A 115343-nucleotide genomic window follows, 5' to 3' on the forward strand; every position below is an offset into this window, starting at 1 on the left:
AAAGGTACCGGAACAAACTTAAAAAAGACCACAAAAAACAAAGAAAGACCTATGAACCACAAAATGATTTTTAATACAATCATTCTCATTTTAGCCATAAACCCTTGAGGCTTCTTAGTTTGAGGTTTCGAATTGGACTTTTTAGGTGTGATTTTTGTTGCCATTTATGCTATTCTCTTGATACTTTTTTTTTTCAAATAATTTAAAATGCTGACTGATATCATCCATCAGCATTTTTTAGATAAAGTAAAATTACTTTTTTTAATCAATCATCCAATAACATTTATCCTTATTTCGCAATAGTTTTAATTAAATCTTAAATCCTTTACAATACCGAAACCAGCTATTTTAAAATTCTTATTTTTATGGTTCTAAATAAAAGTTAGCTTTCAAAACATGACTCAAAATAAAATGACAGCCTCTTTACTGTGGCAATTAGGACGAATAACAGCTCTTGGATTATCCAAAGACAAAAAAAATATTGTTTACAAAGTAGATACGCCGTCAATTGAAGAAAACAAACCGGAAACCAAACATTATTTTATTCCAATAAACGGTGGAGAGCCAACCCAAATTGAAAATACCGATACTATTCTAAGTAACAAAAACTGCTCTCCTGATGGGCAATACCTGCTTTCGCATCAGGAAGTGAAACTGCAAAATGTTTTAGGCAAAGATTTTTATCCTGAACTGGAAAAAGCCGAAGTTCAAATTTATGATTCGTTAAATTACCGTCATTGGGATACCTGGAATGAAGGCAAATTCAATCATGTTTTTTATAAAGAAAATAAAGATGATGCTCCGCTAAAGGACATTATGGAAAACGAACTTTTTGATTGTCCGCAAAAACCTTTTGGTGGTGACGAAGATTACATCTGGTCTCCGGACAGTAAAAGCATTTTGTATGTATCTAAGAAAAAAACCGGTACCCATTATGCTATTTCTACCAATACTAATCTATTTCAATACGAATTAGCAACAGCTAAAACCATTAATCTTACGGAAGAAAACACAGGATATGATGTTGCACCACAATTTTCAGCTACTGGAATTCTGGCCTGGCTTCAAATGAAACAGGACGGTTATGAGGCCGATAAAAATAACCTAATTGTACTTTTTAAGGGGATAAAAATGAATCTTACTGCTCATTGGGACGGAACAGTAGATCGTTTTCTCTGGAGTGAAGACAGTCAAAAAATATATTTTATCGCTCCCATTGACGGCACAAAACAATTATTTGAAGTCAATTTTACGGGACTTACAAAGATGCTGCCTCAAGTGCAACAAATAACCGATGGCTATTTTGATATTACAAACCTGATTGGTTTTAGTGACAGCAAAATTATAGTGACCCGCGAAGACACCAATCATGCTGCTGAAATATTCTCCTATGATTTAGTTGAAAAATATTGGCAACAATTAACCCATATTAATACTGAAATCTATCAGTCTTTGGCTTTAAGCAAAACCGAAAAAAGATATGTAACCACTACTGATGGTAAAAAAATGCTGGTTTGGGTTATTTTTCCACCTAATTTTGATGCATCAAAAAAATATCCGACGTTATTATATTGTCAGGGCGGACCTCAAAGTGCATTGAGCCAGTTTTATTCTTTCCGATGGAATTTTCAATTAATGGCTGCCAATGATTACATAATTGTGGCTCCTAATCGCCGAGGAATGCCCGGTCACGGAGTAGAATGGAACGAACAAATCAGCAAAGACTGGGGCGGACAAGTGATGCACGATTATCTTGCTGCTATTGATGATGTAGCACAGGAAAATTATGTTGACAACAGCCGTTTGGGTTGTATTGGTGCTAGTTTTGGCGGTTATTCGGTGTTTTATTTAGCCGGAATTCACAACAATCGTTTTAAAACTTTTATTGCACACGATGGCGTGTTTAACACCCTGAGTATGTATGGAACTACCGAAGAAATATTCTTTAGCAACTGGGATTTTGGCGGTGCTTATTGGGAAAAAGACAACGGTGTTGCTCAAAAAGCGTACAACGAGTTCAATCCGGTGAACTTGGTAGAAAACTGGAATACGCCAATATTAATCATTCAGGGAGGGAAAGATTTTCGGGTCCCCACAGGTCAGGCACAAGAAGCTTTTCAGGCAGCACAATTGCGTGGAATAAAAAGTCGTTTTATGTATTTTCCGGAAGAAAATCATTGGGTATTACAAGCCCAGAATGCACAAGTATGGCAAAGAGAATTTTTTAAATGGCTGAAAGAAACGCTATAAATTAAACAATCACAGCATTAAAAATGGGACACAAAAACAGTAATATTCCTGTAAAAGTATTTGTCAGTTATATGATTCTGGCATCGCTTGTTGCAAGCGTGGGTTGGATTTTATATACTGAAAACATGGATTATTCTAAGATTGAAAACAAAATAGCTTTTGAAAAAAATAAGGTATTAAAAGTAAGCCAGCTTTTTTCGAATGTGTATAAAACAGAAAGTCTGGCCCGAAAAACAATTCAGTCTAATTCTGAAACAGATTACAAAGAGTATATTCAGGAAACTAATTCTTTACAAAAGAGAATTGGTATTTTAAAAAAATCGCTTTCCAGCGAATACCAAATTAAATTACTGGATAGTGTGATGGTATTGCTCACCGAAAAAACGCAAAACATTAAACATCTTAAAGCCATAAAAAGTAAAACATCCGATGAAGCTTCTGTAAATGAAGCTATTGAGGAATTAACACAATTGGAACTTTCACTCAGCAAATTAAAACTACAGGATTTCACCAGAGATCCTGAGAAATTAAACAGCCATCAACGTAACGTTTTACAAAATTACATTGATTATCTCAATCAGAATATTCCTGATGACCCCAGCAATACGCTGACAAAAAAAGAAACCGATTCTATTTTAGCAGCTTCTAAACGATTATTGAGTAAAGTAAAACTGGAAACCGAAAAGAAAAAAGAATCCTTAAGCATCCAGGAAAGCAAGTTACTTACAAATGAACTTTTAATCTCTGATCAGTTAAGAAAAGTACTTCGTGTTATTGAACAGGAAATCCTGACTGCGTCAGTAAAAAACAATAATGAAAAAGAAAAATCCCTAAAAAAAATCAACCAGATCGTTACTTATGCCGCCATTTTAGGATTATTGCTAACCATCGTTTTTTCGATTTTAATTGCCAGTGATTTTTCAAAAACACAATCATATAAAAAACAACTTGAAATTGCCAATTTCAAAACACAAAACCTGCTCAAAAGCAGGGAACAACTCATTTCTACCGTTAGTCATGATTTAAAAACGCCATTGAGCACTATTATGGGCTATGCCGAATTATTGGGCAATTCCACGCTCACCAGCAAGCAGTCTTACTTTACTAATAATATCAAAAACTCTTCGGATTATATTTCGAGACTGGTTCAGGATTTACTGGATTTTTCACAAATTGAAGCAGGAAAAATTAATTTGGAAAAAAAATCATTTTCCCTGGCCCAAACCATACAGGAAGTAGCCACAAATTTGCAATCGGTTTATTCACAAAAAAATATTGAGTTGCTGATTTCCATAGACGAAAAATTACAAAAACCTATTATTGGCGATGCTTTCCGATTAAAACAGGTTTTGATAAATATTATTGGAAATGCCTATAAATTCACTGAAGAAGGCTTTATTAAAATTACTGTTCTATTTGATTCCAAGTCTCAAAAAGCTTATATAACTATCGAAGATTCAGGAATAGGAATTGAAAAAGAAAGTCAGAATCTGGTTTTTGAAGAATTTGCTCAGGCCAATGAAACAATTGAGAAAAAATACGGAGGAACAGGTTTAGGATTAGCCATTTCAAAAAAAATTATCACACTTTTGGGCGGAGATTTATACCTGAAAAGCAGCTCAAAAAAAGGAAGTTGTTTTGAAATAGTATTAGCTGTAACATTTGATGAACAACCGGAAATTAAAGAAAAAATTCCTGCCAGTTTTGCACCAAGCCAACTCAACAAAACGATTGTTGTAGTGGATGACGATTCGGATTTATTACAACTCACTACCGAAGTCCTAAAAGAATTTTATACCGTAATTTCATTTTCAAATGCAGAACATGCTTTACAAAGCTTAACATCTGAACCGTTTGACATGCTTATAACAGACATTCAGATGCCCGTAACGGATGGTTTTGAACTACTTAAAAAATTACAGAAAAAGAAGAACAAATCATATCGTGAGCAGCCTGTTATTGCTGTAACCGGAAGAACCGATCTGGCTGAAGAAATCTACAAAAAAGCCGGTTTCACAGCTATCCTCAAAAAACCGTTTACTCCGGCTATTCTGTTGCAGACAATTGACGCTATTTTTAACAAAGCAGCACTTCCTGTACAGGAAAATGAGATTAAAAAACCTAAAAATGAAAATGAGTTGTTCTCTTTAGATTCCTTAAAATTGTTTTTAAAAGAGGATAATGAAGCCATAAAAACAGTACTTCAATCCTTTATAACATCAACCAATTCCAATCTTTTTATGCTCGAAAACAGTATAAAAACCATTGATTATGAACGAATTAAACAAGTATCCCATAAAATGGCGCCCATGTTCAAACAGATTGAGGCTACGGAAATTGCCGGGATTTTAAACAATCTTGAATCTAAGGATTATAGTGATGCTGAACTGCAAGCCATATATTTAGATATAAAATCAAAAATAAAAACCCTGCTTCAGGATCTTGAAAAAGTGATTTAATTAATATCGTACAATTTGAGTTTGTTGTACAGGGTTTTTCGGGTGATTTTCAGCAATTTTGCCGCTTCGGATTTATTATTTTTGGTTTTAACCAAAGCATTTTCAATGGCTTCTTTTTCATTTTCTGATAAAGAAAAGGAATCATTTTTAGCTTCCTTCTGAGAAAAAAATTCAACAGGCAACACAGCACTTTCAATAAAATCGCCCTGTGTTAATAAAGTGGCACGTTTTACGCAATTCTGCAATTCCCTTAAATTTCCGGGCCAACTGTAGTTTTGAAAAATACTCACCACTTCTTTAGAAAACCCAATGACCTCTTTATGCAATTGTGCATTGGCTTTTTCGAGAAAAAACTCTGCAAATAAAATCAAATCTTCTTCACGCTCAGCAAGTGAAGGCGAATGAATAGAAAACTCATTAATACGATGGTATAAATCCTCCCTGAAATCACCGTTTTTAACTGCTTCACGCAAATCTTCGTTAGTCGCTGTGACAATCCGGATATCTACTTCTATTTCCTTATTACTGCCCACAGGTTTGATTTTTCTTTCCTGCAAAGCACGCAACAACTGGATTTGGTTTTCATAAGACAAATTTCCTATTTCATCTAAAAAAAGAGTTCCGCCATTAGCGGCTTCAAAATAGCCTACTTTATCTGAAATAGCACCTGTAAAAGAACCTTTTAAATGTCCAAAAAATTCGCTGGCCGCCAGTTCCTTTGGAATTGCTCCACAGTCAACAGCAATAAAATTATTTTGTTTTCGGTGACTTTGCTGGTGAATACTCTGAGCAATAACCTCTTTACCGGTTCCGCTTTCGCCAATAATCAAAACAGACATATCCGTTGGACTCACCAGCTTTATATGTTCCAATAATTTTCTGGAAGCAGTAGAAATTCCCTGAACATAACCTTTTACAGTCTTTTCTTTAACTGGCTTTTTGGTTTGCTTTTGAGGTGTATCAGTTGTTTTTTCTGTGGCTAATGCATTGCCAATAACCACTAAAACCTCATCAGGATTAAAGGGCTTAGAAATATAATCGGCAGCACCGTTTTTTATGGCTTTAACAGCGGTACTCACTTCTGAATAACCTGTCATTAAAATAACCGGAGTATCCGGATAAGTGGTTTTAAACTCTGCCAGTAATTCAATTCCGTCTGCATCCGGCAATCTTAAATCAGTTAAAATTAAATCAAATGCTTCATTTTGTGCTAATAAACGTGCTTCTGTTGCCGAAAAAGCGATGCTCACTGCATAGTTATTTTTTATCAGAAACTTTTCTAACAGTTTACAAAACGAAATATCATCTTCAATAATTAAAATCTTCAACATTATACTGGCACATTTTATGCTAAAATAAGACTTATATTATTGGAATTTCATAAAATTATGCAAAAAAAAGAGGCTGTAAAATACAACCTCTTTTTCATAAACAATAAGTTAATTCACCAACTTATTTTTTGCATCAGTTCCCATCGACATCTGTAAAAACAGTAGCCGTTTGGTCTTTTACTGTAATTTCTAAACTATATTCTTTTTTTGTCATTTACTCAGGATTCAGATAAAACAGCATCCGGACAGCATTTTAAAACTTCAATTTCCGGAGCTGTTTCCTCTGCAGGATTTGCCTCTTTCCTGAGCCTGTGATCTTAAAAGTGGTTAAACTTGCTAGTATAATTACTGTTTAACAGGATTCACTTTTTTTTAGGATTCTCTATTATTTCTGAATCCACTTTCCAGTTTCATCAGCGTATAAAGCACCTTCTTTATCACCAAGTTTAACTTCTAATTTATACTCTTTTTTGTCATTCACATACGCTTTAGTCAATTCAGCATCCGGATATGCTTTCTTTAAAGATTCAGTCACTGCCGCAGGAACTTCCTCTGATTTTACTTCATTGTAGACACCAGTTGTTTGAGTTGCCTGTTCAGTTGCAGGAGCTGCCTGATCTGTAGCCGGAGTTGTTTGCTCTGTAGGAGCTGAATTTTGATCCTGAGCCGGAGTTTCCTGAGCTGACATTGTTGTTAAACTTCCTAATACGATTGCTGCTGATAAGATTAATTTTTTCATGATGTGTATATTTAAAATGTTATAATTATTTTTCGAATTTATATTTATGGGGATTAATTTTTATTTATTTTTCAATCCATTTTCCTGTTTCGTCAGCATATAAAAGACCTTCTTTATCGCCAACTTTAACTTGTAACTGATACTCTTTTTTATCATTTACAGCAGCCTTATTTAAAACGGCATCCGGGAAGGCTTTTTTCAAAGCTTCAGTTACTGCAGCCGGAACCTCTTCGGTTTTGATTTCAGTGTATTCATTTACTTCCTCTGCTACTGTAGCTTCTGCAGGAGTTGCTTGTTCTGTCGCCGGAGCTGCCTGTTCTGTAGGAACTGTATTTTTATCTTCGGCAGGAGCTTGATCCTGAGCTGACATTGTTGTTAAACTTCCTAATACGATTGCTGCTGATAAGATTAATTTTTTCATGATATGTGTTTTTAAAAAATTGTTTGTTGTTATTTGAGTTTTATTGAAAGCGGTGTCCTATTTTTGAATCCATTTTCCTGTTTTGTCAGCATATAAAGCACCTTCTTTATCACCAACTTTAACATCTAACTGGTATTCATTTTTACCGTTCATATGTGCTTTATTAATTACTGCATCCGGATAAGCTTTCTTTAAAGATTCAATCACTGCCGCAGGAACTTCTTCTACTTTGATTTCTTTGAATTCGTCTGTTGCAGGAGCAGCTTGCTCTGTTTGAGCAGGAGTTTCTGCCGGAGTTGTAGTTTCTTGTGCCTGAGCATTCATTGTTGATAAACCTCCTAATACGATTGCTGTAGCTAAAATTAATTTTTTCATGATGTGTATATTTTAATATTATTATTGTTTTACACTTAGGACATTGAAATTATTATACCAATATTACTTTAACCAACCTAAAACCGATAAAAACATTGATTTACAAGGATTTAAAAGAAAATTGTAATATGTATTTATTATAAAAAGTGTGTAAAAGAAGAACAAACTGTATCTTTTTTACACACTTTAGTACACAAAAAAAGCCGCACATTACTGTACGGCTTCTCATTTTATCGATAAAAACTTTTATTCCGGGTCATTCATTTTAAATGTATCCATAAAAGCAGTGGTATAATCACCTGCAATGTAGCGAGGATCATCCATTAATTGTCTATGGAAAGGAATTGTAGTTTTAATACCTTCAATTACAAATTCGTCTAATGCTCTTCTCATTTTACTGATTGCTTCTTCACGAGATTGGGCAGTAGTAATTAATTTGGCAATCATCGAATCATAATTAGGCGGAATAGTATAACCTGAATATACGTGAGTATCTAAACGCACACCATGACCACCCGGCATATGTAAGGTAGTGATTTTTCCCGGTGAAGGTCTGAAATCATTATAGGGATCTTCGGCATTGATACGACATTCGATAGCGTGTAATTCCGGCAAATAGTTTTTCCCTGAAATTGGAATTCCGGCTGCTACCATAATTTGCTCACGAATTAAATCATAATCAATTACCTGCTCAGTAATAGGATGTTCCACCTGAATACGAGTATTCATTTCCATGAAGTAGAAATTACGGTGTTTATCTACTAAGAATTCAACAGTTCCGGCACCTTCATATTTAATATATTCTGCTGCTTTTACTGCTGCTTCTCCCATTTTCTGACGCAATTCGTCAGTCATAAATGGTGAAGGTGTTTCTTCCGTTAATTTCTGGTGACGTCTTTGTACAGAGCAATCTCTTTCAGAAAGGTGACATGCTTTTCCATAAGCATCACCTACAACCTGAATTTCAATATGACGTGGTTCTTCAATTAATTTCTCCATGTACATTCCGTCATTTCCAAAAGCAGCTGCTGCTTCCTGACGTGCACTTTCCCAAGCTTTATGAAGTTCTTCTTCTTTCCAGATAGCACGCATTCCTTTTCCACCACCACCAGCAGTAGCTTTCATCATAACAGGATATCCTATTTCTTTAGCTACTATTTGTGCTTGTTCAAAAGATTCTAAAATTCCCTCAGAACCAGGCACACATGGAACACCGGCTTCAATCATAGTTGATTTTGCAGAAGCTTTATCTCCCATTCTGTCAATCATTTCAGGTGCAGCTCCAATGAACTTAATCCCGTGTTCCTGACAGATTTTAGAAAATTTAGAATTTTCAGAAAGGAATCCGTATCCAGGATGTATTGCATCAGCATTCGTAATTTCGGCTGCAGCAATAATATTTGACATTTTCAAATAAGAAAGGTTACTTGGCGGTGGTCCAATACAAACCGCTTCGTCAGCAAATTTCACGTGTAAACTTTCTGCATCGGCTGTAGAGTAAACGGCTACTGTTTTAATACCCATTTCTTTGCAAGTTCTAATTACACGAAGTACAATCTCCCCTCTATTTGCAATTAATATTTTTTTAAACATCTTTTAAAAGTTAGAAGTTAGAAGTTAGAAGTTAGAAATCAAGAATGCAATGGATTTGAATATGGATTCAAGGTGTTGCAATCTAAAATTTCAATCTAAAATCTTAAATTTATGATGGGTCTACTAAAAATAAAGGTTGGTCAAATTCAACCGGAGACATATCATCAACTAAAATTTTAACGATTTTTCCAGAAATTTCAGATTCGATTTCATTAAATAATTTCATCGCTTCTACCACACAAAGTACATCTCCCTTAGCAATAGAAGTTCCTACTTCAACAAACATTGGTTTATCCGGAGATGGTTTTCTATAGAAAGTACCAATCATTGGCGATTTTATAGTAATGAATTTTGAATCCTCAACAACTGGTGCTGCTGCAACCGGTGTAGCTGCTGCAACCGGAGCCGCGGCAATAATTTGCTGAGCTGGAGCCTGAGCTGGCATTTGTTGTACGTAAGTAGGCTCTGAAGCAGGGCTTTCTAATGTTGTTCTAATGGTAATTTTAACATCATCCATCTCCAGTTTCACCTCGGCAACACCAGAATTAGATACAAATTTGATTAGGTTCTGAATTTCTTTTAAATCCATAATATTTGTGATTTTAGTTTAAATTTATTTTTTGTCGTATGCCCACTTCAGATAGATAGAACCCCAGGTGAATCCTCCTCCGAATGCAGCAAAAATAATAGTATCTCCTTTTTTAAACAAATGTTCAAAATCATTTAAAACAAGTGGCAACGTAGCTGATGTGGTATTTCCATATCTTTCAATATTCATCAAAACCTTAGATTCTTCCAGATTCATCCTGCTGGCAGTAGCATCAATAATACGCTTATTTGCCTGATGTGGTACTAAGAAATTTACATCTTCATTAGTAAGATTATTTCTTTTAAGGATTTGTTCACTTGCATCGGCCATATTGGTCACAGCATATTTAAATACTGTTTTTCCGTCTTGTCTTATGCTATGTCTTTTTTCTTCTATAGTTTGAATAGTAGTTGGATGAAGAGATCCTCCTGCATCAATTTTAAGAAAATCGCGGCCTACACCATCACTTCTTAAATACTCATCCTGTAATCCTAAACCTTCATAATTAGGTTCGAATAAAACCGCTCCTGCTCCGTCTCCAAAAATAATACACGTAGTTCTATCAGTATAATCAACTATCGATGACATTTTATCGGCACCTATTAGTAATACTTTTTTATATCTTCCTGATTCGATATATGCTGCAGCTGTAGACATTCCGTATAAAAAACTGGAACAAGCTGCCTGTAAATCATAAGCAAAGGCATTTGTAGCCCCTATTTGAGTAGCAACATAAGCTCCTGTTGCCGAAACCTGCATATCCGGAGTTGCAGTTGCCATTACAACCATATCAATTTCTAAGGGATCTATATTGGCTTTAGCTATTAAATCCTGAGCTGCTTTTATGGCTAAATAAGAAGTTCCTTTATCGGCATCTTTTAAAATTCTTCTTTCTTTTATTCCCGTACGCGAAGTGATCCATTCATCGTTTGTGTCCACCATAGTTTCAAGAACCTGGTTTGTAAGCACAAAATCTGGAACGTAAGCTCCAACTGCAGTAATTGCGGCCGTAATTTTATTCATTTTATTCGGATATTTTCCCTTTTGTGACAACACAAAAAGAAACGTTTAAAAAGGGGTTAAAAATACAAAAAAAATCTAAACCCTTTATCTTTAAAAACTTCTTATTTAACGAAAAGTGCAAACAATAAAAAACTCTCACATAGTGTGAGAGTTCTCGTATTATCTGTAAAAACGTATTATGCGAAAGTAGCTTCTGACTTATCAATAACCACTTGTCCTCTATAGTACATTTTTCCTTCGTGCCAGTAAGCTCTGTGGTATAAATGTGCTTCTCCTGTAATAGGACAAGTAGCGATTTGTGCTACTGTAGCTTTATAATGTGTTCTTCTCTTATCTCTTCTTGTTTTCGAGATTTTTCTTTTAGGATGTGCCATTTTACTATATTATTTATCCGTTAATAGTTGCTTTAATTTGTCCCAGCGCGGGTCTATATCTTCTTCTTTATTCTCTTTTTTATCTACTTCTTTAACTTGCAATTCATTCAGTTTATCTAAGGCTTCTGTTTTTAAACTTCCGTCTTTTACTCCCGGATGAACTCGTTTTAAAGGAACTGACAGCACAATCATCTCATAAATATATTGTATTATATCTATTTCAAATTCGCCGAAAGGCAAAATCAACAACTCTTCATTATCATTATTAAACTCTTCGCCAAAACGAACGATTAATTTCATTTTACCTTTAATTGGCAAATCAAAATCTTCACCCGTTAAGTCGCAAGGAACATTTACAGTCCCTTTGTGCTTAAAACTCAGCTCAAGCATGTTGCTTTTCTTCTCTAAAACTACTGCAACTTTGATATCTGAATTTTGATATTCATCATACTCAAAGTTCTCAAAGAACGTATTATTTATCTGATACTCAAAATGATGTTTCCCTAGCTTTAAGCCTACGAAAGGAATTAAAAATTCTTTTGTCCTGTTCATTTCAACATAATTTTGCCCAATTCTGAAGCTTCAGAACGGGGTGCAAAGATATAAAATTATTGTAAATCCAATAACGTTATTAATCTTTTTTTATTTACATTTATTTTTCTCTAACTTTTAGCGGCTTTTCAGTCATTTCTTCATACTGAATCCTTGAGCGATAGACATCTATAGCTAAATAGACTGCTTCTTTAAACGAATTAAAATCTGCAATCCCTTTACCGGCGATATCATAAGCCGTCCCGTGATCCGGCGAAGTCCTTACCTTATCCAATCCTGCTGTAAAATTAACTCCTTTTCCAAAGGATAATGTTTTAAAAGGAACCAATCCCTGATCGTGATAAGTAGCAATAACGGCATCAAATTTCTCATAATGACCACTCCCAAAAAAACCATCAGCTGCAAAAGGTCCAAAAACAGCTGTTCCTTTATCAAACATTTTTTTCAAAACCGGCTTGATCAGCTCTTCATCTTCTTTGCCAATAACACCTCCATCGCCACAATGCGGATTGAGTCCTAAAACAGCAATTTTAGGATTAGGAATGCTAAAATCACGTATTAATGATTTTTTTACGGTGGTTATTTTTTTAACAATCAGTTCTTCTGTCAATCGCGAAGCTACTTCATTAATAGGCACATGATCTGTAAGCAAACCTACTCTTAAGTTATCCTGCACCATAAACATCAAAGCATCTCCTTCTAATTCCTGACCTAAATAATCCGTATGTCCCGGAAATTTAAAATCTTCCGATTGTATGTTATACTTATTTATAGGAGCTGTTACCAAAACATCTACCAATCCATCTTTTAATGCTTTTGTAGCCGCAACAAAAGATTTTACAGCATACTCACCTACTTTATCATCATTCACACCCAAATTTAAATCCACACCCTCTTTCCAAACATTCAATACATTAATTTTCCCGGGAATAATTTGATCTAATTTATCAATTCCATGAAGAACAACGGCGGATTCTAAATTTCTTTTTATAAAAGACAGGATTTTCACATTAGCAAAAATAACAGGCGTACAAAACTCCAGCATTCGAACATCTTCAAATGTCTTCAGAACAACCTCGCTTCCAATACCATTTAAATCTCCAATTGAAATTCCTATGATAATATTTTCTGCATTTTTAATCATATCCACAAGTTTTTATTGCTAATTTTGAAGTGCAAATTTAGTAAAATAAAACAAGAATGTTTACAGGAATCATAGAAACCCTTGGAACCATCCAGGAAATAAAAAAAGAGAAAGACAATATCCACGTAACAATAGACGCATCTATTACTAATGAACTCAAAATAGACCAAAGCGTAGCCCATAACGGGATTTGTCTTACTGTGGTAGCAATAAAAGACAACAGCTATACTGTAACCGCTATTGATGAGACTATAAAAAAAACGAATTTAGGCGAATGGAAAACGGGCGACCTGGTGAATCTGGAAAGAGCCATGAAACTGGGAGACCGCCTGGACGGCCATATTGTACAAGGCCATGTGGACCAAACCGGAAATTGTATTTCCATTCAGGAAACAAACGGAAGCTGGCTTTACACCTTTGAATATGATGACAAACTTAACAATCTGACTATTGAAAAAGGCTCTATTACCGTTAACGGAGTAAGCTTAACTGTAGTGAATTCAGAGAAAAATAAATTTAGCGTAGCCATTATCCCTTACACACACGAGCACACTAATTTTAAAAATTTCGTAGTTGGTTCTAAAATCAATCTGGAATTTGATGTCATAGGGAAATATGTCTCCCGATTATACGCCAACAAAATCTAAAGAAAATTACCCAAAAGAAAACGCCCGATTATACCGGGCGTTTCTTTTTTACTGTAAAAACATATATTTTATAAAATCCAAATAACAAAGCAGCAATCAATAAAAAGACTATCCTGTCGTCAACAGGCAAGCCTGGAGGAGGAGGTGGAGGTGGAGGAGCAGGAGGGATACCTTGAGCAAAACCATCAAGACTCACCAACAAGCAAGCGATCAATAAAACATATTTATTTAGCATTTCTCTCATATAAAACAAAAAATGCTTAGAAATCCCAGGCGAGTTCAACCAAATACATTAGACTCAATCTACGCAAACTAAACATTAGCAACAAAGATATACATTTAAACGAATTCAGCACTAAAGAAAAATTCCTTAAAACGTTAATTTTAAAGGGATTTTGTCGACTTTTTAGTATTTTAATCGTAATTTGAAAACAACCCAGTTCAAAATAAAATTAAAAAATTCTTACCTCTAATTCATGTTGAAGTACTTTTCCTCTTTTTTTAAACCTACCAATCTTCATAAAAATTTATTCAACAAAAAAGCCTCTACATTGCTGTAAAGGCTTGATTTTAAAAGTGGTCCCACCTGGGCTCGAACCAGGGACCACCTGATTATGAGTCAGGTGCTCTAACCAGCTGAGCTATAGGACCGGTTAAGAGTTTGCAATATTACTACTATTTTTTGTTTGCTCCAAATATTTTCGACTTAGTTTTTTAGCATAGACTGACATTAAAAAAAACACATCAGAAAACAGCTGATTATTAGAGCCATAAAGATCTTTACAATTCTTTAATATTTTGACACAATTCAATTAAAACCCCATTGGTACTCTTAGGATGTAAAAAAACAACTAGTTTATTATCGGCGCCTTTTTTAGGAATTTCATTTAAAACATGAAAACCTTCTTCTTTTAATCTCCGGATTTCCTGCTCTATATCATCTACTTCAAAAGCAATATGATGCATTCCCTCTCCTTTTTTTTCTATAAACTTAGCAATAACACTATTCTCATCAGTAGAAGCCAGAAGTTCAATTTTACTCGTATCACTTTTAAAAAAAGAAGTAGTCACCCCTTCACTCTCTACTTCTTCCTGTTTGTAAGGCGAAACACCTAATAATTTTTCGAACAAAGCATTCGAAACCGCCAAGTCTTTTACCGCAATCCCTATATGATCGATTTTTTTCATTGTTCGAAGTATTTAATCTCAAAGATACAGTATCATTGATTGACATAGGTATTAAAATAACCACATTCTCTAATCACATCCTGATAATATTGGGTATCCGAATAGTCTTTTTCCAATGTTTTGAATCCGTTCCATGCTAAAAAATTTACTTTATCATCATAAACTTCCCAATAATTTTTATTCTGGAAATAATAACGCTGATTGTAAAAATCATTCCGCTCGCATTTTGCTAACATATAGGTACATTTTGCTTTTTGTTCTTTAGTTGTCGCTGCCAAAAGTGCTTTTTGGTAATACATTTTAGACACTGAACAATCTATGATCATTCGTTTCATAGCCTCTCTAAAATAAGTGGGGCTCGAACCATAACCTACAATGCTAATTTCATAAAAAGTTCGTGCATTTCCAAAATGAGACAGGTTATAAAATGCATTTCCTAACAACAAACTATTATTATAGACATCTTCATTTTTAGCTACTTTATGCTGCATTTCGTTTATTAAATTCAGAAAATCCATTTGAGTAAATTTTCTTTTTTGGTAAGCCGCATGCTCACAATCATGGCAATCTTTTATGTTTCCGTTAAACGGATTCCCTAATAAAACATAATGCTGTATGCTATCGGTTTCTTTCATATAAGCAATTGCCTGAGGAATTTTATTTTCAAAAGTAGCTTTTACCGCCTGAAAATTAGCAATATCTCTCCCTTTTAAGTTGTAGATTCTTTCGGCAATTTGCTCCATTTGTGTTTTATCCGTTTTTTGTAAAAAGCTTTTCATAGCCAAAAGATTCTTCTCATCATCATAAAATGAATTACCCGAATTACCCGAATAATATGCTGTAGATTGCGAAAACAACTCCGCCATAACAACATTATTTTGTGCTTTATACAAGGCTGACAAATATTGTCTGCTCCAGTTTGAGGCATTATAAAATCTGAAATTTTCGATATTTTTAGCAGGAAGTTCTTCGTACAACCATTTCAAATCACTCAGAATAGTTTGCTCTGATTTACTGTCGATTTTACTAATTTTATTCAGGTTATTGACAAAACGAAGCAATCGTAACTGACTTGAAGCCAAAACAGTTTCAGGCAAATCTTTTTCAGATGACGTATACATTTTGTCGGCTTTCTCATAATCTCCGTTCAGAGATTGCAGATAACCTAAAGCCATTTTCCACGAATAGGGTTTATCTACAGCGTCAGAACTTGCTATTTTATGCACTAATGCCAGTACAGACTGATTTAGTTTAGCTCTTTGTTCCTTTTTATTTTCGGTAACGGTGTTTTTTTGATAATCAGCACTTATTTTATTTTCCTGATTATTTATTAAACGGGTTAACAGATAATTTAAATGTTCACTTTTAGGATCTAATTCGAAAATGGCGGCTATAGCTTCTTGTTCATCATTATAATAACCACGAATAGCCCACAACGCTGCTTTTTCCTGATTTGTTTTTGCCATTTCTAAGGATTGTTGCCAGTCATTATTTTCCTGTGGATGAAAATTGTAAGCTGCCACTACACGCATTTCCGGACATTTATCAAAAACCTGGCTGTACAAATAATTAGAAACCGCATAGTTTTTTTGCTTATAATGAATTCCGGCCAGGTAACTCACCGCTCTGTAATACAAGGTGTTTTTAGGCACCGAAGCAGCTGTTTTATTAAAAAATTCGATTGCTTTTTGCTTATCATCACTATAAAAATAAGCTTTGACAGTTTGAAACCAGTACCGGTTTTTTAAAAATGCGTCTTTTACAGTAGTGTATTGACGCTCAATTTCTTTTATTGTGGCTGCATCCGTAAAACTCTTGTAAACCACAGGATCATAACTCCAGTTGTTCTCCACTACCGAAACCGACTCAATATGCTGAGCCAAATACAAAAAGGTGATAAATTCTTTTACTTTTGGTTCTTTCAAATTTATTTTCGAAGCAAAACCTATCGAAGATTCATTTTTTTTCCCGGTTTTAAAAAAGAAATACAACTCCTCGACCTTAATTTTTCGGTCATTGTCCAATAAAAAAGCTTTAACTTCTTCGGGATTCATTTTTTCTTTTAAAAAAGATTGCCAGTCAGCAGTAATTTGGTCATTAAAACGGGAATTATGCTGATCATCAAAACCAATTCCGTAAAAAACATCTCCTGATAAAAACAAAGGCGAATAAGAATTATCAGCAAAAGTTTCAGGTGTGAAATTAGAATTGTAATACCAGTTATCAAACCAATCGCCGCCGCCACAGGCATAAATGAGTCCGTACCCGAACAAAAGAATACTACTAAAAGCGATCAGTAATTTGCTTAAAAATGGTTTTTTCATAATTTTTTAAATTGTCTTCGTCTAAGTCGTAAAATATAATTTCTTTTGGTTTCTGTGGCAAATTATCTGTTAGATCAGTAGCCATTTCTTTTAAATCACTGGCGCTTATTGCTTCAATTTTTACAATATCTTCTTTTTTATAAAAAACTCCTTTTCGATAATTAGATTGTACTGCTTTAAATGTTTTTTCATCAATAGCAGTAAAATTTATATCTGCTTTTAAGTCATCAATAGTTAATTTACTTCGCAAACCCAGGATCGTGTTATCTCTGCTATGAATTCCCCAGGCATACAGCGGCAATGCTACATTTAAAGGTAACGGATATTTTTTTAAACTGGAAATATACGGCTTAGCAATAGTTCTGTCATATATAGAATTCAATGATTTTAGTCCAATAGTTCCCATATTGTAATACATTAAAACGCCGGAATGTACATTTGGAACCTTGGTTTTTTTATAATATTTCACCTGATGTAAACGAATAGTAGCTGAGATTTTTTTATGTGAAATACGTTTAAAACTTTCGATAAATGCCAGATAATTTTCGCTGCTTTTTAAAGTCCAGTCGCAATCAATTTGAATTTCGTTACAGCTTAACTGATTCGTTTTATTTATAATCTGAATAAAATCCAATGTTTTCTGGGCCAGGCTATCAATAACAATACTTGATGCTAACATCACCTCATTTTTAATATAAACAACCGGAACAATATTCTTTATTGTAGGTTTTTGAATAAAATGGATTGGAGTTCTTGGAAAAGCTTCTTTCGTTTTAGCATCTAAATCAATATCAAAATAACGGATGTATATTTTTTGTACGTTGTTTTCCTTTATCGCTTCCTGCTCCATCGCTGTTAACTGATAATTGGTTTTCCAATAGTAAAAAGAAATTACAGGTTCTTCTTTTTTGTTACAGGAAAACAACAGCAATAGTGAAAAGAGATATAAAAGATTTTTTTTCAACAAGACAGTTTATTTAGAGATTGCTAAACTAAGAAATAACGCTCAGGAGAAAAGAAAATATATGTTATTAAAAATATAAAAAACAAAATCTTTAACTACGGATGCTTTCCTTAATAATTAGCAAAAAAATTTCAATTACAGTAAATATAATCGTTATTTTGTAAATTCTAAATTATCAAATTCATGTTGAAAAACAAATTAAAATATATCCTGATCCTACTGGTGATAATCATTGCAAGCTGTGCTAAAAGAGGAACTATTACCGGCGGTTTAAAAGATACCATTTCACCTACTTTAAGTACGAGTTTCCCTGAGAACTTCAGCACTAATTTTAAAGAAAAGCAAATTAAACTGGAATTTGATGAAATTGTTATCCTCAAAGGAATCAGAAAACAACTCGTGATTTCGCCACCAATGAAGTACGAACCCCTCATTATTCCTACTACAGCCAGCAAAACAATCCTCATAAAAATAAAAGACACACTAGAACCCAACACCACTTATAGTTTTAATTTTGGACAAAGTGTAACCGATAATAACGAAGGAAATCCTTTAAATAATTTTAAATATGTGTTTTCTACAGGAACTTATATCGACTCTTTAACTCTTAACGGAAAAGTAAGATATGCTTATGAAAAAGAGCCTGAATCCTTTATTTCGGTTATGCTTTATGAAGTAAATGACACTTATAATGATTCTGTTATTTATAAAGAAAGCCCAAGATACATTACTAATACCTTGGATAGTTTAAAAACTTTTAATTTAGAAAACCTAAAAGCCGGTAAATACAAGCTAATTGCTGTAAAAGACCTGAACAACAATAATAAATTTGATCCAAAAACCGAAAAAATAGGTTTTTTTAAAGATTTTATTACGGTACCCAACGACACCCTATTTGAATTAGAACTTTTTAAGGAAAACAGTGCTTTTAAAGCGTTCAAACCTACTCAGGAAACGGCAAACAGATTGTTGATGGGTTATGAAGGGTCTGTTACTCAAACGGAGACAAGACCAAAAGTAGTTTTGAAAAACAACAATGAAACGCTGGCCAGTATTGTTACGAAACTCCCAAAAAAGGATTCACTCCAAATTTGGTTTAAACCCATTAAAACAGATTCTTTAAAAGTAGAAGTATCACAAGGAAACTACAATAAAGATTTTGTTGTTAAAATTAGAAATCCCAAAAAGGACAGTTTAACTATCGGTTCTATAAATCCTGCCGGTTTTAAAGACCTTTTTGCGTTAGAATCTTCCACTCCGTTAGTTGAATTTGATGAAACAAAAATCAAGTTAATCAATGCCGATTCAACCGATGTAAAATTCACCACGAGTTATGATGAATTCAATCAAAAATTGTTTTTTGATTTCCAAAAAGAAGTAGGTCAAAAATACAGTTTCAACATTCTTCCCGGTGCTATGACTGATTTTTTCGATCAAACCAACGACACTTTGAGTTACCAAATAAGCACTAAAGCACTGGAAGATTATGGAAATTTAAAAGTAAGATTAGAAAATGTAAAATCGTTTCCCGTTATTATAGAATTATTAAAATCCACCGGTGATGTTGTTGCCAGCGAGTATGTTAATGAAAATACCACTATCAATTTCAAACTTTTAGACCCGGCTCAATTTTCACTTCGTGCCATATATGATACCAATAAAAATCAGCGATACGATCCCGGAAGCTTCCTGGAAAAACGATATGCGGAAGAAGTTGTTTATCTTTCTGAAGAAATAGATGTGCGGGCTAACTGGGATGTCGAGCAAACTTTTGACCTAAGCATTCCTTACACTCCTCCAGTCAAAGAAATCAATAAAAAGAAGAAGCAACCCACAAATTAAAGCAAATCAAATAAATCCCGGTCATTCAAAAAACCCAGTTTTTCTCGGGCAGTAATCATTTTTTGTTTGTCTAATTCTACTACGAAAACATTTTCTGTCTCTGTTGGGGCTAGCAAATAATCCCCAAGGCAATCGAACAATTGAGAATGTCCGGAATACTGATATCCATTGGCATCAGTACCGCTTCTGTTTACTCCTGCAACATAACTCATATTTTCTATGGCACGCGCTTTAAGCAGTGTGTCCCAGGCATTCACCCTTTTTTCAGGCCAATTGGCAACATATAACAATAAATCGTAGTTTTCTACATTTCTGGAAAATACCGGAAAGCGCAAGTCATAACACACCATGGGACAAATTTTCCAACCCAGATATTCCACAATTAATTTCTGATTACCTGCCGTGTACACTTTATCTTCTCCTGCCAGTGTAAACAAATGCCTTTTATCATAAAACTGAATGTCGCCCGAAGGAAACACAAACAGCATTCTGTTATAAAAATTCCCTGATTCTTCAATTACCACACTTCCTGTTATGGCTGTGTTTTTGGCTTTCGCCAAAGCTTGCATCCACAATACGGTTTCACCTTGCATTGTTTCAGCAACAGCGGCAGGATGCATTGTAAAGCCTGTAGAAAACATCTCAGGAAGTACCATTAAATCAACAGACTCATTTATTCCATTAATTTTTTCTTCGAAAGAATCTCGGTTGGCTTTTGGGTTTTCCCAAATTAAAGAGGATTGAATAAGTGCGATTTTCATAACAAAAAAGATTGTTTCACAAAGATACGCAAAGTTACCGCAGAGATTAGCAACGTTTTTTTATTACAAAAACTCTGGAGAGCGGTACTATTTGTAGCAGATTGCATAAAAAGAGCTGTTTCACAAAGATACACAAAGTTACCGCAGAGATTAGCAGAGTTTTTTTTTCAAAACCCAGGAAGAGCGTTACTGTTTGTAGCAGATTTAGATATGAAAAAATTGTTTCACAAAAATAACATAAAGTTACCGCAGAGATTAGCAGAGTTTTTTTCAAAACCCCGGAGAGCGTTACTGTTTGTAGCAGATTGGATATAAAAAAAGCTGTTTCACAAAAATACACAAAGTTACCACAGAGATTCGCTAAGTTTATTCTAACGAACCTCGTAGAGGTGTACTGTTTGTAGCAAATTGACGGAAACAAAAAAAAGCTCCGTAGGAGCGACCTGAATTTTTATATTTCAGGTCGCTCCTACGGAGCTGATATTTTAACGAATTCTTTTTCTACAAACAGTACACCTCTACGAGGCTTTATTTTGTTCATTGATTTTGTAATTTCCTTTTATCATTATCTAAAATGTTGTTAACCCGTTGGGTGCAATTATTAAAACGTCCGTTCGAGTGTTTTTTGTGCAGTCCCGATCCCGAAACATCGGACAATGTCATTAAGTTAAGCGAATTTTGTGTCATTTCGACAAAGGAGAAATCACATAACGTGAGCAGCTAGTGAGATTCCTCATTCTTCGGAATGACAAAACAAGGTGTATCTATCATTAACTTAATGACATTGAATATCGGGACGGGACAAAACAAAAAATGTATCGAGAACCGTTTTTAATGAAATTTTTCTTGTTCTCGATATAATCCCGTCCGAAAACGGGATCACTCGAACTGACGAAAAATTATCATCTAAAACTAATTATACCCAACGGGTTGTTGCCATTTACATTATACTGAATTTCGTAACATTTTAATACGTCATTTCATTTTATACAGGGATTTCGGGTGAGGGATAGCAGTGGAAATCCTTTTATGGAACGTAGTGAAATAAAAGATTGCAACGAATAGCCCGACCTCATTCTCGTTTTTTGGAACGAGAATGAGGGCACCCCAAAATATAAAAAGCGCATTCAAATTAATGAATACGCTTTTTATATAGTATCTAGTTCCCCTTCGGGGGCTAGGGGAATATTATCCTTTCATACTTGCTGACATATACTCTCTGTTCATACGAGCAATGTTTTCAAGAGAAATACCTTTAGGACATTCTACTTCGCAAGCTCCTGTATTAGTACAGTTACCAAAACCTTCGTCGTCCATTTGTCTTACCATGTTTAGTACACGATCAGTAGCTTCTACCTGACCTTGTGGTAATAAAGCATATTGAGATACTTTGGCAGCAACAAACAACATTGCCGAAGAGTTTTTACAACTAGCCACACATGCTCCGCAACCAATACAAGTTGCAGCATCAAAAGCTTTGTCGGCATCTTGTTTGTTTACAGGAATAGTATTAGCATCGATAGTGTTTCCGGAAGTATTTACCGAGATAAATCCTCCTGCATGCTGGATTCTGTCAAAAGAGCTTCTGTCAACTACTAAGTCTTTTACAACCGGGAAAGCAGCTGCACGGAATGGCTCGATAGTAATAGTATCTCCATCCTTGAACATACGCATGTGCAATTGACAAGTAGTAACTCCTCTATCCGGACCATGAGCTTCTCCATTGATGAATAAAGAACACATTCCGCAAATTCCTTCGCGACAATCGTGGTCAAAAGCTACTGGTTCTTCACCAGCATTGATTTGTTGTTCGTTGAATACGTCAAGCATTTCAAGGAATGACATATCAGGTTCAATTCCGTCGATTTTGTAATCGACCATTTTCCCTTTATCCTGGGCGTTTTTTTGACGCCATATTTTTAATGTAAGTTTCATACTGTTTTAGTTTGAAAGTCATAAAGTCGAATGTCTAAAGTCTGTAACTTTGGACTAGGGACTTTGGACTAATTACTATTTATAACTTCTTTGAACTAATTTAATGTTTTCGTAAACTAATGGTTCTTTGTGCAATACGGCATCGCTTGGTTTTCCTTTGTATTCCCAGGCAGCAACATAAGCAAAGTTCTCATCATCACGTAGTGCTTCACCTTCTTCTGTTTGGTATTCCTCACGGAAGTGACCTCCACAAGATTCGTTACGGTGTAAAGCATCTTTAGCAAACAATTCTCCTAATTCTAAGAAATCGGCAACACGAATTGCTTTTTCTAATTCCTGATTGAATTCTTTATCAGTTCCGGGAACTTTTACATCTTTATAAAACTCTTCACGTAAAGCAGCGATTTCAACGATAGCTTCGTTTAGTCCTTTTTCGTTACGAGCCATACCTACTTTATCCCACATAATTTTACCTAATTTTTTATGGAAATAGTCTACTGAATGCGTTCCTTTATTATTGATAAATTTAGCAATCAGTTCTTTTACTGATTTCTCAGCTTCATCAAACTCTGGCCTGTCTGTAGAGATAGGTCCCATTTTGATATCCGGAGCTAAATAATCTCCAATAGTATAAGGTAATACAAAATATCCGTCAGCCAAACCTTGCATTAAAGCAGAAGCTCCAAGTCTGTTTGCTCCGTGATCAGAGAAGTTAGATTCTCCGATAGAGAAACAACCAGGAATGGTAGTCATCAGGTTATAATCAACCCAGGTTCCACCCATTGTATAGTGAACCGCAGGATAAATCATCATTGGTGTAGTATAAGGATCCTCATCTACAATTTTATAATACATCTGGAACAAGTTCCCGTATTTACTTTTTACAATTTCAGTACCTAATTTAGTTACCAAAGCTTTATCATTAGCATCTAAACCTTTTACATAAGCAGCTTCTTTTCCGTAACGTTGAATTGCTGCAGCAAAATCCAGGTAAACTGCTTCTCCTGTTTTGTTAACACCAAAACCGGCATCACATCTTTCTTTAGCAGCACGGGAAGCTACGTCACGCGGCACTAAGTTACCAAAAGCAGGATATCTTCTTTCTAAGAAATAATCTCTGTCAGCTTCCGCTAAATCAGTTGCTTTTTTCTTTCCTTCTCGAATAGCCTGAGCATCTTCCAGTTTTGCAGGAACCCAGATACGTCCGTCATTACGAAGCGACTCTGACATCAAAGTTAACTTTGACTGGTGATCTCCTGAAACCGGGATACATGTTGGGTGAATTTGTGTATAACAAGGGTTTGCGAAGAAAGCTCCTTTTTTGTGGATTTTCCAGGCTGCAGTAGCATTCGATCCCATAGCATTAGTAGACAAGAAGAAAACGTTTCCGTATCCTCCTGAACCAATAACAACTGCGTGAGCGGAATGTCTTTCGATTTCACCTGTAATCAGGTTACGAGCGATAATTCCTCTTGCTTTTCCATCAATAATTACTAAATCAAGCATTTCATGACGGTTGTACATTTTGATTTTTCCACGACCAATTTGACGGTTCATTGCAGAATAAGCTCCTAACAATAATTGTTGTCCTGTTTGACCCTGAGCATAAAATGTACGGGAAACTAAAGTTCCTCCAAAAGAACGATTGTCTAATAATCCACCATATTCACGAGCCAATGGCACCCCTTGAGCCACACACTGGTCAATAATATTAGCAGAAACTTCAGCTAAACGGTGTACGTTAGCCTCACGAGCACGGTAATCTCCTCCTTTTACAGTATCATAAAATAATCTGTAAACAGAGTCACCGTCTCCTTTATAATTTTTTGCTGCATTGATTCCCCCTTGTGCTGCAATAGAGTGTGCACGACGTGGTGAATCCTGAAAACAAAATGCTTTTACGTTATATCCTAATTCTGCTAAAGTAGCAGCTGCAGAACCTCCAGCTAATCCTGTTCCAACAACAATAATATCTAAATTACGTTTGTTAGCAGGGTTTACTAAATTAATATGATCTTTATAATTTGTCCATTTGTCCGCAATTGGACCATTTGGAATTTTTGAATCTAATGCCATTATAATTGAATATTAATGATTGAAATGATGAAATAGTGCAATAAATACGAATCCTAAAGGAACGATTACAGAAAACCATAATCCGAAATTCTTCATTCCTTTTGTATATTTATTATTGGCTCCTACTGATTGAAAAGAAGAACTAAATCCGTGACGTAAGTGTAAAGACAACAACACAAATGACAAACAGTATAAACCAGTACGCACCGGACTTACAAATTTCTCAGCTAATTCATGAAAATAACGAGTCTCATCAGCAGGATTAAATGCTACATATTTATATACCATTTCCGGAACCCAGAAATCATAAAAATGCAATACTAAAAATGCCAAAATCACAGAACCTGAAATAATCATGTTACGTGAAGCCCAACTTGCATTAGCAGCTCCATTATAACTTGCATAACCTACTGGTCTCGCTTTTTTGTTTTGGATATCCAATACAAATCCCATGATAAAGTGAAAAATAACCCCTATAATAAGAATAGGCTGAATAACAAATTGAACCAAAGGATTCAATCCCATGAAATGAGAAATCGAATTAAAAACATCAGCACTGAAAACTGACATCATATTAATAAAAAAATGCTGCGCTAGAAACAACATCAAAAAAAGTCCTGAAAGTGCCATAGCTACTTTTTTTGCTATTGACGATTTCAATAATCCAGATTTTGCCATAATATTTTAGAATATAATTTAAAAAGTACACAAAAATAAATCAATTAGTAACGAACTACAACCTTTTCGTTCTTATTTAGAAACGTTATAAAGTTTTTATTAAAAATCACTCCTTTCAGCAGATAAAAACAACGCAATTAACTGTATAACAATTATTTACAAATTAAAAAGCTTAAAAACATAAAAAAACGGCTGTAAAAACAAATTAATTATTGCTATTTAGACACATAAAAAATACACATTTAATAATTTTTACAGTAAATCCCTTTAAAATCAACAAAAAACACAAAAACACACTATTTTGTGTAGTTAAAAAAACTGCTTTTCCAATATGGGATTTTATCTTTGCCTCTTCATAAAAAAATGAAAATGAAAACAGGAATTGACGCACTATCATTTGACGTAGCCAAACTACATTTACCTATAAAAACATTGGCAGAAGCCAGAAACATAGAACCTGAAAAACTTGAAAAAGGACTGGGTTTACTAAAAATGACCTTGCCGGACATGCATCAGGACAGCGTAGTTTTTGCCGCAAATGCCCTGACCAGATTAATCCAGGACAACTCCATTAACTTAAGCGAAATTGCAAGAATCTATGTAGGAACCGAAAGCGCTATTGACAATGCAAAACCCATTGGTTCTTTTCTTATAGATTTGATGGAACAAAAATTTGGTGAAAATACCTTAGCCGAATGTGATGTGGTCGATTTCACGTTTGCCTGTATTGGCGGTGTGGATGCTTTGCAAAACTGCCTTGATTTTATCAAATTAAATCCTGATAAAAAAGCCATTGTTGTTACTACTGATTTTGCCAAATACGATTTAAATTCCACCGGAGAATACACTCAGGGTGCCGGAGCAACAGCGATGCTAATTACTGTGAACCCAAGAATCATTGCTTTCGAAAATCATTGGGCAACCAATACTAAAGGTGTTTTTGACTTTTTTAAACCGCATAGAACAGTTTCTAAAGAAGCTATAACCGGAAATACAAATAACGAAGCCTGGTTTGATAATTTAGAAGCCGAAATTGAAATCCACAAAGACCAGCCGGTTTTTGACGGTCAATATTCGAACCAATGTTACATGGACAGAACCCGTAATGCTTATTTCTCATTCAAGAAACTAAAACAAACTTCAGATACTTTATACCAATCCTGGAACAGCATTATCATGCACCTGCCGTATTCATTCCAAGGTCGCAGAATGCTATCTGAAATTTATGCTTTGGATGCCGAAAATTCCATTATTTCCGGTGAAGAAAATCCTGCTGAATACCAGACTAAACTGAAAGAAACCAGCAAAACGCCTGAGTACAAAAACTTTGTGGAAGAGAAATTAATGCCTGCCGAATTAGCTTCTTCATTAATTGGAAACTTATACACAGGTTCCATTTTCATGGGATTCTTGTCGACTTTAGCGCATTTCTATGATTCGGAAAAAGAAATTGCAGGCAACACTTTTGGATTTTTGGCTTACGGAAGTGGTTCCAAATCAAAAGTATTCGAAGGAATCATTCAGGACGAATGGAAATCGGCTTTAGCCAATGTAAATCTTTTCGAAACGCTGAATAAAAGTTTCGAAATTGATTTTAATACCTACGAAAGTCTTCATAAAAAAGAACAAAAACAAAGCGTTCAATCGCCAAAAAACGAATGGATTTTAGATCGAATCGAAAAAGAAATTCCAAATCTTATTGGTGCACGTTATTACAAATGGATTGCTTAAATTTGAGATCATAAATTACTATAATAAAAAACTTTAACCTATACACTTAGTTTGTCATTCCGACGAAGGAGGAATCTTCGTTGCGTGAGCAGTTTGATGAGATTCCTCCTTCGTCGGAATGACAAGATTGTGGTTATGTCTATTTATAGTACTTAAAAGTTAAATAATACAAATAAAAACTTTCTCAAATGAAATACCATCAGATTGATCGCCATTTATTTATAAAAAATCGCAGCAAATTTACGGCTCAAATGAAGCCTAAAAGTGTCGCTGTTTTTAATTCGAACGATATTTATCCAGTGAGTGCCGACAGTACTTTGCCGTTTGCACAACATCGTGACATTTTTTATTTAAGCGGAATCGATCAGGAGGAAAGTATTTTGCTGCTTTTCCCCGATGCACCTTATGAGCATCAAAAAGAAATGTTGTTCCTGAAAGAAACCAGCGAATTAATCGCTATTTGGGAAGGGGAAAAACTAACCAAAGAACGTGCTTTTGAAATTTCAGGGATAAAAACGGTTTACTGGCTACAGGATTTCGAAAAAATATTGTTTGAATTAATGACTTATTCAGACACTATTTACATCAATACTAACGAACATTACCGTTCGCACGTGGAGACCGAAACCCGCGAAGCCCGTTTTGTAAAATGGTGGAAAGAGAAATACCCTGCTCATCAGGTAGCTAAAAGTAATCCTATTTTGCAACGCCTTCGTTCGGTAAAAGAAAGTGAAGAACTGGATTTGATTCAGCACGCCTGCAACATTACCGAAAAAGGTTTCAGACGTATTCTGGAATTTGTAAAACCAAATGTAATGGAATACGAAATCGAAGCCGAATTGATTCATGAATTCGTTCGCAATCGTTCCAAAGGTTTTGCTTACACTCCAATTATCGCATCGGGAAACAACGCTAATGTGTTGCATTATATAGAAAACAACCAGCAATGCAAAGCAGGTGATTTGATTTTGCTTGACGTTGCTGCCGAATATGCTAATTATTCCAGCGATTTAACCCGAACTATTCCCGTTTCCGGACGCTATTCTGAAAGACAAAAAGCAGTTTATAATGCTGTTTTAAGAGTAAAAAAGGAAGCTACTAAAATGCTGACTCCGGGAACAAACTGGAAGCAATATCATGTAGAAGTGGGTAAAATCATGACTTCCGAATTATTAGGCTTGGCACTCATAGACAAAGCCGATGTACAAAATGAAAATCCGGACTGGCCGGCTTACAAAAAATATTTCATGCACGGCACCTCGCACCACATGGGACTCGACACGCATGATTACGGACTTTTAACGGAGCCAATGCAAGCCAATATGGTTTTTACCGTTGAACCGGGAATCTACATTCCTGCAGAAGGTTTTGGAATCCGGATTGAGGATGATGTAGTCATTCAGGCAACGGGAGAACCATTTAATCTGATGAAAAACATTCCTATAGAAGTCGAGGAAATTGAACATTTAATGAATTCCTGATTGAGAGAATAGAATCATATGACTGTCTGCTAAGCGGACTAAATAAAAAAAACAGACCACAGATGACACAGATTGAACCGATAAAAACGGATTTTTATAGCCCTTTGTAAATCACAATCTGCGATAATCCGTTAAATCAGTTTCATCAGTGTGCTATTCTCAAGGATTGGGTTAAAAAACGGATAGTCATATACAATAAAGAAAATAGACGGTTTACGAAAGTGAGCCGTTTTTTTATTGCTTCGAGTTGGTGAAAAATATTTTAACCCGGTGGGTGTAATTATCAAAAACGTCAATTCGATTTTTTGCGTAATGAAATGGAGTGAAAATGTATCGAGAATCGTTTTTGATAATGATTTTTCTTGTTCTCGATACAATCCCGTCCGAAAACGGGATTACTCGAACTGACGAAAAATTATCATCAAAAACTAATTACACCCAACGTTATAAAAAATCTGCGAATCTGCGGTTGATTTTATTTGCTCCTTTTTTGGGTGCATCCCTGCGGGTCGGGTTATCCGCTGTATCTTTTATCTCGTTCTTAAAAACGAGATAAAAGGATGCCGCTCCTACCCCTTGCACAAAATCAGTACCATTGAAATCTAGTGTAAATTTTGTAAATTTAGCTTTCAAAAAAAAATCAATAAACAATATAAAGATGCAAGCACACGAAATAGATTATCAGATTTTTGGAGAAGAAATGCAATATGTCGAAATCGAACTTGATCCACAGGAAATAGTCATTGCCGAATCAGGGAGCTTTATGATGATGGATAACAACATTCAGATGCAAACTATTTTTGGCGACGGATCCCAACAACAATCGGGGATTTTTGACAAACTTTTAAGCGCCGGAAAAAGAGTTCTTACAGGCGAAAGTCTTTTTATGACCGCTTTTATCAATCAAAATTATGGCAAAGCCAAAGTGTCTTTTGCCTCCCCTTATCCCGGTAAAATTCTCCCGATTGATTTAACCCAATTCAACGGAAAATTCATTTGCCAGAAAAGTTCGTTTTTATGTGCTGCCAAAGGTGTTGCAGTAGGAATTGAATTCTCCAGAAAGCTGGGTCGCGGACTCTTTGGTGGGGAAGGTTTCATCATGCAAAAAATTGAAGGCGACGGAATGGCATTTGTACATTCAGGAGGAACAATGGCTAAGAAAGAATTAAAAGCCGGTGAAATCCTAAAAGTCGATACCGGTTGTATTATAGGATTTACCCAGGATATTGATTATGACATTGAATTTATTGGCGGAATCAGAAATTCGATTTTTGGAGGCGAAGGTTTGTTTTATGCCACACTTCGAGGTCCGGGAACAGTTTACATACAATCCCTTCCTTTTAGCCGCCTTGCCGACAGAATTATTGCCTCAGCTCCAAAAGCTGGTGGAGAAAGTCGTGGAGAAGGTAGTTTACTAGGCGGATTAGGAAATTTACTCGATGGTGATAATCGATTTTAGTCTCTATTTCACACTTCCTTTTGTCATTCCGACGAAGGAGGAATCTCATTAGTTATTCCCGTTGTGTGATTTCTCCTTCGTCGAAATATAACAAAATCATTATCATAATATCAGTAAACAATTTGATGTTTATACAATATTTGTTTAAACTCTTTTTCAAGATTTCCATCATTCAATTCAACAAAACAAAGCCTGTTCTCTCTATTCATTCTTGAAATAATTTTCTCGTCAATAATACTTAATAAATTTTTAATTTTTCCCGCTTTATCATTATTATCATAATAAAAAACACATATTTTGGATTTATTTAATTTGTCTTGTTCTAAAAATCTGAACAACTCTAAAATATATTCCTTATCTGACTTATCTAAAGAATGTCCAACTATATAAAAAAAAGTTTCTTCATCATATAAAGTATTAACTTTTGGAAAATCAACAAATTTCTTATTAGAGTTTTTCTTTATTTTTTGATAATATTTTGTAAAACCATAAGGTTTAAATTGTTTTAATTCATCTAAGATATCACTAACCCCAAGAACTAAATTCTGTTCCTGAGAGTCCTCATTTATTTCCCCATGTAAATAAACCACTTTTGATTTATCAACTTTATAAATATTTTCTAAAGTTGGAGTATAATTGAAAGTATAAATTTCATCAATTAAATGAAATGAAATTGATGATTTGTGAATTATTTCAAGATAAAAATTTCCCACCACATCTACTAAATAACGATTAAAAATCACAATAAAATCTTCAAATGATTTTGACAAATCTTCTAATATTAACTTCATTTCAATCGAAAATCTTCTTTTGTTAAAATATCTATCCTGCAACTTTACAATTCTATTTGAAATAATCTTAATAACACCTAACATTTCAAGATCAGTATATTCGTCAGAACTAATTTCAATATAATTTTCTTTTAAATTCAGTTTACTTACATTTCCAGAAAAATAGTTTAATTTATTTAAAATAACTTCAATTTCTATTTCAAAATCAATCCAAGTATCTATTTCTGTAACATTTTTAAAATATTTATACCAAGGATTTATTTTCAACAATTCATCTATTCGTTCAATTTTTGAATTATCAAATTTAATTTGTTCCACATTATAATTTTCAATAATTGAATTAAAATCGTGTGGAAATCTATCTTTATAAAATCTACCAAATAAATCTGAAAAAGCAACTTCATCTTTAAACTGAAACTTTTCAATTGTCTCCATTATTGCAATAAAATGATGATATTTTGTCGGTAAATAATGAAATAAATCAAACCCGTTTCCTGTAATTAAAATTTTACTCATATCTAAAAATCCTTTTCTCAAATATACTTACTTTTATTACAAATAAGAGATTAGATATTTACGCAAAGGAAATTCTTATCAACAAGTTTAAAAACATTCATAAGAGAACAAAACGAAATTGCTAGCCCCGATTGAAGCGACATCCTTTTATCTCGTTTTTAAGAACGAGATAAAAGATATAGCGAAAAGCGGGAGGAATCGGGAATAATACGGTAATTTTCTGCTGCTAAAAACACAAAAAATCCCTTACTAACTTTTACGTCAGTAAGGGATTTTCAACTTTATTACTTGGTTTTTATTATCCAATTTTAGCAATCTGCACATCTAATGCAAATTTTCCTGTAGCTTCATTTTCGTTGATTAATTCGAAAAGTTCTAAAGCTCTGCGTGCATTTTTCTCTTCTTCTCTTTGCTCAGCAACATACCACATCATAAAATCTTCTGTAGCATAATCGTTTTCGGCTCTGCATTTTGCAATTACTTTATTGATGGCCTTAGTTACAGCGATTTCGTTTTGTAAAGCGATGTCAAAAACCTCTCTAAAAGAAGCAAATTCCTGTTGTACTTCAGGAACAGAAGGCGTAATTGCAATTCCGCCCATATCAGTGATATATTTAAATACTTTTAAAAAGTGTTCGCGCTCTTCTTCTGCTTGTTTGTATAAATATTCTGCAGTATTTACAAAACCGTTTCTGTCTAACCAAGCCGCCATTGCTAAATATTTATTAGAAGCATCGCTCTCAATTTTAGCTTGTAAGTTTAATATTTGTTCAATTCCTTCGGATAACGAAGTACTTGTTCTTAGTAAATCTTTCATGACTTTTATGTTTTAGATAGTAAATTTACAAAAAACACAAGAAAAAGACCAAAAGCAGGAGAAATTTGTATTTATTCTAAGTAAAATCAAATAAGATGAGGAGTGGTCAAAATATCACATAACATGGAATGCAGACTCAAAGTGAATTTGGTACCATTTAATAATTCTCTAAGCTGAACTATTTCGCAGATGTTTAGTTTGTGGGAAAAATTTCTTTTAGTGGTTTCTATCAGTTGTGCATCGGACTGATCTGATAAGTCATAAAGCATGTCAAGAATATTAACACTGTTCACTTTTCTTTGAAAAATCAAAAAATCCTGGATTTTATAGGTAGAAAAAGTATCTGCAAAGTTAATTATGATACTGTTAGTCACATCACATTGATAGCTATAGCCTTTTTCTGTCTCAAATAAAACGTTAGTTGTTAAATCACTTATCTGCTTCATCTTCCTAAAATAATTATGGTGCAAATTTATAGAATTAAAATCGATTTTGCTACTAATTAAGACTCATTTAAAATAACAAATATGACATTTAGCGTTAAAAATTAGTGTTCGATTTCATTATTTAGAAAAAGTCTTACTCTTTCATCGTTTATATTTTTTTATTTTTGTGTTATATAAATCCTCAGCATTGAAACGTACTCAGTTTAAAAATACCAGCATCTCCTATACCGATACCTGCAAGGGAACAGCTATTGTGCTCCTACATGGTTTTTTAGAAAACAAATCGATGTGGGATGCTTTTGTTCCTGAATTTTCTAAAAAAAACCGCATCATCACCATTGATTTATTGGGTCATGGGGAAACGGAATGTATGGGTTATGTGCATTCGATGGAAAAAAATGCGGAGATTGTTCATGCTGTTTTAACCGAATTGCGTATCCGAAAAGCCATTTTTGTGGGACATTCTATGGGTGGTTATGTGGCTTTGGCTTTCGCCGAAATGTATCCGGATTACATCAAAGGACTGGTTTTACTGAATTCTACTTCCAGAGCCGACAGCGATGAAAGAAAAGCCAACCGGGATCGCGCTATTAAAGCGGTAAAACAATCTTTTGCCAATTTTATTTCGCTTTCTATTGCCAATTTGTTTAGCGAAGAAAACCGGGAGCGATTAAAAGAAAGTATCGAATTAGTCAAAAAAGAAGCTTTAAAAACTCCGCTTCAAGGAATTGTTGCTTCGCTGGAAGGAATGAAAATAAGAATGGACAGAGAAGTGTTACTGCATTTAACACAATATCCAAAAATGCTGATTTTGGGCAAAAAAGACCCTGTTTTGCCTTACGAAGAAACCAAAGAACAAATTGAAGAAACAGCGGTTGAACTGGTTACTTTTCCTGACGGACACATGAGTTCTATTGAAAACGAAGCTGAATTAACTAAGGTTTTATTGGAGTTTTTTAAGAGGGTTTAATTTCACTATTTAACCGCAAATTACACAAATTAGCGCAGATTTAAGCATCGTTTTCATTTATGAAAATAACTTATCTGAACTTTTTTTTTCTTCTAATTTGAGAAAAACTTATATGCCTTATATGTTTAAAAAAATTAAATCTTCTCCTCAAAAGGAATCGCTTCATCCAATATCTCTTTCAGTAACAAAACAATTTGTTCCAGATAATTCGTCATTATTTCAGGATTTATAATTTGCTGAACGTCTTTATCTTCTTTAAATTGAAACGGTAAAAATCCAGATTTTAGATTTTTAAACGAAATGATTCCCGCTTCTATTGGTTTCCCGTTAGCTTCTTGTTCATACATAAACGCATAAGCCAAAACCTGAATGATTTTGTCATTTTTAATCTCCTGAGTGAGACCGTTCCAGATTTTAAGACCCACATTTGCTTTTTCTACTTTTCCGGTTTTATAATCAATAATTCTGATGATGCCGTTGCGTTCTTCAATTCGATCGACATTTCCTTTAATCAATACCGGAAATGGCAAATCAGGATGAATTAAAGTGCGTTCAAATGTTTTCTCTAAAGCGATAATTTTAATCGCATCTCCGGATTTAATACATTCTAATTCTACTTTCAAGAAATTAAAAACATTCCGTTTCGCTACTTCAAAAGCCAAAAGATTGCGTCCTTTTTTGATTTCGCCTTCTTTGTAAACAATTTTAAACTGTTTTAAAACCTCAGCATCAATGAGTTTAAAACAATTATCAATATCAGCTTCTGAAATAAATTTTCCTATAAATGGTTCGTATAAAACTCTTAAAGTTTCATGTATTATCGTTCCAAGTGTATTTAACGCAATATTTTCCTCTACCTCTTCTACTTCCCGAATTCGTAATATTTTCTGGAAATAAAACTGGATTGGATTCCTTATATAACTGGTCAAAGCCGATGGAGAAAATCCCTCTTGGGCAATTACTTTCAATCGCTCCATTACCGCCGGCGATTTTTCTATCACCATTGGTGTATAAGCTGTTTCAGGTAAAACCGCATTGAATATTTCGTGCGACAAATTATGATTGTGTTGTTTTTCGACTTCTAATTGCGTAATAAATCGGCTTTTTTCTCCCGCGTCGAGTCCTTCACTTTCGGTATTATACAACAAATAAATATTCTTAGCCCGTTGCAGCAAATGATAAAAATGATAGGTATAAATAGCATCCTTTTCCTTGAATGTTGGCAAACCCAACTCTCGTTTCACATCATACGGAATAAACGAATTTTGCGATTTTCCCGCCGGAAATTTCCCTTCGTTCATTGAAGTCACAATTACCGTATCAAAATCCAAAACACGACTTTCCAATACTCCCATAATTTGCAAACCATTCAGCGGTTCTCCTTCAAATGAAACCTCGGCCAAATCAATTATTTGCTTGTAAATAGCGTGTAAAGTTTCTATTTTATCAATGTGCTGATGTTTCGAATAATAATTAATTAATTTATTAATGACTTTAAAAATGGCAAAAACAAAAGCTTTTGTAATCTTTTCTTCTTCATTATCATTGCTCAGATTATTTTTTATCGTCACTAATAATTTTGAAATAATTTGTAAAACAGCAATAGATCCTTCTTCCCATTTTCGAAACAATAATAAAAATAAATCACTAGGATTTTGATTCAGCTCTGTAACTTTTTGATGACTGATAAAAGTGTAATTGTTTTTATTGATAACATTTACCAAATCACCCGCTTTAGCATAAGGTTCTACCAAAGGATGCGTTAAAACATCCAAAACATCTTTATAATACAGCACATAACTACCGGATTTTCTGGACAACGCATTAGTATGCATTTTAAATAACTTAGCAATTAAAATCTGAGCCGGATTATTTTTACCCGAATACCCCATCGTGATATTCAAAGCACCAACTGTAGCCGGTAATGAATAAAGAAGCGGAACTAATAAATTTTCTTCTCCTAAAACGATAGCTACTTTATCGAGTGTTGTAGTAGGGTTTAGTTCAATAATCTCCTCAATAATACTTCCCGAAATTTTAGCCTGACCAATACTTTTAGGTGTCCCAATAATCTGAATATTTTTTGACTGAGAAAAATCATCCACTATCCATTCAAAAGGATTTGTTTTATAATGCTTCCAGCTTTCTTTAAACCTACGCAAAAACAATCCTGCATCATGATACGGATCATTTAAAAAAGTTTTGTCGGCATCCCAAAATATTTTGGCTTTATCCAAAGAAATAAGATGTTGGATAATTTTTTCTTCGGAAGCATTTAGTGCATTGAATCCCGCAAACACGAATTGCTTTTCTGTAATCGTATTGGAAAAATGATTTAAATTCCCGACCGCTTCACGATAAATTAAGCCTTGGTAACCAATTCCTTTTTGAAGTAAATGTGTATAAAAAGACTGGTAATAAAGCGGAAGTAATTTCCAGAAATCAATATATTTTTCCAGTAAAGGCGTTTTATTTTCTACTTCAATCCCCCATTTTTTAATATCTTCAATGTCTTTTAAATAAGACAAAACATGGGTGGGGTCTAATAAATAACGATCAATCTCATTAAAATCCTGCAGCAATGTTTTTGCCCAATTAGCAAACAATTCGAATGACTGTTGGCTGGATTTATCAGTAACAGATAAATAAACTTCATAGAATTCAAACAATAATTCTATTGGGTCGATGGAACGTACTCCGGCGATATCCTGAATAAAATCTTCAATACTAATAATCTCAGGAGCAAGAATATTATTTACAACTTGTTTTTTCAGCGCTTCAATTAAAAAAATCTTAGCTCTCTTATTAGGCAGAACCACTATAGTATTGACTAGTTTATCTGAATATTTTTCAATTAAAACCTGGGCAATTTTATCTAAAAAAGTATTATTTATCATTTTATAAAAATAAAAAAACGCCCCGATAAATCGAGGCGTTTCCTATAATTATTTAGAAAGAAATTATTTGATTAATTTCACTTCAGTTCTTCTGTTTAAAGCTTTACCAGCAGCAGTTTTATTAGTAGCAATTGGCATAGTTTCACCATAACCAACTGATTTTAATCTGCTAGAAGAAATTCCTCTGTCTAACAATGCATCTTTAACTACAGCAGCTCTTGCTTCAGATAATTTTTGATTGAATGCATCAGAACCATCGCTATCTGTATGTCCTTCGATTAAGAATTCAGAGTTAGCGTAGTTTTTAAGCAATGCAGCCATAGCATCTAATCTCTTAGGCACATCACCATTTTTGAATGTAGATTTTCCTGAGTTAAAATAGATAAATCTAGCTTGAGATTTTAATTCATCCATAGCTTCCGGAGTTACTTCAGGACAACCATTGTTACTAGCAGGACCAGCAACTTCAGGACATTTATCATCTTTATCAGCTACACCATCTTTATCAGTATCTGGCCAAGGACAACCTGCGTTTTCTTTTGGACCTGCAACAGTAGGACATTTGTCATCTTTATCAGCTACACCATCTTTATCAGAATCTGGGCAACCTTTTAAAGAAGCTAAACCAGCTTCATTAGGACAAGCATCTTCAGCATCAGTAACACCGTCACCGTCAGCATCCGGACATCCTTTTAAAGAAGCTATACCAGCAACTTCAGGACAAGCATCTTCTGAGTCAATGATTCCGTCTCCATCAGTATCAGGACAACCATTGAATTGTTTTAAACCAGCAACTTCTGGACAAGCATCATCTTTATCGTATACTCCATCACCATCTGTATCTTTTCCACCAAATTTGAAAACAATACCAGCTGTGTGTTGAAAGTGAGATGGAGCGTCAATATTCCCTCCATTATCTGTTCTATCTCCAAAAGATTTTTTGTATGAAGTACCAAGTGCTAAACCAACATTTTCAGTAAACCAAAAAGTTAAACCTGCACCTGCATTTACAGTACCAAAACTACTGTCTCCTAAGAAAGTATAACCCCCACCTACGTGTAAGCTTGGATCAACTACTTTAGAATTGATTAATTCCATGAAACTGTATTTCACTTTTCCATCAATTCCATAATACATTAAATCACCAGGATTAGTAACAACCATCCCTCTTGAATCACTACCTGGATTCATTGGATCAAAAACAACAAATTTATCAATTTTGTTAACCGAACCTTGAAGTCCTAAAGAAAAACCGCTTCCAAGGTAACGCGATACACTTAAATAAGATACAGAAGGAAGGATATTCCAATTGTTTTTCACGTCAAAAGGTTGTGAAAAATGTTGTTGGAACCAACCCACATGCTCCGGTCCTGCACTTGTTCTTGTATCAACGGCATTTACCCCAAATTCAATTGCCCAAGGGTTGTTACTGTCTTGCGCCTGAGAGCTTATTCCCATCAGCATTATAACAGCAACAAAAAGTTTGCTAAGATGTTTCATACTTAAAATTTTTAATTACAATTTAGTTAATTACTAACAAAAGTAACGCGTAATTCTTTAACTACAAAATAGAATGTTAAAAAAAAACAAGTATTCCCGCTTTTAAGTGCCTCAAACGCATGGATATTACGGTAAAATAAGAGAAAAATTTACAAATCAATAAATTTCAAAAAAAGACAAAGTAACACTATGCTTACATTAAAAATAAACTACCTCTATTTTTTCACTGATATAGACTAAAGCTTTCTTTTTGACTTTTAGTCCCATCCGTTCAATGGCAAATTGATAATCTTCTAATTGTTTCTGATATTTTACATGATGAACTCCTGTTTTATAATCAAGTAACAAAACTTCTTTATCCGCAGTAATCACCATTCGGTCAGGCTTTATTGTTTTTCCTTCTTTCTGAATGATTGTTTGCTCATTTAAAACTTCATTTCCATCTGCAAAGAACAATGCTAATGTTTCCTGATGAATAATATTGTTGATTGTAGTGCAGACTACTTCTTTTTGTGAAAGATTAATCAAGCCATTTTCAATTGCCTTATCTATGGCTAAATCAACATCGGTTTTTGTTTTTACAAATGATAAAATTTCATGTATCACATTCCCGTATTCTATTGATTCCTGCTGATGCGTCCCCCACATGAGCGCTTCTCTCTGAGCAATTTTAATATTTTTAGGATTTAATGTAGGACTAACATTTATAATTGCTTTCGAGGTATCCACATGTTTAGATTCAGAAGAAATTTTCTTTTTATCTCCAAACTCATATTCCGAAATTTCTTCCTGAAAAAGCCCTTTGTTCTCTAAATACTGAATAAAAAAAGCAGACATATCATTCTTTTTAACTTCGCCTTTACTTGTCAGATTTCTATTCGAAATCACAAACAATTGTTCTTCTGCACGGGTTAAAGCCACATATAACACATTAATATTGTCTAATAATTCCTCCTGTTTTTTTTGACCGTATACTGATTTAGCTTCTTCTCCAAAACCTTCTACAGCGGTGCTATTATCAATCAAAGCCTTTGGCATATCCAAGCCTTCGGCATCCAGCCACAACTTATCTTTTGGTTTTTTACCATAATCTTCTTCTGCAAAAGGCATAATTACCACCGGAAACTCCAGACCTTTTGACTTATGAATAGTCATAATTCGCACCGCATTATTTCCTTCAGGAGACGGAATACTGTATTTAGCTCCATTTTTGTCCCAAAATTCAAGAAAATCAGCTATCCCAGCCTGATTGCGTACATCACGTTCTAATACAATATCTAAGAAATATTGAATGTAAGCAGTGGAGAGGGCTGGGGAGAGGAATTTAGACACAATAATCTCTACTGCTTCATACAATGATTTTTTTCGAATGTTTTGAAACGAAAGCGAAATATCAAAACCCATCAGCCATTTTTCAAAATCAGCTTCTTGTTTTTGTTCCATTCCTTCGGCAATAAAATCATGAACGTCTAATTGATCCTGAATATTTTTAGAGATATAATGAAGAAAAAAAGCTTTTGACTCTAAATCGGCGTTGTTTTTTAGATATTTCAAAAGATTAATTATCAATCGGACTTCGGTTGCATTTTGAATCATAAGCGTTTCCGAAGATAATAGCGGAATTCCCTGCTCTGTCAAATAATTAGCTATCGCAATTCCCTGATCTCTTTTACGGGTCAGAATTACAATATCCTTGTATTCAAAACCTTGCTCTAAAACTTTCCGGATGGTATTTAAAGTAGCTAAAACATACAATTCTGTTTTATCTAATGCTTCTTCGTCTCCTTCTACAGCTTCTATTTTTGGAATAAAAGAAATATTTACATAGCCACCCTTTTTGTCATTTGCATGTTGATGGCTGTGATTTTCGTATAAATCCTTATAGTCTTCGTGCTCAAATTCAGCTGAAATCAATTTAAAAAATTCATTATTGAATTCGATTACTTCGGAATACGAGCGGTAATTTGTATCTAAATGTTCAATGTTTTTATCCGGATTATTAAACGGATTAGTGTCTTTACTCAATTCAATAAACTGCTCCGCTTTTCCGCCACGCCAGCGATAAATGGATTGTTTTGGATCGCCCACAATCATCAGCGTTCCTTTGTTGCCATAATCGTCCTGACCCGAAAGGGCGTTGTCAATAAGTGGAATCAGGTTTTGCCATTGCATCTCAGAAGTATCCTGAAATTCATCAATAAAAAAATGTCGGTACCGCTCCCCTAATCGTTCATATATAAAAGGAGCCGGCTGATTTTGAATCTCGCGATGAATGATGGCATTAAACTCCGAAATGGAAAGTACATTTTGCTCTTCCTGAATTTTAGCCAACTCATTACTCACCGTGTTTAATAACGAAAGCGGTGTGATGTTCTTCAGGAATGCTTTGTAAAAATCTCTTTTTTCGAAATTTTTATAAATCGTACCCAGAATTTGCAATAATTCAGGAATTAAATTCTCAATTAATGCCCGATCACTCGCTGTTTTGTTGATAGCAATATCGTCGAATTCATGAAAGGTTTTATTCTTAGGATTGAATTTTCCGTCTCGAATGCTTGCCAAATGATTGGGAAAAGTGCCTCTGGAAAAAGATTTCAAATCAATTCCGTTGTTTTCAATTAATAACAAAGCAGCTTGGGCAAAACCGGAATTTTCTTTTTCTAAATCGTTACAGACAGCAATTAATTTCTTTTTTATTTCGACAAACTCAGCTATGGATTTATCATGAAACTGCACAATTTCATTCCGATTGTTTTCATTTAAAACTAATTTTCCGGTTTCCATTATTTCTCTGGAAATATCCCAGGATTTATCGTCATCAGTTTTTTCCATTGTAAAATCGATGAGCAACTTAGTCAGGGTTTCGTCTTCTCCAGCCTGGGCAATAATGGCATCAATCGCTTCTGTTAACAAATTTTCGGTATCCAAAGTCACTTCAAAAGTCATTGGCAAATTCAAATCATGAGCAAAAGCGCGAATGACTTTATGAGTGAATTTATCGATGGTTGAAATATCAAAAGCGGCATAATTATGAATAATATGCTTGATGATTTGCTGCGATTTTATTTTGATAAAATTAATGGATAATTTCACTTCCCAATCGGCAGTATCTTTTACCAACTCCAGCATTAAATCCTGCGCTTTTTTTGAAGGTTCGTCTTTAGCAAATTCTGACAGACTGCCTACAATTCGGCTTTTCATTTCGTGTACCGCTTTGTTGGTAAAAGTGATTGCCAAAATATTACGATAGGCATCATTTTTTGGCGAAGTAAGAATGATTTTTAAATATTCTTTGACCAATGTATAGGTTTTACCGGAACCTGCAGATGCGTCGTAGATTGAAAAAGAGTGTCTTTGCATTTGGATTTAATTGCTGATTAACGATTTTTGAATTTAGAACTAAATTGCTAGCTTTGAATATATCCTAGCCCCGATAGCAGTGGAAATCCTTTTCTTGTCTCTTTTTTGAGACAAGAAAAGATTGAAACGAATAGCGGGAAATAGCTCCAAAAAATCGGAAATTATAAAATTGCTTATTTAATCTTTAAAAGTAGTATTTTTGCACTATGGAAACAAACAGACAGAAAAAAATAGGCGGAGTTATCCAAAAAGATTTGGTGGATATTCTGCAAGGTGAAGTGAGAAAAAACGGAGTCAGTAATTTGGTTATTTCGGTATCCAAAGTATCGGTGACTTCTGATTTATCTGTGGCTACAGTATATTTGAGCGTTTTCCCTCAGGAAAAAGCACAGGAAACATTGAACGGAATTAAATCGAATACGCAGTTAATTAAGCATGATTTAGCACAAAGAGTGAGCAAACAATTGCGAAGAGTTCCTAATTTAGTTTTCTTTATCGATGACTCATTAGATTATATTGAAAAAATTGATAATGCTTTAAAAAATCAAGAAAATCCAATTGAAAACAGGGATTTATTAGAGAAACGTAAATTTCAATAAAGTTTGAATTTTCCTCTATACATAGCCAAACGTTACATTCGTAGCAATAGTAAAAACAATGCCATTAACATTATTAATCGCATCGCGAGCATGGGAATCATTGTTGGCGCGATGGCTTTGTTTGTGGTTTTATCGGTCTTTAGCGGACTAAAAGTTTTTAGCCTTTCGTTTAGTAATGATATTGATCCTGATTTAAAAATTACCAGCACATTAGGCAAATCATTTTTAATCACTCCGGGACAAGAAGCTGAAATCAGGAAAATTGATGGCGTAGTTTCTTATTCGAAAATTATTGAAGAACGTGTTTTATTTACTTTTGACAACAAACAGGAAGTAACTTATTTAAAAGGAATTGATTCCAATTACAAAAAAGTAAATGATGTCAAAAAGATAATTTATAGCGGACAATGGCTTGAAGACGATGCTTACCAGGAAGTAGTTGTGGGCTATGGTTTAGTTCAAAAATTATCGCTGGGCTTAATGGATTTCAATAAACATTTAGAAGTTTTGGTTCCTAAAGCAGGAAAAGGAACTATTGAAAATGCCGAACAGGCTTTTAACAAACAGGAAATTTTCCCTATAGGTATTTATGCCATCAACGAAGATCTGGATTCTAAATATGTTTTTGCCGACTTAACTTTAGCTCAGGAATTATTAGAATACAAAAGCAATCAGATTTCGGGAATTGAACTTAAGGAAAAACCCAATGCCGATGAAAATGCTATTATCCAAAAACTCAATAGTATTTTTAAAGGAAAAGTGACAATAAAAAACAGAGCTCAACTCAATGAATCGCTCTACAAAATGCTGAATACCGAAAACATTGCCGTTTATTTGATATTTACGCTGGTTATAGTGGTAGCACTTTTTAACCTTATTGGTGCACTTATTATGATGATTCTGGACAAAAAAGGGAATCTAAAAACTTTATTCAATCTGGGTGTCGAAATTAAAAATCTGCGTAAAATATTTTTGTTACAAGGCACTTTATTAAGCCTCTTTGGCGGACTTATCGGACTCGCTTTAGGGATTATAATTGTATTAATACAACAGCATTTTCAACTGATAATGATTACTCCAACCCTAGCTTATCCTGTTGTTTTTTCGTTAGAAAATGTGCTAATTGTTATGGCAACAATTGTTTCTCTTGGCTTTATTGCTTCCCTTATTGCCAGTAGCCGAGTGAGTAAGAAGTTGTTAGAATGATTTTTTTCAGGAAACTGGACTAAAGTCCAGCCTTACAAAATAACCCGAGCCCATGGCTCTTATCTCTAATGTAAGAGTTCTGTAGGAACGACACATACTGTAGCAACGGATTTTAATCCGTTAAATATGATGAAATATTTTTTTAAACCACCTCATAACCCGAATATGCATCTTGAATCTCATTCAAAACTGCAAATAATTCTTCGGGATGATCCAGAGTAACCAGTTTTTGTTTATAAGGTTTAAACGAATGAATTCCTTTAAAATAATTAGTATAATGCGGTCTGGTTTCTACAATTCCTAATCGTTCTCCTTTCCAGTCCATAGCCCAGGTCAGGTGATTGCGTACTGCTTCTACCCTATCAGCCACAGTTGGTTTTGCTAAATGCTCTCCCGTTTTAAAGTAATGTTTTATTTCGTTAAAAATCCAGGGATAGCCAATGGCAGCACGACCAATCATAATTCCGTCAATACCGTATTCATTTTTATACTGCAATGCTTTTTCAGGCGAGTCAATATCTCCGTTTCCAAAAATTGGCATGGTGATTCTTGGATTATTTTTCACTCGAGCGATGTGTGACCAATCCGAATGTCCTTTGTACATTTGGGCACGGGTTCTTGCATGAATACTTAAAGCCTGCACGCCAATATCCTGTAAACGCTCCGCCACTTCATCAATATTAATAGAACTGTCGTCCCAACCCAAACGGGTTTTTACCGTCACCGGAAGATTAGTACTATCAATAACCGCTTTAGTCAAACGCACCATCAAATCGACATCTTTCAAAACTCCGGCTCCTGCACCTTTGCAAACCACTTTTTTAACCGGACAACCAAAGTTGATATCAATTAAATCCGGATTTACCGTAGTCACAATTTTTGACGAAAGTGCCATAGCTTCTTCATCTCCACCAAAAATCTGAATTCCCACAGGTCTTTCGTAATCAAAAATATCCAGTTTCATTCGGCTTTTTATCGCGTCACGAATTAAACCTTCAGAAGAAATAAATTCAGAATACATCATATCCGCTCCGTGCATTTTACACAAACGACGAAATGGCGGATCACTCACATCCTCCATTGGAGCCAGTAAAAGTGGAAAATCGGGTAATTCTATGTTGCCTATCTTTATCATCTTCTGAAATTTGCTGCAAAATTACGGAAATGTTCTCAAGTCTAAAACATTTTCTTTTCAGTGAGGTATTTCCAATAACGTTTTGGAACATGCTGTACGTGAAGTTTGGTGTTTTTTCGTTCTTTAATATTGGTATGATCAAAATATTCCCACCAAAGTTTCTGATAATTCAGTTCCGTTTCTGAAAACACCTGATTGTTTTTATCCTCTAATGATTTTATATCCAAATCCATAGAAACAATTTCAATATCCTTCAAATCATAATACACGCCGTATTTTCTGCGTAAATCATAAATCAACCATTTTTGATCCTGATAACGGTTTTTAAAATGCCGGATTATCAAGGTCAGAACATCAAAATCGGGATCAATTTTGGAAAAATAAATTCCGTCTTTCAATTGTTCGAATCGTACAAATGCTTCCATTCGGTGTTTTTCACGACCAACACTTTTAGTAAGCTGAACAACTTGCAACACATTATCATTAGCAAAATCTTTCAGGATATTGACTTTAGGATTTTCGACCGAATAATTAATCACATTAAAAAGTATGTCTTCGATTCCTGATTTTTCAGACAAAAATGCATAAATCAAACTTCTGACGCCATCACTTTCTAATTGCGTATTGAGTTTTTTTATAACCCGATCTGATTTTGAATTATCTGTAATAATTTCAATAGCATCGGCAAAGAGATTTTGCTGTAAATCGTCTTTTTTGATAATTTTCGGATTTGGATATTTGAATTCATAGATTTCAAAAACCGCTGTCAAAAAACCTTCAAAAGTACTATCGTAAGAAAGTAGCGTCATTGAGTAGCGATAATTGGTTATCAAACGGTTTTTCGAATTTAGATTTCATATCCGTCAGAATAATTTCCTTTAAATTCAACGCATTCAGGAATTTTAAATGCGTATTTTCATTACTCACCGAAATAAAATATCGGGCTCGGTTTACAGCAACTCCAATCTTCTTTAGATGTTCCATCGTCAGATTTTGAAATCGTCTGGCATGAACAATTTTGTGTGCCGATTTTACTCCGATTCCCGGAACCCGAAGAATCATTTCCAAAGGTGCATTTTGAATAATTACCGGAAACTGAGTGATGTTTCGTAAAGCCCAACCCATTTTAGGGTCGACATCTAAATCCAGAAACGGATTGTCTTTTTCCAGAATTTCATTGGCTTTAAAGCAATAAAACCGCATCAGCCAATCGGCCTGATACAATCTGTTTTCACGAATTAACGGAACCTGAGTGCCTATTGCCGGCAATCGGGTATCATTAGAAATGGGAACATAACCGGAATAATACACCCGTTTCATATTGAAATTAGTATAGAAATGATTGGCAACATGAATAATTTGAAAATCATTTTCCTGTGTGGCTCCCACAATCACCTGAGTGCTTTGTCCTGCCGGAGCAAATTTTGGTGTGCTTTTAAATTTTTTCTTTTCTTCTTTATACTGAATCAGCTCATTTTTTACAAAACGCATTGGGTTAATCATGTCCTGATGATTTTTATCCGGTGCCAGTAATTTCAAACCAGATTCTGTGGGGATTTCTAAATTCATACTTAGTCTGTCAGCATATAATCCGGCTTCGCGCATTAAATCATCAGATGCTCCGGGAATACTTTTCAGGTGAATGTATCCGTTAAAGTTATGTTCCAAACGTAGTTTTTTGGCAACACGCACCAAACGTTCCATGGTGTAATCGGCATTTTTAAAAATTCCGGAACTTAAAAACAAACCCTCAATATAATTTCTTCTGTAAAAATTGATGGTTAAATCGACCACTTCTTCAACGGTAAAAGCAGCCCGCTCAATGTCGTTACTTTTTCTTGTAACGCAATAAGCACAATCATAAATACAGAAATTAGTCAGCAAAATTTTCAACAACGAAACACATCGGCCATCCTCCGTATAAGTATGGCAAATTCCCGAGGCCGAGGAATCACCCAGACCCTTGTTACTATTTTTACGATTTCCTCCACTGGAAGAGCAGGACACATCATATTTAGCTGCATCTGCAAGGATTTCCAGTTTGTCTTTTAGTCTATCGTAATTCACTTATTTTAGATTTTAGGGGTAACAAATTTAGCGATAAAAACACATCTTTTTTTACACTTTCAAACATTTATGATTTGTTTAATCTTTGCTATTTAGAGCTTAAAATATTAATTAAAAATGTTAAAAACTTTGAACTATATTTGCATATTGAAATGCTGATGTATATTGGCTATAAATTGATGGATTTACGAAGATGAAACACATAAGAAATTTTTGCATTATTGCTCATATTGACCACGGAAAAAGTACTTTGGCTGACCGATTATTAGGAGCAACTCAAACCGTTACAGCCCGTGAAGAAAAAGCGCAGTTGCTGGACAACATGGATCTGGAACGTGAACGCGGGATCACCATTAAGAGCCACGCGATTCAAATGGAATACAAATACAAAGGCGAAGAATACATTCTGAACCTGATTGACACTCCCGGACACGTAGATTTCTCTTATGAAGTTTCCCGTTCTATTGCCGCTTGTGAAGGGGCACTTTTAATTGTAGATGCCGCACAAAGTATCCAGGCACAAACGATTTCGAACTTATATTTAGCTTTAGAAAACGATCTGGAAATTATTCCGGTGTTAAACAAAGTAGATTTACCATCAGCTAATCCGGAAGAGGTAAGCGATGATATTATTGATTTATTAGGTTGTAAACTGGAAGATATTATTCATGCTTCCGGAAAAACAGGTTTTGGTGTTGAAAATATTTTATCAGCTATTATCGAAAAAATCCCAGCTCCAAAAGGGAATAAAGAAGAACCACTACAAGCTTTGATTTTTGATTCTCATTACAATCCATTCCGTGGAATTGAAGTTATTTTCCGTGTGGTGAATGGTGAAATCAAAAAAGGGCAAAAGATTAAATTCATGGCTACCAATAATGAATATTTTGCTGATGAAGTAGGAACATTGAAATTAAATCAGGTTCCTAAAAATGTGATTTCAACTGGGGATGTTGGTTACCTGATTTCGGGAATTAAAGAAGCCAAAGAAGTAAAAGTGGGTGACACGATTACTGATGCCAAAACACCAACAACCAATATGATTACCGGTTTTGAGGACGTAAAACCGATGGTATTTGCCGGAATTTATCCCGTTGATACCGAAGATTATGAAGATTTGCGTTCGTCTATGGAAAAATTACAACTGAACGATGCTTCACTTGTATTTACTCCTGAAAGTTCGGCAGCTTTAGGTTTTGGTTTCCGATGCGGATTCTTAGGAATGTTGCACATGGAAATTATTCAGGAGCGTTTAGAGCGTGAGTTTGACATGACCGTAATTACTACGGTTCCTAACGTTTCTTATCATGCGTTTACCAAAAAAGAACCGGACACCATTTTAATTGTAAACAATCCTTCTGACTTGCCGGAACCATCCAAACTGGACAGAGTTGAAGAACCATATATTAAAGCTACTATCATTACCAAATCTGATTTCGTAGGTAACGTAATGAGTTTATGTATCGAAAAACGTGGTTTGATTACTAACCAAACCTATTTGACAACGGAAAGAGTAGAATTGAATTTTGATATGCCATTGGCCGAAATTGTATTTGATTTCTACGATCGTTTGAAAACGGTTTCTAAAGGTTATGCCTCTTTTGATTATACACCAATAGGAATGCGTACATCAAAATTAGTAAAACTGGACGTTTTATTAAACGGACAAAATGTAGATGCGCTTTCTGCTTTGATTCACGAGGACAATGCCTATCATATTGGTAAAAAAATGACCGAAAAATTGCGTGAATTGATTCCGAGACAACAATTTGATATTCCAATTCAAGCAGCAATTGGAGCAAAAATCATCGCTCGTGAAACGATAAAAGCCTTACGTAAAGACGTTACCGCCAAATGTTACGGAGGAGATATTTCCCGTAAACGTAAATTATTAGAAAAACAGAAAAAAGGTAAAAAACGTATGCGCCAAGTAGGAAATGTAGAAATTCCACAAGAAGCGTTTATGGCTGTTTTGAAATTGAATGACTAATCTTTTTTTTAGAAAATAGAAGAAAGAGCAAAGAATATAGAGGAAACCTGATGATGAAAATTGTCAGGTTTTTTTGTTTGCTACAATTTGTTTTCACTAACTTTGTTATTATGGAAACCATCAAATTAAATATTGATTTAAGTGTCAATCAATTGATTGAAGCCGTTAAGCAACTTTCACCTAAAGACCGATTGAAAGTTAATGATGCTATCTGGAATGAAGATATTGAAATTCCTGTTGAGCATCAACAAATTGTTTTGGAGCGAATGGCAAAAGCTAAGACTAATCCAGAGCGTCTTTTGGATTGGGATGAAGTATCTAAAACCATTTAAATAATTGAGTTATCATTTAAAAATAGATGAAGATGCATTCAAAGACATTCAAGAAACTTCTGAATGGTATGAATTTCAATTGAAAGGTTTAGGTTTACGCTATAAAACACAAACCAAGAAACAAATAAATACTTTAAAAAAAGATCCCTATCTCTTTTCTATAAAATACAATACTATTCGTTGTCGAAAGATTGAAAAATTTCCTTTTCTCATTCATTATGAAATTAACGAAGAAAATAAAACAGTAACGATTTTTGCTGTCTTTCATACTTCAAGAAATCCAGAAATTTGGAAAAGAAACAATAAGTAAAGTTATTCTGTTTTCTATTTTTGAAATGTATCTTAGCCTCTCAAAATCTTAGTAACTCAGAAACTTCAAAAAAATGGACGAAACCCCAAAACGATTTGACCGTATTGTTGCCATTCTTATTCAATTACAATCCAAAAAAATTGTAAAAGCACAGGAATTGGCGAATCGGTTTGAGGTAAGTTTACGCACTATTTATCGTGACATCCGCACGCTGGAAGCTTCGGGAGTTCCTATTTACAGTGAAGCTGGTGTGGGTTATGCTTTGATGGACGGCTATCGGCTGCCGCCTGTTATGTTTACGCGGGAAGAAGCCAGCAGTTTTATTGCTGCCGAAAAATTAATGCAGAAATTCACTGATGAAACCCTGGGAAATCACTATGCTTCGGCAATGTACAAACTTAAAGCAGTACTGAGAAGCGATGATAAAGACTGGGTTTCCAGCATTGAATCGAATGTCTTAATACAGTCGTCGGAGAAACTTTTTAACGAGAAATCACCCGATACTTTAGCAGTTCTTTTTGAAAGTATCGCTGAAAAAAAGCAAGTTATCCTTTCTTATGAAGCCATTCAATCAGACGGAATTACGGTGCGCCATATTGAGCCTGTGGGGATTTTTCATGAGAACAACAATTGGTACATGCTTGGTTATTGTCATTTGCGAAAGGATTATCGTCAGTTTCGGGCTGATCGGGTTCACGGAATAAAGAAAACAGAAATTCCGTTTTCGACAGAACACAATGCTTTAGAATCTTATTTGGATAAAAGCAAAAATATTTCAACTATAAAAATTCGCATTTTGGTAGAGAAAAAAATTGCTCAGTATCTAACCCATGAACGAAAATATTATGGTTTTGTTGATGAACAAAAAATAGGCGATAAAATAGAAATGACTTTCATGTCCTGTGATTCATTAGAAGGATTCTCTCGCTGGTACTTGATGTTTGGTGATTATGCCACAATACTGGAACCGGAAAGATTAAAAACCAAAGTTTTGGAATTATTGGAAATAAACAAACAACGCCTTTTATAAAAACCTTATTTATATTTATAAACCATTAAGAAATCAAGAGAATGAAACTACATCCATCTTAATTTCTCAATGGCGAAATTAATACTAAACGGCAAATTCAATTTTTATCTTTCCCAGAAAAAAGGAGGTTCGATGCCTAATGCTCTTAGATAAACATAGCCCTGACCACGATGGTGCACTTCATTATCTATAAAATACAGAATGTTCTGAATGATTGGAAATTCATATTGGCCAAACAAATTAAAGGTTTCATTGAAATCTTCAATTGATAATTGCTCCCAATATTTATTAATTTCGGCAGTCGCTTCATCCCATTTTTCCAGATATTGTGCTTTGAAAATTAATTTTTCGGTTCCTTCCGTGTAGGGTTGAACATCCCGATTTACAATTCCTTTCATAGCAGGCGCGCCAATAGCCAGAAGCTCATCTGCCAATTTTGAAAAAGGGCGCATTCCGCCAATTGAAAATTCGAAGAAATCTTTCTCCGGAAATAATTCAATCACACGACGTGTTAAAGCGCGGTGTCCTTGCCAGTGTTGCAATAAATCTTCAGGAGTAATTACTTGTGCAGCTAATGTTTTCATAATTTTAAAGTTTTAATTTTTTTACTTCTTCAAAATTAGATACGGCTGGTGACAACAGTTTGTCAGTAGTAATTTTATTTTTTTTCTAACCACTCAAATAATCGTTTGGCATCGGCTTGTTTAAACAATTGCGTCCCTTCATTCATCGTAGCTGCCGAACCACAAGCCACACCCCAGCGAATCACTTCTTTTAGACTTTTATTTTGAGATAAGGCCCAGACCATACCACCTACCATACTATCTCCTGCTCCTACCGTACTTTTCTTGGCCACATTAGGTGCAGGAACATGCTCGTAACTGTCTTTTGTAACCAAAGCCGCTCCTTGCGGACCTAGTGAAACCACTACAATTTCGGCTCCGCCATCAGCAATGATTTGTTTTGCGGCATCATCAATTTCATTTAATTCTAATCGTTCCCGTCCTATTAGTCGGGCTAATTCGCCCACATTTGGCTTAATTAAGTAAACCCCGGTTTTTAAAACTTTTTTCAAGGCTTCGCCCGAAGTATCAACAATTAATTTAGCCTTGGTAATCTTAGCAATTTCCGGGTAGAAATCATCTGACAATCCTTCGTTTAGACTTCCGCTTAAGACTAAAAACTGAGTATCTAAATTGGAAACCAAATCCAATATCTTTTGCGATTCTTCAGACGAAATTTTACCACCCGGAAAACCAAAACGGTATTGCGAATTAGTATTATCATCAACGGCAATAAAGTTCTCTCTGGTCCAGGCTTCGACTTCAATAGTTTTAGATTCGATTCCTTCTTTACTAATCAGTTCTTCAAGTAATTTACCTGTAAAACCTCCAGCTGTAAAGAGTGCCAGAGAAGTTCCGCCTAATCTTGAAATAGCTTTTGAAACGTTAATTCCGCCACCTCCCGCATCATATCGGGGCGCTTCACATCTTATTTTCTGTTCCGGAACTAAACCTTTTAAATGCGTACTTTTATCAATTGCCGGATTAACTGTCAGGGTAACTATGTTTAATGATTTCATTTTTTTCTACTTTTAATTGAACTTAAAGATGCAAAAAAATAGCTTATTATTCACTATTTAAAGCAACTCAAATACTGGATTTTTTTAATTAGTCAAAACCTTTGTTCCCGAAGCTTCGGGGTTGTATCTTTGTGTCTTAGAAATTTACAACTATGATTGAAGATAAAAACCCACAACGTACAAGCATTGCTCAATTGGGCGAATTTGGATTGATAGACCATTTGACTAAAAATTTTGAAATCAATCAGGCTTCTACCTTAAAAGGAATTGGCGACGACGCAGCTGTTTTGGATTTCAAAGACAAAAAAGTGGTTATTTCTACTGATATTATGGTCGAAGGCGTTCATTTTGACCTGGCTTATATGCCGTTGAAACATTTGGGCTACAAAGCTGTTGTTTCAAATGTATCCGACATTTGCGCCATGAATGCTAAAGCAACTCAGATAACTGTTTCTATTGCTGTATCAAATCGTTTTCCTCTGGAAGCCTTAGAAGAATTATTTCACGGAATTACACTTGCTGCCAATGAGTACAAAGTAGATGTTATTGGTGGCGACACGACTTCTTCTCAAAAAGGATTAATCATCAGTATTACTGTTTTAGGAGAAGCTGATGAAGAAGAAATAGTATATCGAAACGGAGCAAAATCTACTGATTTATTAGTAGTAACGGGTGATATTGGTGCCGCTTATATGGGATTGCAGGTTTTGGAAAGAGAGAAACAAGTTTTCCAGGTTAATCCAAATTCGCAACCTGATTTAGAATTATACACGTATTTAATTGAACGCCAGTTAAAACCCGAAGCACGAAAAGATGTTCGTACTTTATTACATGCTTTAGAGATAAAACCAACCTCGATGATTGATATTTCAGACGGATTATCATCAGAGATTATCCATTTGTGCAAACAATCGAAAGTAGGTTGTAATTTATACGAAGACAAATTGCCTCTTGATCCGCAATTTATCAATGTTTGCGAAGAATTTAATATTGACAGCACAACAGTTGCCATCAATGGTGGCGAAGATTATGAATTATTATTCACGATTGCAATTGATGATTTTGATAAAATTAAGGGGAATCCAAATTTCTCCATTATTGGACACATGACCGAAGAAAGTGAAGGAATTCATTTGGTCACACGTGCCAACACTAAGATTCCATTAAAAGCCAGAGGCTGGAATGCATTAAGTGAATAATAAAAACAGAAAACGCAAATCCAAATAAATTTTGAATTTGCGTTTTTCTTTTTTAATAATAAGATTCTAAAAAATCAATCCCATTTTCTTGGCTTCAATAACCAAATCAGAATCGTCACCACTTTTTACTTTGAGCAATTCTTTTAAATTAGATTTCCTCACCTCAATGGCATTTAAGGAAATAGGAATATATTGGGGCATGTCTTTTAAAGCTGTTCCTTTGGATAAATGAAATAAAATTTGTTTATCAAACAAATCTATTTCAATATCATTTTCATGTGATTCCAGCATTTCTTTAACCGACTTACTATAATATATTTCGTTTTTTATTACGTTATCAAAGGCTAATAAAAGTTCATCAAAAGTCAAATCATTTTTAATAACTAATCCATTGGGATTGATCTTACTTATAATGGTTTTTATCTTTAAAAATTCGGTGAACATAGTGAGCAAAATAATCCGGCAATCAGGCATTTTTTCCAAAATTAATTTGGCTAAATCCTCTCCGGAAAAAAGGCCTTTTTCTTCATAAGAAGGCATACTGATATCTAAAAAAGCAATATCAAAAATTAAAGAATCGGTATTTGTTATCAAATGATAGGCAGACTCACAATCTTTAGCCTCAGAAATCATAAATTCATAATTATCCGGGCTGTATCTGGTAATGGCATTTTTATACCCCTGAATTATAAAAGGGTGATCATCAACAATTAAAATGTTTTTTTTTTGCCTGGTCAAAGCTGTTTCAGCAGTCATTATTATGTGGTATTTGGTTGTTTTATTCTAATGGAATGCTCACTGTGATTGTTGTCCCTTCTCCTTTTTTAGATTTTACATTAAAATCTCCATTACAATCTTTAGCACGGGAAATCATATTTTGCAGACCAATTCCTTTCTTCTTCAAATTAACATTGAAACCTACACCATCATCACTTATTGTCAATATAATATTATTCTCTTGCTTTTTTAACTCCACTTTTACAGTAGTTGCATTAGCATACTTATTAATATTTTGTAAAGATTCCTGAATAATTCGGTACAAATTAATCTTTACAGCATTGACTGCTAAGTCCCATTTTATGTTTGAATCGATATTGGTAATTAATTTGCACGAGAAGGTTTTTCTTTGCTCCTCAAAAAGATTATCTACAATTGCAACGAAGTTATTAATTAATTCTGATTTTTCCCTATTCAAATCATGTGAAATTTCACGAATATCCTGTTCAATATTTTTTAATTCCGATAAATAATCATGTCGTTGTGTAACGGCTAAATCATCATTAAACCGATTTAGACCTTCTAAGTTCATTCTCACCCCGAACATTCTCCCTAAAACACCATCATGCAATTCCTGAGCAACCCGCTTTTTTTCCTGAACCCTGTTAGCTTCTATCGTATTTTGCTGAGAAATCATCAGATTATAAATATCTTCATTCGCTTTTTGTTGCTGTTGCTTATACAATAGCTCTCTGTTTTTAGCTTTTTGAGATTTTATGATATATATAAAAAGACCTAAAATAGTCAAACCACTGAAAAAATAAACTAATTTTCTGTTTTTAGCTTCTAAATCAAAATTCTCTCCTTTTATCTGATCGGTTTCAAATTCTATACGGGAAAATTTCTCTCCTATTTTTCGTTCTTCTTTTTGAAGTTCTTCATTGATACGAATGTATTCTTTAGTGTAGGTAGTTGCATTTTTAGGATCTAAAACAGACATTTGGTTTAGAGCCTTCATAAGATCACGGGTCACATTTGTACTTCTGGCTATAGAAAGTGCTTCTTTGGAAAACTTTAATGCTTGTGCAGTATCATGATACACACTATAATATTCAGATAAATGCATTTTACTAATAAATATTCCTGCTGCTGATTTTAAACTATCTCTTATTTCTAACGATTCATAAAATAAATTTGGCAATCCCTCCTTATCATTGGATTTCAGTTTAGCATATGCAAAATTATCTAATAATGAAGCCTTAATTTTTAAATCCTGATTATCAATTCTTTGCTGTTCAATACCTTTTTCGAAGTAATTCTTAGCCATTTCATAATTATTTAAACTTGAATAAACCATTCCTAAATTCAGATAAGAAATAGCCATGGTTTGACTTTTTCCAATAATCTGCATCTTATCAAGCGTCCTCAATGCTTTATTATGATAGGCAATCGAATTATCGTATTCATTCATACCATTATATACCATTCCTAATATATTATAAGCATCGTAATTTACCTCATTAACTGCTTCTTGATTCTTATAATCCTTAATTATACGCAATGCTTTAAAAACTTCTTTTTCACTACTAATAAAATCTCCAACCCTAAATAATAAATCAGACTTATTTATTAATGTTTTAGCCAAATCAAATTTATTATTGAGCTTTTCATACATTTTTTCTGCCTTATAATAAAACAAAAATGAAGAATCTGACACTAACTTTATTCGATAATAATCCCCTAGATAAGTATAAGCCTTAGCCATACTCACAGTATCACTTACTTTCTCTGAATTTTCTAAAACTAAATTAACCGTTTTACAATATTCTTTCATAAGATTAATATTGTAGTATCTATTAGCCACTTTAAAAAAGTTTACCCTGTTTAGGGAATCATTCTCACTGTTGGTGACTATTACATTCGCTTTGTAGATATATTCTAATCTTTTTTCTCTTGAAAGATTAAAATCATTCGCTAATGAAAAATATAGTGGAAGACTATCTTTCGAAACATTTGAAATGTTTAAAACAGATTTATCATCTGTCTGTTTTTGAGTACACCCAAAATAGACAAATAACATAACCGAAAAAATCAATTTAAGTGTATTTTTTTTCAATGGTATTTTATGATTACCAAAAATACTAATTTTAAATTAACAGCATAAAAAAAGGCTGCCAAAATTGGCAGCCTTTATGGATATATTTTTATGACAATTAGTTATCAGTCTTGATTTGTCTACTTCCTCCATCTATGTTAGCAATGTTATCGGTTTTGATTTGTCTACTTCCTCCATCTATGTTAGCAATGTTATCGGTTTTGATTTGTCTACTTCCTCCATCAATATTAGAAATATTATCAGTTTTAATTTGTCTACTTCCTCCATCAATATTTTCAGTTGAAGAAGTGAAAGATGTTAATATCATCATTAAAGAGAATAATCCGATTGTTACGATAGATTTTTTCATAATTTGGGTTTTTATGTTTTTTATACTTTTTTACTTGCTTTTTCAGGAGTGCTTACCGCTTTTCCATGGAGTAAAATTACATAGTCGACCCGTGTTTCTATCGTGTTTTCAGGTGTTTATGGTGGATTGTAGTTGTTTGTTAGTGAATGAACCTCAAATTAGGGTAGATGGTCATTTTTTATATCTCCAGATAATTTCCATTAGAAATTTCAGAAATTATTAAGTCAATATTAGACTTATAGGATTTAGAGAAAGGGATTTTGCCCGAAGAATTTTTAATATAACAAACCGAATTTCCGGTATGGATTCTGGATATAGCTTTACTGTTTACAATGTAACTATTATGGATTCGGACAAAGGGGAAAGACAAAACATTTTCAAAATGCTTTAATGTTTTAAATGCAGTTACTATTTCTCCTGTGTTTAAATGTATATCAGTAGAGTTATTATCAGCTTGTAAATAACTAATATCTCTTGCATCAATATACCTGTAATCTCCATACGATTTAATACACAATATGAGTGGTTCTTTTTCTGTCGAAACTTCGTAATGAAAAGCATTTGTTTGTTTTTCTTCTTTTTCAGTTGTGGGATTTTGTTCTAAAGAAGTCTGTTGAGCCGCAACTGATTTGTTCAATTTCAATAGTAACTTTACAAAATCAATACGTGCTAAGGGTTTTAGTAAATAATCTGTAACCTGATACTGTATTGCTTCATACGCCAAATCTTTTTTGGAGGTTGTAACAACAATTTTGGGAATAACATTCAAATAACGATGCAGTTCATTGATGAGTGCTAAGGATAAATTACTTTTATTATCTACAGGATCTATTTCAAGAAAAACTAATTCCGGATTGTGCTCTAAAATAAGATTCAGACCGTCCTGATAATTATTAGCTGAAGCCAGAAAGTTAAGTTCAGAAAAACCATCAGCCATAGCTTTAGTCTTCGAGACACTTTCCGGGTTATCATCGATAATAATATACGAATAATTCATTAGCGGTACTTTCTAAATAAATTAGATAGCATAACTTTTAGTAGCAGCTGAAAATATTTCAGCTATTAGACAAGTAAAAAATAGTAGTTTGGGAACTATATAAAAACGTTTCTTTTTTACTGAAAAAAGGAACATTTCAACTAGCTAAAAATAAACATTTAACTTATTTTTTACATGAGTTACCCTGATAAATCGATGAAATGTAAATACTAATTGATAAAGTGTAAATAAATCCGACTAAGGACAAAAACCGCTGTTTTTACTTGTATAAATTTTACAATCATTTCTTACACAGAGCAGTATAAAATAAAAAAAGGCTCCCCGTTTTGGAGAGCCTTTTGCTATTTTTGATTTAAAAACTATATTTTCATCAACCAGTTTCGCATGGAAACTTCATTCTCAATAATTGATTTTAAATCGGAAATTTTAACACGATCTTGCTTCATAGAATCCCTGTGTCTGATAGTCACTGTTTGATCCTCTATAGTTTGATGATCTACAGTAATACAAAACGGAGTTCCTAACGCATCCTGTCTTCTGTAACGACGACCTACAGCATCTTTTTCATCATAAGCTACATTAAAATCCCACTTTAAATCGGCAATAATCTGATGTGCAATTTCCGGTAATCCGTCTTTTTTAACTAATGGTAAAACCGCCGCTTTAGTTGGCGCCAGAACCGATGGTAATTTCAAAACTGTTCTTGATGACCCGTCTTCTAAGGTTTCTTCTTTTAAAGAAGTAGCAAAAACAGCCAGGAACATTCTATCTAAACCAACTGAAGTTTCTACTACATAAGGAACATAATTCTGGTTTAGTTCCGCATCAAAATACTGTAATTTTCTACCTGAATATTGTTCGTGTGCTTTTAAATCAAAGTCTGTTCTGGAGTGAATTCCTTCTAATTCTTTGAATCCAAAAGGGAAATTAAATTCGATATCAGCCGCTGCATTCGCATAATGTGCTAATTTTTCATGGTCATGAAAACGGTAATTTTCTCTTCCTAATCCTAAAGATAAATGCCATTTTAAACGGGCTTCTTTCCAGAATTCGTAGTGTTTCATTTCTTCTCCCGGACGTACAAAAAATTGCATTTCCATTTGTTCAAACTCACGCATACGGAAAATAAATTGTCTTGCAACAATCTCATTTCTAAATGCTTTTCCGGTTTGTGCAATCCCGAAAGGAACTTTCATTCTGCCTGATTTTTGTACGTTCAGGAAATTTACAAAAATACCCTGAGCCGTTTCCGGACGTAAATACAAATCCATTGCCGAATCAGCCGAAGCACCTAATTTAGTACCAAACATTAAGTTAAATTGTTTTACTTCTGTCCAGTTTCTCGATCCTGATTCAGGACAGGCAATTTCCAATTCTTCAATTAATGCTTTCACATCAGCCAAGTCTTCGTTTCCAAGAGAACGAGCCATTCTTTCCAGAATTTCTCTTTCTTTGGCTTTGTATTCCATCACACGGGCATTTGTAGTAACAAATTCCTGTTCGTTGAAAGCGTCACCAAAACGGGCACGTGCCTTTTCGATTTCTTTAATTGCTTTTTGATTTAGCTTTTCGGCATAATCTTCAATCAAAACATCGGCTCTATATCTTTTTTTCGAATCTTTATTATCAATTAACGGATCGTTAAAAGCATCAACGTGTCCTGAAGCTTTCCAGGTTGTAGGATGCATCAATATTGCGGCATCCAGACCTACAATATTTTCATTCATCTGAACCATTGCTTTCCACCAATATTCACGGATGTTCTTTTTTAACTCTACTCCATTTTGTGCATAATCATACACTGCACTTAATCCATCGTAAACTTCGCTTGACGGAAAAATAAATCCGTACTCTTTTGCATGCGAAACTACATTCTTAAATATATCTTCTTGTTTTGCCATAGTGGTGCAAAAATATAAAAAGTGAATTTAAAAAAAAGAAAAAAATTAAAGTTTGAAGCCTTGATTTTTATAATTTTAGAAATAATAAAGCCTACTATATGTTTCAAAGCATCCTAAATCTGTTTTTTCCTAAATGCTGCTCAGGTTGCGATACTATTTTAATGGCAAATGAGAAAGTTATTTGCACTCTTTGCCGGCACAATATTCCGCTTACAAATCATCATTTGTTAGTAGAAAATGAAGCTTACAAAAAATTTTACGGTCGGATCCCTGTCGAATATGCCTCTGCCTTTTTATATTTTCATAAAAAGGGTATCGTGCAAAAATTGATTCATAATTTAAAATACAAAGGTCACGAAGACATTGGGATTATTTTAGGCAATTGGTATTCTGAAGAATTAAAAGAAACGATGCTGGCTCTAAAAGCAGATGAAATCATTCCTGTACCTTTACACAGCAAGAAACTTAAAGAAAGGGGTTACAATCAGGTAAGCACTTTTGGTCAGTCACTTTCCGAAAAATTAAATGTAAAATACAATGATGCTGTGCTTTTTAGAAAAACATATTCGAAAACACAATCTAAGAAAAATTTATTAGGAAGAACAGAAGGTATCGAAACCATTTTTGATGTTCATTACTCTCCGCAAGACCATAACAAACATTTTATTATTATTGATGATGTCATTACAACCGGTGCAACACTTGAAGCATGCGGAAGAGCTTTACTAAAAATTCCGGGAGCCAGAATCAGTATTATTTGCATGGCAATGGCACAATCTTAACTTTTTATTTTAGTTAGAAATGTTTAGCAGTCAAAAAAATACAAGTTGCTAATTTTTAGAAAAAAAACAATTATTTACACATTAAAATAACAAAAAAAGCTATTATTTAATTTATTTAACGAACAAGTATTTCCAATTCCAAACATAAATGTTTAATTTTGGATAAATTATTTTATAAATCTTAAACAAAAATATCATGGCTTTTGAATTACCAAAATTACCTTATGCATATGATGCATTAGAACCACATATTGATGCACGTACAATGGAAATTCACCATTCAAAGCATCACAATGCTTATACTACTAACCTGAATGCTGCTATTGCCGGTACTGACATGGAAGGTAAAACTATTGAAAACATATTAATTAATCTTGATATGAGTAATGGTGCTGTTCGTAACAATGGTGGAGGTTTTTACAACCACAACCTTTTCTGGACTGTTATGGGACCTAATGGAGGCGGACAACCAACTGGTGAATTACTAGCGGCTATTGAAGATGCTTTTGGATCATTTGAAGAATTCAAAGCTAAGTTTGCTAAAGCTGGAGCAACACAATTTGGTTCAGGATGGGCTTGGTTATGTGTTCAGAACGGCGGAAAACTTGATGTTTGCGGTACCCCTAATCAGGACAACCCTTTAATGCCAGGTGTTGGATGCGGTGGAACTCCAATTTTAGGAATGGACGTTTGGGAACATGCTTACTACTTAAACTACCAAAACAGAAGACCTGATTATATTGAAGCTTTTTTCAATGTAATTAACTGGACAGAAGTTGCCAGAAGATATGCTTCTGAAAAATAATCTTTTTCTATAAAAACATAGAATAAAGAAAACAGAGAATAGACGAATGACTTTAATGTTCATTCGTCTATTTTTTTTATCCTCACGCCAACTCTCTCCAAAAGAGCAACCTATGGTTTAAAAAAAAAGACGAACAAATACACCATTCGTTCGTCTTTCCTCTTTATTCTATTTTCTATTTTCTTCTCACTTTATTCCAATAAAAAAGGTGGAATTGCTTCCACCTTTTTTGCCCCAAATCTACCATAAACTTAACCTACTAATATTATGGTGATTCAAATTTATGTTAGTTATAAGTTATGTACAAAAATACAAGACAAACAACCTAAAAAACCGATAAATAACTTAAATCTATCGATTAATAAGCTCTTGCATCTTTACCTTCGTAAAAATTCATAAAAGCTCTGTTTACGACTCTGTTTCCTCCCGCAGTAGGATAATCTCCTGTAAAATACCAATCTCCTAAGTTTTTAGGACAGGCAATATGTAAATCTTCTACTGTTTGAAAAATAATTTTCACTTCTGCTTTAATTTCCGGTGAGCTCAACATTTCAGCAATTTTATTTGAAATTTCCTGAGGTTCAAACGGGTCATAGATTGCTGTTACATAATTGACCACATCAGCATCTCTAAAGTCTTCCTGTGCCTTACATTTAGCATAGACTTCATCAACAATATGATATAAGTTTCTCTCTTTTAAAAGTTCCAATGCAGCTCTAAAAGCGACTAAACCTTCTAACTTTGCCATATCAATTCCGTAACAATCAGGGAAACGAATCTGAGGCGCCGAAGAAACAATTACAATACGTTTTGGATTCAAACGATCCATCATCTTGATAATACTCTTTTTAAGTGTAGTTCCTCTAACAATACTATCATCAATAATCACCAGATTATCTGTAGGTTTGATAACACCGTAAGTCACATCATAAACGTGAGCCACTAAATCATCACGACTGCTATCTTCAGTGATAAAAGTTCTCAATTTAGCATCTTTGATAGCTACTTTTTCGGTTCTGATTTTTACGGCTAATAATTCCTGTAAAGTTTCAGCTGTCAAAGTATTTCTATTAGCCAAAATATAATTGTTTTTCCTTTGGTTTAAGAAATCCTGAGCCGCTTCTACTAAGCCGTAAAAAGATGTCTCTGCCGTGTTAGGAATATACGAAAACACCGTATTATCTGTATCCTGATCAATAGAATTTAAAACAGCCGGTAAAATTAATTTTCCTAAATTTTTTCTTTCCTGATAAATTTCGGCATCACTTCCTCTTGAAAAATAAATACGTTCAAAAGAACATGATTTTTTAACGGTAGGAGTCAAAATTTCTTTCATAGAAACAGTTCCGTTCTTTTTGATAATCAAAGCACTTCCCGGATCTATTTCTTGTACTTTATCAAATGGCACATTGAAAACCGTCTGAATAACAGGTCTTTCAGAGGCTACAACAACAACTTCATCATCCTGATAATAATATGCCGGACGAATTCCTGCCGGATCTCTGAAAACGAAAGCATCTCCATGACCCAGAAGACCTGCCATGGCATATCCTCCATCTAAGTTTTTTGCTGAACGGGCTAGAATTTTTGCAACATCTAATCTTTCGGCAATTACCGGCGAAGCTTCTTGTTTTGAATACCCTTCGGCTTTACAATCCTGGTACAATTGCATTACTTCTTTATCTAAAAAGTGACCAATTTTCTCCATTACAGTTACCGTATCCGCCATTTCTTTTGGATGCTGACCCAACTCCACCAAATTTTGAAAAAGCTCTTTAACATTTGTCATATTAAAGTTTCCTGCCAAAATAAGATTACGGTGCATCCAGTTACTTTGTCTTAAAAAAGGATGTACACTTTCAATACTGTTTTTCCCAAAAGTACCATAACGTACATGTCCTAAAAACAATTCTCCTATGTAAGGAATATTAGCTTTTTGTGCCGCTACATCATCCGCATATTCAGGATGATTTGCCATCTCTTCATTAATTCTTTCGTTAATCTGAGCAAAAACATCCTGAATAGGCTGAGACTGATTAGAGCGTACTCTGCTTATATAGCGTTCTCCCGGTTCCACATCCATTTTGATACTGGCAAAACCAGCTCCATCCTGTCCGCGATTATGCTGTTTTTCCATCATAAGATACATTTTCTGTATCCCGTAAAAAGCAGAACCGTATTTCTCCTTGTAAAATTCAAGCGGTTTAAGCAGTCTAACTAAAGCTATTCCACATTCATGTTTTAAAGCATCGCTCATTGTAGTGATATTTGTTGTTGGGTTTGTTTTTTTATTCTAAATATTAAAACCAGCTGTACCCGTTATTAATTTGTTTTAAATCAAAGTACAAAGTTTTAACTTTTTTATTTTATATTAGTTAACCTGGATTAAGAAATACTATAGCATTCTATGGAACAAAAAAACCCCGTTTCCGAGGTTTGAGGCATTATAATTCTATATCAAATTGTGTCAACGACTTAAATTGTTTTAATCGTACCATCACTTCTTCTTTTTCTAAGCTAACCATTCGCTCTGTTCCAAATTTCTCCACACAAAAGGAAGCTAAATTTGAACCATAAATAATGGCATTTTTCATATTTTCGAAAGAAACATTCTCGCTCTGAGTTATAAATCCTGCAAAACCTCCTGCAAAAGTATCTCCCGCTCCTGTTGGGTCAAAAACTTCTTCTAATGGTAATGCCGGTGCAAAAAACACATTGTTTTCATGAAACAACAACGCTCCGTGCTCTCCTTTTTTAATTACCACAAATTCAGGTCCCATTTCCTGAATTTTTGCCGCAGCTTTTACCAGAGAATATTCTCCGGAAAGTTGTCTCGCTTCTTCATCATTAATTGTAATTACATCTACTCGCTTAATTACATCTAATAATTCAGGCAAAGCACAATCCATCCAAAAATTCATAGTATCTAAAACTACTAATTTTGGTGTACTTTCTAATTGGTCTAAAACTCCGCTTTGCACCAGTGGATGTAAGTTTCCTAACATCACTACATCGGCATTTTTATAATTTTCAGGAACTTTTGGCTGAAAATCGGCCAAAACATTTAATTGCGTATCTAAGGTATCTCTTGAATTCAGGTCGTTATGGTAACGGCCACTCCAGAAAAAGGTTTTACCTCCCTTTACTACTTCAAGTCCGGAAATATCAATATTTCTTTCCGTTAATAAATCTAAATATTCTTGTGGAAAATCATCTCCTACAACAGAGACAATAGCCGATTGTAAGTTAAAAAAAGCCGCTGAAAGTCCAATGTAAGTTCCGGCTCCTCCTAAAATTTTATCGGTTTTCCCGAATGGGGTTTCAATTGCATCAAAAGCAACTGTTCCAACAATCAGTAATTTATTCATTTTATGAATTTCGAATTAAAGTGCAAAGATAGTTTATAAGTTACAATCTTGCAAAGGTTAAAACAAGCAAAATTATCACAAAATTCTACCCTCTTCTTTTTCATAAAAAGCATCAATTGACAAGTTTTTCTGACTTGAAGCAAATACTGCTAATTCATCGCAACGTTCATTTTGAGGATGATTGTTATGTCCTTTTATCCACTTAAAATCTACCTGATGTTTTCGGTAAACTATTAAAAATCGTCTCCATAAATCGGCATTTTTTCTGGCTGCAAAAGCTTTTTTCTCCCAGCCTAAAACCCATTTTTTAACCACTGAATCCACGACATATTTAGAATCTGAAATTACCAGCACTTTCATATTTGGATTTTTAAGCTTTTCTAATCCCACAATTACTGCCAATAATTCCATCCTGTTATTAGTGGTATGACGAAAACCTTCATAAAATTCTTTTTTATGCGGTGTCCCCACTAATTCCATTACTACACCATAGCCTCCGGGTCCGGGATTTCCTTTTGCAGCTCCGTCTGTGTAAATATGTACCTGATATTCCAATATCATTAAGCTTTTAACAAATCCTCAATAACCATCGGGAAATATTTCTGTTCTAATTCGTGGATCTTTTCAGCAACTACTTCCGGAGTATCTGTTCCTAAAATGGTGACTTGTTTTTGAAAAATAGTTGCTCCTTCATCATAATTTTCATTTACATAATGAATGGTTATCCCTGTCTCCTTCTCTTTATTTTCAACAATAGCCTTATGAACATGCATACCATACATTCCTTTTCCACCATATTTTGGTAGCAATGCCGGATGAATATTTATAATTTTATCAGGATAAGCAGCAATAAGAGCATCCGGAAATTTTAACAAAAACCCAGCTAAGACAATTAAATCCGGCTGAATCGCATGAATTTTTTGTACTAAATCACTTTCATATAATTCTGCTTTGGTAAAAACTTCAACAGGAACATCATTATTTTTAGCCCTCTCAATCACCTTCGCATTTGCGTTATTAGTAAAGACACCAACAACTTCTCCCACTGAACCACTTTTAAAATATTTTATAATATTCTCAGCATTTGTGCCGGATCCGGAGGCAAAAACAATTATTTTTTTCATAATACATCAGGTTTAAGTCACGCAAAAAAAAGAATAAAAAACGAAATTAAATAGCTTTGAGAAGTCTTTGTTCAAAATTATTTTATATTTTAGATGTCACATTTATTAACTTAATAGTTGTTTTAAAATAAAGTTTTTTATTTTTGCCTCCAATTAAATTCTAAAATTAAAGATTATGTCAGACATTGCATCAAGAGTAAAAGCGATTATCGTAGACAAATTAGGCGTTGACGAAAACGAAGTTGTAACAGAAGCAAGCTTCACTAATGATTTAGGAGCTGACTCATTAGACACTGTTGAGCTTATTATGGAATTCGAAAAAGAATTTGACATTCAAATTCCAGACGATCAAGCTGAAAACATTGCTACTGTTGGTCAAGCTATTTCTTACATCGAAGAAGCTAAAAAATAATAAACTCACACCCGAATTTTAAAATTTCAATTTTAGAAATCGGGTGTTATTATTTTTCAAATTAAAAGTTCGATTGAATTTCAATCAATTACACATAATGCAACACCCATGGCTCTTAGGTAATCAAACACAAAAGAAAGCGTGGGTTTTGTTTGTTTAAAGATAACAAAATACAGAATATATGGTATTAAGACGAGTTGTTGTAACAGGTCTGGGTGCTCTTACTCCTATTGGAAACAATATTGAGGAGTATTGGAACGGACTAATTAACGGAGTCAGCGGTGCTGCTCCGATAACATATTATGATGCTTCAAAGTTTAGAACCCATTTTGCCTGCGAAGTAAAAAACTTCAATGTTGAAGACTTTATAGACCGAAAAGAAGCTCGAAAAATGGACCGTTATGCACAATACGCATTGGTTGCAGCTGAAGAAGCCGTACAAGATGCCGGTTTTGATTTTGAAAAAATAGACAAAGACAGAGCCGGAGTTATCTGGGGTTCAGGAATTGGAGGTTTAGAAACTTTTCAAATAGAAGTTCTTAATTATGCAGCTGGTGATGGCACGCCAAAATTCAATCCTTTCTTTATACCTAAAATGATTGCTGATATAGCCGGTGGTCATATTTCTATCAAATATGGTTTTAGAGGACCAAATTTCACAACCGTTTCGGCTTGTGCATCATCAACAAATGCCATTATTGATGCCTTTAACTACATCCGATTAGGACATGCTGATGTGATGGTAACCGGTGGCTCAGAAGCTGCAGTAACAATTGCAGGAATGGGAGGTTTTAACGCTATGCATGCTTTATCTACAAGAAATGATGATCCAAAAACGGCTTCAAGACCAATGGACAAAGACCGTGATGGTTTTGTTCTGGGTGAAGGTGCCGGAGCTTTAATTCTGGAAGAATATGAACATGCTGTAGCACGTGGAGCAACTATTTATTGCGAAATTGGCGGTGGCGGTATGTCAGCAGATGCACATCATATTACAGCTCCTCACCCGGAAGGATTAGGGGCTAAAAATGTAATGCTGAACTGTTTAAGAGATGCTGGTTTAAAACCAACTGATGTTGATGGTGTAAACATGCACGGAACATCAACTCCACTGGGAGACATGGCCGAAAGTAAAGCAATCGAACAAGTTTTTGGAGAACATGCTTATACCATGAATTTGAATTCAACAAAATCCATGACAGGTCACTTATTAGGAGCTGCAGGAGCAATTGAGACCATTTCTGCTATACTTTCTATAAAACACGGAATAGTTCCTCCTACCATCAATCATTTTACAGATGATGAAAAAATTGACCCTAAGTTAAATTTCACTTTCAATGTGGCTCAAAAAAGAGACATGAATGTTGTTATGAGTAATACTTTTGGTTTTGGAGGTCACAATGCTTGTGTATTAGTAAAAAAATTAGGATTCTAATTTTATACTATGAGTATATTCAAAAAAATATTTACAAAATCCCGTCGTTCTCAAGAAGACGGGATTTTTTTTGATACCATCCAAAAAATCCTTGGTTTTCCACCAGGTAATCTAAATCACTATCAAAAAGCTTTTACCCATCGTTCATCAGGTAAAGTAGATGGTACCGGAAATCCTATTAGCTATGAACGTTTGGAATTTTTAGGAGACGCTATGCTGAGTTCCGTTATTGCTGCACATTTATTTAACGAAGCACCTTACGGAGATGAAGGCTATCTGACTAAAATGCGCTCTAAAATTGTAAGCCGGGAACATTTAAACGAACTGGGAAAAGATTTAGATCTTATTAGATTTGTGGAAAGCAAAGTTCCTGTTCAGCATTTTGGAGAAAATATACATGGAAATATTTTCGAATCTCTCATAGGAGCAATATATCTGGACAAAGGTTATCCTTATTGTGAAAAATTTATTCAGCAAAAAGTAATCATTCCGTATGTAGATATTTCCAGACTCGAAGGAAAGGTAATTAGCTATAAAAGTTTAATTATTGAATGGTGTCAAAAAGAAAAAAGACAATTTCATTATGACATTTTTGAGGACAATGCAATCGATGGTCAAAGGCTGTTTGGGGTTAAATTAAGCATTGACGAAAAAGTGATTGCTAAGGCAAGAGCAACGTCTAAAAAGAAAGCGGAAGAAAAAGCATCACAACGTGCTTATTTTGCTTTTCAGGAAAAAATGAACAAAAAATAATAGTAAATTACTCAAAACTACAACGTTTTCGTTTTAAATTTAACGAATTCATTATATTTTCAACACTTATACTTCGACAGAAATAGTATATTTACATCTTTATTTTTAATGAAGATGGCTGTTCATAAATTAAATCTTGACGAATTTGATGAGATTGATTATAATCTTATTGCAATTCATACTTCTCTTGAAGATTATCGATTGGCATATTTTATCAATCAACAACTTCCTATAAATCTAGCAAAAAATGCTGATGAAGTTCAAATAAACATCAAAGAGGGCGAAACAAAATTTTCAAGATTTTATTATTATGACGAAGAAAATACAGTGGCATGGAATTTAGTTCAAAATATCAATGAAGTAATTTCAGAGAAAAACGAACAAGTCCAGAACTTATTTTCAAATACAAATGAAGGTATTTCGACTAAAGTATATTTATTGCCCGAATTTAAAAAAGCAGATTACTTTTTAAAAATAGACAGCAATAACAGCATTGATATCAATGAAATAAAAGTAATATTAAATACTATAGACAATATCACAACAGCATATACTGTTGAAACAAAACAAATAAAATCTAAAAACAATCTAATTTTTTAATGCAAATGATTACTACAAACAAGAAAACTAAAATTGTGGCTACCCTTGGGCCTGCTTGCAGCACAAGAGAAATCATAAAGGACATGGTTGAAGCTGGCGTAAACGTATTCAGAATTAATTTTTCTCATGCTGACTATGCTGATGTAGAAAACAGAATTCAAATTATTCGTGATCTTAACGAAGAATTTGGATACACTACAGCTATTCTTGCCGATTTACAAGGTCCAAAACTTCGTGTGGGTATGATGACCGAAGGTGTCGTTGTTAATGATGGTGATCTCATCACTTTTACAACAGCCGAAGACATCCTAGGAACTGCCGAAAGAGTTTTCATGAAATACAAAAACTTCCCTAATGATGTAAATCCGGGAGAAAGAATTTTATTAGACGATGGAAAATTAATTTTCGAAATCGTATCTACTGATAAAAAAACCGAAGTTGTTGCCAGAGTGGTACAAGGTGGTGAATTGAAATCTAAAAAAGGGGTTAACCTTCCGAATACAAAAATTTCTCTTCCTGCTTTAACAGAAAAAGACATTGCTGATGCTATTTTTGCTATTGGGCAAAAAGTTGACTGGATTGCACTTTCTTTTGTAAAAACACCACAGGATTTAAAAGACTTACAAGACTTAATTGCAGAACACGCTGAAAATAAAATTCCAATTGTTGCTAAAATCGAAATGCCGGAAGCATTAGAAAACATGGATAAAATTGTGGCTTATTGTGATGCTTTAATGGTTGCCCGTGGAGATCTTGGAGTTGAACTTCCTGCTCACGAAGTACCATTAGTACAAAAAGACTTAATTCGCAGAGCTAAAATAGCTCGTATTCCGGTTATTGTTGCTACGCAAATGATGGAAACTATGATTACTAGCTTGACACCTACACGTGCTGAAGTGAACGACGTAGCAAATTCAGTAATGGATGGTGCTGATGCTGTAATGCTTTCTGGAGAAACTGCTGCTGGAAATTATCCGGTACAAGTTATCCAAAAAATGACTCAAATTTGTGAGGCTGTAGAAAACTCTGCATTAATTCAGGTACCACAAAACACACCACAAATTAAAACAAACCGTTTTATCACTAAAACTATTTGTCGTCAAGCAGCAGTTATGGCTAATTCTATCGAAGCAAAAGCTATTTCTACTATGACAAACAGTGGTTATACTGCTTTCCAATTATCTGCCTGGAGACCAAATACGGCTGAAATATTAGTATTTACTTCAAACAAAAGAATTCTTACTCAGTTAAGTTTATTATGGGGAGTTAGAACTTATTTCTACGATAAAGAAGAAAGTACCGATACAACTGTTACTGACATCAACAGAATAGCTAAAGAGAAAGGTCATGTTGTTCCTGGTGATTACATCATCAATTTAGCTTCTATGCCTATTACCGAAAGAGGAATGGTAAACACTATGCGAGTTTCTGAAATCGTATAATCAGGCTAAGCCAAAATAGTAAAAATCCGTCTTGCTACTAAACAAGACGGATTTTTTTATCTGTTTTCGAAATACTGTAAACTAAAGTTCAGCAATAATTTTTCTGACTTCGTCTTTAGATTTTCCAAGCTTTTGCTCTAATTTTCCCAGCATTTCATCTTCTTTACCTTCGGCATATAACAAATCATCATCTGTTAAATCAGCATATTTTTGTTTTAATTTACCTTTTAATTCATTCCAGTTTCCTTTTATTTCTGTAGTATTCATAATGTTATTTTTTAATATTAAATTATTTATTTACATATTTTCTAACTGTCCAGGCCTGCGTTTCGTGGCTTTGCAATAAGGCCGTTAAGAAATCGGCAGTTCCATAATCATTTGTTTCTTCAACTTCTTTTATATACTCTCTTAATTGTTTTAAAATAGCTTCGTGATCAGATAAAAGCTCATTAATCATCTCTTTTTGATCCACAGTATTATTTGAATTTTCTTTTAAGGTAGCATGATCAATGAATTCCTGCATGGTTCCAATAGCTTTTGCACCCAGTTTACTAATTCTTTCGGCTATTTCATCAATAGTATGTTCCAGTTCCGTATAATGTTCTTCAAATAATTTATGCAACTCCATAAAACTGTTTCCAGACACATTCCAATGAAATTTTCTTGTTTTTACGTAAAGCAACATTTCATTAGCCAAAACAACAGTTAAAAAATCAACACTTGTATTTAAATCTTTTTTTGTAATTCCAATTTTAGGTTCCATATTTTTATTTTTTCGGGTTCTTTAATTGTTCTTTACAAAGATAATTGCGAATACCGTAAGACCTTTTATACAATTCTCCAGTACTCTTATAAGATTCCAATTTAGAGACTAAAAAAATTATTTTTTAAAACTTTATTCAATTCTAATGGTAAAGTAAATGTAAAAGTACTGCCTTTACCAGCTTCACTTTCTACCCAGATTTCGCCCTGATGTTTTTTTATAAATTCACTACAAAGTAATAATCCCAGTCCGGTTCCTATTTCATCCTCAGTTCCTTTTTGGGTTACTTTTCCATTGATTTTAAATAATTTTGCTTTTATAGCATCCGGAATTCCAATTCCGGTATCAGTAATAGAGACGACCACTTTTTTTGATTTCTTTTCTATTTTTACTACTATTTCACCATTTCTATTAGTAAACTTAATTGCATTTGTCAGCAGATTTCGCACAATAGTATCAATCATATTTTTATCAGCCTCAACTTCTACAATATCAGATGATTCAAATAAAATAGTAATATCTTTATTTAGAGCAGCATTTCTGTTCAGTTCAATATTTTCTTGAATTGATGTATTTAAAGAAAGTTTTTTAGGACTGTATTCCATCATTCCGGTTTGTAACTGAGACCAATCCAAAAGATTTTCTAACAGCTTATAACTATTTCTATTAGATTGATGAAGCATTTGAGTAATTTCTTTGATCTCGTCACGGCTATACTCTTCAATATTTTCTGCTAAAATTTCTGAAAGTCCAACTGATCCTCCCAGTGGCCCTCTTAAATCATGAGCAATAATGGAAAAGAACTGATTCTTATCCTTTAAAAGTTTTTGGATTTTAAGGTCTTGCTTTTCTTTTACCAATAATAAAAATCCAACTGTACTAATTAATGCAAGCAAAAACAAAGCTATGTTATACAAACTATCAAAAATGGTATAGGAAAAAAATTCCTGTTGCGGATTCATCAAATTAAATACGATACGGGCAAGAACTAAAAGTTCGAATCCCACAAAACAAAATCCGTAAAAAATTCGAAAAAAATTATGTCGTTTTTCAACAAAATAGCTAATTGTAGGCTGTAAATAAATAGCAAATAAACCAATAGACGCAATCAGAACACGAGTGTTAATGGTACAATCTAAGAATGTTGCGATATTAAAAATCACTGCTGCAACAATAGTTATTGCTATTTGTAAGCGGTATTTTTGCTTTGATCTTGCTTTAACCAATGACAATATGGCTATTGTTTCATAACAACATGCCGCAAAAACAATCATATTCGCGATATTAATAGAAATGAAATCAGGAATAGTATTTCTTAAAAAAAGTAATATCCAGCCTATAGTCAATAATAATTTTCCATAGCCATACCAGTTTACAATCTTTTTATTTTCGACAGTAGCATAAGAAAAAGAATAACTGAAAATAAGAATACTGACAAATAAATTACCTAAAAAATAAAGTTCAAAAACAGTTTTGAGGTCTAATGGTAAAAGTTGGAACATTATAATTTAGTTAATTTAAACAAAGCTGATGGAGTACGAACACAAAATCAGTAGAATAATCGATGTAATTAAATTTTATCTTTTCAATCAAATAACAATTACTGATTGAAAAACCTTAAAACATTGACTTCCCTACTGTACTTGTTATCCGTTATATTTTATAAATAGATTGCGTAAAATTATTAAAATTTAGTACGCTAAAGACTTCTGCCACAGAATAAAAAAATTAAGAAAAATTAAACAGCAATCTTAAGAAATATCATTTATATTTGGCTAACCTAAAATGAATCATAATGGAATTTAAATCTAAAAACCCTTTTTTAAATAATAAAAGCTTCTCGCCTACATCAAGAGCTGAGCAAGTACATGAAGCAACAGTTATTGGCTACGACCAGCAAATGACGCTTTCAGGCACTATTAATAAAACGATTCTGTTATTTTTATTGCTTACAGCATCGGCTATGGTTATCTGGTGGATGGCTTTTAATGGCATGAATCCTATTATTCCGGCTATTGGGGGTGCAGTTGTAGGATTGGTTTTAGTAATAATATCAGCATTCAAACCACAATACTCGGGTTATTTGGCTCCCGGATACGCTTTATTTGAAGGTTTATTTATCGGAGGAATTTCGGCAATTTTTGAAGCCCTTTACCCTGGAATTGTTATCCAGGCAGTAGGAGCTACTTTTGTAACATTTGCCGTTTGTTTAGGATTATATAAATTTAAAATTGTAAAAGTAACAGAACAATTCAAATCGGTGGTGGTTGCAGCAACATTAGCAATTGCTACTTATTACTTAATTTCCTGGTTATTTTCTATGTTTACAGGCTATCAGCCGGTACATTATGGAAATTCTATGTGGAGTATTGGTATCAGTGTTTTTGTAATTGTAATTGCAGCTTTGAACTTATTTCTGGATTTTGACCGTATCGAAGAGGGAGTTCAACAAAGAATGCCAAAATACATGGAATGGTTTGGCGCTATGGGATTAATGATTACTTTGGTTTGGCTTTATATTGAATTTTTAAGATTGTTATCTAAGCTTTCCAGTAAAAACTAATAATTATCAGGAAATAAATAAGCCGCACATTTGCAAATTAAAACTGATTTGTAAATGTGCGGTTCTTTTTTTAAAAATCAAATTTTAACTGCACTGCAACTACTGATTTCCTGACTTCAGTATTCAAACTACTCATCGAAATCCCTAATAACCGAACAGAATCTTTCATTCGTTCCTGATACAATAATTCTTTTACTGTCTCTAAAATCAGTCCTTTATCAGCAATAAAATAAGGCAGGGTTTTGCTTCTGGTTTGTTGGGTAAAATCGCTGTATTTTATTTTTAGCGTTACTGTTTTGCCCGAAACATTGTGTTTCTTAAGTCTTCGTTCTAAACTAATGGCAATTTTATCCAATTGTTCCAACATAAAAATTTCCGAAGAAAGATTCACTTCAAAAGTATGTTCGGCAGCAACTGATTTTGCAATTCGGCTGGATTTCACTTCGCTGTTGTGAATGCCGCGAACCACATGATAATAATAAGTGCCTGCCTTACCAAAATGTTTCTGCAAAAATTCTAAAGATTTACTTTTTAACTCTAATCCGGTAAAAATACCCAATTGGTACATTTTCTCTGTGGTTACTTTGCCCACACCATAAAACTTTCGGATAGGCAAAACTTCTAAAAACGGAATCACCTCATCAGGAGTAACCGTTTTTTGCCCATTAGGTTTGTTATAATCACTCGCTATTTTAGCAACAAATTTATTGATCGAAATTCCAGCAGAAGCCGTCAATCCCACTTCGTTAAAAATCCGGTTCCGGATTTCTTGTGCCAAAAGACTGGCGCTGGGATTTCCTTTTTTATTCTGAGTCACATCCAGATAAGCTTCATCTAAAGAAAGTGGCTCTATCAAATCCGTATAATCCCGAAAAATTTTATGAATCTGAGTCGAAATCTCCTTATACCGTTCAAATCGCGGACGAACAAAAATAAGATCGGGACAATTTTTTTTTGCCAATGCACCACTGATTGCTGATCGCACTCCAAATTTCCTGGCCTCATAACTGGCTGCCGCCACCACACCCCGATTTTCAGCTCCACCCACAGCAATGGGCTTTCCCCGAAGTTCAGGATTGTCCATTTGCTCCACAGAAGCAAAAAAAGCATCCATATCGATGTGTATAATTTTTCTATTTGAATTTACTTCCAGCATCTTAAACAAGTGTATTTAACAACTTATTTAGTTTTTTTCGGTTTGCAGGTAATTTTCAACCACTCCTGATTTTGATTTTTTTTCTGTTGGAAAAAAGAAACTAAACGGATTTGATTTGAAGTGATTCCAGATAGCAGCAGTTACAAATCGCAATTCAAATAAAGAAATCGCTCTGGAACGAAAAGCTAATCCTAAAGACAGACTAAAACTAACCATAAAGTTAACTAATCCCACGACACCAATCCCAACAATACCCCAAAACAACATAGCATCAGTAACCTTAAAATTTGCTCCGTATAATCCCAAGGCTAAATTTCCGCTCACAAAAGTAATGTGTCGGATATCTAAATTTAGTCCTAAAAACAAACCTATCGAAGCCGTACTACCCATAAAAACTCCAAACCAGAAATTAGAAACAATACCGGCCCATTTTTTTTCATACCAGACAGAGAGTTTTAGTGTTTTGGCTTTTCCAATACTCTTTTTTAATAAAGGGTGTTCTGCGATACGAAAATAAACCTGATTGTGTTTATCTCTATTGGCAACACTTCCTGAAATAATTCCCGACATAAATAAAAACACTCCCGCAATGGCAGCATGAAAAATCGCTAAAGAATGTATCGGACTCGTATCAGTAAGTAATCTTTCCCATTTAGTAGCAGCAATATTGTAATGAAAAACATAATCAATTAACCAGATTCCAAATAGAGATACCGGAAAAGCCATAATCACATTCCCTACAAATGCAATAAACTGAGAACGAAAAACCCTTGCAAAAAGAATGGCAAAAGCACTGTACTTCTGGGTATTATTTCCTTGTTTTGACATTCCTTCCTCAATGGCTTTTATCAAAGCTGAAGCTGTCATAGCGGGCTGTTTTGTAGCTAAAGCACATCCTAAAATATAAATAGTAATGAACCCAAAAGCATAATTCATACTGTAAAGAAACGCATGACCAAAAATACTCGTATCAATTTTAGAAAGCAGAATCTTAATGATACACATAATACCCACAATAAAACCGCCTCCTAAGGCATTCCAAAACATTTTAAAATATTCATTGCGGTTTTCGGTAATGTATTTTTCGCCTGTTTTTGCTGTATGCTGAGTAATTTCATACGAAATTAACTGAATGCTTTGTGCGATAAACTTTCGAACATTATTTTTATAACAATTGAATTCTATCAATTGCAAAGCCATCACAATTCCATTATTCTTTTCATCTTTTTCATTTTCTACTTTTAATAATGAAATAAGGAATCTAAGTCTTTCTAATTGCTGCTTAATTTTTAATAAATTCTGATTTACCCGAAGGGAAATACCATATTTCGAGCTGTTTCGGAATGCCTTTTCTACAAAATCTTCACAATGTTTGAGTAAAACTAACAATTGAGCCAAAGACAAATCATCTGACAGAATATAATGTTTTTCAGAATTTCTAATCTCATCTTCAATTAAAAACAATTCCTTTTCAAATGCAGAAAAAGGACTTTCTAAGTCGTCAAATTCCGGAACCATCTTAATTACATCCGTTTCCATCGCACGACCACTAATTCGCTGTGTAATTAAATGCATTGCAATTAATAATTCTGACAAACTCGAATTAGGTTCGACACTTTCATAAATAGATTCGAACTCCAGAAGATCATACAATTCTTCCAGCTGAGGCATTGGGATTTTATTAACCCAGATACTGTCTGTAGCTAAATAAAAAACCTGATTTAAAACATATTCTAAAGTATCTTTTTGCGGCTGATAAGGTAAAATTTTAGCCAGAATTCTTTTTTTAACTTCAAAGAAAAAATCCACATCACGTAGAATGGCAGCATCCGAAAAGATTTTATTGAATTTTCTTTCTTTTAAAATCTCTTTAAGATAAATAGAAAGTTCTTTACGACAAGATTGATTTTCTCTCAGAAAAGAAATCAGTTCATGTAAATTTACTGTTTGTAAATTTTTTATTTTTAAAGGTCTGATTAACTGAATCAATTCAACCAGAGGTTCTAAATTGCTTTTTTCATCACGCCAAGTTGCACTGCCCTTAAAAAACTCCTTTAATAGCTCTGATGTCTGTGGCTTAGTTTTTACTTTTAAAAGAGGCATAATGTATCTATTACTATTGATGTAAAAATACAAATCCAACAATGAAATACAATCAAATTATTCTTAAAAAAATACAGGGAAAAACAAAAATATTTTAGGCTGAAATTGTTTTAAAAAATTCATAAATCAGAGCGGTTTTACCTGATAAATAAATTCATTAATGATTGTAAATAAATCTAAAAACAGGAAAAAATAATATCTTTAACCCAAATCAGAAAGTCAATATAAAAATGATAGAAATAGAAAGAAAATTTTTAGTTACTTCTAATGCTTATAAAAAAGCTGCTTTCTCTCAAAAACGGATTATTCAGGGTTATTTGAGCTCTAATCCGGAACGCACGGTTAGAGTAAGAATAAAAGAAAATAAAGCCTATTTGACCATCAAAGGCATTTCTAATGCCACAGGTATGTCGCGTTTTGAATGGGAGAAAGAAATTACAGTTGAGGAAGCTGAAAATTTGCTTTTGCTTTGCGAAAAAGGGGTAATTGACAAAAGCCGATTTGAAGTAAAAATAGGTTCTCACACTTATGAAGTGGACGAATTTTACGGTGAAAATGAAGGCTTAGTAATGGCGGAAATCGAATTACAATCAGAAACAGAATTATTCGAAAAACCGGACTGGTTAGGTGAGGAAGTAACCAATGACAAACGTTACTACAACTCGTATTTAAGTAAAAATCCTTTTAAAAACTGGTAACTATTTAACCACTTCTTCGATAGTTACTTTTAAAGCTCCAGCATTTTTGTTTGCTGCAATTTCCATAAAAGCTCGTTTAGTCAAGTCAATTTCTCTGGATCTTACAAAAGGGCCTCTATCAGTAACTTCTACATAAATGGATTTACCGTTGGCCTCATTAGTGATTTTTAATTTTGTTCCAAAAGGGAATTTTTTATGTGCAGCTGTATAGTCACTATTACTAAATGGGATGCCACTTGCGGTACGCCTTCCATTAAATTTATCAGCATAATAGGAGGCATGAGCGCTTTTTTTATACACTTTTAATTTACCTACAACCTCATCAAAAATAGTGTCTTTTACTATCCCTCTTTTATTATCGGTTAAAGCATATTTTTTTTGAAGTGTATCCGGTAGCTGAACAGAAGGTTTTGAAACAAGTGTTTTTGGCTTTTCAGAAATTTTTCTTTGAGCATTTGCAAAAACAACTGCAACAAATAAAAAAAAGAGTGTAAATGATTTTTTCATATTAACTTTTTAGTTCTAATCTATTTAAAAACAAAAACTATACCGAGATAAAAAAAGTCCTAAAAAAAGGACTTTTACGTTTTTATTTAAACCATAACGACCATGGTATTCTAATTAGTATAAGAACTAATCCTAATCCGTAGAAAATGGAGAAAGTTTTAAATTTTGATTCGTTTGTGATTAATTTTTTATGTTTTGACCATCCAATAGTGATTAAAGTAATCGCAATAATATTAATTAGCGGATGTTCTAATGATGTTAAACGCAACATTTTGTCTGACATTTGACCAAAAGAACTAAGACCTAATGGTGAAACAAAATACAAAATTAAACCTATTAATAACTGCGTGTGGGTACCTATTAATCCAAAAAGAGCAATTTTTCTGTCTTTAGCTGTAAACTCTTTTTTAGAAGCCAAACCAATGAGAGAATTAACTACTGCAATCACTAATAATAAAAGTGCTATATAAGCCCAGCCAGAATGAAATTTTTGAATAAATGCGTACATGTTTTTGGTGTTTTTTTAACAAATATAAACAAAAAAGGTATAAAAAAAACCTCATAATGCTAACAGCCAATGAGGTTTTCGTAATTTAGAATCAATATTGCTTTTAATGTTCGCTGAAAATCAAACACTTAAATAAAAGAGATCAAAATGTTATTTATTTCTTAAAAAATGACCCAATAAAGAAGCCGTAGAACTATCATGATTTTTCACCTCATTAGAATTGATTTCATCCAGAATAGAATTTGCTAATTGTTTTCCAAGTTCTACTCCCCATTGATCATAACTAAAAATGTTCCAGATAAATCCCTGTACAAAAATTTTATGTTCATAAAGAGAAATCAGTGAACCTAAAGATTTAGGTGTTAATTTTTGAATCAGGAACGTATTTGTTGGTTTATTTCCGGCAAAAACTTTAAATGGCAACAGAAATTCAGCAGCTTCAGCGGATAATCCTTGTTTATCAAATTCAGCCTGAACTTTAGCTTCGTCTTTTCCGTTTAATAAAGCTTCGGTTTGTGCAAAAAAGTTAGACATCAATTTATCATGATGATGATTATCTCCGTACAAAGGCTGAACGTAACCGATAAAATCTGTTGGAATCACTTTAGTCCCCTGGTGGATTAACTGAAAAAAAGCATGCTGTGCATTAGTTCCCGGTTCTCCCCAAATAATTGTTCCGGTTTGGTAATCAACCGGTTTTCCATCACGTCCTACACTTTTTCCGTTACTTTCCATAGTTCCCTGTTGTAAATAAGGAGCTAATTTTTGTAAATATTGTGTGTACGGAATCAAAGCTTCGCTCTCCGCTCCAAAGAAATTATTGTACCAAACGCTTAATAAAGCCAAGACAACTGGAATGTTTTGATCAAAATCAGCTGTTTTAAAATGTTCGTCCATTTCATTAGCTCCGTTTAATAATTCTTCAAAATTATCAAAACCTACTGCTAAACTAATTGACAAACCTACGGCGCTCCACAGCGAGAAACGTCCTCCAACCCAGTCCCACATTGGGAAAACATTGTCCGGATTAATTCCGAATTCAGTTACTTTTTGCAAATTAGTGGAAACTGCCACAAAATGGCTGGCTACATCTTCCTGAGAAGCTGATTGCAAAAACCATTTTCGAATAGTCTCCGAATTAGTTAACGTTTCCTGCGTAGTAAAAGTTTTAGAAACAATGACAAAAAGAGTCGTTTCCGGATTTAATTTTTTAATTATTTCATTGACATGATCTCCATCAACATTCGATACAAAATGAACATTTAAATGATTTTTATAATACTGTAAAGCCTCTACTACCATTGCCGGTCCTAAATCAGAACCACCAATACCAATGTTAACTACATCAGTAAACACTTTCCCGGTATATCCTGTTCTTTTTCCGGAGGTAACTTCGTTAGTAAAACTCTTAATTTTATTTTTTACTTCATAAACTTCCGGAATCACATTTACCCCATTTACAGGAATCACTGCCGATTCCTTAGCTCTTAATGCGGTATGAAGCACAGCTCTGTTTTCTGTCTGGTTGATTATTCCTCCTCCAAAATAATCCTGAATTCCATTTTTAAGCCCCATTTCATTAGCCAGTTCAAGCAACAAAGACATCGTTTGCTGATTGACAATATTTTTAGAATAATCAATTAAAAAATCATTCCAAAGAATACTGAATTTCTCTGCTCTTGAACCGTCTTGTTTAAACATTTCCTGCATAGAAACATGCTGAATTTCTTCAAAATGTTTTTCAAGTTTTTTCCAGGAATTGGTCTGAGTTGGGTTTAGTGTACTTAAAGCCATTATGTTTTGTTTTTAGTTTTGTTCGTAAAAATACTGAAATTAGTTGTAATAGCAGAAAGGATGCCGACTATATAACAATAAAAACCAACCAGTTTATTTATAAAAAAAAGAGACAATTAGTAGTAAATTGCCTCTCATTGATTATTTTTAAATTAAAAATTATATGTTTTATTATAAATTTCCAATACTATCTAATTCTCTTTTTAAAGGCTCGATCGTTTTCATAAATCGGGCTTTATTAGCACTTTCCATTGGAGTTCCGGTAGGCAGCTTTAATCTTAGGGCATCTACCTGTACCCCATTTTTCCAGAAACGATAACAAACGTGAGGTCCTGTTGCTAAACCGGTACTTCCCACACGACCTATAACATCCCCCTGATTTACATGTTGTCCGCGTCGTACTAAGATTTTTGACATGTGTAAATATTGAGTTGAGTAAGTTCCGGTATGTTTTACTTTTACATAATTCCCGTTTCCGGCGGTATAACCTGTTCTTTCAACCACTCCTGATGCTGTAGTCATAATAGGCGTTCCTGTAGGAGCCGCATAATCAGTCCCTTTATGTGCTTTCCATCGATGTTGCACAGGATGAAATCTACGGGCTGTAAACCGGGAAGTAATTCTGCTGAACTTAATAGGGGATTTCAGGAAAAAGTTTTTCATTGTTTTTCCGTCTTCATCATAATAATCAATTTTGCCGGAACTTTGATTTTGTACAAAAGGAAAAGCATACATAATTTTACCTTTGTATTCAAAAAAAGCTCCTTCTATAGTACTGACACCATTATAAATAGAATCGTTTATGTAACGTTCATTAAAAATAATACCAAAACGATCGCCTTTCTTGAGTTTAAAAAAGTCAATAGACCAGGAGTAAATTTTTGTAATCCTGTTTGCTAAATTGGGTTCTACGCCTGAATTAGATAAGGTTTCAGATAAAGATCCTTTTAAAACTCCGGTGATAGATCTTCGTTTAATAGTTACCGGTCGTACTTTTTTATGAGCAACTACGGCTGAATCGCGTAAGTCAAAAACATAATACGTTAAGTCATTAGGCTGGTAAACAAAAACCTGAAGTTTGTTTGTTTTATCCTTAGAACGCAGCATGGTAAAAACTCTGTTAGGCCTGATACTGCGTACGTCAAATGTATCTTTGACACTGTTTACAATCTCATAAATCTGACGGTCTCCAATATTTTGTTTATTCAGAATAGTTCCAAAAGTATCTCCTCTTTTAACAGTGTCATGAACTACATTATAGTCGGCAAAATTAAATCCGAAATCAGCATTACCTTTTTTAGGAATTATTTTTTGAACGGCTTTTTTCTTCTCAGTTTCAGTGTCTGATTTTTTACATGATACTGATACTACTAAGACTAATGCAATTATAATTGTTAAAACGTATTTCAAACTCTTATCTATTTATTCAATTTTACTTATTATTCTTGTTATTCTTGTCCCCAATTAGCCAATTCGACCTCACTCCATAATTGCGGAAAAAATATTCTTTTTTGATATTTAGGATGCATGTATTTACGCCAGTCGCTTCCTCCAGTTGCTTCTCCGTCACCCATACCGCTTTGATCAATGTACTTTATAGCAACATTTAAATGCTGCATTACCCAGGTAATATTTACAGTATAATCAAAATGGCGCATAGCCTCTTTTAAAGCAGCTGATTCCTGATCCTCAACAGGAAGTTGTTTGTATTTTTGCCAAATATTTATTGGCTTATACTCTTCCATAAAATCCAGAAAAACAGCTTTGTATTTTTTTTCGAAAACTTCTAAGGTGTAGGTTTTTTTTCCTGTATGATAGTCTTTTCCGGCGGCTTGCCAATACAACATTTCAAACGCATTTTCATTTGAAATAGTATTATCAAATGATTTTCTAAAGCGATTATCAATTAAATTAACTAAATCAGTGGCACAAAATTCAATTAAACGGTATTGTGCACTCTGAAATCCTGATGCCGGAGTAAGTGTATTTCTAAATTTCATGTATTGCGCTACATCCATACCATTTTCCATAATGGAAAAAGAGTTAGTCAGCATATCAAAATAGCGACTAATACGCAGGAGTCTTTCTGTAAAAAAGCCGGCATTATTATTTTCAGCATGAGTGATTTGATTCATTTCCCAAAGAATCATTTTGAATATCAATTCATTTGTTTGATGATAGAGAATAAAGACCATTTCATCAGGGAGTACGGTTCTTTGAACTTGTAAATTCAACAGCGCATCAGTCTGGATATAATCCCAATAAGTAGTGGGTTTTGACCAAAGCAAACCTTCGAGTTGCGTATCCGTTTTTTGATTTATAGATTCGTATTTCTTTTCGATCTCTTTTAAAATACTTGCTGTATTCTCATTAATATTCATTACTTTTTTATTTTAAACGGACCTTTCAATCCTTTGAAAGCATCCAAATCGGCTTTGAGTGAACCTACAGCTAAATCAGCCTTAATACGGAGAGGTAATCTGTTTTGATCATCAGATACCCAAACCGTTAAACTCTCTTTTTCTTTAAAAACACGTCCTGATTGAACTAAAGGTTTAAAAACCATTGAAGATACGACCCCAAATTTAGTTGTAATATCCTGACGACCCACAAATTTTAACTTAAATTTTGTGGTTTCATCATCAAAAAACATATCTATCTCTATAGACTCTCCCGGTTTGATTTTATCTATTGTAGGATAATTTCTTAAGTAATAAAAAGTCGATAAAATATCCTGAGTGTTTTTTGGGATGACAAATGTTTTTTCAGTTTTCTTTTTATAATCTTTTACTGTAACTCTGTTAGACGACTGATTAAAAAAGCCTTCCTGATTTTTAGTATAACCACCTTCATTAATGTTTCTCACAAACTGATACGGATTACCTGAATCTTTATCAATGTAACTTTCATAAACATCGACAACTTTGAAAAAAAAGCGCGATACACCTGTTGTGTATCCTTTACCCACAACATGAAAAACTTTTTTATTATGTACAGTAGCGTCTTTAACTTCAAGGGTAGCATATCCTGCATTTACAAATCCGTAGTGGATGCGGAATTTAAACCACTCTCCCACACCATAAGCGTTATCATTTTGTGAATAAATATTGGCAGTTACAATCAATAATAATAGTAGGATTATTTTTTTCATAATTTACTTTTAATAAGTTTATTGATTAAACTTGCAAAATTTGTTCCAAATATATTAAAACAAAAAAACTCAGTCAAATAATGACTGAGTTTTTATGCTATTAACCAACCAAAAAATTATAAATTATTAAATTTATATAAATCAAAAGGAAACCACCCCTTTTGTTTTGATATAGCAAAGATAAGGCAAGAAACTACGATTTTTATAATAAAAATTCAGTTTAACAAAATTTTAAAATAAGATTCGCAATCAATGGTGTTTTTTTTTACTTATCATAAAAAAACTAATGATAAAAAATAAAAGTGATAATTTTCGCTTAAAATTTGGAACTCTAAAAAATAGCCCCTTTAGAATTATGGCTTTTTTTTAACACTAAAAACGGGGGATTTTTATCAAAAATGGCTTTGCTAAGCATTAAAAAGGAAACCCAACACTAAACCAGGTATAGTTTGCATTAGTTTCTGGTGACCAGCTGCGTTTTATTTCAATAGGACCTATAGCGGTTTCTAATCCGTATCCTAATGCGTATCCGGAAATTTTAGGAATAGAAATCCAGTCGACTGTAGAAAAAATGTCATCTCCTATATTAGCATAGTTAGCTGTAAAATTGACATGATTGTTTTTGAAGATTTCATAATCAAATGTCGCACTCGATTTAATATAACTGTTCCCTCCAAGGCTTAAAAAATCATAGCCGTAAAAATGACTGAAATTATTGGAAACATTATAGCCAAAACCTCCCAGAATGAAATTAAAAAAAGAAACGCTTTTTTGGCCAAATGAAAAACCTGCTTCCGATTGAATTTTTAAATTCGCCGATTTGAACAAATGAAAAGCAACACCGAAATTAGCTTTTGCAATCGAAAAAGGCTCAAATTCTTTAGTATAATCCGAAGAATACAAATAAGAATGAATGTCAGCTGAAAAACTCCAGCCTTTTTTAGGGAAAAAAACATCATCAAAAGAATCAAAATTCAAGCGTGCAAAAACACTCACGTAATCACTTTTATCAATTTTAGGATCAGTATTCGCTAAAGTCTTCGAATTAATATTCAAATATTTGTATTCCAGTCCACCGCCAATTAAAAAATGCTGGGCAAATAAAGTTTGCAAATACAATTGATTTGTAAAATCATATAAATCCACATTTAGGGAATTAACACCTAAACCATTGAGATCTAAATTACTTATTTGTCCTTCTACATTCCGGTTAAACTGGTTTAGATACGACTTGAAACCTACACTTATATTGTATCCGTTTTCAATATAATAATCAAAATTGTACCTGAAATTATCTCCTAAAATAACATCTAAAGAAGCGACATCATTCTTGAAAAAATTCTTTTTATGTGTTAGATTAACTAAAACTGCGCTTTTATAAAGTCCGTCATAATGCATTCCAAACTTTAAATACATATTAGTTGGATTTTCTTTTAAAACCAGATTTAAATCATCCCCTTCTTCGTTTTTCTCAAAATAATAATCAATTGCACTAAAGTTTCCGGTGGCATTCAAATTATTAATTCCGGTTTGCAATTGGTCATAACTAATTTTAGTATCCGGTTTAAACCGTAATTTACCAAAGATATAGTCCTTCGTATAATTCTTTAATTTATTACAATTAATATTTGAAATCTGTAAACTGTCTGTTTGATTCTTTAATCCTGGTTTTTTATAATTTCCTGACTGTGCTCCTAATTGTTTCAACCTTTCAAAAACCGAAAAAGCGGCTTCCTCTCCCTTACCCACAATTTCTTTACCGCTGTCAAACGACATTACACCATAATCTTTAATATCTGGCCGGATATAAATATCTGTTTTTAAAATATTCTCTTTCATTTTATCAATCGAATGAAGATTGGTAATCTGAACCAGAATTTTTGTAGCATCATTAAGGGCATTTCGATCCAATAAATCATTTTGAACATCAACCCCAATAATAATATCAGCACCTAATTTCCTGATCTCATCAATGGGATAATTATTAACCACACCTCCATCAACCAAAAAGCGATCCTGGTATTCTACAGGAGAAAATAACGACGGAAAAGCCGAACTGGCAATCATTGCTCTGGCTAAATTTCCTTTATTCAAAATAACCTGTTCGCCTGTTTCAATATCCGAACCAATACATAAAAACGGAATGGATAACTTATTAAAATCCCTTACATGCCGAACATTTCTGGTTATCCTGCTCAATAAATTGAAATTATACAAACCTTTAGAAAGCGCATCCGGTATTCCTATTTTATATTTATTAAAAGGCAATACCAATGCATATACCTCATCGTTCCTTTTTTCATAAAAATTCTTAGTTTCTCTGGGGATGTAATCACTTAACAATTCGTCAAAATCCGTTTTATGAAAAATAGAATCCAGCTGAGCGGCATTATAACCCGCTGCATACAATCCGCCAACCACAGCTCCCATACTGGTTCCGCCAATGTAGTCAATTTTAACTCCGGCTTCTTCTAAAACTTTAAGAACACCTATATGAGCAAAACCTTTTGCCCCGCCGCCACTTAATACCAATCCTATTTTTGGTCTGTCTTTTTTTTGTGCAAACAAGTTCAAACCACTACACAAAAGGAGCAATAAAAGGATGGATTTCTTCATAAAACAATATTCTTCTTTATTATTTAAAATCAGCTTGTTGTGGTTCTGTAAAAATCGGTAATTTTTTTGGCTTTTGATAATCCTACAACGTCCGAAATCTCTTTTTCTGTTGCCAATTTCAATCTTTTAACACTTTTAAAGTGTTTTATTAACGTTTGCATCGTTTTTTCGCCAATGCCCGGAATGGATTCTATCGAAGAATTCAAAGCCGCTTTACTTCTTTTATCCCGATGATGGGTGATACCAAAACGATGTGCTTCGTTTCGCAATTGCTGAATAACTTTTAAAGTTTCCGATTTTTTATCTAAATATAACGGAACAGAATCTCCGGGATAAAACAATTCTTCGAGTCTTTTTGCAATACCTATAATACTTATTTTTCCACGCAATCCTAAATCATCTAAACTCTTTAAAGCCGATGACAACTGTCCTTTTCCTCCATCAATAATGATAAGCTGCGGTAAAGGCTGTTCTTCATCGAGCATTCTTTTATAACGCCGGTAAACCACTTCTTCCATTGACGCAAAATCATTAGGCCCTTCTACCGTTTTGATATTAAAATGGCGGTAATCTTTCTTGCTGGGTTTTCCATCTTTAAAAACCACACAGGCCGAAACAGGATTGGTTCCCTGGATGTTAGAGTTATCAAAACATTCAATATGCCTTGGTTCTGTGGGCAAAAGCAAATCTTTTTTCATTTGCGCCATAATCCTGTTAGTATGCCTGTCAGGATCTACAATTTGCAATTGCTTTAATTGTTCAATACGGTAAAATTTAGCATTCCGAATTGACAAATCTAAAATCTGCTTCTTATCTCCTAATTGCGGTACGGTGACTTTGATGTTTTCACCTAAATCAATTGCAAACGGCACAATAACTTCTTTAGACAATAACTGAAAGCGTTCTCTTAATTCTACAATAGCCAGTTCCAGCAATTCTTCATCCGTTTCAGCTAATTTTTTCTTGATTTCCAAAGTATGCGAACGAATAATAGAACCGTGCGAAATTTGTAAAAAATTCACATAAGCAGCACTTTCGTCAGAAACAATAGAAAACACATCAATATTGGTGATTTTAGGATTGATAATCGTAGAACGAGATTGGTAATTTTCTAAAACCTCTATTTTTTCCTTTATCTTTTGCGCTTCTTCAAAATGCATTTTTTGTGCCTGCTCCATCATCAGCTTTCTGAAATCTTTCAAACTTTCCTTGAAATTTCCTTTCAGAATTTCGCGGATAGCATCTACTTTTTTCTGATATTCTTCTAATGTTTCTAAACCTTCGCAAGGTCCTTTGCAGTTGCCAATATGATATTCCAGACACACTTTAAACTTTCCGCTTTCAATATTAGATTCGCTTAAATCATAATTACACGTACGGAGCGAGTACAATTCTTTGATAAGATCTAAAATGGTATGAACTGTTTTAAAACTGGTATAGGGGCCAAAATATTCGGAACCGTCCTTAACCATTCGGCGGGTAGAAAATATTCTCGAAAAAGGTTCTTTCTTGATACAAATCCACGGATAACTTTTATCATCTTTTAAATTGATATTGTAACGCGGCTGAAGCGTTTTTATCAAATTGTTTTCTAATAAAAGCGCATCGGTTTCAGTAGGAACCACAATGTGTTTTATGACTACAATTTTTTTTACTAAAACATTCGTTTTAGCCGTATCATGAATTTTGTTAAAATAAGAAGAAACGCGTTTTTTTAAATTTTTGGCTTTGCCAACATATAAAATTTTGCCTTCTTTATCATAATACTGATAAACACCGGGGCCATCGGGTAAAGTTTGTATTTGAAGTTCGAGAGCTGGGATAGGCATTTTTAGATTGTAAATTAACTATTCTTAAAATTGATTTTTTGAAATTGTTATTGCTATTGAAATTTAAAATCAGCCACAGATGAAACGGATTTTACTGATTTTCACAGATTATTTATTTTCTTTTTCGGCAATTTTTTGTTCGATGAATTCTTTGTGACGTTTTACTTCAATTTGGATAATCTTATTAATTGTTTTTTCATCAAGAACATCCGAATATGATAATTGTATTATTCTTCCATTACTCATATTAAAATAGTAAAATTTCTCTTCAAATCTTATACTAATTTCACTTAGGTAGCTAAGTCCTTTTAGTTCTTCTCTTTTTAACCCAATAAATAAAATTTTCACATCCAAAACATTCTCAATCAAATAAACATCGACTTTTTTAAAATAATCGATTAATGGATTATTTTTAACTAATCCCATATTATCTAACTCAATATCAAAATTTACATCAGAATATAACTTGCCAAATTTCAACATCTTTAATTTAAATTTTTCAATAAAATTTATAATTGAAAAGTTAAATAATTCTTTTAATTTTTCAGCTTTATTATAACTATACTTAATCTTAGTTTTACTCAACCGCTGCTCCAACAAAGCAATTTCCTTATCCAAATCATCCTCTTCCTCAATATCTTCTCCATTGGCGCCTGCAATCATTATTTCAAGAGAACGAATTAAATTCTGAGCAATATATTCCACAAAGGCTTCAATATTTCCTGCATCGGCAAGTTGTAATACTGCAAAATAATTAGCTTTATCTTCGGTTTTAATAATTACTGGTGGGAAATCAAATTTCATTAAGATAAAATTCATCAAAATCCGCGCTGTTCTACCATTTCCATCATCAAAAGGATGAATTCGAATGAATTTATAGTGAAATTCTGCCGCTAAAAAAATGGGATTCACCTCCTTTTGTTCGCTTTTTTCTCTATACCAATTAATTAAATCGGTCATCTTAGAAGGTGTTTCTTCTGGAGTAGCAAAATAAAATATTTCCCCTGTTTTTGTCTTTACATGATTGGGAGAGGTTTTATAACTCCCTACATTGATTCGTTTTTTTGTTGGTTTTCCATCAGGAGTAATGGCATCAACTTCGTAAGATTGTTTTAACAAAAGAGTATGCAACTCCCTAATAAAATTTTCATTTAATGGATAGTCGCCTTTTACAACATCAATTACCCAATTAATAGCCTCATTATGACCTGTAATTTCAAAATGATCTTGCAGAGGTTTTCCCTGAGCAGTTATTCCAAATAAAATCAGAGCTTTGGTTTCCCCATAAGTCAATGAATTTCCTTCAAGATGATTGGAATGATAATTCCAGTCCAAACGGAATTTTTGCATAATTCGTTCTTCTTGTATCTTATCAATTGGTCGTAAATTATCCAATTGATTCTTGAGATATATTGCCTTACTGATGTTTTCCATCTGAGTTTTCTATTATTGTCTAACAAATTTACAAATAACATTTTTCTAAAACGAAAAAACAATTCATAACATATAATTATATATTTTTAGCTTTTTAATTCTGCAAATGCAAAACACATCCATTACCATTCTGGGAGAGACCATTTTACCGGGCGAAAGCAAAACCATCGATATGGAAATTGCTAAACTGCACAACTCAGCCAAGTTAAAAATTCCCATCATCGTCCAGCGGTCTAAAATTGACGGACCTGTAGTGTTATTCTCTGCAGGAATTCATGGTGATGAAATAAACGGAATTGAAATTGTACGCCAAATCATCACTAAGAAAATCAATAAGCCTAAAAAAGGAACCATTATTTGCATTCCCATTGTCAATATGTTTGGTTTCATCAATCAATCCCGGCAATTTCCGGACGGCAGGGATTTAAACCGGGTTTTTCCCGGAAGTAAAAAAGGATCACTGGCCAGCCAATTTGCTTATCATATGCTGACTCAGATCATGCCTCATGTGGATTATGCAATTGATTTTCACGCCGGAGGAGCAGGCCGATTCAACGCTCCGCAAATTCGCCTCGAACCCAATAATGCCGAGTTAAAAGTTTTAGCCGATGTTTTTAATGCTCCTTTTACCTTATATTCTAAAAATATTGCAGGTTCTTTTAGAAATGCCAGTCAAAAATCAAATGTAAAAATGCTGCTTTTTGAAGGCGGAAAATCATTAGATATTAATAATGCTGTTGCAAATGAAGGTCTGGAAGGTGTCAAACGATTTTTAGAACACCTCAGCATGCTTCATCCTAAACATCATGCTGTCAAAAACAGTCAAAGAAGCATCTATATTGAAAAATCTACGTGGATTAGAGCCAATTCTTCCGGTTTATTACACAATGCAATCAGCATCAATGCATTTGTTAAAAAAGGAACAATTCTCGCCACTATTACTGATCCTTTTGGTAAATTTGAACGAAAAGTAAAAGCACCTAACGATGGTTATATCATAAATGTCAACCATTCCCCAATTGTCTATCAGGGAGATGCTATTTACCATATTTCAAAAACAATAGTTAATGGAAAACAATAAAAAAGCATTACGTTTAAAATACAAAACACTTCGCAAAGAATTATCAGAAAGCGATAGTGAAACAATGAGTTTAGCCATTGCTAATCAGTTATTAAAACTACCCATTTGGGATAAGAATTATTTTCATGTTTTTTTATCTATTGAAAACCACCGGGAAATAGATACCCAATTAATTTTACACCTGCTTTCGGGAAGAGATAAAAATATCATTATCTCGAAATCCGATTTTGCAACCCGGAAAATGACGCATTATCTTTTAACCGATAATACTAAAATCAAAAAAAATCCATACGGTATTCCTGAACCTGTTGACGGTCCCGAGGCTTCGGGAGAAGTACCTTCTCAGAAAATAGAAGTTGTTTTTGTACCACTTCTGGCCTTTGACAAACAAGGACATCGTGTGGGCTACGGCAAAGGTTTTTATGATAAATTTCTAAGCGAATGCCAGCCTGAAACGATTAAAATAGGACTTTCTTTTTTTGAAGCCGAAACATCCATTGAAGATGTTCACGAAGCCGATATACAATTGAATTATTGTGTAACACCTCATACTATTTATGAGTTTTAAAATTAGTCCACTCATTCTAATATTTAAAATCCGTACCTTCGTAAAAATACAAAGCCCCATTATTTTATGAAAAAGATTCAAAATTCAAGATTGTATGCAATCCTTTTAATTGCTGTATTTTCTATTTCTTTATCCGGTTGCGCTGTTGGAATCAGAACCAGATCGAATAGTTCTAAATCTATTCCACCGGGACAGGCCAAAAAAATTACCGGCGAAAAAAGCGCCAAACGTTATGCTCCTGGACAAAAGAAATAGTCCTGTAAAAAAGAAAGACCTGTGTAAAACAGGTCTTTCTTTTTATATCTCTATACTAAATTATGCTTCTGTATGATGAAAGGCTTTTTTATTGAAAACAATTAAAATCCCTACTCCGGTTGAAATTGCCATATCAGCAACATTAAAAATGGCATTAAAAAAAGTAAACTCTTTTCCGCCCCATACCGGCAACCACTCCGGAAGATTTCCATGCCAGAAAGGGAAATAAAACATATCCACTACTTTACCATGAAAAAATTTGCCGTAAGGCTCATCAGCAAATAAGGTTGCTAATTGCGAACTGCTGTCGTCAAAAATTACTCCATAAAAAACAGAATCAATAATATTACCGAAAGCTCCCGCCAAAATTAAAGCAATAGCTACAATCAAATAATCAGAACTGTGTTTTCTTTCTACAGAATCCCATAGCCAGTAACCAATTCCACCTACAGCAACTAATCGGAATAAGGTAAGAAATAATTTTCCATAAGTCCCCGGAATTTGAGTTCCCCAAGCCATTCCTTCATTTTCAATAAAATGAATTTTAAACCAGTTGAAAACTTCCACTTCTTCTCCTAATATAAAATTAGTTTTGATATATATTTTCGAAATCTGATCAACCAGTAATACAATGAAAATAAGCAGATACGCTTTTAGTAATGACATTTTGAAAAATTTAAGTGCGCAAAAATAAGTAAATTCTAAAAAAGAAATCAAAAAGAAATTCCAAATTCCAAAGCTAGGATTGGAATTTGGAATTTAAAATTTGGAATTTCAGTGATTATCGTTGCATGTTCTTTGCTTCGATACTCATGGTAGCATGAGGAACAATTTTCAGTCTTTCCTTACTAATCAATTTACCTGTTACTTTACAAATCCCGTAAGTTTTATTTTCTACACGGAATAAAGCATTCTTTAAATCGCGTATGAATTTTTCCTGACGAATAGCCAGTTGAGAGTTAGCTTCTTTAGACATTGTTTCGCTTCCTTCTTCAAAAGCTTTGAATGTAGGTGATGTATCATCAGTACCATTATTCAAATCATTCATGTAAGCACTTTTTATCAAATCTAAATCAGCTTGAGCTTTCTCAATTTTCTTTTGGATTATCTCTTTGAACTCGGCCAGGTCGGCGTCGGAGTATCGTGTTGCTTCATCTACCATAATCAATGTTATTTAGTAATCGTTATTTTAGTTTTAATGTCATCAAATTCAATTTCTGTGCCATCTTTTATTTGTTCTTCAAAAACCAACACTTCTGTTAACGTTTCTGATTGAATGTATGCACTATTTTCATTTACAGCAGCTTCTAATACTGCATTGCTTTGCAAATAGACCTTAATCTTATCAGTCACTTCAAATCCGGAATCTTTTCTGATGTTCTGGATTCTATTGACTAACTCTCTTGCAATTCCTTCTTTTTTCAATTCTTCAGAAATCGTGATGTCAAGCGCAACGGTAATTCCGTTAGAATTAGCAACCAGCCAACCCTCAATATCCTGAGAGGTTATTTCCACATCCTCTAGTGATAAAGTTACGTCTTTTCCTGCAATAACAATAGCTATACTTCCTTCCTTGTCCAACTGATTGATTTGTTCAGAAGAAAAATTTTGTATCTCTTTAGAAATCAGACCCATATCTTTCCCAAAACGGGGCCCAAGTGCTTTGAAATTAGGCTTAATCTGCTTTACTAATACTCCCGAAGCATCGTCTAAAAGCTCCAATTCTTTCACGTTTACCTCTGCTTTTATCAGGTCAGAAACGGCCATAATTTCACTTCTCTGTTTCTCGTCAAGTACCGGAATCATTACCTTTTGCAGCGGTTGACGCACCTTAATCATCTCCTTCTTACGCAGTGATAAAACCAGCGATGAAATAGTCTGAGCTTTCTGCATTTTGCTCTCTAACGATTTATCAACAAAGTTTTCAACGTATTTTGGAAATTCCGCCAAATGTACGCTATCAAATTTTTCTGTTTGTGTAGCCAAAGTTAAGTCTCTGTAAAGCTTGTCCATAAAGAACGGAGCGATAGGAGCACTCAGTTTACTTACCGTTAACAAACAAGTATATAAGGTTTGATAAGCCGCAATTTTATCTTGTGCATATTCGCCTTTCCAGAAACGACGACGACACAAACGAACGTACCAGTTACTCAGGTTTTCCTGAACGAAATCAGAAATCGCACGGGCAGCTCTTGTAGGCTCATAATCCGCATAAGCTTCATCAACTAACTTGATTAAAGTATGCAATTCGGACAGAATCCAACGGTCAATTTCCGGTCTTTCATTCAACGGCACTTCGGCTTCATCATATTTGAATCCGTCGATGTTAGCATACAATGAAAAGAACGAATACGTGTTATATAAAGTTCCGAAGAATTTACGACGCACCTCAGCAATTCCTTCAATATCAAATTTCAGGTTATCCCACGGATTCGCATTGGAAATCATGTACCAGCGGGTCGCATCAGGACCGTATTCAGCAATGGTTTCAAAAGGATCTGTGGCGTTTCCTAAACGTTTTGACATTTTTTGTCCGTTTTTATCCAGAACCAAACCATTCGAAACTACATTTTTATAAGCTACTTTATCAAAAACTAAGGTTCCGATAGCATGTAATGTATAAAACCATCCACGAGTCTGATCGACACCTTCGGCGATGAAATTCGCAGGAAAATCTTTGTTTTCGTCAATTTTATCTTTGTTTTCAAAAGGATAATGCCATTGTGCATACGGCATTGCTCCGGAATCAAACCAAACATCAATTAGATCGCTTTCGCGTTTCATAGGTTGCCCTGATGCCGAAACTAAAGTGATTTCATCCACTACATTTTTATGCAAATCGATTAAATCATAATTGGCTTCAGACATATTTCCGATTTCGAAACCTTTAAACGGATTTTCTTTTTGAAAACCAGCTTCAATAGATTTTTCGATCGCATTGTACAATTCTTCAACAGAACCAATCAACACTTCCTCTTTTTTGTCTTCTGTTCTCCAGATTGGCAACGGAATTCCCCAATATCTGGAACGAGATAAATTCCAGTCGTTGGCATTTTTCAACCAATTCCCAAAACGTCCTTCTCCGGTAGATTTTGGTTTCCAGTTAATCGTTTCGTTCAGGTCGAACATTCTCTCTTTTACATCAGTCACTTTGATGAACCAGGAGTCTAATGGATAATACAACAACGGTTCATCAGTTCTCCAGCTGTGTGGGTAACTGTGCACGTATTTTTCAACCTTAAAGGCTTTATTTTCTTCTTTTAATCGAATAGCAATCTCAACATCTACAGAACGCTCTGGCGCTTGTCCAGCATCATAATATTCGTTTTTAACGTATTTACCAGCCAATTCCCCCATGTGCGAAGTGAATTTTCCTTGTAAATCGACCAATGGAACTGCTGTACCGTTTTCGTCTAAAACCAACATTGGCGGAACTTCCGGCGTTGCTTCTTTGGCAACTTTAGCATCATCAGCACCAAAAGTCGGAGCCGTGTGCACGATTCCTGTTCCGTCTTCAGTAGTAACGAAATCTCCTGAAATTACTCTGAATGCGTTTTCCGGATTTTGATACGGTAAAGTGTACGGCAATAATTGTTCGTAACGGATATCTACCAAATCCACACCTTTACATTCGGCTATAATTTTGTATGGAAGCTTTTTATCACCCTCTTTTACATTGTCAAAATCAGCATCGTCTTCACTTGCAAAAAATCCTTTTCCGAATTGTTTTCCAACTAAATTCTTAGCCAAAATAACATTTACAGCTTCGAAAGTATATTGGTTGAAAGTTTTTACTAAAACGTAGTCAATTTTTGGACCTACTGTCAAAGCGGTGTTTGAAGGCAATGTCCAAGGTGTTGTCGTCCAAGCTAAAATGTGAATTGTTCCAAAACCTTGTAAAAACGAAGGTAAAGTTTCAGGCAAGGTTTTAAACTGCGCTACAATCGTAGTATCCGTAACATCTCTGTAAGCTCCGGGCTGGTTTACTTCGTGAGAAGACAATCCCGTTCCGGCTTTAGGAGAATACGGCTGAATCGTGTATCCTTTGTACAACAAACCTTTATCATAAATTTGTTTTAAAAGCCACCAAACAGACTCCATATATTTGGGCTTATAAGTCACATACGGATCTTCCATATCTACCCAATATCCCATTTTTTCGGTCAAATCATTCCATACATCCGTATAACGCATTACGGTTTTTTTACACGCTTCGTTATATTCTTCGATAGAAATGGTTTTGCCAATATCTTCTTTTGTAATTCCAAGTTCTTTCTCAGTACCTAATTCTACAGGTAATCCATGAGTATCCCAACCGGCTTTTCTTTTTACCTGAAAACCTTTTTGAGTTTTATACCTGCAAAAAATATCTTTAATAGCACGTGCCATCACGTGGTGAATTCCCGGTAATCCGTTTGCCGAAGGCGGTCCTTCAAAAAACACATAAGGCTCAGCACCTTCGCGGGTTGTTACACTCTTTTCAAATATATTTTCTTTCTTCCAAAAATCCAGAACTTCCGACGCTACTGTTGGCAAGTCAAGTCCTTTGTACTCAGTAAATTTTGTACTCATTTTATCCTTTTCTTAATCGAGGTGCGAAAGTAAGGAATTTTGAGGAAATTAGAGAAAAGAGGAAAGAAAAAAGAGGGAATAAACGCAATTATGGAGGATTTTTACAAAAAACAAGAAAGTTGTAACAATTAAAACCGTTACAACTTTCTTGTCATTTACCGCAAAGCTAGTCATTGCGAGGAACGAAGCAATCGCATCAAGTAACTACATAAAGTTGCTCCTCTTTGTGGTCGAGCTACACTAACGTTTATGTATATCCGAGCCGATCGGTGATTTCTCGCTATGACTTTTACCGCAAACTTGTCATCCTGACGAAGGAAGGATCTCATCAAGTAACTCCATAAAGTTGCTCCTCTTTGTGGGCACAGAATATAATTCTGCGCTATCGAACTGCGCTAACGTTTACGTATATCCGAGCGATCGGGGATACAATTATGCGCTATCGAGCTGCGCTAAGGTTTACATATATCCGAGCGATCGGGGTTTCGGGACTGCGCTATCGAACTGCGTTAACGTTTACGTATATCCGAGCAGATCGGGAACGAAACTCTTGCTGTTGTACACAGTTTTTATTTTCTTGATAAAATATAAAAGTAGTAGTCAGTTTTATATGGTTGAGATATTTCTATTTTTTTTAATTCTATAAGTTTCGCATTTTCAAATTTTTTAAAACTCTGAACTATATTTTTTTTCCATTCATCATCTTTAGAGATGTATCTTGATAAATTTGAAGTTATTCCCCATTTTTCGTCAAATTCTTTTTTGTTATTAGTTTCCCAATCAGAAATTACTAAAATAAATAAATCACTTATTCTAATTTCAAAGTCTTTATTTATTACTTTCCAATAGTCTTTCAAATTATTATTATCTTTGGAAAATTGGTATTTAAATTCAATTTTAAAAGGTTTTTCAATTTTTTCGCAATTGATGATAGACAAGTCTATTCTCATTCCTCTTACTCTTGGATGTTCAGCAAATGCTTTTATATTATTTAATCCTGCAGAAATGAAATGATAATTTAATTTTTCTAAAATTAAATTTCTTATCAATCCTTCTTGCTTTAGATTTGAATATGAATTATTTATATTGTTTAATTCTCTTCTAAAACATTCAGAATTTATTATATCTGTAATTGTATTTATATACTCATTTTTAACCATATTAATGCCATTTTCCATTAATATGATCCTTATCTTTCCAAATACTTTTCAATATCCACCATGCTAATTTAAATGGAAAAAAGATAATCCAAAGAATAATATTACCAATACTAAAAGAAGATTTTGGTTTATTCTTTTTAGCAAATTTTTTAAAATCATTGTGTTCTTCCTTCTTATTTATATGAGCAATATTTACACTGATGTTTTTCGGATTAATTTTTACACCAGGATAATGTACAGATAAAATTGCTAATTTGACATCGTCTCTTTTTGAACCACCTAAATTAATTGCTATTTGGTCTTCTACTTCAATTGTTTTGTTAATTATTACGGGTCCATTTAGTTGACCTGTACCCCTAAATATTACTTGTTTCATTATTTAGAATATTGTTACTTTAAATCATTTTTGTGTAAAATTGCATACAAATTATATATTAAGTCTGACAAAATCAGACCTATCACCCCCATTTTAGGGTAGCTTTATCTGATAAACGTCAGTATTTATTTTTTCGCTAATATATAAATAATTCTTACAAAAAAACTACTTCTTTATCATTTCTCTTAAGGTTTCGAGCTGGATTTCCAGTTTATGGATATGGTCGTTTTTGGCTGCAAGTTCTTTTTTTTGTAACCCTTTCAGAGTTCAAAACTCTGAAAGGGTTACTATTGCAAGTTTTTTATTTAAATCTGTCTAATCCATCATTAATTGAATTAGTGAGATTTAAACTTATCGAATTCAAAAAATAATTCGTGCATTCGGGGCAAAAAAAGATAGTCATAAAAATTCAAGAAAAAACTTCCTTTAAAACCTCCAATGATTTTGGTCTTTTAAAACCATCCAGATGATAGGCATAATAGTCAATCAGAATTTTTAAGAGCAGTTGTCTTTCGATAACATGAAACACTTTTTGATTGTTATCAAATTTTAAAGCAATGAGTTTTTTGAACAAATTGCTTTCATGTTCGCTCAAAGAACCAGCGGCATGAAAAGGGGTAAAAACACCTTCATTCATTTCGAAAAAAGGCATATCCATATCCGAAGTATCGGGATAAAAACCAAAATACTTGGTCATTTCCAGCATTAAAATCAGGTGGAAATTAGCCATCTCGTCATGTTCATCTAACCACTGCAGGGCAGCTTCCAGAAAAACAAAAAGCGGTTCGTTTTTTTCTTCTTCATGGATCGAATGATGCACTATTTCTGAAATAAACATTACAATAGTACTTTTAAAAATATCCAGATGAATGGACTGAAAAGGAGCAGCAATTTTGATTTCTTTAAAATGCTCTAAAGTTCCTTTATTCTTATGATTGGCTTCAATTTCCAGAATGGTCATGGGTTGAAAATACGCCATTTTTTGATTACTTTTTCTATTCGAAAAGGCATCCCGAACAAAATACGATTTTAATCCATGCGACAACGTAAAGCATTTTACTATCAGACTTTTTTCCTGGTATTTTAAAGCCGAAATAACAATTGCTTTGGTTTTAATTTGCATGAATATTATTTTTTGCGAAGATAGTTAAAAGAGTCCTTAGTCCTTAGTTGGTGAGTACTTAGTATTTAGTCCCATGCACTTAGTTTTTGATGATAATTTTTCGTCAGTTCGAGTGATCCCGTTTTCGGACGGGATTGTATCGAGAACAAGAAAAATTTCATTAAAAACGGTTCTCGATACATTTTTTGTTCCGTTATACTCCACAAAAAACACTCGAACTGACGTTTTAATAATTACAACTAATTACACCCAACAGCTGGACTAAGGACTCACCAACTAAGGACTATGTACTAACTACTAAGGACTAAAAAGATTAAAAAAACTAAACCACTCCCTGAGCCAGCATCGCGTCGGCTACTTTTACAAATCCGGCAATATTAGCTCCTTTTACATAATCTACATAGCCATCGGCATCGGCACCATATTGTACACAGGCAGCGTGAATATTAAGCATAATGGCTTTTAGTTTTTCATCTACTTCTTCGGCGGTCCAGCTCAATCGCAAAGAGTTTTGTGACATTTCTAAACCGGAAGTCGCTACTCCGCCCGCATTAGACGCTTTTCCGGGTGAAAACAATATTTTAGCTTTATGAAAAACAACCACTGCCTCATAAGTAGAAGGCATATTAGCACCTTCAGCAACACAAAAACAACCATTAGCCACTAAGGTTTTAGCATTTTCTTCATCCAGTTCATTTTGAGTAGCACAGGGCAAAGCGATATCGCATTTTTGATTCCAAGGCTTCTCATTTTCATAATATTTTGCATTTGGATATTTTACAACATATTCACTAATTCGGGTGCGTAATTCATTTTTCAAATACATAATATGCGCTAATTTTTCGGCATCAATTCCGTCAGCGTCATAAATATACCCGCCGGAATCTGACATCGTAATTACTTTAGCACCTAATTGAGTCACTTTCTCTACAGCATATTGTGCCACATTTCCGGATCCGGAAACAGCCACAATCTTATCATGTAGATTTTTGCCTTTAGTAGCCAGCATGCTTTGCGCAAAATAAACGACTCCATACCCCGTGGCTTCAGGACGAATTAGGGAACCCCCAAAAGAAATTCCTTTTCCGGTTAAGACTCCGGTAAATTCATTTCTGATTTTTTTATACTGCCCGAACAAATAGCCTACTTCTCTGGCTCCTACTCCAATATCCCCAGCCGGAACATCAGTATCAGCACTAATATGTTTGCATAATTCGGTCATGAAAGCCTGGCAAAAACGCATTACTTCGATATCTGATTTCCCTTTTGGATCAAAATCCGAACCTCCTTTTCCTCCGCCCATTGGCAAACTGGTCAAACTGTTTTTAAAAGTTTGTTCGAAAGCTAAAAATTTCAAAACACTTAAATTCACCGTAGGATGAAACCGAAGACCGCCTTTGTAAGGACCAATAGCCGAATTCATTTGGATACGGTATCCACGGTTTACCTGAGTTTTCCCCTGATCATCAATCCATGCCACTCTAAAAATGATTATCCGGTCTGCTTCGGTCATGCGCTCTAAAAGCATCTGGTTTTGATACTTTTTATTTTCTTCTATAAAAGGAATCACTGTCTCGGCAACTTCTGAAACTGCCTGTAAAAATTCCGGTTCATTAGGGTTTTTCAGCGTTATATTATTTATAAAATCTGTAAATATTTGTGACATATAGATGTTGGATTATGAATATTAAAAAAAATTACTACTCTTACAAATATACATTTTATGAAGAAATTTTATTTAAAATAAACTTAATTAAAATGGGAAGTATTAAAAAAAATAATTCCGAAATCAGTCCCATTGACCACTGCTTTTTCTTTATAAAATACATTCTAATTAGTTCGCTATTATTACAATGGATAAATAATGTTTTTTATATCTTTGTCCAAAACCGAAAAGTTTAAAATGCTCATAAATAATTGGCTAAGCTCCTTAATTGTATTTTTTTTGCTGGGAATATCCTGTGAAATAAATGCGCAATTTGGTTTTTCACATGAAATTGGAGTTATTGCCGGACCGGTTGCTTTTCAGTCGGATTATGGAGAGCGGCATGATTTAAGTACAAACGCAGGAAATACCGGAGTAGGAATAGGAATTATTCATTATCTCAACTTTTCATACACTGCGGAATGTAACTGTTACACTCCCGAAACGTATTTTAACGACCACTTTAAACTAAGATCAGAGCTGTCTTATAACAAAACCGAATTCAAACATTTTGGCGAATGGGTAAGTCCTGACCGTACCTCACTTGAAGCAGACCAATTGCGGGCTATGGAAGGAAACAGTGCTGTCACCAACCTGGGGATGCAATTAGAATATTTTCCGTTAAGCATTCGTGATTTTACAGCCAGAATAGGAAGTTTTGGTCCTTTTATCAGTCTTGGCGGTCAGTTTAGCTATTACAATACCGAAGCTACCTCTACCCTAGGACCTCTGGGAACACCACTAACCACCTATCCTAAATACCTGACTCCGTATGATGACCGTCAATATGGTTTTTCTACTGAAAGCGGCAGTGTATGGTCTATTGTATCCAGTGTAGGAACGCGATACAAGCTGACACCACTGAGCGATTTGATGGTTGATTTACGTTTTCAGTATTATTTCTCAGATTGGGTGGATGGCTTAAATCCCAATAAAGATTTTTACAAAGAAAACAAAGCTAATGACTGGTTAGTATGGCTTAATGTGGGCTATATTTATTACTTACAATAAATCAGGAATACCATTTTGATTTTTATTTTTAGTTAAAAACTGTTATCTTTCAATCCGCACTTTTTTAGAAAAGCTCTTGAAATATAAATTTATTTTGACCAGAATTAAAAAAAATTAAAATGAAATATACCTTATTCTCTCTGTTACTTCTTATGTGTATGAGTTGTTCCAAAGGATTGGATTTTGAAAATCAGTCTTTTGAAAAATCAACTAACTTAGACTGTACCGAAAATTGCCCCAGCATAAAAATCGATATTCCTGTTGCTAAAAATGCCGGTACTATTTCAGACAGCATCAATAACAATGTTTTTACAACAGTAAAATCTATTGTCGATTTTGGAGACAAACCCAACCACTCAAAAAATTATAACGAATTAGCCCAATCGTTTATTCAGAATTATGAAAAAATAAAAAGGGATTTTCCGCGGGATCATTTTGGATGGGAAGCTAAAATTGAAGGAGAAGTAAAATACAAATCGGAAAACATCATAAACATCACCATCAATCATTACACCTTTACAGGCGGAGCTCACGGTTATGCCGGTTTGCGTTCTTTAATTTTTGATCCAAAAACCGGAAAAAAAATACCCAATGAAAAGCTATTTAAAAACTGGAATTTGTTTAAAGTTTTTGCTGAAACAAAATTCAGACAGAAATACAAAATTCCCAAAGACCAACCAATAAACAGTACCGGAATGTTTTTTGAAAACGATGTGTTTCAGGCTGCCCAAAATTTATTTTTCACAAATGAAGGTATTGTGCTTCATTACAATCCGTATGAAATTGCCGCTTATGTTGATGGTTCCAGAGCTTTACTTATCAAATATGAAGAAGCAAATGATTATCTGATAACGAAATAAAAAGAATAGACACGAATTACACGAATCTGTCAAAGGCAGATAGAAATTTGTACTAATTCGTGTAATTCGTGTCAAAAATAAAACTCGTGCTTTTTGACCTCCGGAAGCTCTTTTTTATTATACTAATTTTCGAATAGCCATAATAACCCCTATATGAATGCCTTCATGAAAGTTATTGAATGACATCGAATCAAAATTGCTTTTTAAAACAAATCCTGTAGAAGTAGGGTATTCATTGAAATTTTGGAACAAATTATTGTCAATATCAATGGCTGTTTGTTCGATTGTTTTGTGTAATAAGGACAAAATCTCATCTACTTCTTCCTGAGAAGCCTCGTGTTCGGTTTTAGTTCCTTTTTTATATTTTTCAATCAATTCATCCGAAACCATTACAGGCAAACCTGCTAATTTATAAACTAACACTTGTTGTGTAACAATAATATGCGCCACATTCCAAATCAAATTATTATTAAAGCCCGCCGGAACCTTATTTAGTTGCTCTAAAGTAAATCCCTGAATCAATTTAGAAACCATGTTTCTGCTGGTTTTAGTAATCTCTAAAAGTTCTTTCATTGTATTGAATTTGTAATTTTTGAACAAAAATAATCATTTAACGTGGCAAATGATTTTTCTTTGCATAAAGAAATAAATAATTATGGCTAACAAAATATACTATCTCGCTTCTTGTGATACTTGTCGAAAAATTATCAAATCATTACCAAAAGACAATAATCTTGCTTTTCACGACATCAAACAAGATCCTATTACTGAGGCAGAACTGGAAGAAATGCATGCCCTTTCGGGAAGTTATGAAGCGCTTTTCAGCAAAAAAGCACAATTGTATAAATCAATGGGATTAAAAGACAAAAACTTAACCGAAGCTGATTTTAAGAAATATATTCTGGAACATTACACCTTCCTGAGCCGTCCGGTTTTTATTATTGATGGCGGTATTTATATTGGAAATACACAACAAAATATTCTTAAAGTAATGAAAGCATTCGAAAATAAATAATTTAGACACTCTTAACTCGTGGAGGCTTTAAAAAAATGTTAGCCACGAATTACACCAATTGTCACTAATTTTATTAGAATTTAAATCAAATTTCACTAATTCTGGCTTTTTAATGATTCCTGTAAAGGAAAAACAAGTAATAATTGGTGTGTTTTGTGTAATTCGTGGCAAAAACTTTTAATACCGATTGCCTTACACTGCTGACTGAACACTTACTACTTTTTTAGTATCTTTGACCACTTTTTAGAAAACAATATGATACAATCAATGACCGGTTTTGGTAAAGCTACTTTGCAGTTACCAACCAAAAAAATAACAGTCGAAGTAAAATCTTTAAACAGTAAAGGCTTAGATCTAAATGTACGAATGCCTTCGCTTTACCGCGAAATGGAATTGGGATTGCGTACCCAAATTGCGGCAACATTAGAAAGAGGGAAAGTAGATTTTTCTATTTATATCGAAAGTACCGCTGAGCAAACTTCGACGAAAGTCAATGTACCTATTGTAAAAGCCTACATCAATCAGTTAAGAGAAGTGTATGCGGATGCCGATGAAACCGAATTGATGAAAATGGCTGTTCGAATGCCGGACACCATGAAAGTGGAAAGAGAAGAAATTGACGAAAACGAATGGGCTCAGATCAAAAACGTAATCAACGATAGTTTAAATAATATTCTTTCTTTTAGAAAAGACGAAGGTCAATCGTTAGAGAAAGAATTCCAATTACGCATTGGAAACATCCGTCAATATATGAACGACGCGCTGGCTCTTGATCCGGAACGCGTTCAGGCCATCAAAGACCGTTTGCAAACTGCCATTGATGAGTTAAAAGTAAATGTTGACGAAAACCGTTTTGAACAGGAATTAATCTATTATTTAGAAAAATTAGATATTACTGAAGAAAAAGTGCGTTTAACAAATCATCTGGATTATTTCTTAGAAACCATCAAAGGAACGGAAGCCAATGGTAGAAAACTAGGTTTCATCACTCAGGAAATGGGACGTGAAATCAACACCATGGGTTCTAAATCCAATCATGCTCAAATGCAAAAATTAGTCGTGATGATGAAAGACGAATTGGAGAAAATTAAAGAACAGGTTTTGAATGTTTTATAAGTAAATAGTACCTAGTCCTTAGTCCTTAGCGATGAAACCAACTAAGGACTAAGGACTAATCACTAAGGACTAATCACTAAGGACTAATACTAAAAAAATGAAAAAAGGAAAATTAATCGTATTCTCGGCGCCATCAGGTTCCGGAAAAACAACTATAGTAAGGCATTTATTAAAACAGGAAGACTTGAATTTAGAGTTTTCAATCTCGGCAGCCACCCGTGAAGCCAGAGGTGAAGAAGTAAACGGTAAGGATTACTATTTTATTTCTTTGGACGAATTTAAAAGCCACATTAAACACGAGGATTTTGTAGAATGGGAAGAAGTGTACCGGGATAACTTTTACGGAACTTTAAAAAGCGAAGTAGAACGCATCTGGGCTTTGGGTAAAAATGTAATTTTTGATATTGATGTTGCCGGCGGATTGCGTATCAAGCATAAGTTCCCCGAAGAAACGTTAGCTGTTTTTGTAAAACCACCAAGTGTTGACGAACTAAAACGGCGCTTAAAAGAACGCTCTACCGAAAGCGAAGAAAAAATCAATATGCGAATTGCTAAAGCTCACGTAGAACTGGCTACAGCACCACAATTTGATGTTGTAATAAAAAATTATGATTTGGAAGTAGCATTGGAGGAAGCGACTGAGTTGGTTCGAAATTTTGTGAGTAAATAGTCCTTAGTAGTTAGTACATAGTCCTTAGTGCTAAAGACAATCAACCTAAAAACAATAAATTATGAGTGGAGTAAAATCATACAAAGAATTATTAATTTGGCAAAAGGGCATCAAAATTGTTGTTTTAATTTACAAACTCACAAAAGATTTTCCAAAAGAAGAAATTTACGCATTAACAAGTCAGTTAAAGAGAGCTTCGGTATCTGTTCCTTCTAATATTGAAGAAGGTTTTGGACGACAAACGGACAAATCATTCAATCACTTTTTAAATATTTCCAGAGGCTCATTAAACGAAATAGAAACACAACTCATTATAGCAAAAGAATTAGATTTTGTAGTTGATACTAATTTATTTAATGAAATTATATTCTTGATAGAAGAAGAAAGTAAAATGATAAATGCCTTCTCTAAAAACCTGAAAGACTAACAGCTAAAGACTAGGGACTAGGGACTAAAAAACTAAGGACTAAAAAATGAAAATAGGATTGTATTTCGGCACTTTCAACCCCATTCATGTTGGACATCTCATTATTGCCAATCACATGGCTGAGCATTCTGATTTGGATCAGGTTTGGCTTGTGGTTACGCCACACAATCCGTTGAAGAAAAAAAGCACTTTGCTGGATGATTACCATCGTCTGCAAATGGTATTTCTTGCCACCCAGGACTATCCAAAACTTAAACCATCTGATTTTGAGTTTAAGCTTCCGCAACCTAATTATACGGTAAACACTTTAGTACATCTTGAAGAAAAATATCCTCAGCATCAATTTTCTTTGATTATGGGCGAAGACAATTTAAAGTCTTTGCACAAATGGAAAAATTATGAAGCTATTTTAGCGCATCATGAGATTTATGTCTATCCACGCATTTCTTCGGAAGAAGAAAATTTAGTCCCGACTTTTCAGGATAAAAATCATCCTAAAATTCACATGATTGATGCTCCGGTTGTTGAAATCTCTTCGACTTTTATTCGAAATAACATCAAATCCGGTAAAAACATTCGTCCTTTATTACCCACAAAAGTCTGGGAATACATTGACCATAATTTATTTTATAAGAAGTAAAACAAGTCAGCAAAGATTATTTAATATTATAATCAATTGCCTCCAGCTTTAGCTGGTGGTTAATTTAAGTCAAATACAAATTGGCTTTAGCCAAAAATCAATAATTTTATTTGGCCAAAGCCTTTTTTTATCAAAATTATAGACCTCCAGCTAAAGCAAGAGGCAAATCATTTAGAGTTCTGTTATTTATATTTATAATCAACCCAAAATCATTTTCAACTCCTCTTCAATTTCCTGAGCTACCGAATTGATTCCCGCATTTTTTGCTGACAAAAGATACACGGTTGTAGCCGGCATATGATCTGTTTTCCACAACAATTGCAATTTATCTTTCTGAATAAATGATTTTGCATTGATATCCCAGCTTACAGCCACACCAGAATTATTAGAAAGCACCTCCAGCATTTCGTATTCTGATGGAATAATATAATTAGAAACCATAGAAGGACGTTTTTTATTAAAAACATGCAACCAGAATAATTTTATATGCGGGATTCCGGAATCATGGCTGTACCATTTTTGCTCGTTTAACCAATTTTCGGTGGCTTCATAATCATTTTTATTAATGGCAGAATGCAGCATTGCAGCATCAAGATTCCCAGAACCTACAATGATTTGCCGAATAACTCCCAGTTCTTTTTGCAAAGTATCAAAGGTGTCATACTTTTTGGTCACAATAGCAAAATCAAGTTTTTTAGCATTTACCAATTCAAAAAGTGCATCATTTTCCTGAAAACTAAAATCGATATAATCAAATTTAGCTATCAAATTACTCCCGATGCAGCTAAAAAAATGTTTTGAAATCCCGACAGTAATCAAACGATTGGCATCAAATGCTTTAGATCTGAAACCATTTTCCACATTCTCTAATCGATCTAAAGCTTCGATAATCAGGTTATTAAGCAACTTAGCATATTCGGTAGGCTCCACACCTTTGGATTTTCTGTTGAATAATTTATAACCCACATGAGCTTCCAACATCGAAATTTGCTGACTTACTGCAGGCTGGCTGATAAACAACTCTTTGGCTGCCAAAGAAAAATTACCGTTTTTATATACCGATTTAAACGTTCGGTACCATTCTAGATTTACCATGATATAAATAAATTTATCACAAACATAATTTAAATTATTTTTACTAATAACATATCTGACGTAAATTTGTACTAACAAAAAAATAACAGCATGAAAAAAGCATTACTTACGATTATAATTTTAACTGCATGTTCGCTTACTGCAACAGCACAAAATAACGCAAAGATGAAAAAAGTATTATTTGTAGTTACCAGTCACGACAAACTAGGTAACACGGGAGAAAAAACAGGATTCTGGACAGAAGAACTGGCAGCACCCTATTATGAATTAGCTGATCAAGGAATACAAATTGACATTGCCACACCACTAGGCGGACAACCACCAATTGATCCTAAAAGTGCTGATCCAGCATCGGCAACCGAAGACACGAAACGATTTGATGCCGACACTGCATTATTGGAAAAACTAAAACACACCTTAAAATTAGCTGATGTCAAAGAATCTGATTATGATGCGGTGTTTTATCCCGGCGGTCACGGTCCTTTATGGGATTTAACCAAAGACAAAAATTCGATTAATTTGATTCAAAAATTCTATAATAACAATAAACCTGTGGCTTTTGTTTGTCATGCTCCCGGAGTTTTGAAAGATGTTAAAGTAAACGGTGATTATTTAGTAAAAGGAAAAAAAGTCACCGGGTTTTCAAATGCCGAAGAAGCCGCAGTAGGACTGACTGATGTAGTTCCTTTTTTATTGGAAGAAGTACTTCAGGCCAATGGCGGAATTTATTCTAAAACTGAAAACTGGCAGCCTTATGCTGTTGAAGATGGTTTATTAATTACAGGACAAAATCCAGCTTCATCTAAACTGGTAGCACAAAAATTATTGGAACAATTAAATAAATAAGATGCTAAGTCTCTAAGTATCTCTAAAACTAAAAGAATATGCTAAATTTTGAATTATACAATCCTACCAAAATGGTTTTTGGAAAAGGGCAAATAGAAAAATTATCCGAATTAGTTCCGCAAGGTGCTAAAATCTTATTGGCTTATGGCGGAGGAAGCATTTTTAATAACGGAATTCACCAGCAAGTAATCGATAATCTTAAAGGATTTGAAATTGTAGAATTTGGCGGGATTGAACCCAATCCGCATTTTGAAACCTTGATGAAAGCTGTTGATGTTATCAAGGAACAAAACATTGATTTTATCCTTGCTGTTGGTGGAGGATCAGTAATTGATGGAGTTAAATTCATTTCGGCTGCCGTACATTTTGATGGAAATCCGATTGATATTCTTCAAAAACATATTTTAATAAAAGAAAATGCAATGCCTTTTGGAACCATTCTGACACTTCCGGCAACGGGAAGCGAAATGAATTCGGGTTATGTGGTAACAATTAAAGCGACTCAGGAGAAATTAGCTTCTGGTGGAAGTGCCTTATTTCCGCAATTTTCGATTTGTGACCCAACCGTAATTCAGTCTTTACCAAAAAGACAATTGCAAAACGGAGTAGTAGATGCTTTTACACATGTAATGGAACAATATTTAACCTATCCACACGAAGGTTATTTACAAGATCGAATTGCCGAAGGAATTTTGCAAACTTTAATCGAAGTAGGGCCAAAAGTAGTAGAAAATCCTGCCGATTATGCTTTGGCTTCTAATTTTATGTGGTCATGTACCATGGCTTTAAACGGATTAATCCAAAAAGGAGTTCCTAATGACTGGGCAACACACATGATTGGTCACGAATTAACAGCATTGTACGGCATTGATCATGCCAGAACATTGGCCATTATCGGACCTAATTTATATCGCGTTTTATTCGAAACCAAAAAAGAAAAACTGGCACAATACGGAAAACGTATTTTTAATTTATCCGGAACCGTTGACGAAATTGCCAACGAAGCAATCAATAAAACGGTTGAATTTTTCCACACGATGGGAATGGATACCAAGCTGTCACAATACACAGATGATTATAACAAAACTGCCGATTTTATTGTAAATCGTTTTGATGAAAGAGGCTGGAAAGCAATGGGAGAGCGACAAAACATTACTCTGGAGAAACTAAAAGAAATTGTAGAAATGAGTTATTAATTCGTTACCTGGCTATTTTACCCATTAAAAAAAGGCGTCTTTGAATACTATTCTCAGACGCCTTTTTAAAATAACACCAAAACTAAATTAACTAATTCCAGTAATTTAAAAAACACAAATTACTCATATATACTATTTTACAACGAAATCAATATTCTTTTTATTGCATGTGATTAGAAAAAAATTAAAAAATAATTCTTTTTATAAAGCAGCATCCAATTCAAAAGGATTCCTCTTGCTTCATTAGGACATTTTTAAGTACTTTTGGTTAAACTATAAAAAGATGAGTGAAAATATAAAGTTTGCAGTAATTGGTGGTGGAAGCTGGGCAACAGCCATTACAAAAATGCTCTGCGTCAATCTTTCTGAAGTTTCATGGTATATGCGAAATGAATCGGCTATTGAGCATATAAAAGCACACAAACACAACCCAAATTACATAAGTTCAGTAGAATTTGATACTAAAAAACTACTGCTTACTAATGATATTAATGAGGCGGTTGCTTATGCAGACTACCTTATTTTTGCGATTCCTTCTGCCTTTTTAGATACCGAATTGCAAAAACTAACCGTTTCACTAAAAGATAAAATCATTTTCTCAGCCATCAAAGGAATTGTTCCCGAAACGAGTTTAATTGTTGGAGAGCATTTTCATTTTCAATACAATATTCCTTATTATAATATTGGTGTAATTACGGGTCCGTGCCATGCCGAAGAAGTAGCTTTAGAACGCTTGTCTTACCTGACCATTGCTTGTGGTGATGAAAAAAAAGCAGAAAATGTAGCTAAAAATCTAGCTGGGAATTACATTAAAACCAAAATTACTGATGATATTATTGGAACCGAATATGCAGCGATGCTTAAAAACATTTATGCTATTGCCGCCGGAATTGCTCATGGTTTAGGTTATGGCGATAACTTCCAATCGGTGTTAATGAGTAATGCGATTCGGGAAATGAAGCAGTTCATCAAAAAAGTACACAAAATGAAGCGCAACATCAATGATTCGGCTTATCTGGGCGATTTATTGGTTACCGGTTATTCGGTTTTTTCAAGAAACAGAATGTTCGGGAATATGATTGGGAAAGGCTACACCGTAAAAAGTGCCATGATGGAAATGAGTATGGTCGCTGAAGGTTATTATGCTGCTAAAAGTGCGTACAAACTCAACCAGGGGTATGGTGCCAAAACACCTATTATTGACTCCGTTCATGAGATTTTGTACGAAGGTAAAAATGCTAAAGCCGTGTTTAAAAAACTGGTGGATAAACTGGATTAATTTTTCCAGTACTACTAAATAAAATAACCGCAAATTCGCAAATTATAATTTTAAATCTGAGCGGTACAAGCATTTTATTTATTTTTCATTTACACTAACAATCATAGTGTGGATAAAATAATAAATAGAAATTATGATTATCCAAATGCTTAATACAATTGACGATTTCTGATAAAAATTTAAAGTTTCAAATTGCAAAACAAACTCTTTAATCCAAAAATATTCTAGAACAAAAGGAATAAATGATATAGCACTTATTGGAAAAATTAAAAACGCTCCAAAATATCCAAACTTAGATTTCCCTTTGTGGGCTAATTTTGAAATCTCACCATATATTGAGAATGGTAAAATTGATCTTGTAAAATCATCCATATGTAATTCATCAACAGGAATAGAATCCTCATAATCAAAATATTCACTAGAAAATTCGGTAATAATTTTATGAATTTCAGCTTTATGCGCACTGATAATTATATATCTGAATACTAAAAAAGCAAAAACTAAGGGAATAAAAATTTTTATAGAGTTTACATCATTTATTTCAACTGGACCAACTTGCAAACTTTCTAATTTTGAAAAATCAGTCAAATAAAAAAGTAAGATAAGAATCAACATAAATATTGCAATTACGTTGCTTTCCTTAGCAATATCCTTACATTTTGAAAGTAATATCTCGAGATAAATACTTAATTTCTCATCAGTATTACTTAAAAATATCTTCTTTATTTCGTTTTTATTCATAAAATCACTGTAAATCTTAAATGTATGGGATGAAACCACATTTTACCCCTCTCAAATACAGAAAATATACTTACAAAATATCAAATAAAAAAAACCGAAAATTCACAAATTAAAAATTTGCGAATTTGCGGTTACTATTTTTTAGCTAAAAGCTTATCGAACAATCATTCTGACATATAATATTACTATTTGTAAAAAATATTTTAAGCTTATATAACTACAAAAATGGCACAGCAATATCAATAAACATAAAAAATGACAATTTCTTAACAAACAACATAAACCACCTAAATTCAATACAATAACAAGAAAATTATTATTTTAAATCATGATTCTACAACAATTATAGGCGGTTAATTTTGACAGTAACTTTCAAATCAAGAAATTTGCCGTAATTTACTTATTGTAAAAAACACAACATGCAAGACTATCTTATTGGACTGGGAAAAAGAATTAAGGAAATCCGTAAAAAGAACAACCTGACTATAAACACTGTCGCCACTAATGCCGATGTAAGTAATGGATTAATTTCGCGTATAGAAAATGGCAGAACAATACCTTCGCTCCCAGTATTACTAAACATTATTCAAGCATTAGGAATTGAAGTTTCGGAATTTTTTAACGGACTTCCAAAATCAGATAAGAATAATTTTATTGTTTCCCGAAAAGAAGACAATAACATTATAGAAAAAGAAGATGAAGCTAAAGGCTTTGAATATAAATTTCTTTTTGGCAAACAATTATCATCGGTAGGATTTGAAGCAGTATTATTGGAAGTACAACCTGGATCAGAACGTGATAAAGTAGAAACCGACGCTTATGAATTTAAGTACATACTAACTGGTGAATGTTATTATATAATAGGTGAAGACGAAGTACTATTAAAAGAAGGAGACTCTATCTTTTTTGACGGAAGAATACCGCACGTACCTGTCAACAGAGGAAATGTACCTTCTAAAATGATAGTATTGTATTTCTTTTTTCATAAAAATGAATAAACCCACCATTATATAGTGGGTTTATTATATAAAACTAAACTAATTCATTCTCTAAAAAAGTATACTTTCAAGCTCTGTAACATTCTGTAATATATAATCAGGGTTAGCAGTTTCAAGTTGTTGCCTGTTCTGAGCACCACTTAGCACACCTACAGTTATTCCGCATCCTGAATTTTTACCCTCAATAATATCAATTTCTGAATCTCCTGCTTTTAAAACCTGATTGGAATCATTTATTCCAAATTGAGCCATAGCCATTTGTATCATATCCGGATGCGGCCTGCCATTTACCACATCATCTGATGTGATTAACGCATCCACTTGCACACCTACACGCCAGTTAAGTTTCTGCATAAGTTTATTTGCCGTTTTAAAATCATAGCCCGTATTAAGAACTACTTTTATACCGTGTTTTTTAAGCTTTTCAAAAAAAGTCTCCATTCCTTGAAAAGTATCAATATCTGATTCATCGTATGCTTTTTCGAGTGCTTCTTTGAATTTTACAAATATTCTATCAGCTGCTGTGTCTAAATTTTTTTCATTAGTACAAGCCGTAAGTACATCCGTAATTGCTTTATGCTTTTCTTTTCCGGCACCATATTTCAAAACCTCATCTAAGGTAACTTCAAATCCTTCCTGATTTATACTTTTCTGAACTGTTTTGTAAACCAAATTATCTTCATTCACTGTAGTTCCTGCCATATCAAAAACCACCATTTTTATATTTGTCATTCTAACTTAAATTAAATATTCTTTTTATATTCTCCTTTGAGAATCCAGCACTTCCTGTCATTCCCTTGCCCCCAATACCAGTAACAATATGAATATCGTCATCTATTGTATGCTGGAAAATATCTTTATTTTTACATTGGGAATAGATTCCAAACCATTTATTTTGTATTTCATAAGAAGGAAGGTCAATTATTTTTTTTGCCTCATTTATCATAAATTCATCCACATCCATACGCAAATCAAATCCTAAATCATCCATATTTGCTGCATTTGCATATTCATGCGAATCGCCAATGATTACCGATCCGTCAGTAGCTTGCTTGAATAAAATATGTACCCCCCATTTCTTTTCGAATGAATCTGGATTTTCTTTAGCTTTAATTGCGGCAAATGAAGGACATTCATAAAAAGCTTCATAACGTCGAATAGAAAGTCCGGTAAGTATTGAACCTTTTAGATTGTATCCCAGTTGTGGTTTAGTTTGCATCATTTGCAATTTTGTAACTTCAAGGTCACTACCAGCAAACAGTTCCGGATAAAGTGTTTTAAATTCCGATCCACAACAAATAATCACTTTTCCTGCCTTAAAAACATCATGATTTGCTGTTTGAATTTCTACAACGTCACCAATTTTATTACAGCCTAATATTTTTGTATTACCATAAAAATCGAGACCTTTTTCAGTAATAAGATATTCTCTTAACCTGTTAATCATAATTCTTGGCTCTACAGTCACTTCCTGAGGGAAAAACAATCCCGCTTTAACATAGTCACTCCTTAATCCTGGATAATCATTAAGACACTCCTCTTTTGTAAGCAAATGAGATTGATACCCATTATTTTTATTAATAACACTCAATTCTTCAATAAGCTGTACTTCTTCATCATTTGAAGCTAAATACACCGAACCATTATTACGTACCGATATATCAAATTTATTTTGTATCTCATCATAAATAACAAGACTTTCTCGTCCATATTCTTGCCATTTAGTATCCATTCCAGAAGGAACCACTTGCCCAAAATTACGCACAGTTGCACTTATAGGTTCTTTGTCTTTTTCAAACAGAGCCACACTATACCCATTTTGCAATGCGTGATAAGCATGAAAAGTTCCTAAGGCTCCACCGCCAATAACTATAAGGTCATATTTTTTATTCATTATCTTCAATTTTATTTTTATCTTTTTTTATCAGGGAAAAGCAATTGCTTGCTTCATTTTTTTTTCATAGATACGTTTATTAAAATACCACATGGAGAAAAGCGTAAGCAACAATAGTAGTGCAGCAGATTCCAAATTAAGCCATAAGAAAAAATATCCCCATGTTTGCTTGAAACCTATCACTTCCTTAAGTAACAATACAATCACACTACCTAAATACCCAAGTGCATCAGCTAAATAAAACAAGAAACCTACATTACCTTTAAAACTTAAAAGTGCTACCAATCTTTCAAACACAAGACAATGGAAAAGTATGTATGGTAAATAAACCCCAATTCCTGTTGTTACCATCCAGGTTACAGGCGATATAAGACCTTGGTTAAATAATAAAGTAAAGACAATAATTAATACAGCTCCAAAAGCTGTAAGCAACATACCAATATTAAATGCCTTATTATTATTGCGTATAAGTACTCCTACCGCTGCTATTGCCAATACAACAACAGCAACAGGAATCTCTGTAAGAGTAACAATTTGAGGCGAACCTGAATATCCTTGTTCCGCCCAAAATTCAACCATAAAATTATCTCTAAAATCCCTAACAATAGTTAGTAAAATATAAATCCCAACTAAACCAAAATAACCAACTCCATTAGCCTTTATAAAATCTTTACGCTCTTTACTGTGCATAGGCACTCTTTCAGATCTTGCTTTTATATCACTCTCATCAGGACCTTTACTTTTGTTAAGTACCCAGACAGATAAAAGGAAAAAAGGAAAAAACAACAACGCTGTATAAAATGGCATCATAAATTCATTGGTATTAAAATCCTGCATAAGTATTAAACCAATCGTTTTCACAAAACTTGTAGAGAATATAAATGTAGCACTAAGGGCTGCAGCAAGCAGTTCTGTATTTTTTCTTCCTTCTATATAAGAGAACACAATTCCAAAAACCATCCCTAATGGCAGTCCATTAAGAAATAACGCCAATATTTTCCACTTCCCGGGAACAAAGGCAAATAAAGCCAGCATAAGTGTCGCAAAAGTAATCAGAACGATAAGCCATATTGCCCTTTGTGATTTTGGCATTTCTGATATAATTTTTATACCTAAAAATTTTGAAACCATATACCCTAAAACCTGACTTAAAACAAAAATTGTTTTTGCATCTACACCATAGCCAAAAACCAAATCAGCATATTGCCCAGCTAAAAACGATTTACGAACAGCATACATTCCCGTATAACATATAAAAACTGAAACTACAATTGCAAAGGTGGAAATTTTTTTACTATTTGTAAACTTTTCAAACATCCAAAACATAATATTTATATTAATTTTGACAAAAATACATGTATAACCATACAATCAGATTAACTAAATGTAAAATAATAGTTAACAAAGTTTACAAATAGTAAATAAATTTTAGATCTTATACAAAACAAATTACTTTTGACAACTATAATTAACAGATGATTACTAATCTTTTAAGACACACCGCTAAAGGCTTTAAAAAAGATTACAATAGCAGATTTGTTTTTTTCTTACAAAATATTATCTCCACAATTATAAAAAAATTAAAATGTTACAAATAGTAAATAAAATTTAATCACAATGAGTATAAAAGCTACAGCAATGGTATTTACGGCTACAGACCAACCATTTGCTAATAAACAAATTAGTCTAAAAGACATAGACAGCAACGAAGTCCTTGTTCGAATCGTATACACCACTATTTGCACCAGCGACCTTCACACCTACACAGGAAAACGTTCCTCACCTACCCCATGTGTTCTTGGGCACGAAATAATCGGGGAAATAACAACACTGGGAAAAAAAATAAAAAGTGATTATAATGGTCAACTATTAAAAGTTGGCGACTTAGTAACCTGGTGTGTGTACGCCTATGATGATAAAAGTAAAATGGCAAAAAAAGGCATACCCCAAAAATCGGATGGTCTTTATAAATACGGACATCACAAATTCGATTCTGAAGACGGTTTAAATGGAGGATTTGCAACACATTGTATATTAAAAAAAGGAAGTACAATTTTCAAACTTCCTGATTTTTTAAACTATAAGCAAGCAGCACCTTTAAATTGCACT

General features: G+C 33.9%; 105 protein-coding genes and 1 tRNA gene (2 of these 106 running past the window's edge). 39 read left to right on the forward strand and 67 right to left on the reverse strand.

What is annotated here, in order from left to right:
• Positions 1-164 carry the 5' portion of a monofunctional biosynthetic peptidoglycan transglycosylase gene (gene mtgA, locus BUB89_RS03645; RefSeq protein WP_073242079.1) on the reverse strand. Its footprint begins 580 nt before the window's first position, so 164 of the gene's 744 nt are visible here — the first part of the coding sequence; it begins with the start codon at positions 162-164; its stop codon lies beyond the left edge, outside the window.
• A 232-nt stretch (positions 165-396) separates the two neighbouring features.
• Here mtgA and BUB89_RS03650 point away from each other — a divergent pair, with 232 nt between their 5' ends.
• Positions 397-2250 carry a S9 family peptidase gene (locus tag BUB89_RS03650; protein ID WP_073242080.1) on the forward strand — a complete coding sequence of 618 codons (1854 nt, stop codon included), beginning with the start codon at positions 397-399 and terminating at the stop codon, positions 2248-2250.
• Positions 2251-2273: 23 nt separating this feature from the next.
• Positions 2274-4709: a hybrid sensor histidine kinase/response regulator gene (locus tag BUB89_RS03655; protein WP_073242082.1), complete on the forward strand. Its 2436-nt coding sequence runs from the start codon at positions 2274-2276 to the stop codon at positions 4707-4709.
• Here the strand turns inward: BUB89_RS03655 and BUB89_RS03660 are convergent.
• The 10 genes from BUB89_RS03660 to pdxA all read right to left on the reverse strand — a co-directional run bounded on the left by BUB89_RS03660 (position 4706) and on the right by pdxA (position 12850).
• On the reverse strand, positions 4706-6040 hold the full coding sequence (locus tag BUB89_RS03660) for a sigma-54-dependent transcriptional regulator (protein WP_073242084.1): 1335 nt from the start codon (positions 6038-6040) through the stop codon (positions 4706-4708). The genes BUB89_RS03655 and BUB89_RS03660 overlap by 4 nt on opposite strands.
• Before the next feature lie 385 nt (positions 6041-6425).
• Positions 6426-6779 carry a hypothetical protein gene (locus tag BUB89_RS03665; RefSeq protein WP_073242086.1) on the reverse strand — a complete coding sequence of 118 codons (354 nt, stop codon included), beginning with the start codon at positions 6777-6779 and terminating at the stop codon, positions 6426-6428.
• Between the two features lie 64 nt (positions 6780-6843).
• Positions 6844-7200, reverse strand: a complete 357-nt coding sequence (locus BUB89_RS03670) for a hypothetical protein (RefSeq protein WP_073242088.1) — start codon at positions 7198-7200, stop codon at positions 6844-6846.
• Between the two features lie 57 nt (positions 7201-7257).
• Positions 7258-7575 (reverse strand): hypothetical protein, encoded by a 318-nt coding sequence (locus BUB89_RS03675; protein ID WP_073242090.1) that lies wholly within the window; start codon positions 7573-7575, stop codon positions 7258-7260.
• Positions 7576-7821: 246 nt separating this feature from the next.
• Complete coding sequence (gene accC / locus BUB89_RS03680) at positions 7822-9168, reverse strand: acetyl-CoA carboxylase biotin carboxylase subunit (RefSeq protein WP_073242092.1); 1347 nt, start codon at positions 9166-9168, stop codon at positions 7822-7824.
• 109 nt (positions 9169-9277) lie between these two features.
• Complete coding sequence (gene accB / locus BUB89_RS03685; protein WP_073242093.1) at positions 9278-9757, reverse strand: acetyl-CoA carboxylase biotin carboxyl carrier protein; 480 nt, start codon at positions 9755-9757, stop codon at positions 9278-9280.
• Positions 9758-9781: 24 nt separating this feature from the next.
• Entirely contained in the window at positions 9782-10780 is a 999-nt protein-coding gene (locus BUB89_RS03690; RefSeq protein WP_073242970.1) for a beta-ketoacyl-ACP synthase III, read from the reverse strand.
• A 176-nt stretch (positions 10781-10956) separates the two neighbouring features.
• Entirely contained in the window at positions 10957-11154 is a 198-nt protein-coding gene (rpmF, locus tag BUB89_RS03695; protein ID WP_073242095.1) for a 50S ribosomal protein L32, read from the reverse strand.
• Between the two features lie 9 nt (positions 11155-11163).
• On the reverse strand, positions 11164-11706 hold the full coding sequence (locus BUB89_RS03700) for a YceD family protein (protein WP_073242097.1): 543 nt from the start codon (positions 11704-11706) through the stop codon (positions 11164-11166).
• Between the two features lie 100 nt (positions 11707-11806).
• Positions 11807-12850 (reverse strand): 4-hydroxythreonine-4-phosphate dehydrogenase PdxA, encoded by a 1044-nt coding sequence (gene pdxA, locus BUB89_RS03705; protein ID WP_073242099.1) that lies wholly within the window; start codon positions 12848-12850, stop codon positions 11807-11809.
• Between the two features lie 56 nt (positions 12851-12906).
• Here pdxA and BUB89_RS03710 point away from each other — a divergent pair, with 56 nt between their 5' ends.
• A complete protein-coding gene (locus BUB89_RS03710) occupies positions 12907-13497 on the forward strand; it encodes a riboflavin synthase (RefSeq protein WP_073242101.1) in 591 nt (196 codons plus the stop codon).
• A 28-nt stretch (positions 13498-13525) separates the two neighbouring features.
• On the opposite strand, the gene BUB89_RS03715 is transcribed toward BUB89_RS03710, so the two are convergent.
• The 5 genes from BUB89_RS03715 to BUB89_RS03735 all read right to left on the reverse strand — a co-directional run bounded on the left by BUB89_RS03715 (position 13526) and on the right by BUB89_RS03735 (position 17973).
• Positions 13526-13741, reverse strand: a complete 216-nt coding sequence (locus BUB89_RS03715) for a hypothetical protein (RefSeq protein ID WP_141384436.1) — start codon at positions 13739-13741, stop codon at positions 13526-13528.
• A gap of 333 nt (positions 13742-14074) precedes the next feature.
• A tRNA-Ile gene (locus BUB89_RS03720) sits at positions 14075-14148 on the reverse strand.
• Positions 14149-14277: 129 nt separating this feature from the next.
• Positions 14278-14685 carry a methylmalonyl-CoA epimerase gene (gene mce, locus BUB89_RS03725; RefSeq protein WP_073242102.1) on the reverse strand — a complete coding sequence of 136 codons (408 nt, stop codon included), beginning with the start codon at positions 14683-14685 and terminating at the stop codon, positions 14278-14280.
• 32 nt (positions 14686-14717) lie between these two features.
• Positions 14718-17009 carry a hypothetical protein gene (locus BUB89_RS03730; protein WP_073242103.1) on the reverse strand — a complete coding sequence of 764 codons (2292 nt, stop codon included), beginning with the start codon at positions 17007-17009 and terminating at the stop codon, positions 14718-14720.
• Positions 16969-17973 (reverse strand): hypothetical protein, encoded by a 1005-nt coding sequence (locus BUB89_RS03735; protein ID WP_073242105.1) that lies wholly within the window; start codon positions 17971-17973, stop codon positions 16969-16971. The genes BUB89_RS03730 and BUB89_RS03735 overlap by 41 nt, the downstream gene beginning before the upstream one ends.
• A gap of 183 nt (positions 17974-18156) precedes the next feature.
• Between BUB89_RS03735 and BUB89_RS03740 the strand changes: the two genes are divergently transcribed.
• Positions 18157-19815, forward strand: a complete 1659-nt coding sequence (locus BUB89_RS03740) for an Ig-like domain-containing domain (RefSeq protein ID WP_073242106.1) — start codon at positions 18157-18159, stop codon at positions 19813-19815.
• On the opposite strand, the gene BUB89_RS03745 is transcribed toward BUB89_RS03740, so the two are convergent.
• From BUB89_RS03745 to BUB89_RS03765, 4 genes are all read right to left on the reverse strand, one after another.
• Positions 19812-20576, reverse strand: coding sequence for an amidohydrolase (locus BUB89_RS03745; RefSeq protein ID WP_073242107.1), 765 nt, complete (start codon positions 20574-20576; stop codon positions 19812-19814). The genes BUB89_RS03740 and BUB89_RS03745 overlap by 4 nt on opposite strands.
• 1188 nt (positions 20577-21764) lie before the next feature.
• Positions 21765-22511: a succinate dehydrogenase/fumarate reductase iron-sulfur subunit gene (locus BUB89_RS03755; protein WP_073242109.1), complete on the reverse strand. Its 747-nt coding sequence runs from the start codon at positions 22509-22511 to the stop codon at positions 21765-21767.
• A gap of 75 nt (positions 22512-22586) precedes the next feature.
• Positions 22587-24587, reverse strand: a complete 2001-nt coding sequence (locus BUB89_RS03760; protein ID WP_073242110.1) for a fumarate reductase/succinate dehydrogenase flavoprotein subunit — start codon at positions 24585-24587, stop codon at positions 22587-22589.
• Positions 24588-24599: 12 nt separating this feature from the next.
• A complete protein-coding gene (locus tag BUB89_RS03765; RefSeq protein WP_073242111.1) occupies positions 24600-25265 on the reverse strand; it encodes a succinate dehydrogenase cytochrome b subunit in 666 nt (221 codons plus the stop codon).
• A gap of 369 nt (positions 25266-25634) precedes the next feature.
• Between BUB89_RS03765 and BUB89_RS03770 the strand changes: the two genes are divergently transcribed.
• The 3 genes from BUB89_RS03770 to BUB89_RS03785 all read left to right on the forward strand — a co-directional run bounded on the left by BUB89_RS03770 (position 25635) and on the right by BUB89_RS03785 (position 29936).
• Positions 25635-26996 (forward strand): hydroxymethylglutaryl-CoA synthase family protein, encoded by a 1362-nt coding sequence (locus BUB89_RS03770; protein ID WP_073242974.1) that lies wholly within the window; start codon positions 25635-25637, stop codon positions 26994-26996.
• A gap of 188 nt (positions 26997-27184) precedes the next feature.
• Positions 27185-28477 carry an aminopeptidase P family protein gene (locus BUB89_RS03775; RefSeq protein ID WP_073242112.1) on the forward strand — a complete coding sequence of 431 codons (1293 nt, stop codon included), beginning with the start codon at positions 27185-27187 and terminating at the stop codon, positions 28475-28477.
• 658 nt (positions 28478-29135) lie between these two features.
• Positions 29136-29936: a TIGR00266 family protein gene (locus BUB89_RS03785; RefSeq protein WP_073242976.1), complete on the forward strand. Its 801-nt coding sequence runs from the start codon at positions 29136-29138 to the stop codon at positions 29934-29936.
• Positions 29937-30046: 110 nt separating this feature from the next.
• Here the strand turns inward: BUB89_RS03785 and BUB89_RS03790 are convergent, their stop codons facing one another.
• From BUB89_RS03790 to BUB89_RS03800, 3 genes are all read right to left on the reverse strand, one after another.
• The gene (locus tag BUB89_RS03790; RefSeq protein WP_073242115.1) at positions 30047-31264 is read right to left on the reverse strand and encodes an AbiH family protein; all 1218 of its coding nucleotides are present in this window, start codon (positions 31262-31264) and stop codon (positions 30047-30049) included.
• A gap of 277 nt (positions 31265-31541) precedes the next feature.
• Positions 31542-32060, reverse strand: coding sequence for a ferritin (locus BUB89_RS03795; RefSeq protein ID WP_073242117.1), 519 nt, complete (start codon positions 32058-32060; stop codon positions 31542-31544).
• A gap of 86 nt (positions 32061-32146) precedes the next feature.
• Complete coding sequence (locus BUB89_RS03800) at positions 32147-32506, reverse strand: hypothetical protein (protein WP_073242119.1); 360 nt, start codon at positions 32504-32506, stop codon at positions 32147-32149.
• A 187-nt stretch (positions 32507-32693) separates the two neighbouring features.
• Here BUB89_RS03800 and BUB89_RS03805 point away from each other — a divergent pair, with 187 nt between their 5' ends.
• Positions 32694-33476, forward strand: a complete 783-nt coding sequence (locus BUB89_RS03805) for an alpha/beta fold hydrolase (RefSeq protein ID WP_073242121.1) — start codon at positions 32694-32696, stop codon at positions 33474-33476.
• Positions 33477-33610: 134 nt separating this feature from the next.
• On the opposite strand, the gene BUB89_RS03810 is transcribed toward BUB89_RS03805, so the two are convergent.
• The 3 genes from BUB89_RS03810 to BUB89_RS03820 all read right to left on the reverse strand — a co-directional run bounded on the left by BUB89_RS03810 (position 33611) and on the right by BUB89_RS03820 (position 41233).
• On the reverse strand, positions 33611-36373 hold the full coding sequence (locus BUB89_RS03810; RefSeq protein ID WP_073242123.1) for a PD-(D/E)XK nuclease family protein: 2763 nt from the start codon (positions 36371-36373) through the stop codon (positions 33611-33613).
• Between the two features lie 63 nt (positions 36374-36436).
• Positions 36437-37873 (reverse strand): OmpA family protein, encoded by a 1437-nt coding sequence (locus BUB89_RS03815; RefSeq protein ID WP_073242125.1) that lies wholly within the window; start codon positions 37871-37873, stop codon positions 36437-36439.
• Between the two features lie 198 nt (positions 37874-38071).
• Positions 38072-41233 carry a UvrD-helicase domain-containing protein gene (locus BUB89_RS03820; RefSeq protein WP_073242127.1) on the reverse strand — a complete coding sequence of 1054 codons (3162 nt, stop codon included), beginning with the start codon at positions 41231-41233 and terminating at the stop codon, positions 38072-38074.
• Positions 41234-41439: 206 nt separating this feature from the next.
• On the opposite strand from BUB89_RS03820, the gene rbfA reads away from it, so the two are divergent.
• Together rbfA and BUB89_RS03830 are read left to right on the forward strand one after the other, a co-directional pair.
• Positions 41440-41832, forward strand: a complete 393-nt coding sequence (gene rbfA, locus BUB89_RS03825; protein WP_073242129.1) for a 30S ribosome-binding factor RbfA — start codon at positions 41440-41442, stop codon at positions 41830-41832.
• Between the two features lie 3 nt (positions 41833-41835).
• Positions 41836-43038, forward strand: coding sequence for an ABC transporter permease (locus tag BUB89_RS03830; protein ID WP_073242131.1), 1203 nt, complete (start codon positions 41836-41838; stop codon positions 43036-43038).
• 142 nt (positions 43039-43180) lie between these two features.
• Here the strand turns inward: BUB89_RS03830 and dusB are convergent, their stop codons facing one another.
• Genes dusB through BUB89_RS03845 form a run of 3 tightly spaced genes read right to left on the reverse strand, consistent with a single transcriptional unit; the run spans position 43181 to position 46240 of the window.
• A complete protein-coding gene (gene dusB, locus BUB89_RS03835; protein WP_073242133.1) occupies positions 43181-44173 on the reverse strand; it encodes a tRNA dihydrouridine synthase DusB in 993 nt (330 codons plus the stop codon).
• 41 nt (positions 44174-44214) lie between these two features.
• Complete coding sequence (locus BUB89_RS03840; protein ID WP_073242135.1) at positions 44215-44982, reverse strand: TIGR03915 family putative DNA repair protein; 768 nt, start codon at positions 44980-44982, stop codon at positions 44215-44217.
• Complete coding sequence (locus BUB89_RS03845; protein WP_073242137.1) at positions 44960-46240, reverse strand: putative DNA modification/repair radical SAM protein; 1281 nt, start codon at positions 46238-46240, stop codon at positions 44960-44962. The genes BUB89_RS03840 and BUB89_RS03845 overlap by 23 nt, the downstream gene beginning before the upstream one ends.
• Before the next feature lie 193 nt (positions 46241-46433).
• Here BUB89_RS03845 and lepA point away from each other — a divergent pair, with 193 nt between their 5' ends.
• The 4 genes from lepA to BUB89_RS03865 all read left to right on the forward strand — a co-directional run bounded on the left by lepA (position 46434) and on the right by BUB89_RS03865 (position 49902).
• Entirely contained in the window at positions 46434-48230 is a 1797-nt protein-coding gene (gene lepA, locus BUB89_RS03850) for a translation elongation factor 4 (RefSeq protein ID WP_073242139.1), read from the forward strand.
• Positions 48231-48340: 110 nt separating this feature from the next.
• Positions 48341-48562: an addiction module protein gene (locus BUB89_RS03855; protein WP_073242141.1), complete on the forward strand. Its 222-nt coding sequence runs from the start codon at positions 48341-48343 to the stop codon at positions 48560-48562.
• 4 nt (positions 48563-48566) lie between these two features.
• On the forward strand, positions 48567-48872 hold the full coding sequence (locus BUB89_RS03860; RefSeq protein ID WP_073242143.1) for a type II toxin-antitoxin system RelE/ParE family toxin: 306 nt from the start codon (positions 48567-48569) through the stop codon (positions 48870-48872).
• 73 nt (positions 48873-48945) lie between these two features.
• Entirely contained in the window at positions 48946-49902 is a 957-nt protein-coding gene (locus tag BUB89_RS03865) for a helix-turn-helix transcriptional regulator (protein ID WP_073242145.1), read from the forward strand.
• A 104-nt stretch (positions 49903-50006) separates the two neighbouring features.
• On the opposite strand, the gene BUB89_RS03870 is transcribed toward BUB89_RS03865, so the two are convergent.
• Together BUB89_RS03870 and BUB89_RS03875 are read right to left on the reverse strand one after the other, a co-directional pair.
• The gene (locus tag BUB89_RS03870; RefSeq protein WP_073242147.1) at positions 50007-50486 is read right to left on the reverse strand and encodes a DinB family protein; all 480 of its coding nucleotides are present in this window, start codon (positions 50484-50486) and stop codon (positions 50007-50009) included.
• Between the two features lie 74 nt (positions 50487-50560).
• Positions 50561-51484, reverse strand: a complete 924-nt coding sequence (locus BUB89_RS03875; protein ID WP_073242149.1) for a 1-phosphofructokinase family hexose kinase — start codon at positions 51482-51484, stop codon at positions 50561-50563.
• Between the two features lie 152 nt (positions 51485-51636).
• On the opposite strand from BUB89_RS03875, the gene thiL reads away from it, so the two are divergent.
• Positions 51637-52683 carry a thiamine-phosphate kinase gene (thiL, locus tag BUB89_RS03880; protein ID WP_073242151.1) on the forward strand — a complete coding sequence of 349 codons (1047 nt, stop codon included), beginning with the start codon at positions 51637-51639 and terminating at the stop codon, positions 52681-52683.
• 66 nt (positions 52684-52749) lie between these two features.
• Here thiL and BUB89_RS03885 read toward each other — a convergent pair whose 3' ends face one another.
• The 5 genes from BUB89_RS03885 to BUB89_RS03905 form a co-directional block, all read right to left on the reverse strand.
• Complete coding sequence (locus BUB89_RS03885) at positions 52750-53439, reverse strand: response regulator (RefSeq protein WP_073242153.1); 690 nt, start codon at positions 53437-53439, stop codon at positions 52750-52752.
• A 22-nt stretch (positions 53440-53461) separates the two neighbouring features.
• Positions 53462-55480 (reverse strand): tetratricopeptide repeat-containing sensor histidine kinase, encoded by a 2019-nt coding sequence (locus BUB89_RS03890; RefSeq protein WP_073242978.1) that lies wholly within the window; start codon positions 55478-55480, stop codon positions 53462-53464.
• Positions 55481-55613: 133 nt separating this feature from the next.
• The gene (locus tag BUB89_RS03895) at positions 55614-55865 is read right to left on the reverse strand and encodes a hypothetical protein (RefSeq protein WP_143161158.1); all 252 of its coding nucleotides are present in this window, start codon (positions 55863-55865) and stop codon (positions 55614-55616) included.
• 178 nt (positions 55866-56043) lie between these two features.
• Positions 56044-56862 (reverse strand): LytR/AlgR family response regulator transcription factor, encoded by an 819-nt coding sequence (locus tag BUB89_RS03900; protein ID WP_073242157.1) that lies wholly within the window; start codon positions 56860-56862, stop codon positions 56044-56046.
• 359 nt (positions 56863-57221) lie between these two features.
• Positions 57222-58763, reverse strand: a complete 1542-nt coding sequence (locus BUB89_RS03905) for a glycine--tRNA ligase (RefSeq protein ID WP_073242159.1) — start codon at positions 58761-58763, stop codon at positions 57222-57224.
• A 98-nt stretch (positions 58764-58861) separates the two neighbouring features.
• On the opposite strand from BUB89_RS03905, the gene BUB89_RS03910 reads away from it, so the two are divergent.
• Together BUB89_RS03910 and BUB89_RS03915 are read left to right on the forward strand one after the other, a co-directional pair.
• Positions 58862-59545, forward strand: a complete 684-nt coding sequence (locus BUB89_RS03910; protein WP_073242162.1) for a ComF family protein — start codon at positions 58862-58864, stop codon at positions 59543-59545.
• A 196-nt stretch (positions 59546-59741) separates the two neighbouring features.
• Positions 59742-60350: a superoxide dismutase gene (locus tag BUB89_RS03915; protein ID WP_073242165.1), complete on the forward strand. Its 609-nt coding sequence runs from the start codon at positions 59742-59744 to the stop codon at positions 60348-60350.
• A 358-nt stretch (positions 60351-60708) separates the two neighbouring features.
• Here BUB89_RS03915 and BUB89_RS03920 read toward each other — a convergent pair whose 3' ends face one another.
• From BUB89_RS03920 to purN, 4 genes are all read right to left on the reverse strand, one after another.
• A complete protein-coding gene (locus tag BUB89_RS03920; RefSeq protein ID WP_073242168.1) occupies positions 60709-62607 on the reverse strand; it encodes an amidophosphoribosyltransferase in 1899 nt (632 codons plus the stop codon).
• 187 nt (positions 62608-62794) lie between these two features.
• Entirely contained in the window at positions 62795-63718 is a 924-nt protein-coding gene (locus BUB89_RS03925; protein ID WP_073242170.1) for a PfkB family carbohydrate kinase, read from the reverse strand.
• A gap of 75 nt (positions 63719-63793) precedes the next feature.
• Positions 63794-64273 carry a ribonuclease HI gene (gene rnhA, locus BUB89_RS03930; RefSeq protein WP_073242980.1) on the reverse strand — a complete coding sequence of 160 codons (480 nt, stop codon included), beginning with the start codon at positions 64271-64273 and terminating at the stop codon, positions 63794-63796.
• 5 nt (positions 64274-64278) lie between these two features.
• Complete coding sequence (gene purN, locus BUB89_RS03935) at positions 64279-64842, reverse strand: phosphoribosylglycinamide formyltransferase (protein WP_073242172.1); 564 nt, start codon at positions 64840-64842, stop codon at positions 64279-64281.
• 175 nt (positions 64843-65017) lie between these two features.
• Between purN and BUB89_RS03940 the strand changes: the two genes are divergently transcribed.
• The 5 genes from BUB89_RS03940 (at position 65018) to pyk (ending at position 69484) form a co-directional block, all read left to right on the forward strand.
• Positions 65018-65254, forward strand: a complete 237-nt coding sequence (locus tag BUB89_RS03940; protein ID WP_007137004.1) for an acyl carrier protein — start codon at positions 65018-65020, stop codon at positions 65252-65254.
• 181 nt (positions 65255-65435) lie between these two features.
• The gene (gene fabF / locus BUB89_RS03945) at positions 65436-66689 is read left to right on the forward strand and encodes a beta-ketoacyl-ACP synthase II (RefSeq protein ID WP_073242174.1); all 1254 of its coding nucleotides are present in this window, start codon (positions 65436-65438) and stop codon (positions 66687-66689) included.
• A 9-nt stretch (positions 66690-66698) separates the two neighbouring features.
• Positions 66699-67442, forward strand: a complete 744-nt coding sequence (locus BUB89_RS03950; RefSeq protein ID WP_073242176.1) for a ribonuclease III family protein — start codon at positions 66699-66701, stop codon at positions 67440-67442.
• 114 nt (positions 67443-67556) lie between these two features.
• Positions 67557-68042, forward strand: coding sequence for an IPExxxVDY family protein (locus tag BUB89_RS03955; protein ID WP_073242178.1), 486 nt, complete (start codon positions 67557-67559; stop codon positions 68040-68042).
• Positions 68043-68050: 8 nt separating this feature from the next.
• Complete coding sequence (gene pyk, locus BUB89_RS03960) at positions 68051-69484, forward strand: pyruvate kinase (RefSeq protein ID WP_073242982.1); 1434 nt, start codon at positions 68051-68053, stop codon at positions 69482-69484.
• Between the two features lie 81 nt (positions 69485-69565).
• On the opposite strand, the gene BUB89_RS03965 is transcribed toward pyk, so the two are convergent.
• The 3 genes from BUB89_RS03965 to BUB89_RS03975 all read right to left on the reverse strand — a co-directional run bounded on the left by BUB89_RS03965 (position 69566) and on the right by BUB89_RS03975 (position 71749).
• Entirely contained in the window at positions 69566-69751 is a 186-nt protein-coding gene (locus BUB89_RS03965) for a CsbD family protein (protein WP_073242180.1), read from the reverse strand.
• 22 nt (positions 69752-69773) lie between these two features.
• Positions 69774-70247: a Dps family protein gene (locus BUB89_RS03970; RefSeq protein WP_073242182.1), complete on the reverse strand. Its 474-nt coding sequence runs from the start codon at positions 70245-70247 to the stop codon at positions 69774-69776.
• A 101-nt stretch (positions 70248-70348) separates the two neighbouring features.
• Positions 70349-71749 (reverse strand): sensor histidine kinase, encoded by a 1401-nt coding sequence (locus BUB89_RS03975; protein ID WP_073242184.1) that lies wholly within the window; start codon positions 71747-71749, stop codon positions 70349-70351.
• 293 nt (positions 71750-72042) lie between these two features.
• On the opposite strand from BUB89_RS03975, the gene BUB89_RS03980 reads away from it, so the two are divergent.
• Complete coding sequence (locus BUB89_RS03980; RefSeq protein ID WP_073242186.1) at positions 72043-72810, forward strand: Bax inhibitor-1/YccA family protein; 768 nt, start codon at positions 72043-72045, stop codon at positions 72808-72810.
• 70 nt (positions 72811-72880) lie between these two features.
• Here BUB89_RS03980 and dinB read toward each other — a convergent pair whose 3' ends face one another.
• Together dinB and BUB89_RS03990 are read right to left on the reverse strand one after the other, a co-directional pair.
• Entirely contained in the window at positions 72881-73966 is a 1086-nt protein-coding gene (gene dinB / locus BUB89_RS03985) for a DNA polymerase IV (RefSeq protein WP_073242188.1), read from the reverse strand.
• Positions 73967-73993: 27 nt separating this feature from the next.
• Positions 73994-76069 (reverse strand): recombinase, encoded by a 2076-nt coding sequence (locus BUB89_RS03990; protein WP_073242190.1) that lies wholly within the window; start codon positions 76067-76069, stop codon positions 73994-73996.
• A gap of 230 nt (positions 76070-76299) precedes the next feature.
• Between BUB89_RS03990 and BUB89_RS03995 the strand changes: the two genes are divergently transcribed.
• On the forward strand, positions 76300-76767 hold the full coding sequence (locus tag BUB89_RS03995; protein WP_073242192.1) for a CYTH domain-containing protein: 468 nt from the start codon (positions 76300-76302) through the stop codon (positions 76765-76767).
• Here BUB89_RS03995 and BUB89_RS04000 read toward each other — a convergent pair whose 3' ends face one another.
• From BUB89_RS04000 to BUB89_RS04040, 9 genes are all read right to left on the reverse strand, one after another.
• On the reverse strand, positions 76768-77274 hold the full coding sequence (locus BUB89_RS04000) for a septal ring lytic transglycosylase RlpA family protein (protein WP_073242194.1): 507 nt from the start codon (positions 77272-77274) through the stop codon (positions 76768-76770).
• An 82-nt stretch (positions 77275-77356) separates the two neighbouring features.
• Positions 77357-77782 (reverse strand): hypothetical protein, encoded by a 426-nt coding sequence (locus tag BUB89_RS04005; RefSeq protein WP_073242196.1) that lies wholly within the window; start codon positions 77780-77782, stop codon positions 77357-77359.
• A gap of 150 nt (positions 77783-77932) precedes the next feature.
• On the reverse strand, positions 77933-79576 hold the full coding sequence (gene pgi / locus BUB89_RS04010) for a glucose-6-phosphate isomerase (RefSeq protein ID WP_073242198.1): 1644 nt from the start codon (positions 79574-79576) through the stop codon (positions 77933-77935).
• Between the two features lie 171 nt (positions 79577-79747).
• Entirely contained in the window at positions 79748-80986 is a 1239-nt protein-coding gene (locus BUB89_RS04015) for a peptidoglycan DD-metalloendopeptidase family protein (protein WP_073242200.1), read from the reverse strand.
• A 38-nt stretch (positions 80987-81024) separates the two neighbouring features.
• On the reverse strand, positions 81025-81957 hold the full coding sequence (locus tag BUB89_RS04020; protein WP_073242202.1) for a tryptophan 2,3-dioxygenase family protein: 933 nt from the start codon (positions 81955-81957) through the stop codon (positions 81025-81027).
• The gene (locus tag BUB89_RS04025) at positions 81957-82727 is read right to left on the reverse strand and encodes a DUF3108 domain-containing protein (protein ID WP_073242204.1); all 771 of its coding nucleotides are present in this window, start codon (positions 82725-82727) and stop codon (positions 81957-81959) included. Before BUB89_RS04025 ends, BUB89_RS04020 begins: the two co-directional genes overlap by 1 nt.
• Positions 82728-83141: 414 nt before the next feature.
• Entirely contained in the window at positions 83142-85343 is a 2202-nt protein-coding gene (locus tag BUB89_RS04030; RefSeq protein ID WP_073242206.1) for a patatin-like phospholipase family protein, read from the reverse strand.
• A 29-nt stretch (positions 85344-85372) separates the two neighbouring features.
• The gene (gene uvrC, locus BUB89_RS04035) at positions 85373-87172 is read right to left on the reverse strand and encodes an excinuclease ABC subunit UvrC (protein WP_073242210.1); all 1800 of its coding nucleotides are present in this window, start codon (positions 87170-87172) and stop codon (positions 85373-85375) included.
• Between the two features lie 108 nt (positions 87173-87280).
• Positions 87281-88606 carry a Fic family protein gene (locus BUB89_RS04040; protein ID WP_073242212.1) on the reverse strand — a complete coding sequence of 442 codons (1326 nt, stop codon included), beginning with the start codon at positions 88604-88606 and terminating at the stop codon, positions 87281-87283.
• Between the two features lie 106 nt (positions 88607-88712).
• Here BUB89_RS04040 and BUB89_RS04045 point away from each other — a divergent pair, with 106 nt between their 5' ends.
• From BUB89_RS04045 to BUB89_RS04055, 3 genes are all read left to right on the forward strand, one after another.
• Complete coding sequence (locus BUB89_RS04045; protein ID WP_073242216.1) at positions 88713-89687, forward strand: succinylglutamate desuccinylase/aspartoacylase family protein; 975 nt, start codon at positions 88713-88715, stop codon at positions 89685-89687.
• Complete coding sequence (locus tag BUB89_RS04050) at positions 89674-90255, forward strand: 5-formyltetrahydrofolate cyclo-ligase (protein ID WP_073242218.1); 582 nt, start codon at positions 89674-89676, stop codon at positions 90253-90255. Before BUB89_RS04045 ends, BUB89_RS04050 begins: the two co-directional genes overlap by 14 nt.
• 66 nt (positions 90256-90321) lie before the next feature.
• On the forward strand, positions 90322-90510 hold the full coding sequence (locus BUB89_RS04055; protein ID WP_073242220.1) for a hypothetical protein: 189 nt from the start codon (positions 90322-90324) through the stop codon (positions 90508-90510).
• 60 nt (positions 90511-90570) lie between these two features.
• On the opposite strand, the gene BUB89_RS04060 is transcribed toward BUB89_RS04055, so the two are convergent.
• The 7 genes from BUB89_RS04060 to gdhA all read right to left on the reverse strand — a co-directional run bounded on the left by BUB89_RS04060 (position 90571) and on the right by gdhA (position 99407).
• Positions 90571-91176, reverse strand: coding sequence for a lipoprotein signal peptidase (locus tag BUB89_RS04060; protein ID WP_073242222.1), 606 nt, complete (start codon positions 91174-91176; stop codon positions 90571-90573).
• A gap of 115 nt (positions 91177-91291) precedes the next feature.
• A complete protein-coding gene (locus tag BUB89_RS04065) occupies positions 91292-91672 on the reverse strand; it encodes a TraR/DksA family transcriptional regulator (RefSeq protein WP_071184521.1) in 381 nt (126 codons plus the stop codon).
• Between the two features lie 8 nt (positions 91673-91680).
• Entirely contained in the window at positions 91681-95082 is a 3402-nt protein-coding gene (ileS, locus tag BUB89_RS04070) for an isoleucine--tRNA ligase (protein ID WP_073242224.1), read from the reverse strand.
• Positions 95083-95651: 569 nt separating this feature from the next.
• The gene (locus BUB89_RS04075; RefSeq protein ID WP_073242226.1) at positions 95652-96260 is read right to left on the reverse strand and encodes a hypothetical protein; all 609 of its coding nucleotides are present in this window, start codon (positions 96258-96260) and stop codon (positions 95652-95654) included.
• On the reverse strand, positions 96244-96618 hold the full coding sequence (locus BUB89_RS04080; RefSeq protein WP_073242228.1) for a hypothetical protein: 375 nt from the start codon (positions 96616-96618) through the stop codon (positions 96244-96246). Before BUB89_RS04080 ends, BUB89_RS04075 begins: the two co-directional genes overlap by 17 nt.
• A 409-nt stretch (positions 96619-97027) precedes the next feature.
• On the reverse strand, positions 97028-97741 hold the full coding sequence (gene recO, locus BUB89_RS04085) for a DNA repair protein RecO (RefSeq protein ID WP_073242230.1): 714 nt from the start codon (positions 97739-97741) through the stop codon (positions 97028-97030).
• A 322-nt stretch (positions 97742-98063) separates the two neighbouring features.
• Positions 98064-99407, reverse strand: a complete 1344-nt coding sequence (gdhA, locus tag BUB89_RS04090) for an NADP-specific glutamate dehydrogenase (RefSeq protein WP_073242232.1) — start codon at positions 99405-99407, stop codon at positions 98064-98066.
• A gap of 237 nt (positions 99408-99644) precedes the next feature.
• Between gdhA and BUB89_RS04100 the strand changes: the two genes are divergently transcribed.
• A complete protein-coding gene (locus BUB89_RS04100) occupies positions 99645-100457 on the forward strand; it encodes a THC0290_0291 family protein (protein ID WP_073242236.1) in 813 nt (270 codons plus the stop codon).
• A gap of 119 nt (positions 100458-100576) precedes the next feature.
• Positions 100577-101317 carry a DUF3298 and DUF4163 domain-containing protein gene (locus BUB89_RS04105; protein ID WP_073242238.1) on the forward strand — a complete coding sequence of 247 codons (741 nt, stop codon included), beginning with the start codon at positions 100577-100579 and terminating at the stop codon, positions 101315-101317.
• 117 nt (positions 101318-101434) lie between these two features.
• On the opposite strand, the gene BUB89_RS04110 is transcribed toward BUB89_RS04105, so the two are convergent.
• The gene (locus BUB89_RS04110) at positions 101435-101890 is read right to left on the reverse strand and encodes a DinB family protein (protein WP_073242240.1); all 456 of its coding nucleotides are present in this window, start codon (positions 101888-101890) and stop codon (positions 101435-101437) included.
• Between the two features lie 82 nt (positions 101891-101972).
• On the opposite strand from BUB89_RS04110, the gene BUB89_RS04115 reads away from it, so the two are divergent.
• From BUB89_RS04115 to nadD, 5 genes are all read left to right on the forward strand, one after another.
• Positions 101973-102332 (forward strand): arsenate reductase family protein, encoded by a 360-nt coding sequence (locus BUB89_RS04115; RefSeq protein ID WP_073242242.1) that lies wholly within the window; start codon positions 101973-101975, stop codon positions 102330-102332.
• A gap of 255 nt (positions 102333-102587) precedes the next feature.
• Positions 102588-103448, forward strand: a complete 861-nt coding sequence (locus BUB89_RS04120; RefSeq protein ID WP_073242244.1) for a YicC/YloC family endoribonuclease — start codon at positions 102588-102590, stop codon at positions 103446-103448.
• A 97-nt stretch (positions 103449-103545) separates the two neighbouring features.
• Positions 103546-104118 carry a guanylate kinase gene (gene gmk / locus BUB89_RS04125; protein WP_073242246.1) on the forward strand — a complete coding sequence of 191 codons (573 nt, stop codon included), beginning with the start codon at positions 103546-103548 and terminating at the stop codon, positions 104116-104118.
• 61 nt (positions 104119-104179) lie between these two features.
• Positions 104180-104545, forward strand: a complete 366-nt coding sequence (locus tag BUB89_RS04130) for a four helix bundle protein (RefSeq protein WP_073242248.1) — start codon at positions 104180-104182, stop codon at positions 104543-104545.
• Positions 104546-104591: 46 nt separating this feature from the next.
• Positions 104592-105185, forward strand: coding sequence for a nicotinate (nicotinamide) nucleotide adenylyltransferase (gene nadD / locus BUB89_RS04135; protein ID WP_073242250.1), 594 nt, complete (start codon positions 104592-104594; stop codon positions 105183-105185).
• A 198-nt stretch (positions 105186-105383) separates the two neighbouring features.
• Here nadD and BUB89_RS04140 read toward each other — a convergent pair whose 3' ends face one another.
• Positions 105384-106280 (reverse strand): LysR family transcriptional regulator, encoded by an 897-nt coding sequence (locus BUB89_RS04140; protein WP_073242252.1) that lies wholly within the window; start codon positions 106278-106280, stop codon positions 105384-105386.
• Between the two features lie 90 nt (positions 106281-106370).
• Here BUB89_RS04140 and BUB89_RS04145 point away from each other — a divergent pair, with 90 nt between their 5' ends.
• The 3 genes from BUB89_RS04145 (at position 106371) to BUB89_RS04155 (ending at position 109601) form a co-directional block, all read left to right on the forward strand.
• Positions 106371-107126, forward strand: coding sequence for a type 1 glutamine amidotransferase domain-containing protein (locus tag BUB89_RS04145; RefSeq protein WP_073242254.1), 756 nt, complete (start codon positions 106371-106373; stop codon positions 107124-107126).
• 38 nt (positions 107127-107164) lie between these two features.
• A complete protein-coding gene (locus BUB89_RS04150; RefSeq protein WP_073242257.1) occupies positions 107165-108322 on the forward strand; it encodes an iron-containing alcohol dehydrogenase in 1158 nt (385 codons plus the stop codon).
• Positions 108323-108605: 283 nt separating this feature from the next.
• Positions 108606-109601, forward strand: coding sequence for an NAD(P)H-dependent glycerol-3-phosphate dehydrogenase (locus BUB89_RS04155; protein ID WP_073242259.1), 996 nt, complete (start codon positions 108606-108608; stop codon positions 109599-109601).
• Between the two features lie 78 nt (positions 109602-109679).
• Here the strand turns inward: BUB89_RS04155 and BUB89_RS04160 are convergent, their stop codons facing one another.
• The gene (locus tag BUB89_RS04160) at positions 109680-110342 is read right to left on the reverse strand and encodes a hypothetical protein (RefSeq protein ID WP_141384412.1); all 663 of its coding nucleotides are present in this window, start codon (positions 110340-110342) and stop codon (positions 109680-109682) included.
• 419 nt (positions 110343-110761) lie between these two features.
• Here BUB89_RS04160 and BUB89_RS04165 point away from each other — a divergent pair, with 419 nt between their 5' ends.
• Positions 110762-111340 carry a helix-turn-helix domain-containing protein gene (locus tag BUB89_RS04165; protein ID WP_073242263.1) on the forward strand — a complete coding sequence of 193 codons (579 nt, stop codon included), beginning with the start codon at positions 110762-110764 and terminating at the stop codon, positions 111338-111340.
• A 51-nt stretch (positions 111341-111391) separates the two neighbouring features.
• On the opposite strand, the gene BUB89_RS04170 is transcribed toward BUB89_RS04165, so the two are convergent.
• Genes BUB89_RS04170 through BUB89_RS04180 form a run of 3 tightly spaced genes read right to left on the reverse strand, consistent with a single transcriptional unit; the run spans position 111392 to position 114560 of the window.
• Positions 111392-112072 (reverse strand): phosphonatase-like hydrolase, encoded by a 681-nt coding sequence (locus tag BUB89_RS04170; RefSeq protein WP_073242265.1) that lies wholly within the window; start codon positions 112070-112072, stop codon positions 111392-111394.
• 1 nt (position 112073) lies between these two features.
• Positions 112074-113234, reverse strand: coding sequence for a TIGR03364 family FAD-dependent oxidoreductase (locus BUB89_RS04175; protein WP_073242267.1), 1161 nt, complete (start codon positions 113232-113234; stop codon positions 112074-112076).
• Between the two features lie 30 nt (positions 113235-113264).
• Positions 113265-114560, reverse strand: coding sequence for a DUF5690 family protein (locus BUB89_RS04180; protein WP_234982515.1), 1296 nt, complete (start codon positions 114558-114560; stop codon positions 113265-113267).
• Between the two features lie 291 nt (positions 114561-114851).
• Here BUB89_RS04180 and BUB89_RS04185 point away from each other — a divergent pair, with 291 nt between their 5' ends.
• Positions 114852-115343: the start of a zinc-binding dehydrogenase gene (locus BUB89_RS04185; protein ID WP_073242269.1), read on the forward strand. Its footprint extends 585 nt past the window's final position; only the first 492 of its 1077 coding nucleotides appear in the window; its start codon is at positions 114852-114854; its stop codon lies off the right edge, out of view.

Origin of the sequence: Flavobacterium flevense (assembly GCF_900142775.1) — a bacterium.
Classification (GTDB): Bacteria; Bacteroidota; Bacteroidia; order Flavobacteriales; family Flavobacteriaceae; genus Flavobacterium; species Flavobacterium flevense.

Excerpts from the sequence above, each read along its gene's own strand:
- BUB89_RS03650 (WP_073242080.1), top strand. The coding sequence starts at position 397 with ATGACTCAAAATAAAATGACAGCCTCTTTACTGTGGCAATTAGGACGA.
- BUB89_RS03655 (WP_073242082.1), top strand. The coding sequence starts at position 2,274 with ATGGGACACAAAAACAGTAATATTCCTGTAAAAGTATTTGTCAGTTAT.
- BUB89_RS03660 (WP_073242084.1), bottom strand. The coding sequence starts at position 6,040 with ATGTTGAAGATTTTAATTATTGAAGATGATATTTCGTTTTGTAAACTG.
- BUB89_RS03665 (WP_073242086.1), bottom strand. The coding sequence starts at position 6,779 with ATGAAAAAATTAATCTTATCAGCAGCAATCGTATTAGGAAGTTTAACA.
- BUB89_RS03670 (WP_073242088.1), bottom strand. The coding sequence starts at position 7,200 with ATGAAAAAATTAATCTTATCAGCAGCAATCGTATTAGGAAGTTTAACA.
- BUB89_RS03675 (WP_073242090.1), bottom strand. The coding sequence starts at position 7,575 with ATGAAAAAATTAATTTTAGCTACAGCAATCGTATTAGGAGGTTTATCA.
- accC (WP_073242092.1), bottom strand. The coding sequence starts at position 9,168 with ATGTTTAAAAAAATATTAATTGCAAATAGAGGGGAGATTGTACTTCGT.
- accB (WP_073242093.1), bottom strand. The coding sequence starts at position 9,757 with ATGGATTTAAAAGAAATTCAGAACCTAATCAAATTTGTATCTAATTCT.
- BUB89_RS03690 (WP_073242970.1), bottom strand. The coding sequence starts at position 10,780 with ATGAATAAAATTACGGCCGCAATTACTGCAGTTGGAGCTTACGTTCCA.
- rpmF (WP_073242095.1), bottom strand. The coding sequence starts at position 11,154 with ATGGCACATCCTAAAAGAAAAATCTCGAAAACAAGAAGAGATAAGAGA.
- BUB89_RS03700 (WP_073242097.1), bottom strand. The coding sequence starts at position 11,706 with ATGAACAGGACAAAAGAATTTTTAATTCCTTTCGTAGGCTTAAAGCTA.
- pdxA (WP_073242099.1), bottom strand. The coding sequence starts at position 12,850 with ATGATTAAAAATGCAGAAAATATTATCATAGGAATTTCAATTGGAGAT.
- BUB89_RS03710 (WP_073242101.1), top strand. The coding sequence starts at position 12,907 with ATGTTTACAGGAATCATAGAAACCCTTGGAACCATCCAGGAAATAAAA.
- BUB89_RS03715 (WP_141384436.1), bottom strand. The coding sequence starts at position 13,741 with ATGAGAGAAATGCTAAATAAATATGTTTTATTGATCGCTTGCTTGTTG.
- mce (WP_073242102.1), bottom strand. The coding sequence starts at position 14,685 with ATGAAAAAAATCGATCATATAGGGATTGCGGTAAAAGACTTGGCGGTT.
- BUB89_RS03730 (WP_073242103.1), bottom strand. The coding sequence starts at position 17,009 with ATGAAAAAACCATTTTTAAGCAAATTACTGATCGCTTTTAGTAGTATT.
- BUB89_RS03740 (WP_073242106.1), top strand. The coding sequence starts at position 18,157 with ATGTTGAAAAACAAATTAAAATATATCCTGATCCTACTGGTGATAATC.
- BUB89_RS03745 (WP_073242107.1), bottom strand. The coding sequence starts at position 20,576 with ATGAAAATCGCACTTATTCAATCCTCTTTAATTTGGGAAAACCCAAAA.
- BUB89_RS03755 (WP_073242109.1), bottom strand. The coding sequence starts at position 22,511 with ATGAAACTTACATTAAAAATATGGCGTCAAAAAAACGCCCAGGATAAA.
- BUB89_RS03760 (WP_073242110.1), bottom strand. The coding sequence starts at position 24,587 with ATGGCATTAGATTCAAAAATTCCAAATGGTCCAATTGCGGACAAATGG.
- BUB89_RS03765 (WP_073242111.1), bottom strand. The coding sequence starts at position 25,265 with ATGGCAAAATCTGGATTATTGAAATCGTCAATAGCAAAAAAAGTAGCT.
- BUB89_RS03770 (WP_073242974.1), top strand. The coding sequence starts at position 25,635 with ATGAAAACAGGAATTGACGCACTATCATTTGACGTAGCCAAACTACAT.
- BUB89_RS03775 (WP_073242112.1), top strand. The coding sequence starts at position 27,185 with ATGAAATACCATCAGATTGATCGCCATTTATTTATAAAAAATCGCAGC.
- BUB89_RS03785 (WP_073242976.1), top strand. The coding sequence starts at position 29,136 with ATGCAAGCACACGAAATAGATTATCAGATTTTTGGAGAAGAAATGCAA.
- BUB89_RS03795 (WP_073242117.1), bottom strand. The coding sequence starts at position 32,060 with ATGAAAGATTTACTAAGAACAAGTACTTCGTTATCCGAAGGAATTGAA.
- BUB89_RS03800 (WP_073242119.1), bottom strand. The coding sequence starts at position 32,506 with ATGAAGCAGATAAGTGATTTAACAACTAACGTTTTATTTGAGACAGAA.
- BUB89_RS03810 (WP_073242123.1), bottom strand. The coding sequence starts at position 36,373 with ATGATAAATAATACTTTTTTAGATAAAATTGCCCAGGTTTTAATTGAA.
- BUB89_RS03815 (WP_073242125.1), bottom strand. The coding sequence starts at position 37,873 with ATGAAACATCTTAGCAAACTTTTTGTTGCTGTTATAATGCTGATGGGA.
- BUB89_RS03820 (WP_073242127.1), bottom strand. The coding sequence starts at position 41,233 with ATGCAAAGACACTCTTTTTCAATCTACGACGCATCTGCAGGTTCCGGT.
- rbfA (WP_073242129.1), top strand. The coding sequence starts at position 41,440 with ATGGAAACAAACAGACAGAAAAAAATAGGCGGAGTTATCCAAAAAGAT.
- dusB (WP_073242133.1), bottom strand. The coding sequence starts at position 44,173 with ATGATAAAGATAGGCAACATAGAATTACCCGATTTTCCACTTTTACTG.
- BUB89_RS03840 (WP_073242135.1), bottom strand. The coding sequence starts at position 44,982 with ATGACGCTACTTTCTTACGATAGTACTTTTGAAGGTTTTTTGACAGCG.
- lepA (WP_073242139.1), top strand. The coding sequence starts at position 46,434 with ATGAAACACATAAGAAATTTTTGCATTATTGCTCATATTGACCACGGA.
- BUB89_RS03855 (WP_073242141.1), top strand. The coding sequence starts at position 48,341 with ATGGAAACCATCAAATTAAATATTGATTTAAGTGTCAATCAATTGATT.
- BUB89_RS03865 (WP_073242145.1), top strand. The coding sequence starts at position 48,946 with ATGGACGAAACCCCAAAACGATTTGACCGTATTGTTGCCATTCTTATT.
- BUB89_RS03870 (WP_073242147.1), bottom strand. The coding sequence starts at position 50,486 with ATGAAAACATTAGCTGCACAAGTAATTACTCCTGAAGATTTATTGCAA.
- BUB89_RS03875 (WP_073242149.1), bottom strand. The coding sequence starts at position 51,484 with ATGAAATCATTAAACATAGTTACCCTGACAGTTAATCCGGCAATTGAT.
- thiL (WP_073242151.1), top strand. The coding sequence starts at position 51,637 with ATGATTGAAGATAAAAACCCACAACGTACAAGCATTGCTCAATTGGGC.
- BUB89_RS03885 (WP_073242153.1), bottom strand. The coding sequence starts at position 53,439 with ATGACTGCTGAAACAGCTTTGACCAGGCAAAAAAAAAACATTTTAATT.
- BUB89_RS03890 (WP_073242978.1), bottom strand. The coding sequence starts at position 55,480 with ATGTTATTTGTCTATTTTGGGTGTACTCAAAAACAGACAGATGATAAA.
- BUB89_RS03895 (WP_143161158.1), bottom strand. The coding sequence starts at position 55,865 with ATGAAAAAATCTATCGTAACAATCGGATTATTCTCTTTAATGATGATA.
- BUB89_RS03900 (WP_073242157.1), bottom strand. The coding sequence starts at position 56,862 with ATGAATTATTCGTATATTATTATCGATGATAACCCGGAAAGTGTCTCG.
- BUB89_RS03905 (WP_073242159.1), bottom strand. The coding sequence starts at position 58,763 with ATGGCAAAACAAGAAGATATATTTAAGAATGTAGTTTCGCATGCAAAA.
- BUB89_RS03910 (WP_073242162.1), top strand. The coding sequence starts at position 58,862 with ATGTTTCAAAGCATCCTAAATCTGTTTTTTCCTAAATGCTGCTCAGGT.
- BUB89_RS03915 (WP_073242165.1), top strand. The coding sequence starts at position 59,742 with ATGGCTTTTGAATTACCAAAATTACCTTATGCATATGATGCATTAGAA.
- BUB89_RS03920 (WP_073242168.1), bottom strand. The coding sequence starts at position 62,607 with ATGAGCGATGCTTTAAAACATGAATGTGGAATAGCTTTAGTTAGACTG.
- BUB89_RS03925 (WP_073242170.1), bottom strand. The coding sequence starts at position 63,718 with ATGAATAAATTACTGATTGTTGGAACAGTTGCTTTTGATGCAATTGAA.
- purN (WP_073242172.1), bottom strand. The coding sequence starts at position 64,842 with ATGAAAAAAATAATTGTTTTTGCCTCCGGATCCGGCACAAATGCTGAG.
- BUB89_RS03940 (WP_007137004.1), top strand. The coding sequence starts at position 65,018 with ATGTCAGACATTGCATCAAGAGTAAAAGCGATTATCGTAGACAAATTA.
- fabF (WP_073242174.1), top strand. The coding sequence starts at position 65,436 with ATGGTATTAAGACGAGTTGTTGTAACAGGTCTGGGTGCTCTTACTCCT.
- BUB89_RS03950 (WP_073242176.1), top strand. The coding sequence starts at position 66,699 with ATGAGTATATTCAAAAAAATATTTACAAAATCCCGTCGTTCTCAAGAA.
- BUB89_RS03955 (WP_073242178.1), top strand. The coding sequence starts at position 67,557 with ATGGCTGTTCATAAATTAAATCTTGACGAATTTGATGAGATTGATTAT.
- BUB89_RS03965 (WP_073242180.1), bottom strand. The coding sequence starts at position 69,751 with ATGAATACTACAGAAATAAAAGGAAACTGGAATGAATTAAAAGGTAAA.
- BUB89_RS03970 (WP_073242182.1), bottom strand. The coding sequence starts at position 70,247 with ATGGAACCTAAAATTGGAATTACAAAAAAAGATTTAAATACAAGTGTT.
- BUB89_RS03975 (WP_073242184.1), bottom strand. The coding sequence starts at position 71,749 with ATGTTCCAACTTTTACCATTAGACCTCAAAACTGTTTTTGAACTTTAT.
- BUB89_RS03980 (WP_073242186.1), top strand. The coding sequence starts at position 72,043 with ATGGAATTTAAATCTAAAAACCCTTTTTTAAATAATAAAAGCTTCTCG.
- dinB (WP_073242188.1), bottom strand. The coding sequence starts at position 73,966 with ATGCTGGAAGTAAATTCAAATAGAAAAATTATACACATCGATATGGAT.
- BUB89_RS03990 (WP_073242190.1), bottom strand. The coding sequence starts at position 76,069 with ATGCCTCTTTTAAAAGTAAAAACTAAGCCACAGACATCAGAGCTATTA.
- BUB89_RS03995 (WP_073242192.1), top strand. The coding sequence starts at position 76,300 with ATGATAGAAATAGAAAGAAAATTTTTAGTTACTTCTAATGCTTATAAA.
- BUB89_RS04000 (WP_073242194.1), bottom strand. The coding sequence starts at position 77,274 with ATGAAAAAATCATTTACACTCTTTTTTTTATTTGTTGCAGTTGTTTTT.
- BUB89_RS04005 (WP_073242196.1), bottom strand. The coding sequence starts at position 77,782 with ATGTACGCATTTATTCAAAAATTTCATTCTGGCTGGGCTTATATAGCA.
- pgi (WP_073242198.1), bottom strand. The coding sequence starts at position 79,576 with ATGGCTTTAAGTACACTAAACCCAACTCAGACCAATTCCTGGAAAAAA.
- BUB89_RS04020 (WP_073242202.1), bottom strand. The coding sequence starts at position 81,957 with ATGAATATTAATGAGAATACAGCAAGTATTTTAAAAGAGATCGAAAAG.
- BUB89_RS04025 (WP_073242204.1), bottom strand. The coding sequence starts at position 82,727 with ATGAAAAAAATAATCCTACTATTATTATTGATTGTAACTGCCAATATT.
- BUB89_RS04030 (WP_073242206.1), bottom strand. The coding sequence starts at position 85,343 with ATGAAGAAATCCATCCTTTTATTGCTCCTTTTGTGTAGTGGTTTGAAC.
- uvrC (WP_073242210.1), bottom strand. The coding sequence starts at position 87,172 with ATGCCTATCCCAGCTCTCGAACTTCAAATACAAACTTTACCCGATGGC.
- BUB89_RS04040 (WP_073242212.1), bottom strand. The coding sequence starts at position 88,606 with ATGGAAAACATCAGTAAGGCAATATATCTCAAGAATCAATTGGATAAT.
- BUB89_RS04045 (WP_073242216.1), top strand. The coding sequence starts at position 88,713 with ATGCAAAACACATCCATTACCATTCTGGGAGAGACCATTTTACCGGGC.
- BUB89_RS04050 (WP_073242218.1), top strand. The coding sequence starts at position 89,674 with ATGGAAAACAATAAAAAAGCATTACGTTTAAAATACAAAACACTTCGC.
- BUB89_RS04055 (WP_073242220.1), top strand. The coding sequence starts at position 90,322 with ATGAAAAAGATTCAAAATTCAAGATTGTATGCAATCCTTTTAATTGCT.
- BUB89_RS04060 (WP_073242222.1), bottom strand. The coding sequence starts at position 91,176 with ATGTCATTACTAAAAGCGTATCTGCTTATTTTCATTGTATTACTGGTT.
- BUB89_RS04065 (WP_071184521.1), bottom strand. The coding sequence starts at position 91,672 with ATGGTAGATGAAGCAACACGATACTCCGACGCCGACCTGGCCGAGTTC.
- ileS (WP_073242224.1), bottom strand. The coding sequence starts at position 95,082 with ATGAGTACAAAATTTACTGAGTACAAAGGACTTGACTTGCCAACAGTA.
- BUB89_RS04075 (WP_073242226.1), bottom strand. The coding sequence starts at position 96,260 with ATGGAAAATGGCATTAATATGGTTAAAAATGAGTATATAAATACAATT.
- BUB89_RS04080 (WP_073242228.1), bottom strand. The coding sequence starts at position 96,618 with ATGAAACAAGTAATATTTAGGGGTACAGGTCAACTAAATGGACCCGTA.
- recO (WP_073242230.1), bottom strand. The coding sequence starts at position 97,741 with ATGCAAATTAAAACCAAAGCAATTGTTATTTCGGCTTTAAAATACCAG.
- gdhA (WP_073242232.1), bottom strand. The coding sequence starts at position 99,407 with ATGTCACAAATATTTACAGATTTTATAAATAATATAACGCTGAAAAAC.
- BUB89_RS04100 (WP_073242236.1), top strand. The coding sequence starts at position 99,645 with ATGCTCATAAATAATTGGCTAAGCTCCTTAATTGTATTTTTTTTGCTG.
- BUB89_RS04105 (WP_073242238.1), top strand. The coding sequence starts at position 100,577 with ATGAAATATACCTTATTCTCTCTGTTACTTCTTATGTGTATGAGTTGT.
- BUB89_RS04110 (WP_073242240.1), bottom strand. The coding sequence starts at position 101,890 with ATGAAAGAACTTTTAGAGATTACTAAAACCAGCAGAAACATGGTTTCT.
- BUB89_RS04115 (WP_073242242.1), top strand. The coding sequence starts at position 101,973 with ATGGCTAACAAAATATACTATCTCGCTTCTTGTGATACTTGTCGAAAA.
- BUB89_RS04120 (WP_073242244.1), top strand. The coding sequence starts at position 102,588 with ATGATACAATCAATGACCGGTTTTGGTAAAGCTACTTTGCAGTTACCA.
- gmk (WP_073242246.1), top strand. The coding sequence starts at position 103,546 with ATGAAAAAAGGAAAATTAATCGTATTCTCGGCGCCATCAGGTTCCGGA.
- BUB89_RS04130 (WP_073242248.1), top strand. The coding sequence starts at position 104,180 with ATGAGTGGAGTAAAATCATACAAAGAATTATTAATTTGGCAAAAGGGC.
- nadD (WP_073242250.1), top strand. The coding sequence starts at position 104,592 with ATGAAAATAGGATTGTATTTCGGCACTTTCAACCCCATTCATGTTGGA.
- BUB89_RS04140 (WP_073242252.1), bottom strand. The coding sequence starts at position 106,280 with ATGGTAAATCTAGAATGGTACCGAACGTTTAAATCGGTATATAAAAAC.
- BUB89_RS04145 (WP_073242254.1), top strand. The coding sequence starts at position 106,371 with ATGAAAAAAGCATTACTTACGATTATAATTTTAACTGCATGTTCGCTT.
- BUB89_RS04150 (WP_073242257.1), top strand. The coding sequence starts at position 107,165 with ATGCTAAATTTTGAATTATACAATCCTACCAAAATGGTTTTTGGAAAA.
- BUB89_RS04155 (WP_073242259.1), top strand. The coding sequence starts at position 108,606 with ATGAGTGAAAATATAAAGTTTGCAGTAATTGGTGGTGGAAGCTGGGCA.
- BUB89_RS04160 (WP_141384412.1), bottom strand. The coding sequence starts at position 110,342 with ATGAATAAAAACGAAATAAAGAAGATATTTTTAAGTAATACTGATGAG.
- BUB89_RS04165 (WP_073242263.1), top strand. The coding sequence starts at position 110,762 with ATGCAAGACTATCTTATTGGACTGGGAAAAAGAATTAAGGAAATCCGT.
- BUB89_RS04170 (WP_073242265.1), bottom strand. The coding sequence starts at position 112,072 with ATGACAAATATAAAAATGGTGGTTTTTGATATGGCAGGAACTACAGTG.
- BUB89_RS04175 (WP_073242267.1), bottom strand. The coding sequence starts at position 113,234 with ATGAATAAAAAATATGACCTTATAGTTATTGGCGGTGGAGCCTTAGGA.
- BUB89_RS04180 (WP_234982515.1), bottom strand. The coding sequence starts at position 114,560 with ATGTTTTGGATGTTTGAAAAGTTTACAAATAGTAAAAAAATTTCCACC.